The following is a 115343-nucleotide window of genomic DNA, read 5'->3' as shown; positions in this document are numbered from 1 at the left end:
CGTCGGCTTTGCCGGCAAGGCGTGCCGTTTGCTCCCCGCCTTCCAACTCGGCGACACGGGCGCGCAACGTTGCCGCCTCCCGCACGAAGGGCTCGATGCCAGACACCAGACGGGTCAGGCGTCCAATCTCCCGGTCGCGGCCGGCCAGCGCTTCCAGATGGCCGGCATTGGCCTGCTCAAGCCGGCGGGCGAGGGTGGCGCACTGTTGCTCGGCCAGCGAGCGGGCGCGGGCGTCGCCACGGTGCGAGGCGCCGCAGAGGTGCGACATCATGTGCACCTCGCCGAAGACGCGGACTTCCAGCGCTCCGCCGAGATGAACGTGGCTCATCACGGCCCAGAAGGCGCCCGCGATCTGTCCCTCGGCGACTTCGCGATCCCAGAAGGCCGATAGCTCCTCTTCCGAGCGGCAGCGAGACGCCTTGCGCACCGCTCCGGCGTGGTTGGCGTCGAGAAGCTTCTGGACGGCCCCGGAGGCGCGGTTGCGGTTCGACATGGAGTGCACGAAAGCCCCGTGCAACTCGTAGTCCGTCATCAGTTCGACGCCGTGGAAGAGGCCGAGCCGTTTCGCGGTCTTGCGCAACTCCGCCAGGGTCAGGCAGGTGCCGAGCGTCACGCAGTGGCAACTCTTGGGCAGGTCCCAGATCTTCGGCCGTTCGTGACGAACGGGGCGGAGAGAGGGCCTGTCGATCGAGAGGGAGGATAGTGACGTCGCAGCCTCGACAGGCCCCGGAAGCGAGAAGACGGGCTTGCCCAACATGTCAGTTTCCCTTGGGCAACAGGACGCAGAGGGCGCGATCGATCGCATCGGCCGACACCTCCAGCTCGAACGGGCAGCCGCGCCCGGCGCAGAGGTCGGCGTGTGCGCAGCGGAAGATGCCGGCCCGCATCTCCACGAGATCGGCGCACATTCGGGCTTCCACCTCGCTGCGGTCTGGCGGGTCGAGCGCCTCCAGAACGGCGCGGCGCACCGCGACTTCCCGGTCGACGGGCATGTCCGGAGCGATGCCCACCGGCGCATGGACGAAACGATAGAGGCGTGACATGCCGACGAGGCTGGCCGCGTGGCCGCCCGGCGCGTGTGGACGGGGTACGAGAGCGCAGCGTTCGGTCAGCCGGCGGCAGGCCAGGGCGTCGGGCCGATGATCGACGAAGGAGTCACCGGATTTGCGCCGTTTCTCCCCGCCAATGAACCGCACGAGGACGAGGAGGTCCTCGACGTCCTGGGGGTGCCAGCTTTCAGGCGGAAGGTAGGGCGCGTTCATGATCGGCTTCCGACGATAGGATGTGCCGATAGGGAGCATAACTTGAGTTAATTAGTCAAGTATAAGTGAAAGTGACTACGGCGATGCGGATTGCCCTTGCCCTTCAACCTGTGAACCGCCAATCTGCGACGGCCCGCGCGTCCGTCCGGAGTTGCGATTGTCCACATTGTCTCCAGCCGCTTTCGAGGTCCGTCTCCATCATTCCGGAGGCAACGGAGCTCCGCTCTTGCTCGTCCACGGCTTCGGCGCCGATCGTCGCACGTTCACGGCCAACCAGCCGGCGCTGTCGGCGGTCGCCGACGTCTGGTCGCTCGATCTGCCGGGGCACGGGGCATCGCCCTGGACGGAAGGGATGGCGCCGTCGGCCGTCGCTTTCGCCGATGCCATCCGCAGCGCGCTCGATGAGGCCGGCGTCGGTCGCGTCGACATGGTCGGACATTCGCTCGGAGGTGCGGTGTCCGGTGTTTTCGCCGCACGCCATCCCGACCGTGTGAGGTCGCTGACGGCGCTGGCCGCTTCGGGCCTTGGCCGGCCGGTTCCGCGCGTCTTCGTGGAGACCTTGCCGACCCTGACCGACGTCGAAGCCACCGAACATCTGCTTCAGCGCCTGTTCGTCAGGAAGAGCCTCGCCAACCGGCGCCTGGCGCTCTACATGCTCGACGAACTCGAAAAGCCCGGCCGCCGGGCCGCGCTGTCGCGCATTGCCTCGGAAATGACGGCGATCTCCGCCGAGGCGGATGCCGCATTCCACAAGGTGGCCGAGGCCGGCCTGCCGCGTCTGGTCATCTGGGGCGCAGGCGACGCCGTCAACCCGCTTGACGAGGATCGTCTGGTCGCCGTCGGCGGCGAGCGCTTCGTCATTCCGGAAGTCGGTCATTTGCCGCACGTCGAAGCGGCCGTCGCCGTCAACCGCCGGCTCCCCGCTTTTCTGGCCGGGCTCGCCGCCTGACCTTTTCTGGACGCAACAGGGTCTTTCCGATGTCCCGCACCACTCGCGCCACCCAGTTCCTCGACAAGGCGCGCGTCGCCTATGAGACGGTCACCTACGACTATGATCCCGACGCCGACCGCATCGGCATGCAGGCGGCCGAAGCGATCGGCGCCGAGCCGTTCCGTGTGCTCAAGACGCTGATGGCGGAGGTGGACGGCAAGCCGGTCTGCGTCGTCGTGCCGTCCGACCACGAAGTCAGCATGAAAAGGCTCGCAGCCGCCTTCGGCGGCAAGTCGGCCCAGATGATGAAGCCGGCCGAGGCCGAGCGGGTTACCGGCTACCACGTCGGCGGCATCTCGCCCTTCGGCCAGAAGAAACGAGTGCCGACCGCCTTCGAGGAAGCGGCGCTCGCCCACGAAACGGTCTACATGAACGGCGGTCAGCGCGGCCTTCAGGTTCACCTGAAGCCGGCCGACGCGGTGAAGGCGCTGGATGCCAAGGCGGTGCCGCTCGTGGCGGATTGACACTAATCCGGGGACAAAACGTGCACGTTGGCGGATAACCGCTTGCCATTCTGTTGCACTTGGGCGGGGGCGATTCTACCCATCGTGCCATGGGCAAGGAACTGATTCCCTCCGACGGCATCGAGCCGATCAATCTTCGTGAGGCGCTTGAAGAGCGCTATCTCGCTTATGCGTTGTCGACCATCATGCACCGGGCGCTGCCCGATGTGCGCGATGGCCTGAAGCCAGTGCACCGGCGCATCCTCTATGCCATGCGCCTTCTGCGCCTCGACCCCGGCAACGCCTTCAAGAAGTGCGCCCGCGTGGTCGGCGACGTCATCGGCAAGTATCATCCGCATGGCGACGGCGCGGTCTACGAGGCCATGGTGCGCCTCGCCCAGGATTTCTCCCAGCGCTATCCGCTGGTCGACGGCCAGGGCAACTTCGGCAACATCGACGGCGACAGCGCTGCCGCCCAGCGCTACACCGAAGCGCGCATGACCGAGGTCGCCCGCCTGCTGCTGGACGGGCTCGACGAGGACGCGGTCGACTTCCGCGAGACCTATGACCAGGCCGACAAGGAACCGGTGGTCTTGCCCGGCGCCTTCCCGAACCTGCTCGCCAACGGCTCGGCCGGCATCGCGGTCGGCATGGCGACCAACATCCCGACCCACAATGTCGCGGAAATCTGCGACGCCGCCATCAAGCTGATCGACGCGCCCGAGACACCGGTGGAGGGGCTCGTCAACCGCGACCAGGGTCCGATCCGCGGACCGGACTTTCCGACCGGCGGCATCATCGTCGAGAGCCCGGAGGCCATCCTGGAGGCCTACCGCACCGGCCGGGGCGGCTTCCGCGTTCGTGCCCGCTGGCACCGCGAGGATCTAGACCGCGGCATGTGGCAGGTGGTGATCACCGAGATCCCCTACCAGGTGCAGAAGGCCAAGCTGATCGAGAAGATCGCCGAGCTGATCACCGATCGGAAGGTGCCGCTCGTCGAGGATGTCCGCGACGAGTCGACCACCGACGTCCGCGTCGTCATCGTCCCGAAGTCGCGCAATGTCGACGACAAGCTGATGATGGAAGCGCTGTTCCGCATGTCGGAACTGGAAAGCCGCTTCCCGATGAACATGAACGTGCTGTCGCGGGGGCAGGTGCCCAACGTGCTCGGCATTCGGCAGGTGCTCATCGAATGGCTCGCGCATCGCCGCGAGGTGTTGATCCGCCGGTCTCAGCACCGGCTTGACCAGATCAATGCCCGCCTGGAGCTGCTCGAAGGCTTCATCATTGCCTATCTCAACCTCGACGAGGTGATCCGCATCATCCGCGAGGAGGACGAGCCCAAGGCCGAGTTGATCCGCGCGTTCGGTCTCACCGAGACGCAGGCCGATGCCGTGCTCAACATGCGGCTGCGCAACCTGCGCAAGCTCGAGGAAATGGAAATCCGCAAGGAACACGCGGAACTCTCCAAGGAAAAGGCCGAGATCGAGGATCTGCTCGGCTCCGAGAAGAAGCAGTGGAAGACGGTGCGCTGGCAGATCGCCGAGGTGAAGAAGGAATTCGGCGCCGACAGCAAGATCGGCAAGCGCCGCACCAGCTTCGGCGACGGCTCCGCTCACGCCGTCGACGACGTGATGGAAGCGCTGATCGAGCGCGAACCGATCACCGTCGTCGTCTCCGAAAAAGGCTGGATTCGCACGCTGAAGGGACACATTTCCGATGTCTCCGGCCTGCAGTTCAAGGCCGGTGACGGGCTGAAGCTGTTCTTCAAGGCGGAGACCACGGACAAGCTGATCGTCTTTGCCGACAACGGCAAGGTTTTCACCCTCGGGGCCGACAAGCTGCCCGGCGGGCGCTCGTCCGGCGAACCGATTCGGCTGATGGTCGACATGGACGACGGCGCCGATGTCGTCGATGTCTTCGTGCACAAGCAGGACCGCAAGCTTCTCGTGGTGTCGTCGGACGGCTACGGCTTCATTACCGCCGAGGCGGATCTCGTTGCGACGACCCGCAAGGGCAAGCAGGTTCTGAATGTGTCGTCCGGTCAGAAGGCCAAGCTGATGGTTCCGGTCGAAGGCGATCACGTCGCCATCATCGGCGAGAACCGCAAGTTCCTCATCTTCCCCCTGGTCCAGGTGGCGGAAATGGGACGCGGCAAGGGCGTGCGCCTTCAGAAGTACAAGGATGGCGGCGTATCGGACGTGCGGGTCTTTGCGGCCGATGCCGGTCTCATCTGGACCGATGCGTCGGGGCGCGTGTTCCAGAGAACGGTGACCGACCTTGCCGACTGGATCGGCGACCGCGCAACTGCCGGACGGCTGCCGCCTCTGGGATTCCCGAAATCGAACAGCTTCGGCCCGAGGGGACTCTGACGAGTCGTCCCAGGCTATAACGATTAAATACTACATTTGGTGTGTATGAAATCGGTCGCCCACAGCCTTTGCTGCCTTTACGGGCCTGTCGAACGAATGTACAAATTGCACGCTGCCGGTTTCCTTCGCGGGGCCGGGCGCTAGGGATTGACCAGGGGATTTATCATCGAGCCGCCGTCTCATCTTTAACAAGAGGTTAGGGATGGCGTTCTAAAGTGAGTGAACGCACTTTGGTGCGACGCTCCGTCTTGGAAGGCTCCGGAAGGCGACTGCCGGCCGAAGCTGCGATGGTGATGAGTGCTCGAACGGCAAGGCGTACGGAATGACTGCAGGGCGAAACGGCACGCGCTCGACGACGAAAACGCTGTTGACGGTGATGTCCACATCACTTGTTCTGGCGATCGGTGTAGCGGGCTGCGGAACTACCGAACAGGGCCCTCTCAAGTCCGCCAAGGCGAAGGTCGATCCCAAGTACGGCGTCGCGCCCAGCCCGCGCGTGGTTGCCATGGGCGAGGCGGTGCCGAAAGGCGGCGGCCGCTCCATGGTTGGCAAGCCCTACCAGATCGCCGGCAAGACCTATGTTCCAAGGGTCGATCCCGACTACAAGGTGGTCGGTCTCGCCAGCTGGTACGGTACCGATTTCCATGGTCGCCGTACCGCCAATGGCGAAGTGTTCGATAGCTCTTCGATTTCCGCCGCCCATCCGACCATGCCGCTGCCGTCCTATGCGCGGCTGACCAGTCTGGCCACCGGCCGCTCGGTCATTGTCCGCGTCAACGATCGCGGCCCGTTCCATTCCAACCGTGTGCTCGACATGTCGCAGCGCGCCGCCGACATGCTCGGCGTCAAGCGCGCCGGCGTCGCCAAGATTCGCGTCGAGTATGTCGGCCCGGCGTCGACCGAGGGCGACGACAGCGCTTTCTTGCTCGCCTCCTATCGTGGTCCGGCGCTCGGGGAGCCGCAGGCTGACAAGCCGAACGTCATGCTCGCCGCCGTCGAGGCGCTGCCGGGCGTGAAGACCATGATGCATGTCTTCGACAGCTCGGATTCGCCGAAACCCGCGCCGGCTGCCGCTCCTGCCGTCATGGCCGCCGCGGCTCCGGCCGATGTCGCCGGCACCCCTGCGCCGGCCATCGACGTGGTGCCGTTGCCCCGTCCGGTCGAAACCTTTGACTATGTGACCATCGCGTCCGCCGATCCGGCTGATTTTGTCGCTCAATCGCAAGTCGCTGCCCTTGCCCCGGCCACGTTCAATTCGACCGTTCCGCTGCCGCAGCCGCGCTTGAGCTACGCCGATACCAACGCCAACACCTATCAGCCGACCGTCATGTTCGGCGACGTGGCGCTGCCGCCGCTGCCGCCCAATGCGTCGGGCTACGCCGCCGATCGCGTGTCGCAGGCCTATCAGGCCGTCGATGGGTTTGAGGGCGGCACTGGCATGTCCGAGTTGGTCAGCAAGCTTGAAGGAATGGCCGGACCGAAGCCGGCCGTCACTCGCGAACCGTCCGGACCGGTGGTCCAGCTTGGCGTATTCGGCAATCCGGACAATGTCTTGAAGGTGAGCGCTGTGTTGTCCGCTTATGGAACGCCCGTCGTGACCGACATTTCGGTTGGCGGACGCGACATGAAGCTGATGCGCCTTACGGCTCTGACGGTTACGCCGGATCAGGCGATCGCCGCTGCCCAGGCGGCCGGCATCGACGGAGCCCGTCTCCTGCGCTGACCGGCCTGCCGCGCGGCGAGGGGAATGTCCGGCGTCTCGACGCCGGGAGCACGAGGCCCGGTTTCGTCGTCATGCGTGGGTTCGTTCTGCCGTTCCTTCTGGTTGCCGCCCTGGTATCCAGCCCTGTTGTTGCGCTCGAAAGCGTCGCGCCGCGCGTGGCTTTGCATGACGAGACCACCGGTTCGCTGCTGATAGCCAGGGACGAGGACAAGCCTTTCGCGCCGGCCAATTTCGCCAAGCTGGTCACCGCCGCCGTCGTTTTCGAGGCGTTGAAGACCGGCGAAGTGACCGACGCGACGCTATATCCCATCAGCGAACACGCTTGGCGCACCGGTGGCGCACCTGCCCGCGTAACCACCATGTTCGCGGCCGTGAAGTCCTTCGTGCCGGTGAGCGATCTGTTGCGCGGCCTCGTCGTCGACTACGCCAATGACGCTGCCATCGCCCTGGCCGAGGGGCTTTCCGGTTCGGAGGCGGCCTTCACGGCGCGCATGAACGCCTATGTCGCGCGCATCGGCCTCAAGGATAGCCGGTTCGCCAATCCGACCGGCTACCCCGATCCCCAGGCCAAGACCACGCTTTCCGACATGCTGGCGTTGGCCGGCCATATCAGGACGACCTATCCCGACCGCTACGCGCTTTACAGCCAGCCGGAGTTTCTCTGGAACAAGATCAACCAGACCAACAAGACGCGTTTCATCAAGGAGCTCCCGGGTGTCGACGGCATGATGCTGGCTTTCGATGAGGCGGCTGGCTTGGGCGCTCTGCTGACGGCGGGGCGCGGCGATCGCCGTGTCACTCTCGCGGCGAGTGGCTATGCTTCGCTCGCCGATCGCGACAAGGATCTCAAGGCCTTGGTTGAGGGCGCGTTCTCGGAGTACGGACGGTTCGAGATCTACCCGTCCGGGGCCGAGATCGGTCGCGTGAAGGTGTTCGGCGGCAATGCGCCGGACGTGGCGGTTGTCTCCACCGGTGGCGCACCGGTGAATTTGACCCTGCCGACCGGCGATCGCTCGCAGTTTCGCCTTGCCGTGGTCTACGATGGTCCGGTGCCAGCGCCGATCCGGCGCGGTGCGCCGGTCGCCCGCCTCGAAGTCAGGGTCGGCGACCGCCTTTACCAGTCCGTGACGCTCGAAGCCGCCGCAGACGTCGAACGCGGCGAGATCCGCGACCGGGCGCTCGACGGCTTTGCCGAGATGTTCGCCGGCTGGTGGTATAGGACGATCGGGTCTATATCGATCGAGGATATCGTGAATTTGGGAGCATTGCGTGGGCGGCACCAGGGGTAGGTTCATCACCTTCGAGGGCGGTGAGGGCACCGGCAAGTCGACGCAGTCGAAACGCCTGACGGCGGCGCTTGAGGCGCGCGGCCTCGACGTGGTGCTGACGCGCGAGCCCGGTGGCTCGCCCGCGGCCGAGACCATTCGCGGCCTTCTCCTGTCCGGCCGGGCCAAGCCGCTCGGCGTTCTGGGCGAAGCTTATCTTTTTGCGGCCGCCCGTATCGATCACGTCGCCGAACTGATCGAGCCGGCGCTCGGGCGAGGTGCCTTCGTCGTCTGCGATCGCTTTGCCGATTCAAGTCGCGTCTATCAGGGCACGGCCGGCGGGCTGCCCGCCGATGTCGTCGATGGCCTCGTCGACGCGGCCATCGGCTCCACCATTCCCGATCTCACCGTCATCATCGACGTGCCCGTCTCGGTCGGACTCGCCCGCGTCGGCCATCGTTCGGAAGGCGCCGACCGCTTCGAGAGCGACGCCGTCGCCGTCCACGAAGCGCGCCGACGGGGGTTCCTCGCCTTGGCCGATCGGTTTCCCGAGCGCTGCGTCGTCGTCGACGGCAGTCGCGAAAAGGATGTGGTGTCCGCTGAGATCCTTGAGCTGGTGACAAGCCGATTCCGGCTCGACGGGGAGGGCGCCCGTGGCGATTGAGGACGATCGCGCCGCCGAGGCCGATTGGCTGGAAGGGTTTCCGCTGCCGCGCGAACAGACCGAGCTGATCGGCCATTCCGTCGCCGCCGCCGAGTTGCACGACGGTTACGCCGGCGGGCGGCTGCACCACGCCATTCTGCTGACCGGACCCAAGGGCATCGGCAAGGCGACGCTGGCCTTTCGCTTCGCCCGCTTCGTGCTGAGCCACCCAGACCCCACAAAAGCGCCGCCGACGGCTTCCGGCTTGTTGCCGGCCGACGATCGCGTTGCCGCGATGGTATCGACGGGCGCCCATCCCAACCTCCTGCATCTTCGTCGCCCCTGGGACGAGAAGGCGAAGAAGGTCAAGACGCAGCTCACCGTCGACGAGATCCGCAAGACGGTGACGTTCTTCGGCAATGCCGCCGGTGTCGATGGCTATCGTATCGCCATCGTCGATGCCGCCGACGACATGAACGTCTCCGCGGCCAACGCACTGCTCAAGATGCTGGAGGAGCCGCCGAAACGGTCGCTGTTTCTGGTTCTCTCCCACGCGCCAGGTCGGCTCCTGCCGACCATCCGGTCGCGGTGTCGCCGGCTGGCGCTCGATCCGCTTGCCCCGGACGACCTGGATGCGGCGCTGACGTCCCTCGGCCTGACGGTGGCCGAAGGCGACAAGCCGTCGCTCACGGCTCTTGCCGAAGGGTCGGTGCGCCGGGCCATCGAGTGCATCGAAAACAACGGCCTGGAGGTCTTTCGCCAGTTCCGGTCCCTCGCCGACGGCTTCCCGCGTCTCGACCGGCCGCGCCTCTATCGCTTCGCCGATGCCGTGGCCGGGCGCAAGGGCGCCGATAGTTTCGACCTTTGTGCCGATCTCGCCCGTGGCTGGCTGTCCGAACATATGCGCCTGACGCTGAGGAGCGGCGTCGACCGTCTCAACGGCTATGCCGTTGCCTGGGAGACGGTCAATCGCATCGTCGCTGAAACCGATGGGATCAACCTCGATCGGCGGCAGGCGGTGATTTCGATGATGCAAAGCCTTGCGGGATGCGTCGCTAAGTAGCTATTCAAAAGATCGTGCCGCCGGCGTTCCGTTCGGATGCGCCTTTTGACCTTCCGTCCGGCACCATCGAAACCCTGAAGCGAACTCATGAAACCGACGTTCTACATCACGACCGCGATCAGCTACCCCAACGGGGCTCCTCACATCGGCCACGCCTACGAGGCGATGGCGACCGACGTGATGGCGCGGTTCATGCGGCTCGACGGCCATGACGTTCGCTTCCTGACGGGCACCGACGAACACGGCATCAAGATGCTGCAGACGGCGCGCAAGGAGGGCATCACCGCCCGCGAGCTCGCCGATCGCAACTCGGCCCGGTTCCTGGAGATGGCCACGCTCCTGAACCTCTCCAACGACGACTTCATCCGCACCAGCGAGGAGCGTCACCGCGTTGCCTGCCAGGCGATCTGGAAGGCGATGGAAGCCAACGGCGACATCTACCTGAACAAGTATGCCGGCTGGTACTCGGTCCGCGACGAAGCCTATTACGGCGAAGAGGAAACCATCGTCTCCGACGACGGCATCCGCTTCGGTCCGCAGGGAACCCCCGTTGAGTGGGTGGAGGAGGAGAGCTACTTCTTCCGCCTGAGCGCCTATCAGGACAGGCTCCTGAAGCTCTACGAGGAGCAGCCGGACTTCATCGGTCCCGACGAGCGCCGGAACGAGGTGACGAGCTTCGTCAAGGGCGGGCTCAAGGACCTCTCGATCTCGCGTACCACCTTCGACTGGGGCATTCCGGTGCCAGGCAACGACAAGCACGTCATGTACGTGTGGGTCGATGCGCTGACCAACTACATCACGGCGCTCGGCTATCCCGACACCAATAGCGAGATGTTCCGGAAATACTGGCCGGCCCTGCACATCATCGGCAAGGATATCGTCCGCTTCCACACCGTCTATTGGCCGGCTTTCCTGATGAGCGCCGGTGTGCCGCTGCCCAAGCGCGTCTTCGCCCACGGCTTTCTGTTCAACCGCGGCGAGAAGATGTCGAAATCGCTCGGCAACGTCGTCGGGCCGCAGGAGATGGTCGATACCTACGGTCTCGATCCCGTCCGCTACTTCTTCCTGCGCGAGGTCTCCTTCGGCCAGGATGGCAACTACAGCCACGAGGCGATCGTCGGCCGCATGAATGCCGATCTCGCCAACAATCTCGGCAACCTCGCGCAGCGGTCGCTGTCGATGATTGCCAAGAACCTTGGCGGCGTGCTGCCGACGCCCGGACCGCTCACCGACGCCGACCGGACGATCCTCCAGAGCGTCTACGGTCTGCTGCCGGCTTGCCGCGAGGCGATCGAGGGGCAGCAGATCCACCAGATGCTCAATGCCATCTGGGCCGTTCTCGGCGAGGCCAACCGCTACTTCGATGCCGAGGCGCCGTGGACGGTTCGCAAGACCGACGAGGCACGCTTCGCCACCATCATGTGGGTGACGGCGGAACTGCTCAGAAACGTCGCCATCCTGATCCAGCCGGTGATGCCGGCATCGATGGAAAAGCTGCTCGACCTCCTGGCCGTGCCCGCCGATCGTCGGGCCTTCGACAGCCTTGGCGAAGGTGGGGCTCTTGTGGGGGGCGTCACTCTGCCGGCGCCGGTCGGCATCTTCCCGCGCTATGTAGAGAAGGCGGCCGACTGACGGGCGATCCAAGAGAGTTCCCGGGCGCGCTCGTCGCCCGGGAACCCCGCAGGACGAGGCGAAGCCGCCTATGAAGGCATTGGCGCATTGTTTGTGCAGCGCCTGCCGGCGGGTTGGGCGGCCGTCCGCTTGACAGTGCGCTGAGCAGAATCTCTGATGGCCTTACCGGGCGGTTCAGCACCCGAAGGCAATCTCAGGTTCTCAAATGCCTCACTATGATGTCGTGATCGTCGGCGGCGCCGTGACCGGGTCGTCGGCTGCCTATCATATTGCCACCAACCCCGATTTCTCCGGCAAGGTTCTGGTGCTCGAAAAGGACCCGTCCTACCGCAAATGCGCGTCCGCCTTGTCGGCCGCCTCGATCCGTCAGCAGTTTTCGACGGCGGTGAACATCAAGATTTCCCTGTACGGTATTGAATTCATTCGTAATATAGGCGATCTGCTGGAGGTCGATGGCGACAGGCCCGATATCGGCTTTCACGAGGATGGCTATCTTTTTCTCGCCACCGACGCCGGGCGGGACACGCTCGCCGAAAATCACCGGCTGCAAGTCGAGCTCGGTGCCGACATTGCCTTTCTGGAGCCGGACCGTCTGGTCGCCACCTTCCCCTGGCTCAGTATCGACGATCTCTCTGCCGGTTGCTATGGCCGGAGCGGCGAGGGATGGTTCGACGGCTACGGCATGATGCAGGCCTTTCGCCGCAAGGCGCGCTCGCTTGGCGTGGACTACCGTCCGGCACGCGCCACCGCCATCGAGGTCGACAGCGGCAGGGCCACCGGTGTTCGTCTTGAGGACGGCGAGGTGATTTCCGCCGATACGGTGATCAATGCCTCCGGCGCCGACGGTCGCAAGCTCGCGGCCACGGCCGGCATCGACATCCCCATCGAAGTGAAGAAGCGGATGATCTTCACCTTCAAGGCGGAAGACCGGATCGAACGCTGTCCGCTCTTGATCGATCCCAACGGTACCTACGTACGCGGCGACAGCGACGGCTTCATCTGCGGCTGGGCGCCAGCCGGCGAGGACGATCCGGAGGTGGACGAAGACTTCGACGTCGATTGGAACCTGTTCGAGGATCACATCTGGCCGACGATCGCTACGCGGGTTCCCGCCTTCGAGCGCATCAAGCCGGGCGCCGCCTGGGCCGGCTATTACGACATGTGCGCCTACGACGACAACGTGCTGCTCGGCGCCATGCCGGAGGTGCCGAACCTGCTGCTGGCCAACGGCTTTTCCGGCCACGGATTGCAACAGGCACCAGCCGTCGGCCGGGGGCTCAGCGAACTGGTCGTCCACGGCGCCTACCGCAGTCTCGATCTCTCGGAGCTTTCACCGGTTCGCATCCGCGACGGGCGGCAGGTCAGGGAAAAGAACATAGTGTGAGTGAAAAGGCCGGCGGCTTGATCCCGCCGGCCTTCGTTCCGCCCTTCGATCGGTCCAACGGCCGCGCCGGGCGGACTCGATCTCCGATCAACCGTCAACCGCTTCGCGCCGAGGCAGGCAGTGCCTCCAGCGAGCGAGCTGCTGGCGTGCGGCATGTATCTTGGCGGCGAGCGGTGCCGCCGTATCGTAGAACTCCCGGTCGGCTTCTGCGGTGTGCGTCTGCCTGGGCCGGCGGAAACCTTCGCGGGTCATGATGAAGGTCAATATGTCTTGCATGGTCGCCTCCGGTGATTGCCGGAGAAGCATATAGACGCCAGAAAAAACGATTCATATTGCCCGATTTCGTAGACCATCATTCAGAACTGAACGATTGCCAAGGTCGGTCCGCCATCAGGACGACGGACCGTCTCGAGCGGCAGGTATCAGGCGGTCCCGCCATTGACCGCCGGTTTCACCTTGTTGCCGAGCAGCTCGATCGAATGGAGAGCCGCGGCATGCGGCAACTCCTGACCTTGCAGCAGCAGGGTGAGGCGGTCGATGCCGCCGAGCGACTCGTTGACGTGGCGGACCTTGGCGATGATCTCGTCGGGGCCGCCGATCATCAGCGCGCCGGTCGGCCCGCGTAGCGCATCATACTGGGCACGCGTCGTCGGTCCCCAGCCGCGTTCCCGTCCGATCTTCGAGAAGGTTCGCTCATAGCCCGGCCAGTAGATGTCGGCGGCTTCTTCGGTGGTGTCGGCGAGGAAGCCCACCGCATGAACGCCGACACTGAGCTTCTCGGGCGGATGACCGGCTTCGGCGCCCGCTCGGCGATAGAGATCAATCAGCGGCCGGAAGCGGTGAGGTTCGCCGCCGATGATGGCGACGACCAACGGCAGACCAAGGAACCCGGCGCGGGCGAAGGATGCCGGCGTGCCGCCGACGCCGATGCGAATGGGCAACTGCTTCTGTACCGGCCGGGGGTAGACGCCCTGTCCGGTCAGAGCCGCCCGGTGCTTGCCCGACCAGGTCACATTGATGTTGTCGCGGATGGTCAGCAGCAGGTCGAGCTTCTCGGTGAACAGTTCGTCGTAGTTTCTGAGGTCGAAGCCGAACAGCGGATAGGATTCGATGAACGAGCCGCGCCCGACAATGATCTCGGCTCGGCCGTTGGAGATCAGATCCAGCGTGGCAAACTGCTGGAACACGCGCACCGGCTCGTCGGAGCTCAGCACCGTCACGGCGCTGGCCAGCCGGATGTTTTTCGTCCGTGCCGCCGCGGCGGCCAGAATGACGGCGGGAGCTGAGGCGAGATATTCCTCGCGATGATGCTCACCGATGGCGAAAACATCGAGTCCGGCCGCATCGGCCGTCTCGATTTCCTCGAGAAGACGCGCCATGCGCTCGGCGTCGCCGGTTTTGCTGGCCGGAGTCCAGGTGGTCGAAACGAAGCTGTCGATGCCGAATTCCATGGTCGGTTCCCAAGTGAGAGCAGGAAAGGCGCACGCTGCGTAGCCGCAGGCGACGGGTTTCGATCAATGTGGACGCCTAAATGCCCCCCTGAAAGGGGTTGATCGTTCACCCTGGGTGGAAGATGTGTCGCCCATTACGTGGCTTTGCGTAGCCGTTCGAAGGGCTAAGTTCAAGGCACCGCTTTCGCCGGCAGGACCGGCATTCATTGGGGACTTCATAATATGGCCAAGGTGCTTGTGCTCTACTATTCTGCTTACGGACATATCGAGACGATGGCCAACGCCGTCGCCGAAGGTGCTCGTTCGGCCGGCGCGACGGTCGATGTGAAGCGCGTTCCGGAACTGGTCCCCGAGGATGTCGCCAAGGCTTCCTACTACAAGGTCGATCAGGCCGCTCCGATCGCCAAGCCGGATGAGCTGGCCGACTACGACGCCATCATCGTCGGCGCCGGCACGCGCTATGGCACCGTTGCCTCGCAGATGCGCAACTTCCTCGACCAGACCGGCGCTCTCTGGGCCCAGGGCAAGCTCGTTGGCAAGGTCGCGTCGGCCTTCACCTCGTCGGCCACCCAGCACGGCGGCCAGGAATCGACCATCCTTGGCCTGATCCCCACCTTCCTGCATCACGGCATGGCCTACGTCGGTCTGCCCTATGCCTTCCAGGGGCAGATGGGCGTCGAGGCCGTCAAGGGCGGCTCGCCCTACGGCGCCTCCACCATCACCGACGGTGACGGCTCGCGTCAGCCGTCCGAGATCGAACTTGAGGCCGCTCGCTATCAGGGTGCCCACGTCGCCAAGATCGCGACCAAGCTGTTCGGCTGATCGGCCGGATCGCTGACCGATGCGAGCCCCGGAATCTCAGGATTCCGGGGCTTGTCTGTTCTTGGGGCGTACGCGTTCGTAAAGGCCGATCGGAGTGCCTTCCGTTCCGGCGATGACGGCGGCTTGCTTGTAGCCGGCTCGTTCTGCCAGTCGGATCGACGGCGCATTTTGCGGTTCGATGATGCAGGTGGTGAGGGGAAAGCGTGCCGCCTTGTCCGCCCAGGCGAGGCAGGCCGCAAGTGCCTCGCTGGCAAGTCCTTGGCCATGGGCGGACCGCACGAAAGCCCAGCCGGCCTCCGGCAAGCCTCTCACCGGCAGGTCGATGGGACGCTTGAAGTCGGAGAACCCGATCTCGCCGATGAAGGCGCCGGTGTCCTTGCGTGTCGCCGCCCAGAAACCATAGCCCATGACGATCCAGTGGCCGGCATAGCGCAGGTAGCGCATCCAGCTCTCGTGCTCGGTCGCCGGCCGGCCTGAGATGAAGCGCGTCACCTCCGGATCGGCCCACATGGCGGCCAGCGCCGGAAAATCGTCGCGCCTGTGTCCGCGCAGAATCAGCCGGTCCGTCTCAATCTCCGGCGCTCGTGTCCTTCGGCTCTGTGGCATCGCCCACCCCTGATCGATATAGTGCCGCTTTATCAGATTCGACGGAGAGTGAGCCCCATGCGGTGTCCTTATTGCGGCAACGAAGACAGCCAGGTGAAGGACAGCCGCCCCACCGAAGACGGAACCGCAATCCGTCGTCGGCGTGTCTGCATTGCTTGCGGCGGGCGCTTCACCACCTTCGAGCGCGTGCAGCTGCGCGAGCTTACCGTCATCAAACGGTCCGGCCGACGCGTGCCGTTCGATCGGGACAAGCTGATGCGATCGGTGCAGATCGCCCTTCGCAAGCGTCCTGTGGAGAGCGAGCGGGTCGAGCGCATGGTCAATGGCATCGTTCGTCAGCTTGAAAGCATGGGAGAGAGCGAGATCGAGGCCGGCTTGATCGGCCGGCTGGTCATGGAAGGCCTGAAAACGCTCGATGACGTTGCCTATGTGCGCTTTGCATCCGTCTATCGCGACTTCCGCGAGGCCAAGGATTTCGAGAGCGTGCTGGGCGAGCTCAACGCCGACAGCGAGTGAGGGCGGCGATGACGGTGGCCCGAGGGCAACCGACCGAACTTGACCGTCGTTTCATGGCCGCCGCCATCGCCCTTGGCTGGCGGAATGCCGGCGTTGCCCGGCCGCATCCGTCCGTCGGCGCCATTCTCGTGCGGAAGGCGCCCGACGGCTTCGAAGTAATTGCCCGCGCCGTCTCGGCGCCCGGCGGGCGGCCGCATGCCGAGGCGCTGGTGCTGGCGGCGGCCGGTGCTCGGGCGCGTGGCGCCACGCTCTACGTGACGCTGGAGCCCTGTCTCAACGGCGGTCCTGCTCCATCCTGCGTCACCGCGCTGGTCAATGCCGGCGTCGCTCATGTCGTCGTGGGCATCGAGGATCCAGATCCTCGCTATTCCGGCCGCAGTCTGGTCGTTCTCGAGCGCAACGGCATCAGGGTGACGAGCGGCGTCCATGCCAGCGAGGCGGCGCTGCTGCATGCCGGACATATCGCCCGGTCGCGTCTCGACCGTCCGCACGTTCACCTTCGCCTCATGCTCAGCGCCGACGGTTGCATCGAGTGCACGGGCGAGGGCATGCGGCCGATCGCGTCCACCGCCGCGCGCGCCCATGGTTTCGGCCTCCGCCTCCAGCATGACGCCGTCATGGTCGGTAGCGGCACCATCGTTGCCGACGATCCGCGCCTCACGGCCCGCCTGCCGGGCTGCGAAGCCCGTTCCCCGGTCCGCGTGATCGTCGATGCCGAGGCGCGCACGCCGGTAAACTCCAATGTCGTCACGCTGGCCCGGACGTCGCCGACCTGGGTTTTCGTGGCGCCCGACGCGCCCGAGGAGCGGGTGAAGGCCCTGTTCCAGCGCGGCGTGCTGGTGCTTACCGCCGAGCGCGAGGCCTCGGGCCGCCTCGATCTTGCCGACGTATTGTTTCAGATGGGAGGTCTCGGCATAAGCTCGGTGCTGGCCGAGGGCGGGGTCCGGCTGTCGCGGTCTCTGCTCGAAGCCGGCATGGTCGACGAAGCGACGATCATCGTCTCCGAGGATACCGCCGGCGGCGAGGTTCCCGAGCTGCCGTTGACCGAGTTGTCCGACCCAAACGCCTTCCACATCGTCTCCGGCAGGTCGTTCGGAAAGGACCGGTTGCTGCATCTCGCCCGTATCGACGGCCGGACGTCGATCCACGACATTCGGCTACCCGTAAGGCCTATCCGTCGGCCTATTGCGGAACCTCTGTGATTTTGCCAACCTCTTGCGGTTAATGATTTGTAAGCCCGAGCGGGGACCGCGATGACCCTTCCGACAACTGTCCAGGATGTGAACAGCCTGGGTGCCAAGGCCTTCATGGCCACCTTCGGCGATGTTGCCGAACATTCGCCCTGGGTGGCCGAGGCCGCCGAGGAAATGCGCCCCTTCCAGGACCGCGACGCCATCGTCGCCGCCTTCGAGCAGGTGTTGCGTGCCGCAGGCCGCGCCGCCAAGCTCGCGCTCATCCGTGCCCACCCCGATCTCGCCACCAAGGCCAAGTCGATCGCCGACGATTCCCGCCGCGAGCAGGCCGGCGCCGGGCTCGATGCGTTGTCGCCGGAGGAGTTCGGCCGCTTCGAGGCGCTCAACAAAACCTACCGGGAGCGGTTTGGCTTTCCGTTCATCCTCGCCGTGCGCGGAGCAACGAAGGCCGACATTCTTGCGTCCTTCGAGGAGCGGCTCGGCAACAGCCCCGACACGGAGTTCGAGCGGGCGCTCGACGAGATCGCGCGCATCTTCCGTTTCCGGATCGAAGACCGGGTCGCATCGTGAGGACACCGACCGAACTCGGCGCTCGTGCCGAGGCGATGCTCGCCGAACTCGCCGCCTTCACCGACGACGACGCCAACCTGACCCGCCTCTATCTATCGCCCGCCCACCGCGCGGCAGCCGGCCGGGTTGCCGAGTGGATGCATGGCGCCGGCCTCGACGTCGGGTCCGACGCGCTTGGTACGGTACGCGGCCGCCTGAAGCCGACCGCGCCGGGAAGGGCAGGCAACCGGCGCGTTCTGATCGGCTCGCACATCGACACGGTGGTCAACGCCGGTCGGTACGACGGCATGCTGGGCGTCGTCGCCGGGATCCTCGCCGTGGAGGAAATCCGGGCGCGGGGCATCGAACTGCCGTTCGGGGTCGACGTGCTGGCCTTCGGTGACGAGGAGGGCGTCCGGTTCCCGACGACGCTGGTGTCCAGTTCGGCTGTTGCCGGTTGCCTCGTGCCGTCCGATCTCGATGCGCGGGACGCCGATGGCGTGCTCCTGCGCGACGCTCTCCTCGCCTTTGGCGGCGACCCGAACGCGGCGGCCTCTGCCGCCTACGCCCGCGAGGAAGCGCTCGCTTACCTAGAAGTGCACATCGAACAGGGACCGGTGCTGGAGGCCGAAGGCCTGCCGATCGGCATCGTGACCTCCATTGCCGGCCAGTCGCGCTTTTCGGTGACCGTCACCGGCGAGGCCGGCCACGCCGGTACCGTGCCGATGCCCTTGCGCCGCGATGCGCTCGCCGCCAGCGCGGAATTGATGCTGGCCATCGAGGAGGTGGCTCGCGCCGGCCAAGCCCATCAGATGGTCGCAACCGTCGGACGCCTCGTCGCCAAGCCGGGAGCCGTCAACGTCATTCCGGCCGAAGTGGTCTTCACTCTCGACATTCGCGCCGACGCCGATGCGCCGCGTCTGTCCGCCATCGCCGAGTTGGACGCGCGTTTCCAGGCGATCGCCGACCGTCGTGGCGTGTCCGTCGCCATGGATAAGTTCTACGAAAGCCCGACCACGCCGTGCGCTCCGCGCCTCCAGGAGGCTTTTGCCGCCGCCGCCCGCGATCTCGGTCTCCCGCAACGGCAGCTTGCCTCGGGCGCCGGCCATGATGGCCACGCCATGCACCACCTTACCGACGTCGGAATGCTGTTCGTGCGCTGCCGTGGCGGCATCAGCCACAATCCGGCCGAGTTCACCGCCATTGACGACATGGGCCTCGCCGTGGAAGCCTTGATCAAGGCCGTCGAGCGGCTGGCGATAGACGCCGAATCTTCAGGGGACCTGATATGAAAGCCATCATCGAAGCCGCCTTTGCCGCCGAGGTCGACTTCCTGAAAGCGTTGGTCAGGGTACCGAGCGACAATCCGCCCGGCGATTGCGCGCCCATCGCCGAAACGGCTGCCGAGCGCCTCGAAGCCCTTGGCTTCCGTGTCGAGCGTCATCCGGTGCCGGAACCCTTCGTTCGCCAGAATGGCATGCGCTCGGTGACCAATCTGATCGTCCGCCATGTCTTCGGGGAAGGGAAGGGGCCGGTTATCGCCCTCAATGCCCACGGCGACGTGGTGCCGCCCGGCTCGGGCTGGACGATGCAGCCCTATGGGGCGGAAGAGAAAGGTGGCGCGATCTACGGCCGCGGCGCCGCCGTTTCGAAGTCGGATTTCGCAACCTATGCCTTTGCGCTGAAAGCGCTGATCGCCTCCGGGCTGCCCCTCGACGGTACGGTGGAACTGCATCTCACCTTCGATGAGGAGGCCGGTGGCTTCGTCGGCCCGGCGTTCCTGATCGAGCAGGGCCTGTCGAAGCCCGATTACGCCATTTCCGCCGGCTTCTCCTATGCCATCACCACCGCTCACAACGGCGTGCTGCACATGGAGATCATCATCCGTGGCAAGCAGGCCCACGCGGCCATGCCGGAAACCGGCGTCGACGCGTTGGAGCATGCCGTTCCGATCCTGAAGGCGCTCTACGATGAGCGGCACCGCCTCGGCAGCACCGTTTCGGCCCAGAAGGGCATCGGTTCGCCCAAGCTCACCGTCGGACTGATTTCCGGCGGCATCAACACCAACGTCGTGCCCGACCGCGTCGCGCTGCGTCTCGATCGCCGTCTGATCCCCGAAGAGGTCGGCACCGAGGTCGAGAAGAAGCTGGTGGCGCTGATCGAGGCGGCGACGCCCAAGGTCGACGGTCTTGAGGTGGAGTGCCGCCGCATCATGCTGGCCGAGCCCTTGCGCGAACTGCCCGGCGCCGACCGGCTCGTGGCGTCCATCTCGGCACATGCCGAGACGGTGCTCGGCGTTGCCGTCGAGCCGACCGGCGTGCCGCTCTACACCGACGCCCGCCATTACTCGGCGGCCGGCATCCCGACGGTTCTCTACGGCGCCGGTCCGCGTTCCATTTTGGAGGCCAACGCCCACGCGGCCGACGAGCACGTCCAGCTTTCGGATCTGAAGGCGGCCACCGAGGTCATCGCGCTGACGCTGAAAGACCTTCTCACGCCGTGAGGAGGGTGATCAGCCCACCGTGCCCCAGAGATCATAGGCGTCGGCCCGCTCGATCTTGGCCGTGACGATGTCGCCGACGCGCATCGGGCGGCGGCTCGTAAGGTGAACGGAGCCGTCGATTTCCGGCGCGTCCCACTTGGAACGGCCCTTGGCGACCGTGCCGTTTGCCTCATCGATGATGACCGGAATGCGCTTGCCGACGCGGCGCTGCAGGAGCTTGGCCGAAATGCCCTGCTGATGGGCCATGAAGCGATGCCAGCGGCGCTCCTGCTCTTCCGGCGGCACCAGCGGCAGGCCGAGATCGTTGGCTGCGGCGCCCTTGACGGGCTCGTATTTGAAACAGCCGACGCGCTCCAGCTTCACCTCGGAGAGCCAATCGAGCAGCATCTCGAAGTCCTCTTCCGTCTCACCGGGGAAGCCGACGATGAAGGTGGAGCGTATTGCGAGATCGGGACAGATGTCGCGCCATTTGGCGATGCGCTCGGCCGTCTTCTCCTGGTGAGCCGGCCGGCGCATGGCGCGGAGCACGTTGGGGGAGGCGTGCTGGAAGGGGATGTCCAGGTAGGGCAGCACCTTGCCGTCGGCCATCAGCGAGATGACCTCGTCCACGTGCGGGTAGGGGTAGACGTAGTGCAGGCGCACCCAGATGCCGAATTCCGAGAGCGCATCGGCAAGGTCGTAGAAGCGGGCGCGGATCTCCCGATCCTTCCAGATACCGGTCTGGTACATGATGTCGACTCCGTAGGCGGAGGTGTCCTGCGAGATGACCAGCAGCTCCTTGACGCCGGCGTTGGCCAGCTTCTCGGCTTCTTTCAGCACGTCGACCACCGGCCGCGAGACGAGATCGCCGCGTAGCTTCGGAATGATGCAGAAGCTGCAGCGGTTGTGGCAGCCCTCGGAGATCTTGAGATAGGCGTAGTGACGCGGCGTCAGCTTGACGCCCTGCGGCGGTACCAGATCGACATAGGGGTCGTGGGCCGGCGGAATGGCCTCATGAACGGCGCTCATCACGCTTTCGTAGGCCTGTGGGCCGGTGATCGCCAGGACATCGGGGAAGGCGTCGCGGATCTGCTCGGGCTCGGCGCCCATGCAGCCGGTGACGATGACCTTGCCGTTTTCGGCCATCGCCTTGCCGATGGCGTCGAGGCTCTCGGCCTTGGCGCTGTCGAGGAAGCCGCAGGTGTTGACGATGACCACGTCGGCGCCGTCATGTCGTCGGGCGATCTCGTAACCCTCCGACCTCAAATGCGTGACGATCCGCTCGCTGTCGACCAGGGCCTTCGGGCAGCCGAGGCTGACGAAGGAAATCTTCGGAGCGGTTTCGGAGCGGGGATCGGTGGTCATTTGCGGCGAAATCCTGAGCTTTTGAGGCCGAGATGCATGGAGAGCTTTTGCCGTGCCGTCAAGATGGGAGGCGGAGATTTCGGCGGAAACCGGCGGTCCGATTGGTAACGTGGATCTTCACGCGTCGATCACCTTTTGCGGCGCGCTAAAAAGGAAATCGCAAAGACTTTGGCGCTAGTGTATGTTCCGGACAATAACGAGTATCGAGGCTTCATGCGCTTCCCGACGTCCCGTTCTTCATGGCCGCTTGCGGCCGCCACCGCCGTTTTTGCCGTTCTCACCCTTGGGGGATGTGCAAGCGGACCCTCAGATTTTCTCTCGGTGGCTTCCAGCGAGCCCAAGGCAGAGAAGCCTATCGTTCGCGATGCCAACCAGCAGGCGGCGTTGGCTGCGGCGCTGGAAGCCCAGAGCCGGGGTTACCGGATGCCGTCCGACAACACGTCGGCGGTGATGGCCCTTTCGGTTGCCCGTCAGCAGCAGAACGAAGAGGCCCAGGCGCTGATTCAGGAAACCGAGTCCGCCTTCAAGCCCGCCGAGCCGTCGATCTGCGATCCCTATTCGGTCGATCCGGCAACTGCCTGCCCGGTCAAGACTCCCTGACAAACGCAAGGCCGGTGTCCTAACCGGCCTCAATGCATTGACAGCTGTTGTCCCAGATAAAAGGCCGGCAGGCACTTGATGCCTGACGCTTCCGCCTTGCCACACCGCTCCGCGGCTTCTGCAGCGTTGCGGAACGGCCCGGCGATCAGCAGCAGTTCGGTGCGTCCGCCACGGTCGCGGATGGTGGCGAGGCCATCCAGTCCTTCGAACAGCGCCGGATATTGCCTCACGAGGTCCGACCACGCCGTCTTCAGCGAGGTCAGGTCGCCGTAAGTACCCAGCTCCATGCCGAATTGGGTATAGGCCGCCTCGCTTTGCGAGCTGCCGTCCGGCGGCACGAGATCGTCGAAGTTGCGTGTCGACGACGACGGCAGGCCGCTTTTCGTCCCGAGCGCCGGTGCCGTCGGCGCGCCGATGCTGCCGGTCATCTCCGAAAATCGCCCCTCGATCTTGCCGAGCCGTTCCGACAAGGCATCGATCTGACCGCGCAGGAGCTCGGTCGTCTGCCGGAGCGCCGCGTTTTCGATCCGTACTTTGGCAAGTTCCGTGGCGATATCGCCATCACGGGTCGGGGCGCCAACCATGTCGCTGCGCCCACTCGACGGCGTTGCCACCGAACCCGCCTCCGATGCTGCCGTTCCTCGCAGCAGGGTCGCCCCGCCTCCCGACGCAACCGGGCGCGGCGGCTGGGCAGCGGCTTCCCGGGTTGGATTGCCGTAGACGAGAGCGACGACGGCGAACAGCAGTGCCAGGGCCGCGATGGCGAACCACACCGACAACGCAAAGGAGCCGGAACCGGGCAACCCGCTTCCGCCGCCATATCTGTCGTCACGCTCGCCGTTCACGAGAGCACCCCAAACGCCGAAAGGCCGCATTTCGGCCAGTCTCTTTCATAAAGGATGAGGAAGCCGATTCACTCAAGGGCAATGAGTCGCTGCCGGCCCCGGTTGTCGTGCTTACCCACGAGTGTTTCACGATTGCGTCATTCAGGGCCTGGCAAGGCTAGCCCGGCGACAGCGAAAACTTCACTTGTTCCCCATGGATGGGCAATATGGTGTGACAGGACGATGAATCGGAAGGACAGGGGGCGTGACGAAACTTAGGAACTATTTCCTGACCGGATTGCTGGTGGCCGGGCCGGCCGGCATCACCATCTACATCACCTGGTCGATGGTGTCGTGGATCGACAGCTGGGTGAAGCCCTATTTGCCGCTCGCCTACAACCCTGACACCTATCTGCCATTTCGCGTTCCGGGCTATGGCCTGGTGGTCGCCCTCATCGTCATCACGCTCATCGGTTTTCTGACGGCCAATATCGTCGGCGCCTCGATCTTCTCCTATTCGGAGGAGCTCGTGGATCGCATGCCGCTGGTGCGCAACCTCTACAAGGGGTTGAAGCAGATCTTCTCCTCGGTGCTCGCCGACAAGGGTAACGCCTTCAAGCAGGCGGCACTGGTCCGCTTTCCGCATCCCGGTATCTGGACCATAGGCTTCGTGGCCGGCACGACGCGCGGCGAGGTCGCCGACCGGCTGGAGGGCGGCGACGACATGCTTACGGTCTACGTGCCGACGACGCCCAACCCGACCGGCGGATACCTCGTGTTCATCCCGCGCGAGGATGTGGTCATTCTCGACATGACGGTCGAGGATGCCGCCAAGTTCGTCATTTCCTTCGGTCTCGTCACGGCACAGTCGGCCGATGCGGCCGAAAGCCTCATCCACACCCTGTCGAGGGGCGGTCCCCGTCAGTCGGTCACCACCTAGGCATCGGAGCGGCCACCCCACTCGGTCCAGGAGCCATCATAGATTGCGACCTCTCGCGCCCCGAGCACGTCGAGGGCGAGCGCGATGACTGCTGCCGACACGCCCGAGCCGCAGCTGGCGATGACCGGCTTGTTTGGGTCGATGCCGCGCGCCGCGAACAAGGCCCGGAGATCGTTGGCTGACTTCAACCGACCACCTTCGATCGCCTCGCCGAACGGCAGATTGATGGCGCCGGGCATGTGACCGGACCGGAGGCCGGCGCGCGGTTCGGGGTCGCGTCCATGAAAGCGGCCGGCCGAACGGGCGTCGACAATCTGGACGTTGCCGCCGAGCGCGGCCTTCACCTCGTCGAAGCTTCGAACCGCTGCCGGGTCGAAGTGCGGTTTGAAGGTTGCCGGCGCCCTGGGCGTTTCGCCGGCTTCGAGTGGAAGCTCGGCGGCGACCCAGGCGGGGAGGCCGCCATCGAGCAACACGACGTCCCGTGCGCCCATGATCCGGAAGCTCCACCAGACACGCGCCGCCGAGAACAGGCCGACGCTGTCGTAGACGACGATGGTCTGGGTGTCTCCGATACCGAGCGCGCCGACGGCGGCGGCAAAGGCATCGGGCGTCGGCAGCATGTGGGGCAGGGGCGACGTGGTATCGGTTACGGCGTCGAGGTCGAAGAACACCGCTCCCGGAATGTGGCTCGCGAGATACTCGGACCGGCCGCTGCGGCCGGCCGCCGGCATATGCCAGGAGCCGTCGACGACGACCACGTCGGGGTCGTCTATGTGGCGCAGGAGCCAGTCGGGGGTGACGAAATGACGATCGGGATGCACGGGCATCAAGGCCTCCGGAAGTTGGCTTAAGCGGCGTCTGCTGGTGGGCCGAAGTGCAGGCGAACGCGGCGGTTGATGCGGCCCTTGCTCTCGATCTTTGCGATGTGCATCTCGCCGATCTCGCCCGTCGATTTGACGTGCGTTCCCCCGCAAGGCTGCAGGTCGATGTCGGTCCCGATGCGGACGAGACGCACTCGGCCCGCGCCCGTTGGCGGCTTCACCTTCATCGTTTTGACGAGGGCCGGATTGGCCGCCAATTCGTCGTCGGTGATCCATTCGGTGATGACGGCGTGATCGGCCTGGATCAGAGCGTTGAGGGCGTTGGTGGCGGAGACCTTTTCCACCGTCTCGCCTTCCGGAAGATCGAAATCGAGTCGACCTTCCTCGGTGCCGACCTGTCCTCCGGTCACGGGATAGGGCAGCACCACCGAAAGAAGGTGCATCGCCGTATGCATCCGCATCAGGGCGTGGCGGCGTGCCCAATCGACGTGCTGAATGATTGTCTGGCCGAGCTGGGGCAGCTCCTGTCCCTCGTCCGGAATGAGAACAATCGAAGACCTGTCAGGACTATAGACAGCATTCTTGATGCTGGTTCTGAAGCCGGTTCCCCATTCGATCGACCCGCGATCGCCGGGTTGGCCGCCGCCTTGCGGGTAGAATATCGAACGGTCGACGTAGAGACCTCCATCCGTGCCGACGGCGGTCACCGTGGCCTCGGCGAGTTCCAGATAGGGGTTTTCGAGGTACAGGGCCTCGGTCATTGCTTATCCTCCGTCACGCCGCCTCGAACGGCGGCCTGAACTTCCTGGGAGCATCGAGCCACTTGGGTACCGTCAGGTTTTTGCTCCGCAGGAATGCCGGGTTGTAGAGCTTCGACGCGTAACGTGCGCCACCGTCGCAAAGCACGGTGACGATGGTGTGTCCCGGGCCGAGCTCGCGCGCCAGAGCCATGGTGCCGGCAACGTTGATGCCCGAGGAGCCGCCAAGGAAGAGGCCCTCATGCTCCACGAGATCGAACAACACGCCAAGCGCGGTTTCGTCCCCGATGCGGTAGGAGAAATCGACGGGGGCACCCTCGAGGTTGGCGGTGATGCGGCCCTGACCGATGCCTTCCGTGATCGATGATCCCTCGGCTTTCAGCACGCCGGCCGTATACCACGAATGCAGCGCCGCTCCGTGCGGGTCGGCCAGGCCGATCTTCACGCCGGGCCGCAGCTCCTTGAGGCCGATGCCGACCCCCGCCAGGGTGCCGCCCGAGCCGACGGCGCAGATGAATCCGTCGATCTTGCCGTCGGTTTGCTGGAAGATCTCACGCGCCGTGGTTTCGATGTGGGCCTGCCTGTTGGCGACATTGTCGAACTGGTTGGCCCAGATCGCGCCATGCGGCTCGGTCTTCGCAAGCTGGTCGGCGAGGCGGCCGGAAAGCTTCACGTAGTTGTTTGGATTGCGATAGGGAACGGCCGGCACTTCCACCAACTCGGCGCCGACCATGCGAAGGTAATCCTTCTTCTCCTGCGACTGCGTATCCGGAATGACGATCACCGTCTTGAGGCCGAGGGCGCTGCCGACCAAGGCCAGGCCGATGCCGGTGTTGCCGGCGGTTCCCTCGACGACGGTGCCGCCCGGTTGCAGGCGGCCGGTCTTCAGGGCGTCGCGAACGATATAGAGGGCGGCCCGGTCTTTGACCGATTGGCCGGGATTCATGAACTCCGCCTTGCCGAGAATCTCGCAGCCCGTCATCTCGGAAGCACGGCGAAGACGGATCAGCGGCGTGTTGCCGATGGTGTCGAGAATGCTGCCGGTCACTGGGGCGTCTCCATGGGGACTGTCGGTCGAACACCGGCCGAAGAATTGCGCGCACTCACCCGAAACGCACGCTCTCCGGCGAACGTAGGAGGCGAAAACACATGCCGGGCGAGCGCCGCCCCAAACCGGCGGTCTTCGCTTCGGGCAACGGGTGGAACCCTTTACGCGAACTCCGCCTCCACCGGCTCGTCGGGCAGAATCGCCCAACCGCTGGAGGTCAGATACTCAAGAGGTTTGTAGCGACGCTTATAGTCCATCTTGCGCGAGCCTTGCACCCAGTAACCCAGGTAGAGATAGGGCAGGCCCCGCCGCCGCGCTCGTTCAATGTGATCGAGAATCATGAATGTGCCGAGCCCATCGCTTTGCATGTCCGGCTCGTAGAATGAATAGACCATGGACAGGCCGTCGATCAGGACGTCGGTCAGCGCGGCGCCGATCAGCGGCCCGTCGCCCATGCCGCTCAGGAAGGTGTTGATGCCGCGCCGACGGTACTCGATCATCATGGTCGATACGTGCGTCTCTTCCACCATGGCGGCATAGTCGCCCACCGTCATGTCCACCATGCCGCCGTCGGCATGGCGCTCATCGAGATAGGAACGGAAAAGCGAGTATTGCTCGCCGGTCGCCGCCGGCGGCAGTTCGGCGCCGACCAGGCGGCTGTTGCGCGTGTAGTTGCGCCGCTGGCTCTTGTCGGGGCGAAAGTCGTCGACGCGCACGCGCACCGACACGCAGGAGCGGCACTCCTCGCAGGCCGGCCGATAGGCGATATTCTGGCTGCGGCGGAACCCGCCATGGCTCAGGATGGAGTTCATCGCCGCCGCACGCTCGCCCACCATATGGGTAAACACCTTCCGTTCCGTCTTGCCCGGCAGATAGGGACAGGCGGACGGCGCAGTCAGAAAGAATTGAGGCGCGTCGGTCGGGTGTTGCGTCATCGGTTCTTGCGTCGGTCTGCTTCGGCGATCTTGGCATCTTTCGCCGGCTGTGGCGAGATACCAAGATCAACGGAAGTGGTTGCCCTGGCATGCTCGCCGCCGCAAAGCGGCTACCGGCGCCAAGCGCCGCCGCGCGCAACCAGTCTTTCGGGACGACACCTCGAAAGACGGGAAGCGGAGCGGAAGCCTAGGGGCCGGAGGCCCGCCGGCGCTTGAGACCGATCATCAATAGCGATTGACGAAGACGACGCCGAGCACGATGTCGTGCAGCAGGCGCTTGCTTTCGGTGAACAGCGACACCAGCAGCACGAGCGGGGTCAGGACCGATACCGAGAAGTAGAACAGCACGGCGTGGATGGCGGCAATGCCGGGATTGAGACGGCTGCCGTCCATGAAGCGGGCTTCGATGCCCTGGGTCCGCATGCCTACCGTCGCGGAGTTGGGTCCGCCGAGCGAGAAGGCGCAGTAGACCAGCGCCACCGCCGGCCAGAGGATCGGGTAGAGCAGCCAGCCGAGGCCGAGTGTCACGATGCCGAGGAAGAACACCACCACGCCGACCGCGAACGTAAGCACGGCGATGATGACCGCATCGATCAGGAAGGCGATGACACGGCGCGTGCGGATACCGCTGACGGCGCCGGGGCCGGGCCGGCCTTCGTCGATGATGTAGTCGGCGGCGTCATAGGTCCGGTTGGACATGGAAGTCTCCTGGGCAACAATGAGCCGCATATGGGAATGCGGCCCGCGACTTCAATCCGCCGCCAACGCGAATGGCCGTCTATTCCGCCGATTTTCGTTCCACGCCATAGCCCTTGGCCCTGAGGGCGGCGATGATCTCCTCGGCATGATGGCCGTCGCGCGCTTCGAGCGTGATGTCGAGCGACGCGCCCTTGGCGGGGATCTCAAGCACCGTCCGGCGGTGCGATACCTCCAGGATGTTGCCGCCGGCATCGCCGATCAAGGTGGTGATGGCGCCAAGCGTGCCGGGGCGGTCCGGTATGGCGAGGCGGATGGCGACGATCTTCTCCTCGCGAGCCAGCTCCCGCATCATGATCGAGGCGAGAATGCGCGGATCGATGTTGCCGCCCGACAGCACCAACCCGACCTTCCTGCCGCGAAATAGGTCCGGCTCGGCGAACATTGCCGCGAGGCCCGCTGCGCCGGCACCCTCGGCCATGGTCTTTTGCAGCGTGAGATAGGCGTTGACCGCCCGTTCGAGATGGCTCTCGTCGACGAGCACGATGGTATCGACGAGGTCGCGCACGATCGGCAGCGTCTTGCTCCCGGCCACCTTGACGGCGATGCCCTCGGCCAGCGTCGCCCCGCCGGCCATGGCGTCGATACCCTTCAGCGCCGCCCACATGGACGGATACATGCGCGTTTCGACGCCAATCATGCGAATATCGGGTTTGAACGCTTTGGCCGCGGTTGCCATGCCGGCGATGAGGCCGCCGCCCCCGACCGGGACGGCAATCACATCGAGGTCCGGCCTCTCCTCAAGCATTTCGAGCGCCAGCGTGCCCTGGCCGGCGATCACGTGAGCGTCGTCGTAGGGGTGGATGAAGACGAGATTCTCGTTCGCGCCAACGCGTTCGGCGGCCACCGCGGCCTCGGCGACAGTCTCGCCTTCGAGCAAGACGCGGGCGCCATAGCCCGCCGTCGCCGACACCTTCACGTGCGGCGTGGTCACCGGCATGACGATGGTCGCCTCGATGCCGAGCCGAACCGCATGATAGGCGACCGCCTGGGCGTGGTTGCCGGCCGACATGGCAATCACCCCGCGCCGCCGCTCGTCGGTCGAGAGTGCCAGGAGCCGGTTCAGCGCTCCCCTTTCCTTGAATGCCGAGGTCACCTGAAGGTTCTCGTACTTGACGAACACCTCCGCTCCGGTCAGCCGACCGAGGCGAGGCGCCGGCAGGAAAGGGGTATGCATCACCTGACCTGAAATGGCATCCCGGGCGGCGCGGATGCCGTCGATCGTGATCGGCTTATCGATGTCGACCATTTGTTTTCAAACGCTTTTTCCCCTCGATGCGCGTGGCGATGAGGAGTGGTGGAATGTCGGGATAAAAACAAGCGTCTTTTAGTCAAGTTTCACGGATTGTCTCCGGGGTACCCCTGAGCGTAATAAACCTTAGAAACGGACCTTCGACGCCCTTGCGAAGTGAAGGTCTATCCGCTAACCGTGCGACAAGCAATTCGGCGACCCCACGCGACTCCTCACCAAATTGTTGCGATGCGCAAATGGGTTGCGTCCGAACCAATGAGGTCACAATGGACGAACTCCTTCGGGACTACCTGCCGGTGATCATTTTTCTCGGTGTGGCGTTGGCCATCGGTCTGGCGCTTCTGGTCTCGCCATTCCTGCTGGCTTTCAAGAATCCCGATCCGGAAAAGCTGTCGGCCTACGAGTGCGGCTTCAACGCCTTCGATGACGCCCGCATGAAGTTCGACGTTCGTTTCTACCTGGTGTCGATCCTCTTCGTCATTTTCGATCTGGAAGTTGCCTTCCTGTTCCCCTGGGCTGTTGCCTTCAAGGACGTCGGGCTGTTCGGCTTCTGGTCGATGATGGCCTTCCTCGGGGTGCTGACCATCGGCTTTGCCTATGAGTGGAAGAAGGGGGCGCTGGAATGGGACTGAGCCCGAGAGAAACGCTGGTGTCGCCCGCCCCCAAGGGCATCATCGATCCCCGTACCGGCAAGCCGATCGGCGCCGATGACGGTTTCTTCACTGGCATCAACGACGAACTGGCCGACAAGGGCTGGCTCGTCACCTCCACCGAAGAGCTGATCCACTGGGCGCGCACCGGCTCGCTGATGTGGATGACCTTCGGTCTTGCCTGTTGCGCCGTCGAGATGATGCAGGTGTCGATGCCGCGCTACGACGTCGAGCGCTTCGGCTTCGCGCCGCGCGGTTCGCCGCGCCAGTCGGACGTGATGATCGTTGCCGGGACGCTGACCAACAAGATGGCTCCGGCGCTCCGCAAGGTCTACGATCAGATGCCGGAGCCGCGCTACGTCATTTCCATGGGCTCCTGCGCCAATGGCGGCGGCTATTACCACTATTCCTATTCGGTAGTGCGCGGCTGCGACCGCGTCGTGCCGGTCGACATCTACGTGCCTGGCTGTCCGCCGACCGCCGAGGCTCTGCTCTACGGTGTGCTGCTGCTTCAGAAGAAGATCCGGCGCACCGGAACCATCGAGCGCTGAGCGACAACGAGGCTGGGTGAAACATGAGCGAAGCCCCGAACGATCTGATCGGCGAACTGGCGCTGGCCGTTGGCAACGCCCTTGGGACCGATGCGCTGTCGGTCAACGTCGCCTATGGCGAGGTAACGGCCGTTGTGCAGCGCGAGCGCATTGTCGAGGTCGTGACACGGCTGCGTGACGCGCCGGATCTCGGCTTCGTCAATATCGTCGACATCTGCGGCGTCGATTATCCGGAGCGTACCGATCGCTTCGACGTGGTCTACCACCTGCTGTCGCCGACCCGGAACGCTCGCCTTCGACTGAAGGTGACCACCGACGAAGTGACGCCGGTGCCCTCGATCACGTCGGTGTTTCCGGGCGCCCTGTGGTTCGAGCGCGAGGCATACGACCTCCTCGGCATCTTGTTTTCCGATCATCCGGAATTGCGGCGCCTTCTGACCGACTACGGTTTCGACGGGCATCCGCTCCGCAAGGACTTCCCGATGACCGGCTATGTCGAGGTCCGCTACGACGATGCCCAGAAGCGCGTCGTCTACGAGCCGGTCCGGCTCAACCAGGAATTCCGCAATTTCGACTTCCTGTCACCCTGGGAAGGCACGACCTACGTGCTGCCGGGCGACGAGAAGGTCAGGACGAACTGAGGCGCGCGATCGATGGCTGAAGCCCAGGTCAGAAATTTCAATATCAACTTCGGCCCGCAGCATCCGGCGGCCCACGGCGTGTTGCGTCTGGTGCTGGAGCTGGACGGCGAGGTGGTCGAGCGCGTCGACCCGCATATCGGTCTCCTTCATCGCGGTACCGAGAAGCTGATCGAGGCTCGCACCTACTTGCAGGGCCTGCCGTACTTCGATCGGCTCGACTACGTCGCCCCGATGAATCAGGAGCACGCCTATTGTCTGGCAGTGGAGCGGCTCGCCGGCATTCTCGTGCCGCGCCGGGCCCAGATCATTCGCGTTCTCTACTGCGAAATCGGCCGCATCCTGTCGCACCTTCTCAACGTCACGACCCAGGCGATGGACGTCGGCGCCCTGACGCCGCCGCTCTGGGGCTTCGAGGAACGCGAGAAGCTGATGATCTTCTACGAGCGTGCATCAGGTTCGCGCATGCACGCCGCCTATTTCCGTCCGGGTGGCGTCCATCAGGACCTGCCGGAAGAGCTCGTGTCCGATATCGAAGCGTGGTGTGATCCCTTCCTGGGGACGGTCGACGATCTCGACGCGCTCCTGTCGGAGAACCGCATCTTCAAGCAGCGCAACGTCGACATTGGCGTCGTCAGCCTTGAGGATGCCTGGAAGTGGGGCTTCTCGGGCGTGATGGTGCGCGGCTCGGGCGCCGCCTGGGATCTCCGCAAGTCGCAGCCCTACGAGATTTACGGCGAGCTCGACTTCGATATCCCCATCGGCAAGAACGGCGACTGCTACGACCGCTACCACATCCGCATGGAAGAGATGCGGCAGTCGGTGCGCATCATGAAGCAGTGCATCGCCCTCCTGAAGGTGGAGAAGGGCCCTGTCCTGACCCCTCAGGGCAAGTTCGCGCCGCCGCGCCGGGGCGAAATGAAGCGTTCGATGGAAGCGCTGATCCACCACTTCAAGCTCTACACCGAGGGCTTCCGGGTGCCGGAGGGCGAGGTTTACACCGCCGTCGAGGCGCCGAAGGGCGAGTTCGGCGTCTATCTGGTGTCGGACGGCACCAACAAGCCCTATCGCGTCAAGATCCGCGCCCCCGGGTTTGCCCATCTTCAGGCCATGGATTTTCTCTGTCGCGGCCATCTCCTGGCCGACGTGTCGGCCGTGCTCGGCTCGATCGACATCGTGTTTGGTGAGGTGGATCGCTGATGTCCGTCCGTCGTCTTCATCCCGAACAGCCTGAGAGCTTCGCCTTCACCGACGAGAATGCCGCCTATCTCCAGAAGGTGATTGCCCGCTATCCCGAGGGGCGTCAGGCTTCGGCGGTGATCCCGGCGCTGATGGTCGCGCAGAGCCAGGAGGGCTGGATCAGCCGACCCGCCATCGAGACGGTCGCCAAGCTGCTCGACATGCCGGACATCCGCGTTCTGGAGGTCGCCACCTTCTACACGCAGTTCCAGCTGTCGCCGGTCGGCCGCAAGGCCCATGTCCAGGTCTGCGGCACCACGCCGTGCCGCCTTCGCGGCGCGGACGATATCATTGCGATCTGCAAGAACCGGCTTGCCGCCCATCCGTTCGAGCTTTCGGCCGACGGCGATTTTTCCTGGGAAGAGGTCGAGTGCGCGGGTGCCTGCGTCAATGCGCCGATGGTCACCGTCGGACAGGACACCTACGAGGACCTGACCCCCGAGACGTTCAACGCCTTGATCGACGGCCTTGCAACCGGCAATCCGCCGGCGCCCGGGCCGCAGAACGGCCGCTTCTATTCCGCGCCCGAGGGTGGGGACACGGCGCTGACGGACCCGGCGCTCTACGACGGCTCGGTCATCGGCAAGTACCGCGCCTTCGATCGCGAGGAACTGGCGCCGCCTCCGGCCGCTCCGGCGCCTTCGGTTCCGGCTCCGGCCGTCACTGCCAAGCCGGCAGCCGAGAAGCCCATCCCCAAGGTGGTTGAGGCGCAGGGGCAGGCCGACGGCGAGAAGGTGCCGGACCAGCACAAGCCGGAACTGTTCGAGGTGGCGCGCGAGGGCAAGGCCGACGATCTCAAGTTGATCTACGGCGTCGGGCCCAAGCTCGAGGAGATGCTGCATAAACTCGGCGTCTATCATTACGACCAGATCGCCGGCTGGAATGAAATGAACCTCAGATGGATCGACCAGCACCTCGGTAGCTTCCGCGGCCGGGCTTTCCGCGACAAGTGGATCGAGCAATCGTCAAAGCTGGCAGGTGGCTGGCGTCCGTCCAACAAGGACGGCGACAAGCCCGTCTGAGATCGAACCGAAGACCCTGGGAACCTCAGTCATGCTGCAGGACAAGGACCGCATCTTCACCAATATCTACGGGCGCCACGATTGGGGCCTGCAGGGCGCGTTGAAGCGCGGCCAGTGGGATGGCACCAAGGATATCCTGGCCAAGGGGCGGGATTTCATCATCAAGGAGATCCAGGCGTCCGGCCTGCGCGGGCGCGGCGGCGCCGGTTTTCCGACCGGCCTCAAGTGGTCGTTCATGCCCAAGCAGTCGGACGGCCGACCGCATTATCTAGTGGTCAACGCCGACGAGTCCGAACCCGGCACCTGCAAGGACCGGGAGATCCTGCGGCATGATCCGCACACCCTCGTCGAGGGATGCCTTCTCGCCGGCTTCGCCATGGGTGCGCATGCCGCCTACATCTATGTGCGCGGCGAGTTCATTCGCGAACGCGAGCGGCTGCAGGCCGCCGTCGATCAGGCCTATGATGCTGGACTGCTCGGCAAGAACGCCTGCGGTTCGGGCTGGGACATGGACGTCTTCGTCCACCACGGCGCTGGCGCCTACATCTGCGGCGAAGAGACCGCGCTGCTCGAAAGCCTCGAAGGCAAGAAGGGCCAGCCGCGCATGAAGCCGCCGTTCCCGGCCAACGTCGGCCTCTACGGTTGCCCGACGACGGTGAACAACGTCGAGTCCATCGCGGTGACGCCGACCATCATGCGGCGTGGCGCCGCCTGGTTCTCGAGCTTCGGTCGCGACAACAACAAGGGCACCAAGCTGTTCATGATCTCCGGCCACGTCAACACGCCGTGCGTGGTGGAGGAGGAACTTGGCATTCCCTTCAAGGATCTTATCGAGAAGCATGCCGGTGGCGTGCGCGGCGGCTGGGACAATCTCCTTGCGGTGATCCCCGGCGGTGCATCGTGCCCGGTGGTTCGCGCCGACCAGATCATGGACGCGCAAATGGACTTCGACGGCATGCGCGCCATCGGATCCAGCTTCGGTACCGGCGGCCTGATCGTCATGGACAAGTCCACCGACGTGATCGCGGCGATCTCGCGTATCTCCTACTTCTTCCGCCACGAGAGCTGCGGCCAGTGCACGCCCTGCCGCGAGGGCACGGGCTGGATGTGGCGCGTGATGGAGCGCATGCGTCAGGGCAACGCGGCGCGTGAAGAAATCGACATGCTGTTCCAGGTCAGCAAGCAGATCGAAGGGCATACCATCTGCGCCCTCGGCGATGCCGCCGCCTGGCCGGTGCAGGCGCTGATCCGGAACTTCCGGCCGGTGATCGAGGCGCGGATCGACGACTACGTGTCCCAGCACGGCATGGCAGCCGAGTGAGCGGACGGGTTTGATCGAGTTTGAAGGGCGGCCGCCGGCTATGGGCGGCGCGGCTCCAGCGAGGGTTGGGTCGACATGGCAAAACTGATCGTCGACGGGATCGAGATCGATGTGGCTCCGGAGCTGACGCTGCTGCAGGCATGCGAGGCGGCGGGCGCCGAGATCCCGCGCTTCTGTTACCACGAGCGCCTGTCGGTCGCCGGAAACTGCCGCATGTGCCTCGTCGAGGTGAAGGGCGGCCCGCCGAAGCCGACCGCCTCCTGCGGCATGAACGTTCGCGACCTCCGGCCCGGCCCCAATGGCGAGCCGCCGGTGGTGCTGACCAACTCGCCCATGGTCAAGAAGGCCCGCGAGGGCGTGATGGAGTTCCTGCTGATCAACCATCCGCTCGATTGCCCGATCTGCGATCAGGGCGGCGAGTGCGATCTGCAGGATCAGGCGATGGCCTATGGCGTCTCCGGTTCCCGTTTTATCGAGAACAAGCGCGCTGTCGAGGACAAGTACCTCGGGCCGCTCATCAAGACGTCGATGAACCGCTGCATCCATTGCACACGCTGCGTGCGTTTCACCACGGAAGTGGCCGGCATCGCCGAGATGGGCCTCATTTCCCGCGGTGAGGATGCCGAGATCACCAGTTATCTCGAGAAGGCGCTGTCGTCGGAGCTGCAAGGCAACGTCATCGATCTCTGCCCGGTCGGAGCTCTCACCTCCAAGCCCTACGCCTTCCATGCCCGTCCCTGGGAGTTGTCCAAGACGGAGTCCGTCGATGTGATGGACGCCGTCGGTTCGGCCATCCGCGTAGATGTGCGCGGCCGCGAGGTGATGCGCGTGCTGCCCCGCCTCAACGAGGCGGTGAACGAGGAATGGATTTCCGACAAGACGCGCTTCATCTGGGACGGTCTCAGGACCCAGCGGCTCGATCGGCCTTACGTGAAGGCGGATGGCCGGTTCCGGGCGACCTCGTGGGGCGATGCCTTCGCGACGATCGCCACCCGCGTTACCTCGACGGCGCCCGAGCGCATAGGCGCGATCGTCGGCGATCTGGCGTCCGTCGAAGAAATGTTCGCGCTGCGTGAGCTGATGGCCGCGCTCGGCGTCGTGTCGGTCGATGGCCGCCAGGATGGCACGGCCCTGCATCCGAAGTTCGGCCGGGCCAGCTATGTATTCAACGCCACCATCGCCGGCATTGAGGAAGCTGACGCCATCCTGATGATCGGCGCCGATCCGCGGCACGAGGCGTCGGTGCTGAATGCCCGCATCCGCAAGCGTTGGCGGGCGAGTGGCGGCAAGCTGCCGGTCTATACCATCGGCGCGCCCGTCGATCTCACCTATCCGCATGTCCACCTGGGCGACGACCCGGCCGCGCTGCAGCATCTCGAAACTGGTGCGTTCGACGTGCTGAAGGCGGCGGCGAAGCCTCTCGTCATCGTCGGGCAGGGCGCGCTGGTCCGCCACGACGGTCTGGCGCTGCTGTCGCTCGCCGCCAAGCTGGCGACCGACGTTGGCGCCATTGCCGAGGGCTGGAACGGCTTCTCGGTGCTGCATACCGCCGCCTCGCGCGTCGGCGCGCTCGATCTTGGCCTTGTGCCGGGCGAGGGCGGTCGCGACGTTGCCGGCATGATCGGTGCGTCCGCCAAGGGCGAACTCGACGTGCTGTTCCTGCTCGGCGCCGACGAGTTCGGTGCGCAGCATCTCGGTCCGAATACCTTCGTCGTCTACATCGGCAGCCATGGCGATACCGGTGCCCATCGCGCCGACGTCATTCTGCCCGGCGCCACCTATGCCGAGAAGTCGGGCACCTACGTCAATACCGAGGGGCGCATCCAGGTCGGCAATCGCGCCGCCTTCCCGCCGGGCGAGGCCCGCGAGGATTGGGCGGTGCTGAGAGCCCTGTCCGAGGCCCTTGGTCGCCGACTGCCGTTCGACAGTCTGGCGCAGCTCCGGGCAAAGCTTTATGCCGCTCATCCGGAGTTCGCCGCGATCGATACCATCCCGGCGGCCGATCCTGAGGCCATCGCCTCGCTCGCCTCGCTTGGCGGCATCGTTCGGCCGGAGCCCTTCGTTCCGGTGATTGCCGACTTCTACCTCACCAACCCGATCGCTCGCGCCTCCAAGGTGATGGCCGAGTGTTCGGCGCTCGCCCGCTCCGGGCAGTCCATCGCAGCGGAATGAGAGACGCCCCATGAGCTTCTGGTCCGATATCGTCTGGCCCGTCGTGGTGATCGCCGCTCAGAGCGTGCTGCTTCTGGTGCTGTTGCTCGTCATCGTCGCCTTCATCCTGTTGGCCGATCGCAAGATCTGGGCGGCGGTGCAGATCCGTCGCGGCCCCAACGTGGTCGGACCGTTCGGCCTGTTCCAGTCGTTCGCCGATCTTCTGAAGTTCGTCCTGAAGGAGCCGGTCATCCCCTCGGGCTCGGCCAAGGGGCTGTTCCTGCTGGCGCCGCTGGTAACCACGACGCTGGCGCTGCTGGCCTGGGTGGTGGTGCCGGTTGCCGACGGCTGGGTGATTGCCGACATCAACGTCGGCATCCTGTTCATCCTCGCCATCTCCTCGCTCAGCGTCTATGGCGCCATCATGGGCGGCTGGGCGTCGAACTCGAAGTATCCCTTCCTGTCGGCGTTGCGCTGCGCCGCTCAGATGGTGTCCTACGAGGTGTCGATCGGCCTCGTCATCATCACGGTGCTGCTCTGCGCCGGCTCGCTCAACATCTCGGCCATCGTCCGATCGCAGGAAACCGGCCTTGCCGACATGATCGGTCTGCCCTGGCTCTCCTTCCTGAACTGGTACTGGCTGCCGCTGCTGCCGATGTTCGTGGTCTTCTTCGTGTCGGCCTTGGCGGAAACCAACCGTCCGCCTTTCGACCTCGCCGAAGCCGAGTCCGAACTGGTGGCGGGCTACATGGTCGAATACGGCTCGACGCCGTACATGATGTTCATGCTCGGCGAGTACGTCGCCATCTGCACCATGTGTGCCATGATGGCGCTGCTGTTCATGGGCGGATGGATGCCGCCGATCGATGTCGCGCCGTTCACCTGGGTGCCGGGCATCGTCTGGTTCCTGGGCAAGTCGGTCCTGATGTTCTTCTTCATCGCCATGGCCAAGGCGATGGTTCCCCGCTACCGCTACGACCAGCTGATGCGCCTTGGTTGGAAGGTGTTCCTGCCGTTGTCGCTCGTCTACGTCGTGCTGGTGGCCGGCGTGCTGCAGCTGACCGGCTGGGCGGCGTGACGGGGAGGGTATGATGGACCTGTCGCTCGCGGGCGTGGTGGGAGCGGCGGTTGGGATCGGTGTCGGTCTCGTCGACTACGGCTTGATCGCATCGGTCGTGAGGCGGGCGCTGGAGCGCCGGCCGGGATTGATCGAACCGCGACGGGCGGACCTTCTGATGAAGGTTCTGTTCGTCGTCAACGCCATCGTCTTTGCCGCCCTCGGCTGGTGGCTGGGCGTGTCGGTGGCGGGAACGGGTCTTCCGGCGCCGGGTTGATGGCGACGGAACGTGGTTTCGGCCGGCATTGTCTTGCGGCGATGTCGGGCCGGGAATGAGGGAAGCGGGTACGATGAAACTCAGCCAGGTGGCAAAGTCCTTCCTCCTCAAGGAGTTCGTGTCGGGGTTCTTCCTCGCCATGCGTTACTTCTTCAAGGCGAAGCCGACCATCAACTACCCCTTCGAGAAAGGGGCCGTGAGCCCGCGCTTCCGCGGCGAGCACGCGTTGCGCCGGTATCCTTCCGGCGAGGAGCGCTGCATCGCCTGCAAGCTGTGCGAGGCGATCTGCCCGGCTCAGGCCATCACCATCGAGGCCGGCCCGCGCGGCAACGACGGCACCCGTCGCACCACGCGCTACGACATCGACATGGTGAAGTGCATCTACTGCGGCTTCTGCCAGGAAGCCTGTCCGGTGGATGCCATCGTGGAAGGGCCGAACTTCGAGTTCGCCACCGAGACGCGCGAGGAGCTCTATTTCTCCAAGGAGAGGCTGCTCGCGAACGGCGATCGCTGGGAGCGCGAGATCGCCCGCAACATCGCGGCCGACGCTCCTTATCGGTGATCGGGGCCGGGCGTATCGCGCCAAACGTGTGCAGCGCTTGTCGAAGAAAGCGCTGTCGAACGGGAAGACTGACGGGATTGGACGCGCCGACGGGCGCATCGGGGACGAAGCGAGATGATACAGGCCTTGTTCTTCTATCTGTTTGCGGCGGTCACCATCGCTTCGGCGGTCATGGTGATTTCTTCCCGCAATCCCGTGCATTCGGTGCTGTTCCTGATCCTTGCCTTCGTCAATGCGGCCGGCCTGTTCATGCTGGCCGGCGCCGAGTTCCTCGCCCTGCTGCTGATCGTCGTCTATGTCGGCGCCGTGGCGGTGCTGTTCCTGTTCGTGGTGATGATGCTGGACGTCGACTTCGTCGAGCTTCGACAGGGCTTCATGCAGTACCTGCCGATCGGCATTCTGGTCGGCCTGATCTTCCTGGCAGAACTTCTGATGGTGGCGGGCGCCTGGGTGTTCGCTCCGGAAGCCACAGCCACGGCTACGGCACCGATCCCCGACCCGGCGCAGGTTTCCAACACGCTGGCGCTCGGGCAACTGCTCTACACCCGTTATGTCTACTTCTTCCAGGTCGCCGGTTTCGTGCTGCTCGTTGCCATGATCGGCGCCATCACGCTGACGCTGCGCCACCGCGCTTCCGTCCGGCGCCAGAACATCTCCGTCCAGGTGGCGCGTACCCGTGCGACGGCCATCGAAGTCAAGCATGTCGAGCCGGGGAGGGGACTGTGACCTATCAACTGCATCGCCCCACGCCGGATAAGGAAGGTTGACCCCATGACGCTCGGTCTTGCGCACTATCTGTCGGTCGCGGCGATCCTGTTCACGCTCGGGGTGCTCGGCATCTTCCTCAACCGGAAGAACGTCATCGTCATTCTGATGAGCGTCGAATTGATCCTACTCGCGGTCAACCTCAACCTCGTCGCCTTCTCGCACTTCCTCGGCGATCTCGTCGGACAGGTCTTTGCCCTGTTCGTGCTGACGGTCGCCGCCGCCGAGGCCGCCATCGGCCTTGCCATCCTGGTCGCATTCTTCCGCAACCGCGGCTCCATCGCGGTCGAAGACATCAACGTGATGAAGGGCTGACGCAAGAGATGTATTCCCTCATCGTCTTCCTTCCGCTCATCGGCTTCCTGATTGCCGGCGCCATCGCGCTCTGGGGTGCGGCGGCTACCGTGCCGGCGCCCGAGGGCGGCCACGATGCCCATGGCCACGGCGATCATCATGCGGCTCACGCCGAGCATGACGACCACGCCCACGGCGGTCATGACGACCATCATCACGCGGTCGAGCCCGCTGCGCCCGGCTCGCGCGTTGCCGAACTTGTGACCACCGGCCTGCTGTTCGTATCGGCGATCCTATCCTGGGTGGCCTTCATCTCGGTCGGCTTCGGCGAGCATGAGACGCAGTCGATCAAGGTGCTGACCTGGATTACCTCCGGCGCCATGCAGATCGACTGGGCGTTCCGCATCGACACGCTGACCGTCGTCATGCTGGTGGTGGTCAACACCGTCTCGTCGCTGGTTCACCTCTACTCGATCGGCTACATGGCCGAGGATCCGGACCGGCCGCGCTTCTTCGCTTACCTCAGCCTGTTCACCTTCGCCATGCTGATGCTGGTGACCGCCGACAACCTCGTCCAGATGTTCTTCGGCTGGGAGGGCGTCGGTCTCGCCTCCTACCTTCTGATCGGTTTCTGGTACAAGAAGCCGTCGGCATCGGCGGCGGCCATCAAGGCCTTCGTCGTCAACCGCGTCGGCGACTTCGGCTTCATGCTGGGCATCTTCGGCATCTTCATGATGTTCGGCACCATCAGCCTGACCGACATCTTCTCCAATGTCGCCACCGTCGAAGGCAAGACGCTCCACTTCCTCTGGGGTGAGTGGGACGCCATCACTGTGATCTGCCTCTTGCTGTTCATGGGTGCCATGGGCAAGAGCGCGCAGTTCCTGCTGCACACCTGGCTTCCGGACGCCATGGAGGGTCCGACGCCGGTGTCCGCGCTGATCCATGCGGCCACAATGGTGACCGCCGGCGTGTTCATGGTGGCGCGGCTGTCGCCGCTGTTCGATCTCAGCCCGACGGCGCTGACCGTCGTCACGCTGGTCGGCGCCGTTACCGCCTTCTTTGCGGCGACCGTCGGCCTCGTTCAGAACGACATCAAGCGCGTCATCGCCTATTCGACCTGTTCGCAGCTCGGCTACATGTTCGTGGCGCTCGGTGTCGGCGCTTACGGCGCCGGCGTGTTCCACCTGTTCACGCATGCCTTTTTCAAGGCGCTGCTGTTCCTTGGCGCCGGTTCGGTGATCATGGCCAGCCACCACGAGCAGGACATGCGCTCCATGGGCGGCCTCAGGAACAAGATCCCGCTCACCTTCTGGGCGATGACGCTCGGCACGCTCGCCATCACCGGTGTCGGCATCCCCGGCACGGAGATCGGCTTTGCCGGCTTCCTGTCCAAGGACGCCATCATCGAGAGCGCCTTCGCCGGCCATAACCCGGTGTCGGGTTTCGCCGCGGTGCTCCTGGTGATCGCCGCCGGCTTCACCAGCTTCTACTCCTGGCGTCTGGTGTTCCTGACCTTCTTCGGCGCCAGCCGCGCGCCCAAGGACGTTTACGACCACGCCCATGAAAGCCCGCTGGTGGTGCTGATCCCGCTCGGCGTGCTGTCGCTTGGCGCGGTGCTCGCCGGCATGGTCTTCTACGGCCATTACGTTGGCGAGGAGCAGGCCGAGTTCTGGAAGGGCGCGCTCTTCTACGGCCCTGAGAACCACATCCTGCATGCCATGCACGAGGTTTCCTTCCTGGTGAAGGTCTCGCCCTTCCTGGCCATGTTGGTCGGTCTTGCCGTCGCCTACTGGTTCTACATTCTGAACCCGGCGCTGCCCAAGAAGCTCGCCGCCGCGCTGCCGGGGCTCTACAAGTTCCTTCTCAACAAGTGGTACTTCGACGAGCTCTACGACTTCATCTTCGTGCGGCCGGCGTTTGCCATCGGCCGCCTGTTCTGGAAGACGGGTGACGGCGCCATCATCGATGGCCTCGGACCCAACGGAGTTGCCGCTCGCGTGCAGGACGTCACCGCCCGCGTCGTGCGCCTGCAGACCGGTTATGTCTACCATTATGCCTTTGCCATGGTGATCGGCGTTGCCGCCCTGATCACCTGGGCCATGTTCGCCGGGGGACAATGAGTATGAGCGGAATGCCGCTTCTGACGCTGACCACGTTCCTGCCATTGGCGGGCGCCCTGTTCATCCTCATGATCCGGGCGCAGGACGAGGCTGCGATCCTCAACATCCGGCGCGTGGCGCTGATCACCACGGTCGCGACCTTCCTGGTGTCGATCGGCATCTGGACCGGCTTCGATCCGAAGAACCCGGGCTTCCAGCTCACCGAGACGGCCGGCTGGTCCGGCGGCTTCTTCGCCTATCGCATGGGCATCGACGGCATCTCGATCTTGTTCGTGCTGCTCACCACCTTCCTGATGCCCTTCTGCATCCTGGCGAGCTGGGAGTCGGTGCAGGTTCGCGTCAAGGAATACATGATCGCCTTCCTGGTGCTCGAGACGCTGATGGTCGGCGTGTTCTGCGCCACCGATCTCGTGCTGTTCTACGTGTTCTTCGAAGGCGGCCTGATCCCGATGTTCCTGATCATCGGCATCTGGGGCGGCCAGCGCCGCGTCTACGCTTCCTACAAGTTCTTCCTCTACACGCTGGCCGGCTCCGTGCTGATGATGCTGGCGATCATGGCGATGTACTGGCAGAGCGGTACCACCGACATCACCGAACTGGTCAACCATCCGTTCCCGGCAACCATGCAGTGGTGGCTGTGGTTCGCCTTCTTCGCGTCCTTCGCGGTGAAAATGCCGATGTGGCCGGTCCACACCTGGCTGCCGGACGCTCACGTCGAAGCGCCGACGGCCGGTTCGGTTCTGCTCGCCGCCATTCTCCTGAAGATGGGCGGCTACGGCTTCCTGCGCTTCTCGCTGCCGATGTTCCCGCTGGCCTCGGCCGATCTCGCGCCCTTCATCTTCACGCTCTCCGTCGTTGCCATCGTCTACACCTCGCTGGTGGCGCTGGTGCAGGAGGACATGAAGAAGCTGATCGCCTATTCGTCGGTCGCCCACATGGGCTACGTGACCATGGGTATCTTCACGCTGAACACGCAAGGGCTGCAGGGCGCCGTGTTCCAGATGTTCAGCCACGGCCTCGTGTCCGGTGCGCTGTTTCTCTGCGTCGGCATCGTCTACGATCGCCTTCATACCCGCGAGATTTCCGCCTATGGCGGCCTCGTCAACCGCATGCCGGTCTATGCGACGGTGTTCATGGTCATGACCATGGCCAACGTCGGTCTGCCCGGCACGTCGGGGTTCATCGGCGAGTTCCTGACGCTGTCGGCCGCGTTCCAGGTCAACACCTGGGTGGCTGCCTTCGCGGCGCTCGGTGTCATCCTGTCGGCTGCCTACGCTTTGTGGCTGTTCCGCCGGGTTGTCTGGGGCTCGCTCACCAAGGCGAACCTCAAGGCGATGATGGACCTCAGTCCACGCGAGGTCGCCATTCTGGCGCCGCTCGTCGTGCTGGTGATCTTGTTCGGCGTCTATCCGTTGCCGGTGCTCGACGCCACGGCCGCTTCCCTGGAAGCGCTTCTCCGCTCCGTCCACGCGGCGATCGATGCCGCCGGCCAGACCGCATCGGCCGGGCCGCTGCCGCTGATCCGCTGAGGGCATAGATGATGAACGCACTTCCCGATTTTGCCCTCGCCGGACCGGAGCTTCTCCTGGCCGTCGGTGCTCTTCTCCTGCTCCTGCTCGGCGCTTATGGCGGTGAGAAGCGAGCGAGCCTCGTTTCCGGCCTGTCGGCCTTGCTGCTGATCGTTGCCGCGGTGGCGGTGATCGTCGGCCGCGATGGATCCACCTTCGGTGGCGCCTTCGTGGTGGACGGTTTCGGCCGGTTCCTCAAGGTTCTGGTGCTGATCGGATCGGCGCTGGCTGTGGTCATGACGCAGCGTTTCGCCGTTGCCGAGAAGTTCTTCCATTTCGAGCTGCCGGTGCTGATCGTGCTCGCCACCGTCGGCATGCTGCTGATGATCTCGGCGGGCGATCTCATCGCCGTCTATCTCGGCCTGGAGCTTCAGTCGCTGGCGCTCTATGTCGTTGCCGCCTTCCATCGAGATGATAGCCGCTCGACCGAGGCCGGCCTCAAGTATTTCGTTCTCGGCGCGCTCTCCTCGGGCATGCTGCTCTACGGCGCCTCGCTGATCTACGGTTTCACCGGTCACGTCGATTTCGCCGGTATCGCTACCGCGGCAGCCAGCGGCCAGTCCTCGCTCGGGCTCACCTTCGGCATCGTCTTCGTCGCAACCGGCATCGCCTTCAAGGTATCGGCCGTGCCGTTTCATATGTGGACGCCGGACGTCTATGAAGGCGCGCCGACGCCGGTCACCGCCTTCTTTGCCGCTGCTCCGAAGATCGCCGCCATGGCGCTGTTCGTCCGGGTCGTGATGGAAGCGCTGGGGCCGGTCAAGGCCGAATGGCAGCAGATCGTTGCCTTCATGTCTCTGGCCTCGATGATCCTCGGCGCCTTCGCCGCCATCGGTCAGCGCAACATCAAGCGGCTGATGGCCTATTCTTCCATCGGTCACATGGGTTATGCGCTGGTCGGCCTCGCGGCCGGATCGGAAGCCGGCGTCTACGGCATCCTGATCTATCTCGCCACCTATCTCGCCATGACGGCCGGCGCCTTTGCCGTGATCCTGTCCATGCGGCGGGATGGCGTGATGACCGAGGACATTGACAGCCTCGCCGGTCTGTCGCGCACCAACCCGGTGGTGGCCTACCTCTTGGGCATCATCATGTTCTCGCTGGCCGGCATCCCGCCCTTCGCCGGCTTCTTCGGCAAGTACTTCGTCTTTGCGGCTGCCATCAACTCCGGCCTCTACTGGCTGGCGGTGATCGGCATCCTCTCCTCGGTCGTCGGTGCCTACTACTATCTCCGCATCGTCAAGATCATGTTCCTCGACGAGCCGAAGGGCGCCTTCGAGCCGATGGGGGGCGAGATGAAAGCGGTGCTCGGCGTCTCGGGTCTGTTCGTCGGGGCCTTCGCGCTCGTGCTCGGACCGCTCGGCGATCTGGCTCTCGCGGCCGCCCGCACGTTGTTCTGAGGCGACCGGCACGATGACCGAGGGTTCGGGACTTGTCTGCCCCGCAGGCTATGCGGCGGTCTACCTCGACGCAGTCGGTTCCACCAATGCCGAGGCCTTCGAGCGGGGGCGGCAGGGGGCGGCGTCGGGTCTCTGGGTCGTCGCCCGTCGCCAGACGGAAGGACGTGGTCGGCGTGGGCGTGTCTGGACCTCCGAGCCGGGCAATCTTTACGCGTCGCTGATGCTGCGCGATCCCATGGTAGAGGCGCGGCTCGGCGAGTTGCCGCTCGTCGTGGCCCTGGCCGTCCATGACGCCGTCGCGGCGGCGCTTCCGCCCTTCGCTCGGGCCGATCTTGCCATCAAGTGGCCGAACGACGTTCTCTACGCCGGCGCCAAACTCTGCGGCATCCTGATCGAGGCGGCAGTTGCGCCAGAGGGCAGGGTGGTGGTGATCGGGATTGGCGTGAACTGCACCCACCATCCTGACGTCACGCTCTACAACGCCACGGATCTGGCCGCTGCCGGCTATCCCACCGAGCCCGAGGCGCTTTTCGCGCTCCTCTCTGCGGCCATGGCCCGCCGACTGGCCGAGTGGCAGGCTGGCGACTTCGCGTCCATCCGAGAAGCCTGGCTTGGCCGCGCCCGGGGAGTTGGCGAGGCGATTACGGTCCGGCTGCCCACACGCGAGATCGCCGGTATCTTCTCCGGTCTCGACAGGGACGGGCGACTGCTTCTTCGCCACGACGGCGGCCTGGAGGCGATTTCAGCCGGCGACGTGTTCTTCGGCCGTTCCTGACGTCTTTTGTCCATCCGTCATGCCAGTTCGTATGGGCGCGGCCTTTCGAGAGTTTTCTTGACGCGGCCGCCTTTCGCGTCCACGTAGAACCGACAAGCGAAAGAACTGACGCGCGCCGGCAAGGGGCCGGCGAACTGGAGATACTCTGTGACGAAAAAGAAGAGCGGGGCCGACGAGCTCATTTTCCTGCCGCTGGGCGGCGTTGGCGAAATCGGCATGAACCTCGCGCTCTATGGCCTCGGACCGGAAGCCGACCGCAAGTGGCTGATGGTGGATTGCGGAATATCCTTCGCCGGCCCGGATTTGCCCGGCGTCGATCTGCTGCTGCCCGACATTTCCTTCATCGAAGCCTACAAGGACGATCTGGTCGGCATTCTGATCACCCATGCCCACGAAGATCATTATGGCGCCATATACGACCTCTGGCCGCGCCTTGGCGCGCCGGTCTACATGACGCCTTTCGCCGCAGCCCTGCACGCCGCCAAGCGCGAGATGGAGCCCAACGCGCCGCGCGTGCCGACCAGCGTCGTCGAACAGGGTCAGCGCTTTTCCATCGGTCCCTTCGACCTCGAATTGATCGCCATGTCGCACTCGCTGCCCGAACCGACGGCAGTGCTGATCCGCACCGCCATGGGCAATGTGCTGCACACCGGCGACTGGAAGATCGACCATGATCCGCGCGTCGGTCGGCCGATCGACATGAAGCGCCTTGCCGAGATCAGCGCCGAAGGCGTCGACGCCATGATCTGCGATTCCACCAATGCCGTCCGGCCCGGGCGTAGCCCGTCGGAGGGAGAGGTCGCCCATGGGCTGGCCGAGGTGGTTGCCAGGGCGAAGAAGCGCGTCGCCGTCACCATTTTCGCCTCGAACCTCGGCCGTATCCGCTCCATCGCCGAGGCCGCCGCCAAGAACGACCGGGAGATCGTGGTGGTGGGCCGGGCCATCAAGCGCGTTCTCGACGTTGCGGGCGAACTCGGCATGCTCGAGGGGCTACCGTCGTTCCGCGACGAGGACGCTTATGGCTATCTGCCGCCCGACAAGGTGATGGCCATCGTGACCGGCAGCCAGGGCGAGGCGCGCGCCGCCCTTGCCAAGATCGCGGCCGGCGACCATCGCAACATCACGCTTGACCGCGGCGACTTGGTGATCTTCTCCTCGCGCACCATCCCGGGCAACGAGAAGGCCGTCGGCGCCATCAAGAACAAGCTGGTCGAGCAAGGCGTCGAAATCGTCTCCGACGGCGATGCGCTGGTCCACACGTCAGGCCATCCTCGCCGTGACGAGATGATGGAGCTCTACCGCCTCGTCAAGCCGAAGGTGGCCGTGCCTGTGCATGGCGAGGCCGTCCATCTCGCCGCCCACGAAAGGCTGGCCCGCGAAGCCGGCGTACCGAGCGTGGCGCGCACCAGAAATGGCGAGATGCTGCGCCTTCTGCCCGGCGATCAGCCGAAGGCGATCGGCCACGTTCCCTTCGGCATTCTGGTCAAGGACGGCAGTCTGGTTCGCGATCCCGAGGGTTCGGGTGTCGTCGAGCGGCGCAAGATGAGCTTCGCCGGTGTCGTCGTCTGCACGCTGCTGATGAATGGACGCGGCGACATCCTCGGCGAGTATGGCCTCAACTGTTTCGGCCTGCCGGAGACCGACAACAAGGGCGAGGACTTCGAGGATGTGCTGGCTGCGGCCGTCGATGGCTGTCTCGTCTCCATTCCCAAGGCCCGCCGCAAGGACGAAGATCTCGTCGCTGAAGCGGTGCGCCGGTCGATCCGCGCCGCCGCCAACGAGCGCTGGGGCAAGAAGCCGATCACCGAGGTGACGGTGTTGAGAGTGGATTGATGCGAAGGGACGGGCGCACTGCGCCTGTCCTCTTGAGCAAGAAAAGCTGGTGTTGGGCGGGAAAAATCGCCACATCGTCTTAAATTGACGGTATTCGCGCAATGTGTCGTTAGGCCAACCGGCGTTAACCTGCGGTCCTGGAGGACCTATGGGTATTCGTCGGTTTTTGGTCTGTCGGGACGGCAATGTGGCGATCATCTTCGCCGTTTGTCTGGTGCCTTTGCTGGTCGGCATCGGGGCGGCCGTCGACTATGCGCGGCTGGCCGATGCGCGCGAGGTGATGCAGCACTCCCTCGATGCCACGGTTCTCGCCTTGTCGTCCGAGGCACCCAAGCTGACCCAGACCGAGCTCGACAAGCGGGCCGAGCAGATCTTCAACGTCAACTTCCCGTCAGGCAAGGCTGAAGGTATCACCGTTTCGGCCACCTTCACCAAGGCCAATGGCGCCGTGATCTCAGCGTCGGCGAGTGGCACTGTCCCGATGACCTTCCTCAATCTCGCGGGCATCACCTCCGAAACGCTGGCTGTCCAATCCAAGTCCGCATGGTCGTCGAAGCGCCTGCGCGTCGCTCTTGCCCTCGATAATACCGGTTCGATGGAAAAGCTCGGCAAGATGGATGCGCTCAAGACGGCGACCCAAAACCTGCTGGACAAGCTGAAAGGTGAGTCGACCACATCGGGCGACGTCTATGTATCAATCATTCCCTTCAACAAGGACGTGAACATCGGCACCGGTCTGTCTTCCTACGTGGCTTGGAAAGAGACGGGGCGACTATGTACCTGGAACACCTGGAAAAGGGCTTACGACTGTTCGAACGGATATTTGTGGACGCAAACCAAGAACAAGTCGGAATGGCAGGGGTGCGTATCCGACAGGCGGAAGAATGACGATATCTCGGTGTCCGTGCCGATCAGCGAGGCAACGCGCTATGCTGCAGAGGATTACGCCTCTTGTGGCCGGCCGCTCACTCCAATGACCAATAACTGGGACACACTGACCGCTGCCGTGAAAGCGATGACGCCCGTCGGCGCAACCAACCAGACGATCGGTCTCGTCTGGGCTTGGCAGTCGCTCAAGTCGACCGCCCCGCTGAACGCTCCGAACAAGGAAGCGAACTTCGACTATCAGGATGTGATCATCCTCTTGTCGGACGGCGAGAATACCATGAACCGCTTTAACGGGGATGGAACTAGCCATTCGATCGATGTCGATGATCGCATGTCGAGGGTTTGCGCGGCCGCCAAGGCAGACAATATCATCATCTACACGGTTCTCGTGATCGAGGGGACCGAGTCTGTGCTCAAGAATTGCGCCAGCTCCGCCGACAATTACTTCAACGCGTCGTCGGCGAACGAGATCATCACGAGTTTTGGCGCCATCGGTGACAAGTTGTCGGCGCTTCGCATCGCCGAGTGACTTGGCTTACGGGGCAAAGACCGGCACCAGATCGTGGGTCACCAGATAGAGCGTTGCCGTAACGGTCACCACCGAGACGGCGGTGCCGAGCAGGATGCCGCTGGCTGACTGCTCGACATAGAGCCGGTACTGCTGCGCGGCGGCGTAGCAGGTCGCTGCCGGCGGCAAACAGGCCATCAGCACGGCCGCATAAACCCAGACTGGCGGAAAACCGCCAACGAGCGTCACCATGGTCCAGGCCATCAACGGATGGACCAGAAGCTTGATGGCGACCAGGGCCGGCAATTCGCGATGCGGCTGGCTGGCCGGTTGCAGGGCGACGGTCACTCCGATCGAGAACAGCGCTGCCGGCGCAGCGGAAGCGCGCAACATCGAAACGGTCGTGCCGACTGCATCCGGAATATCGACTCCGGAAGCGGAGCCCAACACGCCGGCTATGCTGCCGAGAATGAAGGGATGCGTGAGAATCCTGCGCAGGATGAGCATCGCGGTGGCCCCCATCGGCCGCTCCTCTTCGCCGAAGACCGCCATCATCGTCGGCAGCAGGGAGAAGATGAGAACCACATCGAAGCAGAAGATCAGCGCCGTCGGCGCGGCGGCGGCGCTGCCGAGCGCCGATAGCGTCAGTGCCGGGCCCATGTAGCCGACGTTGGCGTAGGAGCCGACAAGACCCTGCAGCGCGGCAACGCGCATGCCGGCTCCGGTCAGCATTCGACCGACAAGAAGGGCGATCAGGAAGGTGAGGAATGTGGAGGTCGTTGTGGCAAGCGCGAAGGAGCCGCGGGCCAATTCCTCAAGGGGCGTCCGCGACAGGATGTCGAAGAACAGCGCCGGTAGAGCGACATAAATCAGATAGAAGTCCAGCCACGCCAGGCCTGCGCGGGGCAGACGAGCGAGTTTCCCTGCCAGAAAGCCGATGAGAATGATGCCGAAAAACGGCATGGCCAATGCCAGAACCTTGGTCATGAACGATCGATCGCCGGGACATCCGCCGTGGGGCGGCTACGGGGTGGAGGGAGCGCGCGAAATGGAGTAACAGCTCATCGCACGATTCAGGCAGCGGACGTAGATGCGCCGCCGATTTCTTGATGTGGTCCGTAGAGAGGCTTAGGCGCGTTGGATTTTCGACAGACCAGAACGCAAGCCGGATTTTGGCTCGAGTATGCCGGGCTGCGCGCCGTCGTGGGCCTGCTTGGCTTGCTCGGGGTCGATCGCGCCTCGTCTTTCATGGGGTTTCTTTGGCGGCGGTTTGCCCGTTTCAATCCACGTCATGCGCGGGCGGACCAGCATCTTGCCCTTGCCATGCCCGAGCTGACGCCGGACGAGCGGACGGCCATCCTGCTGGACATGTGGGAAAATCTCGGCCGGACCTTCGCCGAGGGGCTTCTCCTGCCCGAGATCGTCGATAGCCCCGGCCGGATTGTCATGGGCGAATCCCTAGCTGAGGAAATCCGGACCATCGGGGCAGGGGGCGCGGTACTTTGCTCACTTCACCAGGGTAACTGGGAACTCCTTGCCGTTGGCAGCATCGGCCTGGGAAAGCCCGTTGCCGGCGTCTATCGCCCGCTTAAGAATCCCCTCTCCGAGGCTTATTTTCGCTCCCGGCGGGAAAAGGCCTATCCCGGCGGGTTGGTTGCTGCCGGAACCTCCTCCGTCCTTCACTTGCGCTCGCTTGCCCGTGGCGGCGTGGCAATTGCCATGATGGCCGACTTGCCGGATGGCACCGGCATCGTCGCTCCCTTCTTCGGCCACTCCGCGTTGCTGTCTAAGTTGCCCGTTACCCTCGCCAGACGCCTGGGGCTGCCGCTCGTGGTGGCGCATTGCCAACGTACCGACGGTGCGCATTTTCGAATCGACGGTGAGCGGATTGAACTTCCGCATACCGAGGATGCGGATGCAGATGTCGAACAGGCCACGCTTGCCCTGCACGCCGTGTTCGAGACCTGGATCCGGAATGCGCCGGGGCAATGGATGTGGGCAACCCGCAAATGGCCAAAGCTGGAGTTCCGCACCCCTTCGGCGGAGTGACGCCGTTCATCCAGCGTTCATGTCAAATCTTTGAATTGACACGCTTTCGCCTCCATCCTTCCGATTGACGCCTCATTGGCGAGGCAAGCTTCGGAACCGAAGGCTGCCCCACCGGTTTCTACGGCGGATGTTGTCCGAAGCGCTGCCTTGGGGTCGCACCTCGGATCAGACTGCCCTTTTTGGACGGCATAAGGAAGGCTGGAGGACTACATGAACCAACTGAAAAAGCTGTTGCTGGCCTGTGCGATCGTGCCGTTGTCCCAGATCGCGGTGCAGTCAGCCGCTCGTGCCGAAGAGGGGAAGCTCTTCTTGGCGCAGGCCGAACAACCGGCGTGCCAGCCGGGTGATCCCAACTGCGTGCCGCCCGAGCAAGTTGCCCCCAAGCAGCCCGAGGCTCAGCCCCAGCCGGAGGCTCAACCTCAGCCCCAGGCCGAGCCCGAACGTCCCCAGCCGGAAGCAACTCCTCCCCCCGCTCCACAGCTGGAGCCTGAGGCTCGTCCCGAGGCGCCCGCTCCGGAAGCTCAGCCTGAACAGCCCAAGCCGCAGGCAGAGCCACCGGCTCCTCAGCCCGAGCCCGAGGCCCAGCCCCAGGAGCCTGCTCCCAAGCCTGAGGTCCAGCCCGAGGCCCCCGCGCCGCGACCGGAAGCGGAGCCCGCCAAGCCTGCGCCGGAAGCCGCGCCCGAGGCGGCTCCAAGTCAGAAGGCTCGGCCTGATCGCCGTAAGCCGGATGCCGAGCGTCCGGCTGCCGGGCCCGATTCCGGCCCCGCTGCGCCCGCGCGCAAGCCTGAGGTCCGGCCCGAGCCTGCGCCGGAAGCGCAGCCCGAGTCACCCCCGCCTCAACCCGAACCGGCCGTTCCGCAGCCGAAGGCTGCCCCCACGCCCGAGCCTGGAGCGCAGCCTACGCCGCCAACTCCGCCGCAGCCCGAAGCAACTCCCGAGCCCCCGAAGCCACCGGTGCCGGATGCCGGCGCTGCTGGAACACCGCCGCCGCCTGCCGCTCCCGGCGATCAGCCGCCGGCACCTCCCGAGAGCGCTGAAAAACAGGCTCCCCCTCCGGCTCTTATCGAGAAGCTTGGCAATCCTGGTGCCGCCGCCACCGAGGCCATCGACCAGAGTGTCGGTCAGAAGGCCGGCAATATTCGCGACATCCAGCGCGAACGCCGGGTGATCAGCAACGAAGACGGCGTCCGCGTGACTGTGGAGCCGGGTGGTCGCGTCATCGTACAGAGTGGCGAGCAGGCGGTGATCCGCCATGACGACCGGGGCCGTTTCGACCGAGACGACCGCGATTATCGCGAGCGGCGGACCCGCGACGGCGGCCGGGAGGTCATCGTGACCACGCGGCGCGGCGGTGAAGTCCGGACCATCTACGATGCCAACGGCATGATGATCCAGCGCGAACGCCTGGACAGCGATGGCCGCGCCTACGTTCTGTTCGACAATCGAGGATTCGGCCCCGGGCCCGTCGATGAGCCCGACTGGCAGCCGGTGGTTCGTCTGCCGCCGCCGCCCATGTACGATCTGCCGCGCGAACGCTACCGCGTGGAGATGCGTTCGGCGCCGCCGCGCTATGTGGAAGAGGCCTTGACCGCCCCGCCACTTGTCGAAGTGCAGCCGCGGTATACGCTTGACCAGGTGATCTACAGCCCCGACCTGCGAGACAGGGTCAGGTCGGTCGATCTCGACTCCATCACCTTCTCCAGCGGCGCCTGGGCGGTCGAGGGCAATCAGGTCCCGAGCATCGAAGCGGTTGCCCGCGGTATCGATGCGGCGCTGCGCCGCAACCCCAACGAGGTGTTCCTCGTCGAGGGCTATACCGACGCGGTCGGCTCGGTGGTCGACAATCTGTCGCTGTCCGATCGGCGTGCCGAGGCCGTGGCCAACGTGCTGACCGACCACTACGGCATCCCGCCGGAGAACCTCGTCACGCAAGGCTACGGCGAAAGCTATCTGAAGGTGCAGACAGAGGCTGCGGAGCGCGCCAACCGTCGCGTTACCGTACGGCGTATCACGCCGCTGCTCGCGACGACGAGCGGTCAGCGGTAAGGCGGTTGCTCCCAAGCATCCTTGTCCGCTAAAAGAAAGCCCCGTCCAACGCGGACGGGGCTTTTGCTTTGAGCCGCATGGCTCCTCTCCGGTGCCGCAACCTGATGAACCGCTTCGCCGCTGCGCTCGGCAATCATCCACGCCGCCTCACGGCCGTGGTCGTTGTTCTCATGGCCGCCGCCGGCTGGCTGTGGCTGATTGCCTCCGTCGTGAGTGTTGGCTTGGCCGAGGCTCTGATGCCGGCAATGGAGGACTACCTCAGCGCCCGCGGCATCGCGTTGGGGCTCGCCATGTGGGTGGCCATGATCTTTGCCATGATGCTGCCGACGGCCGCGCCGACCTTCAAGGCCTATGCCGACACGGTCGGCGGGGGCGCTCTGGCTCTGATTGCCGGCTATACCACCGTGTGGCTGGCAGCCTCTCTGGTGGCAGTGGCCGTTCAGACCTGGCTCGTCCACCTAGGCGCCCTCGCGCCTCACATGGCGCCGGCTGGTGTCGCGCTCTCGGCGTCCATTCTGATTGCCGCAGGCATCTATCAGTTCACGCCTTTGAAGTGGGCCTGCCTTTATCGTTGCCGCAACCCACGCGTTGCCGATGTGGAGGCAGGGGCGTGCGCCGCTTACCGGATCGGGGTCGAGGAAGGGCTGGCCTGTCTCGGCTGTTGCTGGGCCATGATGGCGGTCATGTTCGCCACAGGACTCATGAACTTGGCCGCCATGGCTCTGCTGGGTGCCCTGATGGGGCTGGAAAAGTTGGTCAACGGTGTCGGACTGACGTATTTCCTCGGGGTTTTGTTCATTCTTGCCGGTGTCATCTTGGCGAGCGGCCTCGTCATCGGGTAGATTGCCGTGAGATGTAACCATCCGCTAGGGATCGGTAAGGTTTTGGGCGATGATCTTTTGGGCTCCGTCGGACGACGCGCATCGTCCGTTCATGATGGCTCGCAGCCCGGCCATCGGTTCGGACGAGAGGAGCAGCGCGCGATGACGGAACTGACGCTTGTGGGCAGACATCAGAATGCGTTGATAGCCCTTGCCGTTCATGCCTTTACGGCGAGCGGCATCGTTCTGGCCATGCTGGCGGCCTTCGCCGCCTACAATCTCGATTGGCCGACCTTCTTCATGTGGCTGGGACTGGCGCTGGTTGTCGATGGCATCGACGGCCCGATCGCCCGCAAGGTATCGGTGGAAAGTCGTCTGCCGACCTTCTCTGGCGCCGCCTTGGATTTCGTGGTCGACTATGTGACTTACGCATTTCTGCCGGCACTTGCCGTTGCAACGGCCGGCTTCACCTCGATTCCCATCGCCCTGGCGCTGGCCGGCATCATCGTCTTCACTTCGGCGATGTATTACGGCGATACGCGCATGAAGATGAAAAACAATGCCTTCCGGGGGTTCCCCGTTGTCTGGAACGGCGTCGTATTTCTCTATTTCGTCTTTGACCTCAATCAGTACGCCGTCATCGGCATTACCCTTGCCCTGTCGATCCTGACCTTTGCCCCGATTGCCTTCGTGCATCCCGTACGTGTCGAGAAGTGGCGGCCTCTGACGCTGGCTATGACGGTCGTCTGGTTCCTGTTTGCGGCGGCAGCGCTCGCTTGGGAACTAAATCCGCCTCTCGGCGTTGAGATCGGCCTGGCACTTTCCTCGGCGTATCTGACGTTCGTCGCGGCCGTGCAGCAAGTTATTGAAAAGTTCTTTGGTGCCGGAAAAGCCTGACGTCTTGGAAGGCGCATAGCGCCTTTCGCATACTCAGTGAAGCCGACGGCCATGTCTGGGAATGACCGCCTCTATGATGCTTGATCTCGTTTTCAATGCCAGCGCCTGGGCCAGCCTCCTGACTCTCACGGTCATGGAGATCGTCCTCGGGATCGACAACCTCGTCTTCATTTCCGTATTGACCAGTCGGCTTCCGACCGAGGCGGCGCGAAAGGCGAGGGCGCTCGGCCTGTCGATGGCGTTGGTCTTCCGCATCCTTCTCCTCATCACGCTGTCCTGGCTGATCGGTCTGACGGCGCCGGTGTTCACCCTGTTCGATCATGGCTTCTCCTGGCGAGATCTGATCTTGCTCGCCGGCGGCCTGTTCCTTCTCTACAAGGCGACGCACGAGATCCACGCCGGCATCGAGGGCGAGGAGGACGAAAGCGGCAACGTCGTGCATGCGGCCTTCGGCGCCACCGTGGCCCAGATCATCGCCATCGATATCGTCTTCTCGATCGACAGCATCATCACGGCGATCGGCATGGCCGAGCATGTGCCGGTGATGATTCTCGCCGTCGTCATCGCGATGATCATCATGTTCTTGGCGTCCGAGCCGATCTCGAACTTCATTCACAGGCATCCCACCACCAAGATGCTGGCGCTGTCCTTCCTTCTTTTGATCGGCGTATCGCTGATTGCTGACGGCGTCGGCTTCCATGTGCCGCGAGCCTACATCTACTTCGCGATGGCCTTCTCGGCCGGCGTCGAGGCGATCAACATTCTGGCCGGTCGCAAGCGCCGCGGGGCAAAGGCCCGAGCCTGACGAATCCGTTGAAGGCCGGGGGGGCGGCAGGAGCAATCCGCCGCTCTTTGGTCTCAGGAGAGCGTAACCGACGTCTCCAAATCGTGACGGGCGCACTCGGCGTTTATACGGATTTCGCTTGGGTTCTAGATCGTTTCAGGCTACCCCTCTGTCAGGTGGCGCCTCGTCGGCGTTTTTCGACGTTCATGGGTCGCCTCGCTTCATCACGGGTATTGACCGATGAGCACCACCGATATTGCCAAGCGGGTTCACGACCACAACTGGAGGCTCGACCCGATCATTCGAAGCCTGCTCGACACGGACATATACAAGTTCCTGATGCAGCAGCTGATCTGGAAGCGCTACCGTGACGTCGATGTCACCTTCTCTCTGATCAATCGCGCCAGCAGCATCCGCCTCGCCGACGATATCGACGAGGGCGAACTCAGGGCTCAGCTCGACTATGCCCGCTCGCTGCGCCTTGGCAAGAAGGAATGGATCTGGCTGGCGGGTAACACCTTCTATGGCAAGCGCCAGATCTTCGCGCCCGAGTATCTCGAGTTCCTGCGCGATTTTCAGCTTCCGCCCTACAAGCTCAGCAAGGGCGACGGCCAGTATCATCTGGAGTTTCACGGGCCCTGGACCCACACCACCATGTGGGAGATTCCCGCGTTGGCCATCATCAACGAGCTGCGGTCGCGCTCGGTGATGAAGACCATGCGCCGTTTCGAACTCGACGTTCTCTATGCGCGGGCCAAGGCCAAGCTGTGGAGCAAGGTGGAGCGTCTGCGCACCTTTCCCGATATCAAGATCGCCGACTTCGGCAGCCGTCGCCGCCATTCGCATCTCTGGCAGGACTGGTGCGTCAACGCGTTGAAGGAAGGCCTCGGACCGGCCTTCATCGGCACGTCGAACGTGCTGCTGGCGATGAAGAGCGACCTTGAGGCCATCGGCACGAACGCCCATGAGCTGCCGATGGCCATGGCCGCGCTCGCCAATACCGAAGACGAGATGCGTCAGGCGCCCTATCGGGTGCTGCGCGACTGGCAGGAGCTCTACGACGGCAACCTTCTGGTCGTCTTGCCGGACGCCTTCGGCACCTCCTCCTTCCTGCGCGACGCGCCAGATTGGGTGGCCGACTGGAAGGGCTTCCGACCCGACAGTGCCGATCCAGTCGAGGGCGGCGAAGAGATCATCGCTTGGTGGAAGGCAAAAGGGCAGGACCCCCGCGACAAGCTGATCGTCTTCTCAGACGGCCTTGACGTCGAGGAGATAGAGCGCGTCTACACGCATTTCCGCGGTCGCGTTCACATGAGTTTCGGCTGGGGCACCAACCTCACCAACGACTTTCAGGATTGCGCGCCGCAACCCACCGACGACTTCGACGCGATCTCGCTCGTCTGCAAGGTGACGCAGGTCAATGGCCGGCCGGCGGTGAAGCTCTCCGACAATCCGGAAAAGGCGACCGGTGACCCGGCCGAGATCGCCCGCTATTTGCGCGTCTTCGGCGAGGCGGGGCGCATCAAGCGGCCGGTACTGGTGTAGTCGAAGGCGCGATCTGACCGAAAACGGCAGCGCCGCCCGAAGGGGCGGCGCATCGAATAAGCAAGTGCTTACTTATCTTTCTGATCAAGCCTCGAACGGCTTGGTGGCGAGCCACTTCTCCAGCCAGTGGATGTCATAGGCGCCGTCGATGATGTCGGCGTTCTTCAGCATGTTGTTGAAGAGCGGGATCGTCGAGTCGATGCCGTCGACCACGAACTCGTCGAGGCAGCGGCGCAGGCGCATCAGGCACTCGACGCGGTTGCGACCATGAACGATCAGCTTGCCGATCATGCTGTCGTAGTAGGGCGGGATCGTGTAGCCCTGATAGACGCCGCTGTCGACACGGACCCCCAATCCGCCCGGCGGATGCCAATAAGTGATCTTGCCGGGCGACGGCGCGAAGGTTGCGGCGTTCTCGGCATTGATGCGGCATTCGATGGCATGGCCGTTGAAGTGGACGTCCGACTGGCGGAAGCTCAATGCCTGACCCGAGGCCACCTTGATCTGCTCGTTGACAAGATCGATGCCAGTGATCATCTCCGTCACCGGGTGTTCCACCTGCAGGCGGGTGTTCATCTCGATGAAGTAGAACTCGCCGTTCTCGTAAAGGAACTCGATAGTGCCGGCGCCGGAATAGTTGAGCTCGGACATCGCGTTGGCGACGATGTTGCCGATCCTGGCCCGCTCGTCGTCGTTGAGGGCCGGCGAGCGGGCCTCTTCCATGACCTTCTGGTGGCGGCGCTGCAGCGAACAGTCGCGTTCGCCGAGATGCACGGCATTGCCCTGGCCGTCGCCCAGCACCTGCAACTCGATGTGGCGCGGTTTCAGGAGATACTTCTCGATGTAGACCGCGTCGTCGCCGAAGGCATTTTTGGCTTCGGTCTTGGCGGCCGACATGGCCGAGGGCAGTTCCGCTTCGGTCATGGCGACGCGCATGCCGCGGCCACCGCCACCGGCCGACGCCTTCACCAAAACCGGATAGCCGATCTCGGCGGCAACCCGCAGGGCGTCTTCCTCGGATTCGACGGCGCCATCCGAACCCGGCACCACGGGGATACCGAGGCGCTTGGCGGTTGCCTTGGCCTCGATCTTGTCGCCCATGATGCGGATATGGTCGGCCGACGGCCCGATGAAGGCAATGTTGTGGGCTGCCAGGATATCGGCAAAGCGAGCGTTTTCGCTGAGGAAGCCGTAACCGGGATGAACCGCCTCGGCACCGGTGATCTCGCAGGCGGCGACGATATTGGGAATGTTGAGGTAGCTGTCGCGCACCGGCGCCGGGCCGATGCACACGCTCTCGTCCGCGAGACGGACGTGCATGGCGTTGGCGTCGGCCGTCGAATGGACGGCGACGGTACCGATGCCAAGCTCCTTGCAGGCGCGCAGCACCCGAAGGGCGATTTCGCCGCGATTGGCGATGAGGATCTTTTCGAACATGGGGCCGGTCACTCGATGATCAGCAGCGGTTCGCCGAACTCGACCGGCTGGCCGTTCTCGACGAAAACGGCGGTGACGCGGCCGGCGCGCGGTGCCGGAATGTGGTTGAGGTGCTTCATGGCCTCGATGATCATCACCGTCTGGCCTTCCTTCACCACGTCGCCGACTTCGACGAACGAGCGGGCGCCCGGTTCGGGCGCCACGTAGGCGGTCCCAACCATCGGGGAGGGCACTGCGCCGGGGTTGGCAGCGGGGTCGGCCGCCTTCGCAACGTCGACGGCCGCGACGGCGGCAACCGGTGCCGCCATTGCCGGCATCGGACCCGGCGCGGCCCAGCCGCCCTGGGTGATGGTGACCGGCGCCGCCGTTCGAGCCACGCGGATCTTCAGCTTCTCCTGCTCCACCTCGATCTCGGTGAGGTTGGTCTCGTCGAGGATGTTGGCAAGCTGGCGGATCAGTTCGTAGTCAAAGGTCTGGGGCATCGGTTCTCACCGGATTGGGACGGCGGTCACCCTTTCAGGAGACCGGCGAGGGCTTCGAGCGCGAGTGTGTAGCCGAGGGGGCCGAGGCCTACGATCACTCCGGCCGCCACGGGCGACACGAAGGACCGATGCCGAAAACTCTCGCGGGCATGGACGTTGGAAATGTGAACCTCGATCAGGGGAACGCTAGCTCCCTTGATCGCGTCGTGGAGGGCGATCGACGTGTGGGTGTAGGCGCCGGGGTTCATCACCACGCCGGCACCACGCCGTCCAGCCTCCTGGATCCAGTCGACGAGTACGCCCTCATGGTTGGACTGACGAAACTCGACGGCCGAAAACCCCAGCGCGGCAGCCTTCTCGCGGCAGTTCGCCTCGATGTCGGCAAGGGTCAGCGATCCGTAGATGCCCGGTTCCCGAGTTCCGAGAAGATTGAGGTTCGGTCCGTTGAGGATGAACGCTTCAATGGGCAATCGGTCGGTTCCCTTTCAGGCCGGAGCGGGGATGGTCGCAACCCGAAGGCTGCGGCCGGCTTCCTTATAGGCATATGCCGCGCCGAAAAAAAGAGGCCGCGCCGATTCATCCCCGTCTGCCGGGTGCCTCCGCTCCCGGCGCCGATCAAAGATCAACAGGCAGTCTTGCCGCAGGCGCGCATTGCCTCGATCCTGCGGTTCAAATCGGCGAAGCCAACGGCGCCATAGACCATCTCGTCACCGATGATGTAGGCGGGGGTTCCGTTGATGCCGAGCTTGCGGGCGAGATCGTAGGAGTGATTGATCGCTTCGGCCACCGCCTGGGTACCGGCCGTCTCCTTCACCTTCGCCTCGTCGAGGCCCGCCTTGACCGCCGCTGCCAGCGCACGATCGCCGTCGGCCTGTCCCCGGATGCCCATCAGCTCGAAATGGAAGGCCTCGTAGGCCTTGGGATCGAGGATGTTGACGGCCGCCGCAACCTTGGCCGCCTCGACCGACCCCTCGCTCAGGATGGGAAACTCCTTGAGGATGATCTTGACGTCCTTCTCCTTGTCGAGAACGGCACGGGTATCGGCGAGGGCTTTCTTGCAGTAGCCGCAGTTGTAGTCGAAGAACTCGACGAGGGCGATCTTGGCATTGGGGTCGCCGAGGATCGACTGGTAAGGCGAAGAGAAGATAGCCTCCTTGTTCGCCTGGATGGCGTCCATCCGTCCCTGCTCCTCCGCCACCTTGTTGCGCGCGTCGAGCGCCTGCAATGCCTCGGTGATCACTTCGGGGTGTTCGAGAAGATACGACTTCACCACGTCGCCGATCGCTGCCTTCTGGCCGTCGGTGAACTCTTCCGCGTAGGCGGCGCAGGGGAGGAGAGTCGCGGCGACCAGCGTGACCGACAGTACTTTCCGGAAATGGGCAAACATGCGACTGCTCCTCGTTCCAGGCGGAAAAACGCCCGGTTATCTAGGTATCTTGTAGGTGACGATGTCGTCGGCGCGCAGCCAGGCCGGCGAGCCGGTCTTCAGCTTCTCCTGGGCGCGGATGGCATATTTCTTGGCCGTCTCGATGTCGCCCACGGCAAAACTTCCCTGCGCCGAGGCGAGATCGGCCATGGCGATGTTGTCTTTGCGCGCATAGGCGATTGCAAGTTGCCGATAGCCGACCGGCTGGTCTGGATCGTCGCCGATGCCCTTGTTGAGAGCTGCGATCGCCTCGTCGGTCAGCTTGCCGTCGCCGGTACCCACCAGGGCCTGCCCCAGAAGGACTCGGATCTGGCCGGCGTTCGGCGCCAGCGATACGGCCTTTCGCAAGGGCGCCACGGCGTCCCTCGGCTTGCCGGTTTCCAGCAGAATCTGGCCCTTCAGCTCCCAGAAATAGGGATTGTTGGGCGACCGTTTGATCAGGTCATCCATGCGGGCGACGGCCGACTTGGGGTCGGCGAAGCGGTAGGCGACGATGGCCCGGGCATAGTCGGCGGCGAGGCTGGTGTCCGATGGCGGATAAAGCCGCATCACGCTTTGGGCGTTGCGGGTGAAGGCGGCGAACTTGGCCCGGACGAGGTCATGCCGCGCCTGTAGGGCCGGATTGTCGGGCTTGTCGAAAAACTTCGACTTGTGGGCCAACTCGTCGATCATGGCGATGCGGTCAGCCGCCATCGGATGGCTCTGGATATAGGGGTCGATGTGCGCCGACATGAACATCTGCTGGTCGGCGAAGCGCTGGAAGGTCTCCAGCATGCCTTTTGCCGATTGTCCCGTCTGGGCAAGATACTTCAGCGCCAGTTGGTCGGCCGCGGTCTCGTTCTCGCGAGCGTACATCAGCAGGCCGCGCTGGCCGAACTGCATTCCACCGGTCGCGAGGGCGCTTGCCGCCGCTCCGCCGCCGCCCGCAGCACCTGCCGCGACGCCGCCGATGACGGCGAGCGCCGACAGAATCTGCATCCGGCGGATTTCTGACCTCAGTTGGGACAGGTGATTGGCGGCAAGGTGGCCAATCTCGTGAGCCAGCACACCGATCAGCTGATTGGGTGTCGTGGAGTCTATGATCGCACCGGCATTGACGAAAATATGCCGACTATCCGCTACGAAAGCGTTGAAGGTATCATCGTTGACCAGCTTGACCTGAACGTCCGCCGCACCGAGCCCGGCAGCCTTCAATATGGGGCGCGTGTAGTCGGTGATCAGGGCTTCCGCTTCGGCGTCGCGCAGCAGGGATATGCTGCGGCCCCGCTCGGCTGAGAGCGCCGGCAGGGTGGACGAGACGGCAACCGCCGCCGCCGTGAGGAGGGCGACGGAGGTTCGACGGAAGCTGATCATCATCGCGCGATTCATTGTCGGAAGTCTCGTCAGGGTGTCCGTAGCCTGATAAAGGGCAGAACGCATGCCGGGCGCAATGGAAAAATCAGAAGCGTCCGGTTGAGTGGCACAGTGCGGTCCATCTCTGGCAAAATCTTGGAGGCGAGGGAAGAATGCGGGTTTCGCAACGGAGTGATGTGGCTCCATTCCTCGCCATGGACGTGCTGTCCGATGCCAATCGGCTTGCCCGCGAGGGGCGGAGCATCGTCCATATGGAACTCGGCGAGCCCGGCGCGCCGGTGCCCGCCGCCGTCCGTGCCGCCGCCGAGGCGGCCCTGGTACGCGGCCGCGTCGGCTACACAGAGGCGCTCGGCATTCCCGAACTGCGCGCCCGCATCGCCCGCCTTTATGCCGACCGTTATCGCGTGGACATTCCCGCCGGACGTGTTGCCGTCACGGGAGGCTCGTCGGGCGCCTTCAATCTCGCCTTCCTCGCCATGTTCGATGTTGGCGACCGCGTGGGCCTGCCGACGCCGGGCTATCCGGCCTATCGCAACATCCTGACGGCTCTCGGTCTCGAAGTGGTCGAAATCCCGACGACCGCCGAGGCGCGCTGGCAGGCGAGCGCCGCCGCCATAGAGAAGGCGCATGCCGAGCGTCCGCTGGCCGGTATCGTGGTGGCAAGCCCCAACAATCCCTCCGGAACCATGATGACGCGCGACGGTCTCAAGTCGCTGGTCGCTGCTTGCCGCGACATGAACATCGCCCTCGTCATGGACGAGATCTATCACGGCCTCGTCTATGCCGGCGACGAGGTCACGGCCCTGGAATTCTCCGACGACGTCGTGGTCGTCAACTCCTTCTCCAAGTACTTCTGCATGACCGGTTGGCGCATTGGCTGGATGGTGCTGCCGGAACGACTGGTGCGGCCTGTCGAGCGCATCGCCCAGAACCTCTTCATCTCGCCATCGGAACTTTCGCAACGCGCCGCCCTCGGCGCCTTCGAGGCGACGGAGGAACTGGAAGCGGTCAAGGCCGGTTATGAAGCGAGTCGCCGGCTGCTTCTGGGGCGAATGCCGGAGATCGGTCTCGACCGATTCCTGCCTGTCGACGGCGCCTTCTATTTCTATGCCGACGTCAGCCGCTATACCAACGACAGTCTCGATTTCTGTCGCCGCATGCTGAACGAGGCGGGCGTAGCGGCAACGCCGGGGCTCGATTTCGACACGGGGCGCGGCTCGTCCTACGTGCGTTTTTCCTTCGCGGGGCGGACCGATGATATCGCGGACGCCTGCGAACGGCTCGGTACCTGGCTGAAGTAGCCGTCTGCCCCAAGGATCCCTGGGCTCGAAGCCAATTTTCCGCGCCGACTGGGGTCGGGACTCGTTCGCCTCATGGCGGTCGTCGGCGTGAGACACTTCCGGCAATTCCGAATGACATCGGATGCTTGTTGAAGCTCCCTTGAGGTGGCTGGTCCCCGAACGACAAGGCCGCCCCAGGGGACTGGGGCGGCCTCGATCGAACTTTGCTTGGGCTCGTTCCTCAGAAGAAGGAGCGGCGCTGCCACCAGCCAGTCTTCTTCGGCTGATTGGGGTCGGGTTCCGGTTCCGGCTCGGCTTCCGGTTCGGGTTGCCGCACCGGCTCGTTGGCCTCGACCGACTTCTCGACCAGTTCCGCGACGCTCTCAATCGGCGCATGGATGGGCGCGGCGATCTCAGCCGTTTCTTCCGGAGCCTCTTCGGTCTCGCTTGCCAGCGTCTCGACGGGTTCGTCGTTCAGCACGCTCGGGGCGGCGACCACTTCCACTTCCACATCGCTGGCGTCGACAACGGGCTCGGCTTCGATGTCGTTGATCGCCACCTCAGCGGGAGCCGACTCGCCGTCCTGGGTGGCAGCGGTTGCCTCTGCTCCAACGTCTTCCTCGAGCTGATGCCGGCGGCGACCGCCGCGACGGCCGCGACGACGCGATCTGCGGCGCTGCTCGCCCTCACTCTCGCCCTCGGCGCGTACTTCGCCCTCGTCTTCCTCGGAGGTGTCGTCGTCACCTTCGGTCGACGGCTGCTCGGCGCTCTCGCCGGTCGCGTCCTGGCCCTCGCCGTTGACGGCATCACTGCCGTCGGTCCGCCGACGCCGACGCCGACGCCGCTTGCGGCGGGCATCTCCGTCGCCACGCTCTTCGCGCGACGACTGAGCCTTCTCAGTCTCCGCTTCCTCGTCGTCCTCTTCCTCGATCTCCTCGTCGATCTCCTCGTCGTAGGGCTGGACGCTTTCCGGCGTCAGCGTCGGCGCGGGCGGCGGCGGGGCCGGGTTGAGGATGATCTCGCCACGCTCGACGGCGAAGTGCTGCGATCCGAGGTGTTCGTCGGCAGCGATGATGATCGTGAGGCCGAAGCGAGCCTCGAGATCGGACAGATGCTTGCGCTTCTGGTTGAGGATGTAGAGCGCTACCGCCGACCGGGTACGAACGGTCAGGTGATGCGTCACCCCCTTGATCAGCAGGTCTTCCAGCGAACGCAGAACGTGTAGCGCCACACTTTCGGTGGAGCGGACGATGCCGGCGCCGAGGCAGTGCGGGCAGAGCTCGGTGGAGCCTTCCAGAACGCCGGTGCGGATGCGCTGGCGGCTCATTTCCATGAGGCCGAAGTGCGAGATGCGGCCCACCTGGATGCGGGCGCGATCGTTCTTCAGGCAGTCCTTGAGCTTGCGCTCCACCGCCTTGTTGTTCTTGGCCTCTTCCATGTCGATGAAGTCGATCACGATGAGGCCGGCAAGGTCACGCAGACGGAGCTGGCGGGCCACCTCCTCGGCGGCTTCGAGGTTGGTGGCGAGCGCCGTATCCTCGATGTTGTGCTCGCGCGTCGATCGGCCGGAGTTGACGTCGATGGCGACGAGCGCTTCCGTCTGGTTGATGACGAGATAGCCGCCCGACTTCAGCGTCACCTGCGGCGAGAACATCGCATCGAGCTGCGGTTCTACGCCGAAGCGGCCGAACACCGGGATCGGGTCGCGGTAGGGCTGGACGTTCTTGGCATGGCTCGGCATGAGCATGCGCATGAAGTCCTTGGCCTCGCGATAGGAGTCTTCGCCGGCAACCAGGACTTCGTCTATGTCCTTGTTGTAGAGGTCGCGGATCGAGCGCTTGACCAGCGAGCCTTCCTCGTAGACGAGGCTCGGCGCCGACGAGCGAAGCGTCAGCTCTCGAACGTTCTCCCACAGACGCAGGAGATACTCGAAGTCGCGCTTGATCTCGGTCTTGGTACGGGCGGCGCCGGCCGTGCGCAGAATGACGCCCATGCCTTCCGGCACGTCCAGCTCGTGGGCGATTTCCTTGAGGCGCTTGCGATCCTGCACGTTGGTGATCTTGCGCGAGATGCCGCCGCCACGTCCCGAATTGGGCATCAGCACCGAATAACGGCCGGCCAGCGAAAGATAGGTGGTCAGCGCGGCGCCCTTGGTGCCACGCTCTTCCTTGACGACCTGAACCAGCAGCACCTGCCGCCGCTTGATCACTTCCTGGATGCGGTACTGGCGCGCCCGGCGAACGCGGCGCTCCGGCACCTCTTCCAGCGCGTCTTCGGCGCCGACGCTCTCGACGTGCTCTTCCTCGTCGTCGCTGCCACCATGGTCTTCGCCATCGTCATTGATGGTCTCGACCGACTGGTCGTCGTGAATGTCGATGATGCCGCCGGTATCGGGCACCGGCACTTCGTCGTCGATCACTTCGATGACGGGCGTCGCCTCGTGGGCGCTCATTTCACCGGCCGGCTGCGGCTCGCCGTCCTCGGCGAACGCTTCGCTCACCGTCTCGGCGGGGCGCGAAGCCGCTTTCGCGGCCTGTGCGCGGGCCTGCCGGTCGCGGTGCATCCGGGCGCGCCGCTCGGCCTCCTCGCGCTCTTCGGCCTCTTCGGCTTCGATCAGCGCCTGACGGTCGGCCTGCGGGATCTGGTAGTAGTCGGGGTGGATTTCGGAGAAGGCCAGAAAGCCGTGGCGATTGCCGCCGTACTCGACGAAGGCCGCCTGCAAGGACGGTTCGACGCGCGTCACCTTGGCAAGATAGATATTGCCTCTGAGCTGCTTTCTAGTCGCCGACTCGAAATCGAATTCCTCAACGCGGTGTCCACGCACCACAACCACCCGGGTCTCCTCCGGGTGGGTGGCATCGATCAGCATCTTGTTGGCCATAAAGACTGACTCCCGGCCGTGTGCGCCCTCTGCACCGCCGCGACACCGCTGGGAGACTCCGAAGAGCCCTCCCTGGAATCGTCGCGCGCTGGAAGGGGCCGCACCGGCCGTCGATAAGGGGGATGGGAATGGGGAAGGGTGCCGGACCGACCGAAACCGCAAATCGAGAAGAGGCCGATGCTTTGCGCCATCCTGCCTCTTCGACGATCTGCTTTGGCCTCACGACTTTCACGTCCGGCACGTTCTTTCTTTTCAACACCGTCGTTCCTGAAAAGCCCGCTCGGCGAAAGCCAATACGGGGGAACGGCGACGAATGCCTTGTTGGGCGGCCTCAATGGCCGCGCACCGAAGCGCCGATCTTTTCGGTGGATCTACGGGCGTCCTCATATGCTTCCCGCTGCACGGCACGTGGCCGGGCGAAAAACAACAAGCGAAGGTCCGGGTTCCACGCATCGGCCGGAAAACCACACCGGCGGCTGCACAGACCTCTCGGCCCTCCGACTGCCGGTCATGATCCTCCCGCTTTTCAAGCAGGAGGCGAACCGGCTGGACGCTCTCAAGTACCGAGAGCAAGGATTCGGGCTCCGATCTCTTATTACTTGCGTGAAGTCCCATATGCAAGGCGATCAAATAGGCCGCCAATCAATTCCTCGCAATGTGAAGTGTTTGCCGATCCGAGCGCCCGGACTTACAAAATGGTTAACCAAATTGGTCTAGGTACTGGAGGATCACTGCCTCCGATCCACGGAAGAAGCGTCCGTGCGGAGAGGGGAGTTGCCATCTCGTCCGTCTGTGGCAGTTTGGGCCGCCCATGGGATCGTGGGAGCGATCATTTGACGACCGTTGCAAACCGCTTCGCAGTCTTTCTCCGCACCGTCATGCTGGCGGCAATGGCGCTTGCCTGCCTGACGGCGGGTGCGTTTGCCAGCGATCCGCCGGTGGCGACGGACGGCCGCGTCGTCGGCGACGAGAGCCGCACCCGTTTCGTGCTCGATCTTTCGGGGGAAGTCGATCTCAGCGCCTTCACCCTGGACGAGCCCTATCGTGTCGTCATCGACCTGCCCGAGATCGACTTCCGTCTGCCGTCCGGCACCGGCAGCACGGGGCGAGGTCTCGTAAGCGACTGGCGCTACGGACAGTTCGCGGCCGGTCGGTCGCGCATCGTGCTGGATGTCACCGGTCCGGTGAAGATCGACAAGGCCTTCGTGCTGCCGGCCGTGGAAAATCAGCCGGCCCGCATGGTTCTCGACCTGCTCAAGACGACCTCCGCCGCCTTCGAGGAGGAGCAGAGGAAGAGCCAGCTTGCTCGCGACGAGGCCAACCAGCCGGTCCAGAAGGCCGATCAGTTGCCGCCTCCCGATCGCAGCAAGCGTGAGAAGCCGCTGATCGTCATCGATGCGGGCCACGGCGGCGTCGATGCCGGCACCGTTTCCGCCTCGGGCGTGCTTGAGAAGGATATCGTCCTGGCCTTTGCCAAGAAGCTGCAGGAGCGCCTCGAGCAGACCGGCAAGGTCGCGGTTCTTTTGAGCCGTACCGACGATACGTTTCTGCCGCTCGGCTCCCGCGTCCAGTTCGCGCGCGATCATGCCGCCGATCTCTTCCTTTCCATCCACGCCGACTCCGAGCACGAGGGCTCGGTGCGCGGCGCCACCGTCTATACGCTGTCCGACAAGGCCTCGGACCGCGAGGCCGCTGCGCTCGCGGCCAAGGAAAACGCGTCCGACCTGATCGCCGGCCTCGACCTTCAGCAGGAGGCCGACGACGTGACCGATATTCTGGTCGACCTTACCCGGCGGGAAACGAGAAATTTCTCGGCCGCCTTCGCCAACGGACTCATCGGCGATCTCGCCTCCGCGACCCGGATGATCAAGAATCCGCGCCGCTCCGCCGGATTCCAGGTGCTGAAGGCCCATGACGTGCCCTCGGTCCTGGTGGAAATCGGCTATCTCTCCAACGATCAGGATGAGAAGTTGCTCACGTCTGACGAGTGGCGGTCTCGGGTCGCCGACGCCGTCACGCAGGCCGTACTGCGTTTCTTCGGCCAGAAATATGCCTACCTCGGCAAATAGCCGAAGCCGACCGACTGTTGCCTGCGGGCAACGCCACGGCCCCGCCTTCGCCACAAAGAGCGGCGAACGTCCGCGCTCACGGAAACATTCGCAATTTGCGGCGTTTTGAGGTATCGGCTGGCCCAAAAGCCGACGCATGAGCATCCGGCGAGCCGGACTTTGCCACGCCGCCGCGACGGACACATACGCTGGCGCGGCCGGTGTCGACGGGATTGATGGACGGAATATGGTCTTCGTAAGATTCTTCGGCTGGGTCTTCTCGATCGCGGCGTTGCTGTTCCTGGTGGCGGCCGGCGGTGTCGCCGTCTATATCCATTCCCTCAGCTCCGATCTGCCCGACACCAACCAGTTGCGCAATTACCAGCCGCCTGTGGTGACGCGCGTTCACGCTGCCGACGGCGAGCTTGCGTCCGAATACGCCCATGAACGTCGTTTGTTCATGCCGATCCAGATGATTCCCGACCGGGTCAAGCAGGCCTTCATCTCGGCCGAGGACAAGGGCTTCTACACCCATCCGGGCATCGATCTCATCAGCCTCGCCGGCGCGGCGGTCAAGAACCTCGACACCCTTGTGTCAGGCTCCAACAAGCGCATGGTCGGCGCCTCGACGATCACGCAGCAGGTCGCCAAGGTTTTCCTGCTGACCAACGAGCGCACCATCGATCGCAAGATCCGCGAAGCGATGCTGACCTTGAAGATCGAGCAGACCTACACCAAGGATCAGATCCTCGAGCTCTATCTCAACGAGATCTATCTCGGCTTCCGTTCCTACGGCGTTGCCGCCGCCTCGCTGGCCTATTTCGACAAGCCCCTCGCCGATCTGAAACTCGAAGAGGTCGCCTTCCTGGCCGCGCTGCCCAAGGCGCCGGAAAACTACAATCCCTATCGCAATCGTCAGGCTGCCGTCGAACGCCGTAACTACGTCATCCAGCAGATGATGGAAAACGGCTATGCGACGCGCGAGGAGGGGGAGGCTGCGCTCAAGGCGCCGCTGGTCATCGCCGAGCGCAACCAGTCGGCCAAGGTCTTCGCCTCAGACTACTTCATCGAGGAGGTGCGCCGCTCTTTGCTCGCCATGTATGGCGAGAAGGGGCTTTACGAAGGCGGCCTCTCCGTCCGCACGACGCTCGACCCGAATATGCAGGTGATCGCTCGTGGCGTGCTTCAGCGGGCGCTGTTGCGCTATGACGAAGCGCACGGTTGGCGCGGCGCCAAGAAGCAGATCGACATCTCCGGCGACTGGGGCATTCCACTGGCCGCCGAGGCGGCACTCTCCGACGTGCCCGAATGGAACCTCGCCGTCGTGCTCGGCTTCGACGGCGACGCCGCCCGAATCGGCCTGCAGCCTTCCAAGGGACCGACTGGAAAGGTGAATGACGAGCGCGTCGAGGGCGTCATCCCGCTCGATCAGTTGAAATGGGCGAAATGGGAGAGCGGCCCCAAGCGCGGCGCGGCGATCAAGGCCGCATCGGATGTGCTGTCGGTTGGCGACGTCATCTACGTCGAGAAGACCGGCAATGCCATCGGCACGCTGGAAGCCTATCGCCTCCGTCAGTTCCCGGGCATTTCCGGCGCCCTGGTGGCCATGGACTCGACCACCGGTCGCGTCCGCGCCCTGGTCGGTGGCTTCTCCTTCGCCGAAAGCGAGTTCAATCGGGCGACGCAGGCCATGCGCCAGCCCGGCTCGTCCTTCAAGCCTTTCGTCTATTCGGCCGCTCTCGACAATGGCTACACGCCGGCGTCGGTCATCATGGACGGGCCGATCGAGATCGATCAGGGGCCGGGCCTCGGCATGTGGCGGCCGCAGAACTATGGCGGCGGCTACGCCGGTCCTTCGACGCTCAGGACCGGCATCGAGAAGTCGCGCAACCTGATGACCGTCCGCCTCGCCCAGGACATGGGCATGCCGCTCGTCGCCGAATATGCCAAGCGTTTCGGCATCTACGACAACATGCAACCGGTCCTCGCCATGTCGCTTGGCGCCGGCGAGACGACGGTGATGCGGCTCGTCAATGCCTACGCCATCATCGCCAACGGCGGGCGCCGCGTGCAGCCGACCCTGATCGACCGCGTTCAGGACCGTTTCGGCCGGACCATCTATCGGCACGACCAGCGCGTCTGCGAGGGATGCAATGCCGGGGACTGGAAGGGGCAGGACGAGCCGCAGCTGGTCGACGAGCGCGAACAGGTGCTCGACCCGATGACGGCCTACCAGATCACGTCCATGATGGAAGGCGTCGTCCAGCGCGGCACTGCCACCGTGGTCAAGAGCCTCAATCGTCCGATCGCCGGCAAGACTGGTACCACCAACGATGAGAAGGACGCCTGGTTCGTGGGCTTCACCCCCGAGCTGACCGTCGGCATCTTCCTCGGCTTCGACACACCGAAGCCGATGGGCCACGGCGCGACCGGCGGCACCATGGCCGCACCCGTCTTCCGCGACTTCATGGCCCAGGCTCTGGCCGGTCAGCCGCCGCAGGAGTTCAAGGTGCCCGAGGGCATGGTGCTGATCCCGATCGATCGCAAGACAGGCATGCGCGCCTACGAGGGCGAGAGCGCGATCATCGAAGCCTTCAAGCCCGGCACCGGCCCGTCCGACGTCTACTCGGTCATCGGTGGCGACGGCATGGCCTGGGGCGTGCCGACCGAGGTCAACCCCGAAGCCGACAAGGCGGCGGTGACCGGTACCGGCGGTCTCTATTGACCACCGCATCTCGGCGCCTCATCTGTGGGTGTGATCGCTCGAAGTCGCCTCCCACGGCTTCCGGCGCCAAGCGGTGTTGGCTCGGAACGCGGAAGCCAAGGCCGGAGGCCGCTGGCGCCTGAGGCGGAAAAGGCAGTTTACATCGGCGGTATCCATTCCTATGGTCCGCCGCGCCCGTGCTCGACGACGGGCGCCACCGATGCCTTTCGCTTCGGTGCCCACTCAACCTCCTGACCGGAGCTCACACATGCGAGCCGAAATCGAGGCCATCGTCGACGAGATCAAGCAGGGTATGGCCCTGCTGAGGAGGCATCTTTGACTGGGATGCCTCCCAGCAGCGCATGGCCGAACTGAACGGTTTCGTCGAAGATCCAACCCTCTGGAACGATCCCGAACGCGCGCAGAAGATCATGCGCGAGCGAACCGATCTTGAGAGTCGAATCAACGGCTATCTCAAGCTGGACCGCGATCTCAAGGACAGCATCGAGCTGATCGAGCTCGGCGAGATGGAGGATGACGCCACCGTCGTCGCCGATGCCGAGAACACGCTGCGCGGTCTCAAGGACGAGATCGCCCGCCAGCAGGTGGAGTCCATGCTGTCCGGCGAGGCCGACGCCAACGACACCTACATCGAGGTGAACTCGGGCGCCGGTGGTACGGAGAGCCAGGACTGGACCAACATGCTCCTGCGCATGTACACGCGCTGGGCGGAAAAGCGCGGTTACAAGGTCGAGATTCTGGAAGTCCACGACGGCGAAGAGGCTGGCATCAAGAGCGCCACGGTGCTCGTGAAGGGCCACAACGCCTATGGCTGGATGAAGACCGAGTCGGGCGTGCATCGCCTCGTCCGCATCTCGCCGTTCGACAGCCAGGCGCGCCGGCACACGTCGTTCTCCTCGGTCTGGGTCTATCCCGTGATCGACGACAAGATCGAGATCGAGATCAACGAAAGCGACTGTCGCATCGATACCTACCGCGCACAGGGCGCTGGTGGCCAGCACATCAACACTACCGACTCGGCGGTGCGCATCACCCACTATCCCTCGGGCATCGTGGTGTCCTGCCAGGCCGAGCGTTCGCAGCACAAGAATCGTGCGACCGCCTGGAACATGCTGCGCGCGCGCCTCTACGAAGCGGAGCTGAAGAAGCGCGAGGAAAAGGCCAACGCCGAGAACGCCGGCAAGACCGACATCGGCTGGGGGCATCAGATTCGCTCGTATGTCTTGCAGCCCTACCAGTTGGTCAAGGATCTCCGGACCGGTGTCGAGAGCACCTCGCCGTCCGACGTGCTCAACGGCGATCTCGACGGCTTCATGGAAGCCGCTCTGGCCCAGCGCGCCTTCGGCAAGCAGCCGGCCGAGATTTCGGACATCGACTGATAGTGACGCATCGAAAATAGAAAAGGCGGGGTGCCGAGAAGCGCCCCGCCTTTTTCATGTCCGGGTGACTTTCAATGCCGTCAGGGCAGAAGGCTGGCCAGCTTGTTGCCGGCATTGATGTAGTTGACGGGATTGAGCGGTGAGCCGTTGGTGCGCGTTTCGTAATGGAGATGCGGCCCGGTGGAGCGTCCGGTGGAGCCGACTTCTCCGATGACGGTATCCCGCGTCACGCGGTCGCCCACACGGGCAACGATGCGCGACATGTGCCCGTAGCGCGTGGTGACGCCGTTGCCGTGATCGACCTCGACGAGGTTGCCATAGCCGCCGGACCAGCCGGCCACCGTGACGACGCCCGGCGCCGTCGGCTTGATGTCGGTGCCGGTGGGCGACCGGAAGTCGATGCCGGCATGGAACGCCAGCGAACCGAGGAACGGGTCGCGGCGCGATCCGAAGTTCGAGGTCATGTCACCGCCGGGCAGGGGGCGGATGAGTGGCAGACGGGCCGCGGCGGCCTTCACGAGCGCGATGCGGCCGAAGGCCTGATCGGCCTCCTGCATCGCCGCCGTGAGCGCCTGGGCGCCGACGATGGGGATATAGGGGCCACCAACCGCATCCTCGGAGTCTGCCGGCGCTTCCGGCACGTTCACGCGCAGTCCGGCATCGGCAATGATCTCGACCGCCGCGTCGACGCGGGAGTTGGCAGCCTCGGCAATCGCCTCCACGGCTTTCGCCTGGTCGGCATCGACAGCGGCGAGGTGCTTGGAAATCGCCTTGAAGTCGGGCTTGCCATCGGCCGTGCGCAGGTCGGCCTTGGGCGCGGCAGGGGCCCCGCCGGCCGCCGTCAACGCGTCGAACTGACGGTCGATCAGGCTTGCCCGACCGGAGTCGGCGTAGGCGTTTACGGATCCCGTCACGTCGGCCGGATCGAGCGCCGCCCGCCTGTCGGCGGGTACCGCTGCGTTGCTGTTGTCTATGAGGCCGATGCTTCGCGCCTTGTCGATCAGCTCGCCGACTGCCCGCTGACGGTCGGCGATTCCCTGCTGGGCCGACATGATCTTCTCGACCTTCTCGTCCATCGCCACACTGTCGAGAATCTGCCGGCTGGAAATCCGGTCGATCTCGGAGCGCAGGCGGGCGATGCGGTCCTCATAGGCCTGCTGCATGTCGGCGTTGCGCTCGCGCACGAGATCGAACAGGTCGTCGCGAAACACCAGATAGGTGGTCGCAGCCAGGAACCCGAGCGATACCGCCAGGAACAGGGTAAGGCCGCCGAACAGGGCCAGTGGGCTGAAGGTATAGGTGCGTGTGTTGTCCCGGCTGATGATGACGATGCGTCTCGCCGAGGTCTGGCTACGGTATCGATCTGCGGCTTGTGGTCTCATCAACGCAACGCTCCAGGCAGGTCCCGACCGCACCGCCGCGTGCGGCGGGCGGAACCCCGTTGGAGCGATTAGAAACCGTTAGGGTTAATGAAGGCTTGAAGCGCGATGCGCCGCTGGTGGCAGTTGGGGCAGGCTACAGTGCCATGACCGCCGCCAGGACCTCTTCGGCGTGACCTTCGACCTTCACCTTGGGCCAGACTTTCGCCACGGTCCCATTGGCATCGACCAGGAAGGTCGAGCGGATGATTCCAAAATACTTCTTGCCGTAGAGCGACTTTTCGCCCCAAGCCCCATAAAGCTCGGCAACCTGGTGCTCGGGGTCCGAACCGAGCGCCACCGATAGCTTGTGCTTGGCGCGGAACTTGCCATGCTTTTCCACCGTGTCCGGCGAGATTCCAATCACCGTCGCGCCGGCTTTGGCGAACTCATCGGCGAGGCAGGAGAAGCCGATCGCCTCGCGCGTACAGCCCGACGTGTCGTCTTTGGGATAGAAATAGACGACTGCCGGGCGTCCCTTGAGCGCGGCAAGAGAAATCTCGCCCTGGTCGGTCGCCAGGGTGAATTCTGGAGCAGGGGATCCCACGGCAACGGTCATCATCGGCCTCCCAGTATGGAACGGCCCATTTATCTCCCGCCGAAGGCGCCGACGCAAGCGCCGCTCCCGAACCGCGACGCGACATTCGCCTTTAGCGGCAGTCTGCTTTCAAGGTCTTGGGACGGAGCATGAATCCGCCAAATGACCGCAAGCCTCTCACTGCATGGGTACAATCGTGGGCAGGTTATTCCCATCAAAAATTGTACTTTTCAAATGATGGGATATAAGCAAATATACCGGTGTTTCCATAATAAGTCTCAATTTTGAGCCATTTTTGCACGAGCGTTACGCCTCGTGCCCTCCATTCTCACGAGGGAGGAACGAGTTGTGGTTGTATCGTCGAATCAAGGGTTTACCACCCTTCTAGAATTTGAGGGCAGGCCGCCCATTCCAGTCGTCTGTCGCGTCAAGGCGGGTTTTCGGAGCGACGGAAGCCTGTCCGTGGAAGGCGAGGCTGACGTCGAGGAAGACTTCACCTGTCTGATCGGCGTCTGTGGGCGCATCAGCGTTGGCACGGGGCACCGCAAGGTCGGTGTGCGGATCGCGGCAGCCGATACCGAACACGGCATCGTTCGTTTCCTGATCCGTGACCCGGCACTCGATCCGGTGGCATAAGGCAGCAGCGGATCCTGTAATGCAAACGGGGCGCCGAAGCGCCCCGTTCCTCAATCTCGAATGTTGTCCGCTCAGGCGATCTTGGGATCCAGTTCGCCCGAGGCATAGCGCTTGGCCATGTCGGCGAGCGGGATCGCCTTGATCTTCGAACCGTGACCGGCGGCGCCGAATTCCTCGTAACGCTGCTTGCAGACCTTCTGCATGGCGGCCATGGCCGGCTTCATGAAGGAGCGCGGATCGAATTCGGCGGGCTTCTCCGCGAAGAACTTGCGGATGGCGCCGGTGATGGCCATGCGGCAGTCGGTGTCGATGTTCACCTTGCGCACGCCGTGCTTGATGCCGTTGACGATTTCCTCGACCGGAACGCCGAAGGTCTGGGGCATCTGGCCACCATAGGCGTTGATGATGTCGAGAAGGTCCTGCGGAACCGACGACGAGCCGTGCATGACAAGGTGCACGTTCGGCATGCGCTCGTGGATTTCCTTGATGCGGTAGATGGCAAGCACGTCGCCCGTCGGCTTGCGGGAGAACTTGTAGGCGCCGTGGCTGGTACCCATGGCGATGGCCAGGGCGTCGACCTTGGTGCGCTTGACGAACTTCACGGCTTCGTCGGGATCGGTCAGGAGCTGATCCTTGCTGAGCACGCCTTCGGCACCGTGGCCGTCTTCCTTGTCGCCCATGCCGGTCTCGAGCGAGCCGAGAACGCCCAGCTCACCTTCCGTCGAGGCGCCAACCATGTGGCTGAGCTCGGCGACGCGGCCGGTGACATTGGCGTTGTAGTCGAAGTCGGCGGGGGTCTTGCCGTCGGCCTTGAGCGAGCCGTCCATCATGACCGACGAGAAGCCGTTGGTGATGGCCGAAAGGCAGGTGGCTTCCGAGTTGCCGTGGTCCTGATGCATGCACACCGGCACATCGGGATAGAGCTCGATGGCAGCCTTGATCAGGTGGCTGAGAACGATGTCGTTGGCGAACGCGCGGGCGCCGCGGCTGGCCTGCATGATCACCGGACTGTCAGTCTCCTTGGCCGCAGCCATGACGGACAGCATCTGCTCCATGTTGTTGATGTTGAAGGCCGGCATGCCATAGCCATGTTCGGCGGCATGATCGAGCAACTGCCGCAGTGAAACCAGCGCCATAAGGGAACTCCTTCGCGAATTCTGTGGTCCCGAGCCCTTTCCGCCTATCGCGTGCGACTGGCGAAACAGACTGGCTCATATCTACGACTTTAGCACAATTTACCAGAGGCGAGTTCGGTCAAGGCCGCCGGTTGCGCCAAAAAATCGTGAACGCAATTGATAGTTCAGCTGAATATTCGTGCTTTCCTCCATGGGCAAAATACTGCCCCGGAGATCAGCTGGCAAGCACGGCCACGTCGACCCGGCGAGCCAACTGACGGACGTCATCCGGCGAGGGGAGATGTGGGCCGATTCGTCCGAGTTTGGCGGTGGCGAAGGCTACGGCGCGGCGGGCCAGCGCCTCGAGGCCAAGGTTGTCGGCAAGCGAGGATGCGATGCCTGCCACCATGGCGTCGCCGGCACCTACCGTCGACAGCGCGTTGACCACTGGCAAGCGGGCCGACAACGCCGTGTTTCCCCGCAAGAAGATGGCGCCCTGTTCACCGCGCGAGACGACCACGAGTTCGATGCCGAGGGCCTGGACGTCACGGGCGGCGGCAACAATATCGGCCACTTCCACGAGCGGCCGTCCGGCCCAGGATTCCAGTTCCACCCGGTTGGGCTTGACGGCAAACGGCAGGTTTTCGCGCGGCGCCGCGAGGGACGCGGCAAGCGACGCGCCGGAGGTATCGAGCATGACGCGGCAACGGAGAAGGCAGAGATCGGCAGTAAGTCTCGCCCAAACACTGGCCGGCTGGCCGAGCGGCAGCGAACCGGCGAGTACCACCAAGGCGCTTTCGACCACCTCGCGTCGCAGCACGTCGAGCACCATGTCGTAGGTCTCGTCGTCGAAGGTAAGGCCGGGAAGGTTGATGTCCGTCGTGGTTCCGGTCACGACGTCGGCGATCTTGATGTTGGTGCGGGTGTCTCCGGCCGTACGAACGAAGCGGTCCTGAATGCCCTTGTCCTTGAAGAAGTCCGTGAACGTGGCGTCGTTGCCGCGACCGAGCACACCGGTTGCCACGACGGGAATCCCCCAGTCGGCAATGCAGCCGGCGACGTTGATGCCCTTGCCGCCGACATTGGACTGCGCCGCGCGGGCGCGGTGAACCTTGCCGGGCGTCAGATCATCGAGCGTGACCGTGAGGTCGATCGCCGGATTGAGCGTAACGGTGATGATGGGCGAGGTCATTGTCTGCTCCCAGCGGAAACGTCTCTAGTGCTTATTATATAGCGGTTTCGCAGGATGGTGATGTTTCGGCAAGCCCTTCCGCCAGGAAATGGCCCGCGATGCGCTCAGTGCTCGGCGTGCAGGCAGTTGTCGTGATTGGCCAACACTTCGATCACTCGGCATTCGCCGACGCAGCGATGCCCACAACCGCCAACCATCGCTTCCAGTTCTTCCTTCAGAGCCATCAGGCTCTCTATGCGGGCATTGACCTCGGCGAGCTTCTGACGGGCAATGCCGTCGGCTTCCGCGCAAGGTTGGGTTGGGTTGTCCTGCAAGGTCAGCAGGGTCCTGATGGCGTCTATCTCGAAGCCGAGGTCGCGGGCATGGCGGATGAAGGAAAGGCGCCTCAGGTCGCGCGCACCGTATAGGCGGCGGTTTCCCTCACTGCGCGGCGGTGTCGGTAGCAGGCCGATCTGTTCGTAATAGCGAATGGTGGGCACCTTCACCTGGCTGCGCCGGGAGATTTCACCGATCGGCATATCCGTCATTTTGCGCCTGCTCCTATAGTGACTAGAGGATGGGGGCTTGGGACGTCAAAAGCAAGAAGGCCGGAAATCAAGGATTCGCGATGACCGGCACGGCCTTGTGTCCTGTAGGCCATCACCAGTGATCCGTCCCGAACGCGGTCCCGCTGGTGACGGCGGCGCTCGACTTGACGAGGCTTGGCGGTCCATTCATCACCGATACCAGCACCACGGTGCGGATCTCCGCCAACGTCTTGCGTCTCCTCGGCGCCGGACGGCCGCGGGCGTGTCGAGGCGACTTGGAACGGAGCTTGCTCGGCGGATGGCATGTTTGTCCGCCGGAGGCCCTCATGAACCGCCGCGCGTTCCTGTTCGGGACGATCACGAGCCTTGCCCTGCCGGCGGTGGCCCGTTCCGGCACGCTCGGCATCGATCTGCCGGAGCTACGCGGCAGCCTTGCCGTACCCGAAACGCGTCCGGTCACCCGGCGGACGGGGGACCGCAGCATTGAGCTGCAGGCTGCCATCAATCGCGCCGCCTCTGCCGGCCGCCCGCTCCGCATTCCTGCCGGTCGATACGAAGTCTCAAACATTCGCCTGCCGGACCGCGCCCGCCTCGTCGGCGTGCCCGGAGAAACGCGTCTCGTCTACTCGGGCGGAGGCCGATTCCTCTACTCGGAACAGGCGCGAACGCTCTCGCTCGAAGGGCTGGTCCTCGACGGGGCCAATCGCATGTTGTCCGATGAGGACGACGGCCTCCTGTCGCTGGCTTTCGTCGAGGATGCCGACCTTGCCCGCCTTGTCGTCCAGGGCAGCGTCGGGCATGGCGTATCGATGACGCGTACGGGCGGCAGCCTTCGAGATTGTCGCGTTTCCGGTTCTGCCGGAGTCGGCATCATGTCGACGGAAGGCAACGCCATGACGATCGCCGGCAACACGGTGAGCGACTGCGTTGGCGGCGGCATCCATCTGCGTCGGTGGATGGTTGGAGACGATGGCTCGGCGGTGCGAGACAATCATATCCAGGACGTTGGCCAAGCCGGTATCCGCCTGTCCTCGGCCGGCGCCGTTCGGATCTCCGGCAACGATCTCCACGCCATCGAGGGAGCGGCTATCGTGGCCGATGCCGCTTCGGCCGGGGCGTCCGTAAGCAACAACGCGATCGACGGCGCGGCGCTCGGCATCGCGCTGCTCGCCGGCGGCGACGACCGTCTGTCGCTTGTCGAGGGAAACGTCGTTCGCAACGTCGTCGAGGCGTCCGTTGTCGCGGCGGCCGGCAGGCGGGCGGGAGGCGTCGGAATCCATGTCGAGACGCACGGCTCGGTGACGGGCAACGTCGTCGAGGCCGCGCCGCATCTCGGCCTTTCGCTCGGCTGGGGGGCGATGCTCGGCAATGTCGTCGCCTCGGGCAATGTCATTCGGCGGGCCGGAACGGGTATCGGCGTATCGGTGCTGGCGTCCGAGCAGGCTACGATCGTTACCGGCAACCTCTTGGTCGACGTTCCCGGTGGCGCGATCCGCGGCATGCGCTTCGCCGCGTTCGCCACCGACGATCTGACACGAGTCGGAGCCGCCGCCTGGCCCGGCCTCACGGTTGGGGAAAACCGTGTCGCCTGATTGTGGATGGGCTGTGGGAAGGTTGGGCAGAATCTGTGGGTTCAGCCGCCGGAAAGCTGTGCGATCTCTCCTTTGAAACCTGTGTGCCCTTTGTCCACTTCCTGTGGGCAATCTGTGGAAAAGTCGTGTCCCTCGCTTTGAAACGACGGCCCGTGGCGGCGCCTGGACGCGCGGCCGACGGCCGAACGACCTTGGACATCGGGCGGAAGCCGCCGATATCCGCGACTTTCCGCTTGCCCGGCGAGCGGATTCGGCTTAGCGGAACCGCTTGATCCTTCTGGCCCCTTACCGGAAAGAGTTCCTCCATGGACAAGCCCGCCCACGAAAGCCTGCTGATCATCGATTTCGGCAGTCAGGTGACGCAGCTCATCGCCCGCCGGGTGCGAGAAGCCGGCGTTTACTGCGAAATCCATCCCTATCAGTCGGCAGCGGCGGCCTTCGAGAAGCTGCGGCCCAAGGGCGTGATCTTCTCCGGTGGCCCTGACTCGGTGACCCGCGAGGGCAGCCCGCGCGCGCCGCAGGCGGTCTTCGACAGCGGCGTCCCCATTCTTGCCATCTGCTACGGTCAGCAGACCATGGCTGTCCAGCTTGGCGGCAGCGTCGAGGGCGGACATGCTGCCGAATTCGGCCGCGCCGACGTGGAAATCCTCAAGTCGTCGCCGCTGTTCGAGGGGTTGTGGGAGGTTGGCAAGCGCTATCCGGTGTGGATGAGCCATGGCGACCGGGTGACGCAGGCGCCGGAAGGCTTCGAGGTGATCGGCATCTCGGAGAATGCGCCTTTTGCCATCGCCGTTGACGAGCGGCGGCATTACTACACCACCATGTTCCATCCCGAGGTGGTTCACACGCCCGATGGTGCCAAGCTCCTCGCCAACTTCGTCCATCGCATCGTCGGCCTCAAATCCGACTGGAGCATGTCGGCCTATCGCGCCGAGATGATCGCCAAGATCCGCGCGCAGGTCGGCAAGGGGCGTGTGCTGTGCGCTCTGTCCGGTGGCGTCGACAGCTCGGTGGCGGCCGTGCTGATCCATGAGGCGATCGGCGACCAGCTCACCTGTGTCTACGTCGATCATGGCCTGATGCGCCAGGGCGAGAGCGAGCAGGTGGTCGGTATGTTCAGGGATCACTACAACATCCCGCTCGTTCATGTTGATGCGTCGGACCTTTTCATCGGCCAGCTCGAAGGCGAGACCGATCCGGAGAAGAAGCGCAAGACCATCGGCCGCCTGTTCATCGAGGTGTTCGAGGCCGAAGCGAAGAAGATCGCCGCCGACGGTCGCGGCGCGCCGACCTTCCTGGCCCAGGGCACGCTGTATCCCGACGTGATCGAGAGCGTCAGCTTCTCCGGCGGCCCTTCCGTCACCATCAAGAGCCACCACAACGTCGGTGGTTTGCCGGCGCGCATGAACATGAAGCTGGTGGAGCCGCTGCGCGAACTGTTCAAGGACGAGGTACGTGCGCTCGGCCGCGAGCTCGGCCTGCCAGAGAGCTTCATCGGTCGTCATCCCTTCCCCGGTCCCGGCCTTGCCATCCGCCTGCCGAACGGCGTGACGCGTGAAAAGCTGGACATCCTCAGGAAAGCCGACGCCATCTATCTGGAGGAGATCCGCAAGGCCGGCCTCTACGACAAGATCTGGCAGGCCTTCTCGGTGCTGTTGCCGGTGCAGACCGTGGGCGTGATGGGCGACGGCCGCACCTATGACCGCGTGCTGGCGCTGCGCGCCGTCACATCGGTCGACGGCATGACCGCCGACTTCTTCCCTTTCGACATGGGCTTTCTCGGTCGCACGGCCACCCGCATCATCAACGAGGTGAAGGGCGTCAATCGCGTCGTCTACGACGTGACCAGCAAGCCGCCGGGAACCATCGAGTGGGAATGAAATGATGTGGTTCGCGGCGTTTCGCGAACTATCGCAACATCATCATAACTAACTGAAATCAAACAAAAAGTCAAGTGTCCACTATCGGGGCCTATCGCCTTGAAGCGATGGGCTCTGACGGTGTGCGCGACGGTATGCTTTTTTCGCCGTCAGCCGGATTTTTGCCCTACCGTCAGGCCGAAAACTGAAGCAGTTCACGGAAAACCGAGTTAGTACGCTGTTTTATAACGATTATTCTCGTCAATTGACGGTATCGGATTTGACGGTAAAATTGGGGCTCGAAAGGCACTTTGGATCGTCAACGAGGCCGTCCCCATGCTCACCGACATGGCCATCAAGAGGCTGAAACCAAAAGATAAATTATACAAGGTGGCCGACCGTGACGGTATGTACGTTTCCGTCGCCACGACAGGCCAAATCACCTTCCGGTACGACTACCGTTTGAACGGTCGCCGGGAGACGCTGACGATCGGTCGCTATGGCCCCGATGGCCTCACGCTCGCCGAAGCCCGCGAGCGCTGCATCGCGGCCCGCAAGCACGTGGCGGAGGGGCTTTCTCCCGCGCACGAGAAACAGCGCGACAAACGGCGCAAGGCCATGGAGCGCAGCTTCGGCGCGGTAAGCGCCTTATGGATCAAGGAAGCGCGCATGGCGGAAAGCACCCGCTCGATGCGCAAGGCGATCCTCGATCGCGACATTCTCCCCGCCTGGAAGAACCGCCTTCTGACCGAGGTGACGCCGGACGATCTGCGCCAGCTCTGCGCCAAGGTGAAAGAGCGCGGCGCCCCCGCGACCGCCATCCACGCCCGCGACATCGTCAAACAGATCTTCGCCTTCGCCATCCTGCATGGCGAGAAGGTGCCGAACCCGGCCGACGAGGTCGGGCCGGCCTCGATCGCGACTTTCCAGCCGAAGGACCGGGCGCTGTCGCCGGCCGAGATCAAGATCATGCTGCAGCAGATCGAACACGTGCCGACCCTGCCGACGATCCGTCTTGGCTTGCGTCTGATCCTGCTCACCATGGTGCGCAAGAGCGAGCTGCAGGACGCGGTCTGGGACGAGGTCGATTTCGAGAACGCCGTCTGGACCATTCCGAAGGAGCGCATGAAGCGGTCGAAGGCCCACAACGTCTACCTCTCGCAACAGTCGCTCGATATCCTCATCGCCCTGAAGACCTGCGCCGGCAATTCGCGCTTCCTGCTGCCGTCCCGCTATGACGCCGACGCTCCTATGTCGCGCGCGACCTTCAATCGCGTGACAACGGCCGTCGTGGCGCGGGCGAAGAAGGAGGGGCTGCCGCTGGAGCCGTTCACGGTTCATGACCTGCGTCGGACCGGCTCGACGCTGCTGAACGAGATGGGCTTCAACAGCGACTGGATCGAGAAATGCCTCGCCCACGAGGACGGGCGCTCGTCACGTGGCGTCTACAACAAGGCGGAATACGAACCGCAGCGCCGACACATGCTGCAGCAATGGGCCGACATGATCGATGCCTGGGTGAACGGCCAGAAGCGGGTGCCGACACTATTGCCACCGTTGGTGGTGTTTGTGGGCGGTCGAGAGGAAGGCTGACGAGGCGCGGACAGGCCCATCTGAGAACTGTCAAAGGGGTGAAGCTAAGCGGGATAAGCTGCCGGTAATTCCTCTTTGCAGTTGCTTTGTTGGTGATTCCGGATCGCCAACTAAGAGTGATAGCCGAATCGCCTTAGGTGTTCGTCACAATCTTTCACGCGCGCAGCGCTTAGTGGAGAAAACATGCTCCGCGCCTGTAACGTGAGTTCTATCGCGCGAGCGGCATTCGTTGGGAATGTATCGTGGGCTTCACCAACCAGCCAAATTGCTTCATGGTAGACGTCGCCGAGTTCTTTTGCGACGTCGCCCGCCAGTCTGAATTGGGAGATAGCTTGGTCGGGGTTGCCTAGAATTGAATATGCGATGCCGATATTTCCAAGTGTTCGGCCTTCGCTTCGCTTGTCACCAAGATCGCGCGCAATATCCAATGCGACAGCATAGTCACGTAGTGCGCGACGCAGGCGTCGGGTTCCGCCGATATTTTTTCGAACGATGGCGGCATTACCGAGGGCAATTCCTCTCTTTTCGGCCTCATGGTACTTCTTGGCCAATTTTTCAGCACGGAGATAGTACCTGAGTGCACTTACAAATTTCCGCTCATCGGCTGATATGACGCCTAGTTCTATTAATGAAGAAATTGTGCCTCGTATGTTTTTTGTGGTGTTGGACAGCCTAAGGGCGTTGGACGCGGCGCCACGGGCGGCATTCAAATCCTTGCCAATATCGCGAACGCACCGCGCCAAAGATAGTAGAATGTCAATTTTGAGCTGTTGGCCTGCTGGTAATTTCGTAGCTTTCCTGAACCAATATCTGGCATCATGAGGTCTTGCGGCTGCACGCAAGAGTGCCCCAATCATATATGCTCGAAAAGAAGCACCGTGCGTTTCAGTGCTCTCCCGAAACCATTCTATGACGTGCTCGCACCAGTTGCTGGTGTGCGGAGGCAATGGCAGTGACCTATATGGGGCTGCAATCTGCGCTACAAGAACACTCGTGTCGCATGTGATTCGGATACCGTCGAATAAGCTAAACGGTCCAGCAGAAGTGTTTCCAAGAAGTGTCTCAATAGTTGCGCTGCTACCGGCACCACTTTGATGTGCAACAAGAACTATTGGCGGTGCTGATGAAGCAATCCTAGACAGGATGGGGTTTATGTCAAAGCGGTCTGAGCCACTATAGCCAACAACCAAGATAACATCGGCACTCGTGAACATGAAGGCTTGCTGGAGTGCAGATTCGCGAGCCGCCACGCCGCGCTGACTCGCTACCCGGCGAATCGTGATGCCGAGGCTTGTTTCGTCGTGCGCACTTCCGTGAATCTTAAGCAGAGGTAAGGGGTGCGCCCTGGCTTTCCAAGACGAGAATTTATCTTCCTGCCAAATTCGTTCAAAGGGCACTGAGGCGGAAAGAAGCGCTTCTTCAAATAGACTATCGAAGTTCGTCGTAACGATACCCACCAGATCTCCAGACCGTGCCAACTGTGCGGTTAGGTTGTGAAATAGGCAGGGAAGGCCAGCTTGAAATATCTGGTAAAGCGGAACGGGGTTAGAGCACTGAGCTATTGTCTCGATAATTAACTCAAATGGCAAAGGGGTACTGACTAATAATTTCCTTGTTCCTGCTGGTATTTTAAGTGCTTCGAAGATTTTATCTCGAAGATCGTTTGCTATAGGAAGGCCTGAATTTCGTGAAATGCCCGCGCCTGCAAACACCAAGATACGTTTGCTTGTTACGTATCTGGCAACGGCACTAATATCAGTCGCTCCGCATGTGGGAGACACCGGAAATGAAACCATAGCGTGCTTCATCCATTTAGTGGCGAATATATATTACCGGACAAATAAAAGTTGAGTAAGCAGGGAAACCGCCTATTTCCGTTGTATCGACGTCTTGACCGGCCTCGTCCGCCGCTGACGAACGTCCGGCGCTGGTGCTCTACGCAAAGAGTCTGCTTCCGATGCACGGCGTCGTTCGTCGAGCCAGATCTCAACCTCGGATAGATCCCACACCACGCAACGCGGCGTCAGAAAGAAGCGCTTCGGGAACTCGCCGCGCTGTTCCATCTCGTAGATCGTCGTGTCGGCGAGTGGCACGATCCTGCGAAGCTCTGGACGACGGATCACGCGCTTGAACAATTCGGCGGATGGTTGAAACCGCTTGAGGGTACTCTCCGCTGGTCCATCAGTGGAGTGCCGCCTGGTCTCGACTTCCTGCTCCTGATCTTCGTGGGCAGTGGATTGTTTGCGTTGCATGTCGATCGCCTTCGATCGCTGTGGAATGACTGCGACCAAGGTGATGCATGTTGCTCGTGCGTTGAAGGCATCAGGCGTCGGCGTGCGGGAAACGGCGGCCATCGCGCGAGAATCGGAAGGTAATCGCGGGCGATGTTACGCCCCTTGCTCCCCAATGCCCGTTGCGTCCTTTCCTGAGTGCACTGTGCCTGTGGCCTTCGATATTTCCCTCTCGACGAGTTCCGGTAACGCTGGCCGCCGCCGCGGCGCGGTCAAGCCCGGCCCGCACCAGACCGAGTAGGGCCTGACCGCGCCGCTCAATTGCGCCGGCCGAACGCCTCCTCGCCCTCGATCGGAGGGTGACTTCGAATGGAGGCCGACATGGCCGCAGCGCTCATCACCGACGAACTCTATGCCCGGCTTCTCGCCAATGGCGCTCGCAGCGCCGCCGGCGAGGACATCGATCCGCGCCCCGTCGTCAAGCTCTTCACACCGGACGCCGGCGCCACCTGGCTTCTCACCGAAGCCGATCCCGAAGACCCCGATCGTCTGTTCGGCCTCTGCGATCTCGGACTTGGCGAACCCGAACTCGGCTATGTCAGCCTTGCCGAAATCCGCACGGTGCGCGGACGGCTCAGGCTTCCGGTCGAGCGTGACCTCCACTTCAGGGCCGAGCATCCCTTGAGCTGGTACACTCAGCACGCTCGCCAATCCGGCAGGATCGTCACCGACTGACGATCGCATCGGCGCCCCGCCTTCGGGCGGGGCGCTTCGTCGTGCTCATGAGGAAAGACAGCGATCAGTATGCTCGGCTTTCAGGTTATACGGCTTTGTACATCCTGATCCGGTCATTCTTCCCGGCGCTCGCTTTCGCTCGTGCCGGTCGGGTTGCTTGGGGGCGCTGCCCCCTGGCGCGGTGCAAGGGATCGCTGACGCTCGGCCGGGACGGTTTCCCCGGCCTTCCGCGCGGATGCCTGTTTCAGACTCGCCCATAGGTTCGATCCGCTTGTGCAGGCCGGGTGATCCCCCCCCGTCCCGACCGCCCTTGCACCTTGCACCCCCCGGTCTCGGCGACGGCCAGGGTTGCAGCGCAGCGCTGCGCTCCAACCCAAGCCAAAGGATCAAGACCATGACCAACACAGTCGAAACCATCGCCACGGTTCTCGAAACTTCCGCCACCGAGAATGGCGCGGTGCTGTTCGTGCCATTGAACAAGCTGAAGAAATCGCCCCGCAACGCCCGCAAGACCCCGCACAGCGAGGCCCATGTCGAGGCGCTGGCGGCCAGCATCGCCGCCAAGGGGATGCTGCAAAATCTGGTGGTGGAGCCGGAAACGAACACGGACGGCGAACTGACTGGCTTCTATTTCGTCACCATCGGCGAAGGCCGCAGGCTAGCGCAGATGCTGCGCGTGAAGCGCAAGCAAATTAAGAAGTCCGAACCGATCCGCTGCGTTCTGGATACCGAGAACGATGCGACAGAGATCAGCCTCGATGAGAACGTCACCCGCGAGGCGATGCACCCCGCCGACCAGTTCGAGCGCTTCCGCGAGTTGGCAGAAAATCGCGGATGGGGCGCGGAGGAAATCGCCGCCCGGTTCGGCGTGACCGCTCATGTCGTCAGACAGCGGCTTCGCCTCGGTGCGGTCAGCCCCAAGCTGATGCAGGTCTATCGGGAGGGCGGCTTGTCGCTGGACCAGTTGATGGCCTTCGCCATCACCGAGGATCATGACCGGCAGGAGCGGGTCTACGAGAACCTGTCGTGGAACCGCGACCCTTCGGCCATCCGGCGGGACCTGACCAGAATGAATGTCGCGGCGACCGACCGGCGGGCAATCTTCGTCGGGGCGGACGCTTATGCGGAGGCGGGTGGCACCATCATCCGCGACCTCTTCACCGAGGACCGGGGCGGCTATTTCGAAGACGCCACGCTGCTGGACAGGCTGGTCATCGACAAGCTGGAAGGCATCGCGGCGCGAGTACAGGCAGCCGAAGGATGGAAGTGGGCTTCCGTTCATATCGACTTCCCCCACGCGCACGGGATGCGACGGTCCTATCCGCATCCGGTCGACCTGTCGGAGGAAGACGTTGCGGCCCATGGCGCGGCGCAGCAGGAGTACGACCGCCTGTCGTCGGAGTACGAAGGTTACGAGGAACTGCCGGATGAGGTGGATCGGCGGTTCGGTGAGCTTGAAGCGGAGATCGAACGGATCGACGCCAAGCGCCACGCCTATGACACCGATGAGATCGCGCGCGGTGGCGTGTTCGTCATTCTGAACCACGACGGCACGGCCCGTATCGAACGCGGCTTCATCCGCGCCGAAGACGAGGCCCCGAGACCGGAGGAGGTGGAGGGGGCCACCATCACGGGGGATAGCGAAATCGTCGGGGACGAGGGAAGCGGCGAGGATGCTGAACCACAGCCGGACGACGAGGAGGCCGAGGATGCGGGGAAGCCGATATCGGACCTTCTCATCCGCGACCTGACCGCCCATCGTACCCTGGGTCTGCGTCTCGCCCTCGGCGAGCAGCCGGACATGGCGCTTGTCGCCGTGGTTCATGCACTGGCGGCGCAGACCTTCTATCACGGCGGGGAAGCGTCGTGCCTCGAAATCCGGTTGACCAGCGCCATGCTCGCCTCTCACGCGGACGGGATCGAAGACACGCCTGCTGCGAAGGCACTGGCGGATCGTCATGCCGGATGGGCATTGGACATGCCGCGCGATGTGGCGGATCTGTGGGATTTCGTCGGCGGTCTGGACCATGCGAGCGTGTTGGCCTTGCTTGCCCATTGCGCCGCCCAGACCGTCAATGCGGTGAGGATACCGTGGGAGCAGAAGCCCAATGCCCGTGCGACGGCGGAAAAACTGGCGAGTGCGGTGACGCTGGACATGGTGGTACACTGGACCCCGACCGTTCAGACCTATCTCGGTCGCGTCACCAAGGCATACATTCTCGCAGCCGTGCGGGAAGGTGTCGGTGATGGAGCCGCCGAGCGGATCGTGGGTTTGAAGAAGCCGGAGATGGCGCAGGCTGCCGAACAACTTCTCGCAGGGACCGGCTGGCTGCCGTCCGTGTTGCGCGCCGCACGGCCCGCATCGCGCGATGCGGTGTCGGAAGCGGAACCCTTCGCGCAAGCTGCCGAATGAGGACGAGCCGGGATCGCGCGAGCGGTCCCGGCCTTCCTGTTACATCAAGGGTGCTCGTAGCAACCTTTGGTATTAGCGATGCAAACAGCATTTCTTGTACTTCAGTCCGCTGCCGCAAGGGCAGGGTTCGTTTCGTCCGACCTTTTTAGCCGTCCGTCCCATGATCTCAAGCGGAACAGGCGCACGTCGCGGCAGTGTCGCAAGAACTCTGTCCATGGCGTGATCTTGCTTCCAGGGGGCAACCAAGCCAATCGCATGCCTAATTTGGAGGTCGTCAGGGCGAAGGACGAGACCGTACCAACGATCAGCTTTGAGGTCGTACTTTTTTAATTGGCAGTGCTGGAGAATTTTTCCCCGCGCAATTTCATCCGGCAGTGCACTGAGATGAATTTTCAATCCGGCAGACTGCCCCTCAAAGGGGAATGTGAGATCTTTGGTTGTGTGGTCCTTCACCGCTGCTCGAATTTGGCTTTCGAGTGCCCGCGACAGCCCATCTGCTGTTGCGCTCGAAAGCTGCAGTATCCAAAGACCCAGCTCAGTTAGTTCTGGGATCGTTGCTTGTTGAATTTGGTCAAGAATCGCACCAGTACGCGTTCCGCGATACCGTGTCAGCACCCCTTCACTTCAGGGTTTCCGGATACGCCTTGTCGCCTCACTGCCATTGCAACATCGACATGTGCCGTGAAATCCTCTCCAAGGTTGACCATGTCGTACTTGGGGTCGAGCCAGAGATTGTTTCGAAGATGATATGAAAAAGGGATCAGCTCATTGGTGATGAGAAGTTTGTCGTACGCCTGAGCTCGCAAATCGAGGTAGTTCAAGAATTGTAGTGGAGAATTGAGAAATTCCGCGATGACGTCCAGAGTGAAAACGTCCGTCACTAACGGCGGCCTCACGGAAGCTGTGGCACGAACCTTTAGGAATTGGCGGCATTGAAAGCTCAAGGCGGGGTAGTGGTCGGCCAAAACACACACTGGAAAAATAACAGAAATGGAATTCTTGATTTTTACTTCTGCTTTGGTCGGGTCTCGAAATGTGAATGCACTTGGATTTTGCAGTGCTTCTGCACAAAGTAACGCCTGATCGTATGCGTTCTCGACAGCCTTCTTGAAGTCATCCCGCAGTGCGCGGTCATTGCCTTTACGCGCTTCAAGCGTCAAGCGCTTAGACTTAGCTTGCACGACGATTGCGTGATTGCCGAACAGGACTAATGCGTCGGCTTCAGCATATCGATTCTTGCCACGATAGATGTCGATGTTTCGCAGAACGCGAGCTTCGCCGAAAGCCGATCGGAGCCGATCGCTCGTATACGCCTCTGTGAAGTCCCCCCGATGTGCAGTAGCAGTAGAACGATAGTTATCGTCCGCCATCATCCAAAAAAATGGTGACTCGTACAGAGATTCTTGAAGCTGGTAGTGCTGAAGTAAGACATAAGAGCCATCGGCAAGGCGCAGGATTGGCCGCGCATTCGTTTCGTTGAATTCGCTAATGCCAGTAAAAGAGGAGTTTCGCTCGTGATCTTCAAACTGAAAGGCACGGAGGACCGTGTCGATAGTTGTCGCCTCCAGACCCGATCTGTCAGCAACCTCCTTCGCAGTGAACATGAAAGCAGGCAGAAAGGTCCACTCATCTGGACTTTTTGCGCGCATCTCTTCGCGAATTGAAACAAGCTTGGAAATGTGCCCTTCGCCGATCGCCTTTGTAACAGCTAGAGCATCGGCAATACTGAAGCCACGCGCGTCCGCAAGCCAATGATCATCAGAACGGTATTTCAGAGCTGTTATGGCTTCGTATTGGAAGTTGTATGCAGCCTCGCCTCCATAAAAGATGGGTTCGCGCATCGCAGCCCCGTCATCGAATGGATCTCTCCCCTCCGTGAGAAGTGCAGCCCAATCCTTTCCTCCCAAAAAGGCATTCGTTGCCATCGCGTGATGAAGTTCGCTCATCAATGAATCTGTGCGATCAACGTAGGTCTGCATGATTTGTGGATCTGGTAACTTTAGACCTATCGGTGCGCGAGCCATCAAGCCAATTAATGTCGATATTTCGCTTCGGATAAGGCTGGATCCCTCATAGTGATGGTCCATGTCTTTCGTGGTTAGATTTTCGCCGAACCTAATTATGTTATCCCGAAAACAAAAATATGCTATCGCATGAATGTACCCGTCTGACGCGCATAGAGCGGCGATCTCTTCAAATACCTCTTCTTCATTGCGAGATGCGGACTTTGTATCGTTTCGACCCGTTTGCAATTGTTCTCTCCTCAAATGAGTCGCATTTCGCATCTTCTTCTTTGAAGAGGTTCGCATCGTTTGGTGGCCAGTCGCAACACGGATGTTGTTCCGGGAGAACTCCACGGTCACTGCCTTTCAGGCCGAGTGAGTACTCGGCTACGCCGGAACCAGTCCGCGAGCCGTGGCCGCAACTTTCACCATCTCGGTCGGGACAGCCAGCCGTCTCGGGAAAGGGCCAGCCATGACAGCGATCCGGCTGGCCGGTCTCATCCAGTGATAGGCAACTGCTCGCATCATCATATCTCTATCGTTCTGCCGAGCCGCGCCCACGGCGTCCTCGAATGGATTGGGTCTGACCGAAGACCGGCTACGCCTCGATCGTCTTCCCGCAACGTCCGTCGCCAGCTTTTTTCCGCCGCCTTCGGCTTTGCATCGCGAGGCAAAAAAGCCGTCGCCGGCCGCCTTCCACTGCGTTTCAGCCCTCCGGGTGCGGGGCCGATCGTCCCCGGTCGCACGACCACCATCGAGGTCGCGATAGGCGCGGCCCGAAGAACGGAGACACGACAATGGCGACCATTGGCACCTTCACCAAGAACGACAACGGCGCGGGCTTCACCGGCGCGGTCAAGACCCTGACCCTCAACGTCAAGGCCAAGTTCGTCCCCACCGATGGCGAAAGCGAGCGCGGCCCCGACTTCCGCATCATCGCCGGCCCCTCGGTCGAGTTCGGCGCGGCCTGGAAAAAGACTGCCCGCGAGACCGGCCGCGACTATCTCTCGGTCAAACTGGACGATCCGAGCTTCCCGGCCCCAATCTACGCCAGCCTGGTCGAGGACGAGGGCGGCGAAGCTCACAACCTCATCTGGTCCCGCCGCAACGGCGACTGAGGCCGAGCACCTCCGAAGCCCCGCTCTCAGGCGGGGCTTCGGTCTGCTTCTAGTTCTGGCACCCGCCGTCTTCATGATAAATAGGGCGAGAAACAACAGATGATACAGTCTTCTTCCTGAAGATGTATTGAACAGACGAAGGACCGAGCAATGGACGCCGCCGAAACCATCTCGTTTGAAATTCTGGAAGACGGCGGCGTCTTCCATCATGGCGACCGATACGATGAGATCGTCGATGAGTTCGACGCGGCAATGGATGCACGCAATAGTGGACGCCTGAGTGAAACAAAATACGTTTCGAGCTTGAAATCTCTAGTCGAACGCCGACCGGAATTCATCGACGGTCACGCACATCTAGGATTTGCGCTGATGGACCAGGGAAAGCCGAAGCTAGCGTTGCAGGCCTGCCGACGCGGCTACGAGGTCGGTGAGCGTGCCATCCCGGCCGGATTCTCAGGCGTCATCGAATGGGGCTTTCTTGAAAACCGGCCGTTCCTGCGGGCCGCGCAGGGCGCGCTTCTCTGCCACCTACGACTCGGCCAGCACCGGGAAGCCTTGGCGATGATGGAGAAGGTCCTGCGCTGGAACCCGAACGACAATCAGGGCCTGCGCTTCATCATCGGATCGGAGTATCTGCGAACTGGCGATTACGCCAAGGCCGCTTCAATTTTCCGCGACGAAGCCGGAAGCTATCCTCCCTATCACTATGAGGCGGGGCTGCTTCACCTGTTGAAGGGAGACCGGATTGCTGCCGCGACCAGCCTGCGCCGAGGCTTCGCTGCGAATGTCTATGTCGCGGAGATGCTATGCGGCAATCCCGATCCGATGGCGCTCGCCATCTGGCACGGCTCAAACCTCGCCGAGGCCGAGACGGCGCACGAGTACCTTGATCACTTCGCCGATCTCTGGCGCAAGGCGCCGGATGCCATCTCGTTTCTGCACTGGCTTTTCAACCATCCGAAGGTCTTGGTCGAGCGCGCCAGCGTGATGGCATGCAAGGAGGCCCCGCGCTGGGAACACGATCCGATTCAGCGTCGAAAGCTGATTGACGCCGAGGAGGTCGCTCTCGCTGCTATCGATGATCGTCTCTCCAAGGAGATCGTCGTCGAACGTGCGGATCGCGACGGGCGGATGGTCGCTCCGTGGCTTCATGCACAATCGCGGCGGCGCCCCCGGTCCTAGCGGGATCAGGATTTACTGCTTTCCGGCATTGCGACATTGCGCATTTTGATCTGGTCTGGCGATCGGCATCCGCCTGCACTCTTGCCGGGCGGGTTTGGCTAAGGGCTCCGCCCCCGCGCGATGCAAGGGATCGCTGGTGCTCGTCCGGGCCGGTGTCCCCGGCCTTCCTTCACTTCGTTCCGTGCAGGCCGGGTGATCCCCCTCCGGCCCGGCAGCCCTTGCACCTTGCTACCCCGGTCTCGGCGACGGCCAGGGTTGCAGCGCAGCGCTGCGCTCCAACCCAGCCCCACGGAGACAGACCATGTATCATCATCTCGCCACCCGGTTCGGCCGCAACTCTCACCAGATCAGCGGGCGCGAGGCCCTCGACAACGAGGCCCTTCACCGTCATGTCCCTTCAGTGTTCGCGCGTGAGGCGCACGACAGTCGGTCGGAACGTTACGTCTACGTCCCCACCATCGAGATCGTGGAGGGGCTGCGCCGGGAAGGGTGGTTTCCGTTTTTCGCGGTGCAATCGGTTCCCCGTGACGGTGCTCGTCATGGGCACGCCAAGCACATGCTGCGCCTGCGCCGGGATGACAGGATCGGCAAGCCGGAAGCGGCGGAAGTCATCATCGTCAACAGCCATGACGGGACCAGCGCCTATCAGATGTTCGCGGGGATGCTCCGTTTCGTCTGCACCAACAGCATGATTGCGGGAGAGCGGTTCGAGGAAGTCCGCGTTCCTCATAAGGGTGGTATTCAGGACCAGATCATCGAAGGCGTCTACACCGTCGCGCAGGACTTCCCGCGCCTTATCGGTGCGACCGAGACGATGAAGGACACCCGGCTCTCGCGGGACGAGCAGCAGGTGTTGGCCGAGGCGAGCCTCGTCGCGCGCTATGGCGAGGAGGAAAGCCCGGTTCGCCCGGATCAGATTATCGCCCCGCGCCGCCGCGAGGATGCCGGGCAAAGGCTGTGGCAGACGTTCAACGTCATTCAGGAAAACCTCATCCGGGGCGGGCTGGATGGACGGAGGCGGACTTCGGATGGCCACATCCGCCGCAGCACCACGCGGCCCATCAACGGCATCGACCAGAATGTCGGGCTGAATCGTGCCCTGTGGACGCTGGCCGAAGGAATGCAGCGGCTGAAGAGCGCTTGACACCCGCAAAGCCGTGGAGCCGTGAATCCGGCTTCACGGCTTCCCGCAGAAGCGTGGATCAGATTTCACGGCGATCCGCCTTTACGGATCGGCGGGTTACCGCCGAGCAAGAAATACGCGGCTCGCCGGGCATGGCCCGGCTCGCGAAGGAGCCTCAAAATTGATCCGAATTATCTTCAAATAGTGATCGGCCAACGCGATCAACATATCGGAGAATAATGGCTTCAACCTGAAGCGGTACATCGCGAACATTTCCTCTTTCCAGCAACGTGTAAATGCTGGACGAGAGGTGACGCCATGCCGAGTACAGATTGGCGCTCGCCGGCCGCTTATGCACATGCCAAGAGCATTTCTGCCGCCGGCTTTGCCTGGGAGTACCTTCGTCGCGATGAAGATTATCGCCGCGACTTCCATCGCGTGAGGCGGTTGTCACGCCTCGACAGCGATGCGCAGACGGCGTTCTCGGAACGCTGGGGGTTGCGATTTCCCGACGGACCCGACTCTTTCCGCCGACCGGGCCGCGCTGTTCTGGATGCCGTCTCTGCTGCCTGACGCCTTCGAGCTTCATCCCCGTTCACGGAGCGTGGACGATCCCGCCATGACGATCGGCCTGCCGGCGTTGTCGGGTCTCGATGCTCGCGTGGCGGAGGATGGGACGTGGCACGGTCTCTGGCGGTCGGCGGAGGTGGACCATCAGTTCTGGCTCTCAGATCCACCGCCCGGCACCAAGAAGGCCTATGTCGTCATCTTGCCGGTCGACGCCTTGCTGGAGCATCGCGCCGAAGCGGTGTTGCGATTCTGGCGCACGTTGATGGGGCGGCCAAACGGCGAGCGCCATCACGCGTTGCCCGCGCAGACCCGAGACCGGCATATTCTGATCCTGCGCACCCTCGACGGTCGCACCGATGGTGCCAGCTATCGCAAGCTCGCGGAAACCCTGCTGGGCTTTCACGGCAACAAGACCGCTTGGGAGAGCGATCCCCGCAAGAACCAAGCGCGTCGTCTCGTGGCCGATGGCACTCACTACATGCGCGGCGGCTATCGCGAACTTCTCCATTATCCCGTCCGCCTGCCGCGCCGCTGAACGCGGGCGCGCGATCTCCTAAAACTCACATCGCCAGGGGTGCCGAAATCGCACTCCCCCGATTCCGGCACGCTGCAAGCCGCCGTTCCTCCGCCACGGTTCGCCATGACCCGCTGCCACCGCCGGCAGCCATCCGAACCGACCCGGAGGCACGATCATGCTCGACCCGAAGACGGGGTTGCCGCCGCGTTTCCTGCGCACGCCCGACGCGGCGCGTTTCCTTGGCATTTCGCTCAGGACGCTGGAGAAGCACCGCACCTACGGCACCGGCCCGACCTATCGCAAGATCGGCGGCCGCGTCATCTACGCGCTCGAAGACCTGCAGGCCTGGACGGCCATCGGCGCGCGTAAATCCACCACGGATCAGACTGCCGGCCGGGTCTTTCCGGCGCGGCCTCTGACGCCCGCCGAGCGGGGAGCACGCTGAATGAGCGGCTCCTCTCGACCAGACGGCAAGCACCGGAGCGAACGCCAGCGGCTCGATCCCTTCGTGGTCGCCACCGGCGACGCCAGCCCACGTGATCAGCGCGATCTCATGGAACGGCCGTTCTTCTCGCTGTCGAAGACGCCGCGGATCAAGCCGATCCTCTACAAGACCGCCGATGTCGAGGTGCAGGTGCTGGGGATGCCCGAGCACGGCATGGCGACGATCTGGGATGCCGATGTGCTGATCTGGGCCGCCTCACAGATCGTCGCGGCCGAGAACCACGGCCTGCGCACGTCGCGCTTCTTTCGCTTCACACCCTACCAGCTCCTGCGCGGTGTCGGCCGCCCAACCGGAAACCAGCAGTATCTTCTGCTGAAGGCCTCGCTCGCACGGCTGCAATCGACCGTCATCGCCACGACGATCCGCAACGGCGTGCAATGGCGCCGTCGCCAGTTCTCCTGGATTAACGAGTGGGAGGAGATGACGACGCGAGAGGGCCGTGTCGAGGGCATGGAGTTCGTCCTGCCCGAGTGGTTCTACAACGGCGTCGTCGACCGCTCGCTGGTGCTGACCATCGACCCGGACTATTTCCGGCTGACCGGCGGCATCGAGCGCTGGCTCTATCGCGTCGCGCGCAAACACGCTGGCCATCAGCGACACGGCTGGCTGTTCGAGATCGGCCATCTCCACGCCAAATCCGGCAGCCTCGCGCGTATCTCCGATTTCGCGCTCGATCTGCGCCGGATCGTCCTCCGTCAGCCCTTGCCCGGATATCGCCTGTCGATCGAACGCGAGGGGCGGCGTGAACTGCTTCGCATACGGCCCGTCCAACAATTCACAGTGCCTGTGGATGAGCCTGTGAATCGCATCGGCAGATCAGGCGCAACCGGTATCGGCACATCAGGCGCAGGTCTGTCGGCAGATCGGGCGCATGGATCGCAGTTATCGCTCTGGTCCGAAACACGAAATTCGACCGCTAACCTAGAGTCTAACAGAGAATCTAACTCTTCCTTGTTGGCGCGCGCGAAACGCGGCCCTGGTGCCGGTGCCGCCGGAAGGCGGACGCCATGATCATCGCACTCCTCAATCAGAAGGGTGGCGTCGGCAAGACGACGCTGGCGCTGCATCTCGCCGGCGAATGGGCCGGGAGAGGCAAGCGCGTGACCCTCATCGACGCCGATCCGCAGGGTTCGGCGCTGGATTGGTCGCAGCAACGGGCGCGTGAGAACGGTGTCCGGCTGTTCGGCGTCGTCGGTCTGGCGCGCGACACCTTGCACCGGGAAGCGCCGGAACTGGCACGAGATGCCGATCACATCGTCATCGATGGACCGCCGCGCATCGCCGGACTGATGCGGTCCGCATTGCTGGCCGCCGACCTGGTGCTGATCCCCGCCCAGCCATCGCCGTTCGACGGCTGGGCCTCAGCCGAGATGCTGGCGCTCGTCGCCGAAGCGCGCATCTACCGGCCAGCCTTGGCGGCGCGCTTCGTGCTCAACCGCTGCGGCGCACGTACCGTCATCGCCCGCGAGACCGCCGAGACGCTCGCCGATCATGACCCGCCGGTGCTGTCGACCACCATCGGCCAGCGCGTCGTCTTCGCCGATGCCGCGCAGTCCGGCCGGCTCGCTTCTGAAATCGATCCCGACAGTCAGGCCGCGCGCGAGATCGCGGCGCTTGCTGCGGAGATCGGACGGCTCAGTATCGACAGGGCGAAGTCATGAGCGCTCACCCGATCCGTCGCCGCTTTGCGGCCCGGCCCGCCGATCCGGAAAACTGGATCAAGGCAGCCGATGCACCGCGCACCGACGAGGTTGCACGCTTCACCGCACGGCTGACCATCGACATCACGCCGGCCTTGCGCGGTCGCATCAAGATCGTCGCCTTTCAGCGCGGCATCACCGTCGCCGACATGCTGCGCGACTTGCTCGCGCGTGAATTCCCGCCGACCACCGATGGAGATCGCCCATGACCGGTGCCACCGCTTCCCGTTCACATGTCGGTATCGCACCGCATACCCAGTCCGCCGACGCTTTCACGCAAGTCGAACTGACGCACATCGAGAAGCGGCTCGAGAACTGGATCAGGTTCGGCCACAAGGTGCGCGAACAGGTACTCGACCGCCGTCGGCGTGTTTTCTTCTTCCGGCCCTGTAGTCTCTTCGCCTTTGTGCGGTGGGCGTCGAACGACTTCGGCACGATCACGTCACGCATCGACATCGTGCGCGCGGTGGCGCCGGGCGAACCCTACCAGACGCTGCCTTTCGTGCGTCCCGGCGGCGAGATCCTGCTCAGAATCGAGGGATGGCCCAAGGTCGAGCGCGTGCTTCAGCACATCGATGCCATCGATGCGATCGGCATCGACGCGACCGAGGTGTCGCCCAATCACTGGCGGCACGTTCACAACCGATTGACCGTTGGCCATGAGCCGCGTGCCTACACCGTCGACCAGCACCAGGCGTTTCTGTTGCGCCGGAGGGCGGAACCATGACCCGGTTCGGTTACGTCATGGTGACGTACTTCTCCGTGATGGGCGTCGCCGTCGCATCGTTCATTCCCACGCCGCTGCGCCTCGTCTGGAACGCATCCGCGAGTGTTCCGATCGGCCTCTACGATCTCGCCCCGACGCTGGTCCTGGAGGTCGGCGATCTCGTTGCAGTCCTTCCGGACAAACCGCTCGCCGACTTCATGGTGGAGCGCGGCTATATCGGCCGCGGCGTGCCGCTCCTGAAGCGCGTCATGGCCCTGCCGGGACATGAAGTCTGTCGTACCGGGCGCACCATCACGGTCGATCATGTGCCGCTCGGCGACGCGCTCGACCGTGACCGCATGGGGCGCGATCTGCCAGTCTGGCAGGGCTGTCGGACGGTAGCACTGGACGAGTTCTTCCTAATGAACCCGGACGTTCCCGACAGTCTGGACGGCCGCTACTTCGGTCCGATCCCGGCACGCACCGTCATCGGCAAGGCGACGCCGATCTACACCGACGAGGAGGGTGACGGCCATTTCGTCTGGCGTGCCCCGACGCGGTGACTGCCGCACCGCCGTTCATCCCACTACCAGCTCATGGAGTTTGCCCAATGCCGCAGATTGACGAGTTCACCCGCGAAACCACCGGCTTCGTCGGGCGCGTCCATACCTTCACGCTCTTCCGCGAAATCACCATCGTTCCGGCGGAAACGTCCGATGCCGACAACGCGCCGGACTACCGCGTCCACAACGGCAACGAGGAAGGGCCGGAGATCGGTGCGGGCTGGAAGCGCACCGGCGAACGAGCCGGGGACTACATCGCGCTCGTCATCGACGATCCCGGCTTGCCGCAACCGATCCGCGCCAATCTGTTTCGGAACGACGACGGTGGCGCGTCCTGGTCGCTGCACTGGACCCGTGCTCCGAAGCGCGGCGAGCGGGAGTGACATCATGCGGTCCGTCAGCCTGCGCGCGAGCGCAATCTCCTTACGATCGGTCATCCCTTTGTTCGCGGGAAAGCCGTCTCATCCCTTCGCCCCGCTCGACGACCGGTCGGCCGGCGCGCGCAGCGGAGGTCAAGGGCGATCGAAGATCGGCGCGTTGCGCGTACCCTTGACGGCAGCGAGCACGCTGGCAGGCTGGTGTCGCAGTGGAGAAGGCGCGCCTGTTCGAATGGCGGTCATTCTTCTCTCGGGCATGCTTTACGACGTTGCGATCCCGGCGATGGCGCTTGCGCAGCCTCTGCCTGTCGTCCAACCGTCATCGCGCGATCCCTATGGCGATCACATCGCCGAGGCGGCACAGCGCTTCGAGCTTCCCTCCGCCTGGATTCGCGCGGTGATGCACGTCGAGAGCGACGGTGATCCGCGCGCTCTCTCGCCCAAAGGGGCGATCGGGCTGATGCAGATCATGCCGGAGACCTGGGCCGCGCTGCGCGTGCGTTACCGGCTGAGTGACGATCCGTACGACCCGCACGACAACATCGTGGCGGGCGCGGCCTACATCCGAGAACTGTTCGACCGCTACGGTTCGCCGGAGTGGATCGCGGCTTACAACGCCGGACCCGGGCGCTACGAGGAGGCGCTGAAGGGCCGGCCACTTCCGCCAGAGACCCGCGCGTATGTCGCCGCCCTCGCGCCGATCATCAGCAACGGCGAGACCACCGGAGCGGTCATGATCGCGTCCGCCGATCCGCTCTCCTGGACCCGTGCTCCGCTTTTCATCGGGCAGCCTTTGAGCAAGGCGACGGTCCCTCCCGTGCAGTCCGACAAGCACAAGGCCGACGCTCCGCAGGCGGTCACCGTGCGCGACCTGTCCGCCATCGTGCCCCAGTCGGGCGGTCTGTTCGTCGCGCGGGCGGATGCGGGACGACAGCCATGAGGCTCGTGATCGCGTCCGCCCGGCGAGAGACTTTAGTGGACAGCGGATGGGGCTGGCAACGATCTCATCCATCAGCAGGAGGGGCACGAAGGAGGCAAAGGGCGGACGGCAAGATTAAAGCGGACGGCACCCCATGGATCCGATCCGCAGGGCAAGCCCTTGTCTGCACAATGTTTGGGGCGGCACCGTCTTCGGACCTACATGGTGCTGCAAGGTGTGCAAAAGCCAGAATATACGGCGGTTCTCGCGGCACTCTTGGCCGAAGCCCGCGGTTGCGGGCGGATCAACCATGAGCGGCGATGACGAAAATCGTTTCCGGCCAAGACCCGGCCGCGTCCGATCTGACAGCGGGAAAGCCGGACAAGCCAAGAGCTTCCTCAGCAAGGTGCGAAAGGTCGCGCACCAGCAGCAGGCAGCGTCTGGCCGAAGCCGATCGGCGAAGAGCGGTGGTTCCGGTCGCGCCACCAAGGGAAAGAGCATCGTCGCCTCCGGCCGGGGCGTGCAGCGCGGTCGCGGCGCGCCCTTCGTGCGCGCCCGCAATCTGTCGAACGGCTGGAGCCACCGCCAACCCGGCAGCCGCCGTGTCATCGTCAAATCCCGTTCCCTCCGGGGTGCGGGCAAGAGCGGAAAGGCCGCCGCGCACCTGCGCTATATCCAGCGCGACGGCACATCTCGTGACGGTGAGCGCGGGCAACTCTATTCCACGACGGACGATCGTGCCGATGGCGATGCCTTTCTCGATCGCGGCAAAGACGATCGCCACCAGTTCCGCTTCATTGTCTCGCCGGAAGAGGCGACCGATCTTGCCGACCTCACCGGCTACACCCGCGAGCTGATGACCCAGGTCGAAACCGATCTCGGCACGAAGCTCGATTGGGTCGCGGTCAATCACCACAACACCGGCCATCCCCATGTCCATATCATCGTCAACGGCCGCGATGTCCTCGGCGAAGATCTCGTCATCAATGGCGACTATCTCGCCAATGGGATTCGGGAGCGGGCGAGCGAACTGGCGACGCTGGAACTCGGCCCCGTCATGGAGATCGAGCAGCGTCGCAAGCTCATGGCGGAGATCGACCAGGACCGGCTCACCCACATTGACCGGGCGATGATCGCCGAGGCCAAAGACCGTTTGCTTGACCTCCGATATGAACCGGGAGACCTGCACGGCCAGTCCGACCGGACCATGCGGCTACGCCGTCTCGGCAAACTGGGCGACATGGGCCTTGCCACCGAGCACGCACCGGGTGTCTGGGAATTGAGTGAGCGGCTGGAGCCGACGCTCCGCGAGATGGGCGAGCGCGGCGACATCATCCGCACCATGCAGACGGCGCTCCGGGCCGACGGCGCCGAGCGCGACCCGATGAGTTTTGAGATTCACGACGGCGCCCCCACGACGCCGATCGTCGGCCGCGTCATCGACAAGCATCTCAGCGACGAGTTGGGCGAGAACCTGACACTGCTGGTCGATGGCATCGACGGACGCACGCATCATGTCTCCGGCATCGACCCGGCGCGGGTCGAGGACGCCCGCATCGGCAGCGTCATCGAGATCGGGCCGCCAGACATCGTTGGCCGCCCATCTGACCGCGCCATCGCCGGCATGGTCGAAGACGGCCTCTATCGGCCAAGCCGCCACCTGGAGAAGGCCCGGTTCGATGGGCGCGTGCCGAACGGTGACTATGAGGGGTTCGTGGACGCCCATGTCCGTCGGCTGGAGGCGTTGCGCCGCGCGGGGATCGCCGAGCGGATCGACGCCGATCATTGGCGCATACCGGCAGACTTCGAGGCGCGCGCGGCTGCGTATGATGCTGGTCGGAATGCTCGTGCCAATATCCGCGTCCTTTCGACCTTCGACCTTGAACGCCAGATCGGATCGGACGGCGCGACTTGGCTCGACCGGCGGCTTGTCACTACGGGCGGATCCGACCTATCGGCGTCGGGGTTCGGCGAACAGGTGCGCGAGGCGATGGATCGCCGCCGTGAACATCATATCGAGCATGGCGATGCCGCTCGTCAGCCGGACGGTAGGATCGCCTATCGGCGCAACCTGATCACCACGCTTCAGGAGCGCGAAGTCGCCCGCGCGGGCGAGGAGCTGGCGGCCAAGAAGACACTGCCATTCCGAGCCGCTGCCGATGGTGAGACCATTTCCGGTACCTTCGCTGGGACCGTGCAGCTATCCAGCGGCAAGTTCGCCATCGTCGAGAAGTCGCGCGAGTTCACACTCGTCCCGTGGCGGCCAGTCATCAACCGTCAGCTTGGTCGCGAGGTATCGGGCATCGTGCAGGGTGGATCGGTGTCGTGGCAATTGGGGCGGCAGAAGGGATTGGAGATCTGATCTTAACACCGAGAAAGCTGGAGCGAAGGCTCATCTGTCGCGGTCCCACGGCGGTTCGGGCAGGAAGCGGTTCACCAGTTCGTCGACCACAACGCGCACCTTCGGGCTCATCTGCCGAGTTTGCGGCCAGAGAGCGTGGATCGGAAAGCCTCGCGTCGGCACCGCTGGCAGCACCTGCGCAAGACGCCCGTCGCGCAAGTGGTCGGCAATCAGCCAGGTCGAGAGAAGCGCGATGCCTTGGCCGGCGAGGGCCGCATCGCAGATGGCGTCGCTGTGGTTGAACGAGAGCCGTCCGGAGACGGGCTTCGCCACGGGCGCGCCCTTTCCATCCAGGAACCACCACGGCAGGGACTGACCGCCCCGGCCGAAGACGATGCAGGCATGGGCGCTGAAATCATCGAGTGAGGTGGGGCTCCCGTGCCTGTCGAGATAATCGGGGCTGGCGCAGAGCACCGATTGCTGCACGCCCAGCCTTCTGGCGACGAGTGTGGAACTGTCATCGAGATCGCCGATGCGGATCACCAGGTCGATGCCTTCGTCGATCGGATCAATGCGTCGATCGGTCAGCGAAACTTCCAGCGATAGCTCCGGATAGTGCACGCCAATATCGAGGAGCACGGGTAGAACCCAGCGTCGGCCGAATACCACGGGCAGATCGACCCGTAGTCGCCCGCGCGGCCGCAGGCGATGGGCGTTGAGTGCCGCCTCGGCGTTTTCCAGATCGGCCAGGACGCGCACGCAGGTTTCGTAGAAAGACTGGCCTTCGGTCGTCAGCGCGAAGCGACGCGTCGTTCGGTTGAACAATCGAACCCCGAGCCGATCCTCGAGCCGCGCCACGCTCTTGGCGATACCGGATTTCGAGAGGCCGAGCCTCTCCGCCGCCAGCGTGAATCCGCCCGCGTCGGCGGCCTGGACGAAGGCTGTGATGCCACTGAGGTGTTCGGCGGAAATCATCGCGACCTATTGACGACTATCAGTCAACTCATATTGCCATATGAGGCGATTTATCGCCACTGCAGTCGCCAATAAAGTGTTCCGGGTAGGGTCGTCCGGCCCGCATCCCACGGAGCGGCGCCATGCCAGGACCATCACAATCCACCCATAAAGACGAAGGAAGGCAGTCGATCCCGCCGGCCCTGATCTGGCTTCTGGCGATCGGAGCCGGCGTCGGCGTCGCCAATGTCTATTACATCCAACCGGTGGTCCCGCTGGTACGCGAGACATTCGGCATCGGATCGGAATCGGCGAGCCTCGTCCCGGCGGTGAGCCAAGCCGGCTATGCGCTCGGAATGCTGCTGCTGGCCCCGCTCGGCGATCTCATCGACCGCAAGCGGCTCGTCCTCATCAAGTCGATCCTGCTCGTGCTTGCCCTGCTGGCGACGGCTCTCGCACCGGATTTTTCCGTGCTTCTCGCCGTCAGCCTCGGCGTCGGACTGCTCGGCAGCCTGGGCCAGGACTTCGTGCCCATGGCGGTGCAACTCGCGACGGCCGAAGAGCGTGGGCGCACCATCGGGCTCGTGACCACGGGCCTGCTCTGCGGCATCCTGTTGTCTCGCACGCTGGGCGGGGTCGTCGGCGATCTCCTCGGCTGGCGAGCGATCTACGCGCTGGCCGCCGCCATGGTGACGCTGGTCGGCCTCGCGGTCTGGCGCTGGTTGCCGCTCCAGCCGGCGACCGCCAGCGGTTCCTATGGCGCTCTTCTCCTGAGTCTCGCCACCTTGGTCGAGCGACATGCCGTGTTGCGCAAGGCTCTGGCGACGCAAGGCCTGCTGGCGGCAACCCTTGGCGCCTTCTGGTCGACCCTGGCGCTGATGCTGGCGGAGCCGCCGCTCCATCTCGGTGCGGGTGTGGCCGGCGCCTTCGGATTGGCCGGTGCGGCCGGGGCCTTCGGCGCCCCTCTGTTCGGACGGCTCGCCGACGCTCGGGGACCTGCCATCGCCATCCGGCTCGGCTGTCTGCTGGTCGCTCTTGCCTTCACCCTGATGCAGGTATTGCCGCACTCGATCGCCGCTCTGGTCGCGGGAGCGGTGCTGTTCGATCTCGGCGTCATGGCCGCGCTGGTTTCGCACCAGACCATCGTCACGACGATCGACCCTGCGGCGCGCAGCCGGCTGAACGGCTTGCTGATGACCGCAGCCATGATCGGCATGGCGATCGGTGCGCTCGCCGGCGGCTGGGCCTGGAGCCGCTACGGCTGGACCGGTGTGTGCCTCACAGGCGCCGCCTGCGGTCTCGCCGCGCTGCTGCGCTCTCTGCTTCCGCCATCCATCCCCTTCGCTGCAAAGGAGTTCGCCCGATGACCACCTCTATCGCACCGTCCACATCAACCGAGGCCGACGCTCGAACCGCTCCGCTGACGGTGCTGTTCTCGTTCTTGTTGCGCGCCGATCCGGCCGCCAACGCGTCCGAAACCGACCCCAATCTCAGCTTCGAAACATGGGGTGACTACTGGCGCAAGGTGCATGGCCAGCGCTTCCTCCATCCCGACGAGGCGGACGATCGCACGACGATCAGTCGCCTGCTGCGTTACGATCAGATTCACCGCGTGGCGTCGGGACCGACGAGCTTGAACCCACCGCCGTACCGGCCGCCGCTCGATGCGGATGGCCGCCTGTTCGAGACCATCGTCGGTCACGTCGAGCCCTACCGACGCCCGCAATGGGACGGGGTCGCGTATCTCAACTTCGCTGACATCGACGATCTCGGCGCGGTTCTGGGTGCCGAGCGTGTTCGTCGCAAGATCCTTCCCGAGGATCAGGCCATCTTCCGGGATCTCGGGCCGGTACTCGCGCGCCAGTTCATCATCGTGCCGAACACGGCTGGTGACGACGCGATCGTCCTGATCAAGACGCACATCCGGCGCGACGACCTCGACCGCGAGACCTTCCAGCGCCGCTGGCTGCACGACCATGCCGAGCTGGTGGTCGGCCAGGCCGACACGCAGCGTCTCGTGAAGCGCTACGTCCAACTGCACAACATCGGTCCCGTCACAGAGGGTGTGCCGTTCTACCATCCCTTAACCAGCCGGATCGATGGTGTGACGTTGCTGGCCTTCGCTTCGATGAAGGATGCCGAAAGCTTCGTGTTGTCAGACGGCTATGTCGCGATCGAAGAGGCAGAACGAGCAATCGCGGTCGTTGAGGCAGGCGAATATTGGACGGGCCTGACTTTCACCGTTGTCGATCAGCTCGCGCCGGAACGGGCATCGAGAACGTCATGAGGAAGCCGGCGACACCGCCCGATAAACGTAGCCGGCTGCGGGCGTTTGTCCCGCGCCCGCTATCCGGCCATCGCGCGGTGCTCCCGAAAGGCCGCAGCCAATGTGCGCAATGCGGCACGCGACTTGGGATCGGTGAGCGTCGAGTGCAGCACGATCTCGGACGAAGGCAGGCGCGGCAGCCTGAAGCGCTCGCCGACTTCGACTGTGCCGGGCGGCGCAAGGCGACAGGAAAAGACGGCCATAGCGAGTCCGGCGGAGACGGCTGCCGTCACGGCCGACGAGCCGCCACCGAGGAACACTTCCGTCCAGGCGATGCCGGCCTCGTCGAGGGAGCGGGTCGCGATATCGCGCACGCCGCACGACGGCGACAGAGCCGCCAACCGCAGAGGTTCGCCTTGCCGATGCTCGAAATTCGGCGCGGCGAACCAGCCGAAATGTTCGGGGCCGAGGACCTCGCCGTCGCGCCGGTCGTCTTCGCGACGAATGATACAGGCGTCCAGCTCTCCACGATCGAAAGCGTCGAGCAGCGTGCGCGAGTTTTCGAGGCGCACCTCGATGCGCAGGCCCGGATCATACGCGTTGAGTTGTGCCAGAAGGGTCGGAAGCTCTGGCCCGGCCACATGCGCGGCGATGCCGAGCCCGAAGCGGCGCGGGGTCGTGGAGGCGAGCGCCGACAGCGCGGCCTCGTGTGCGGCAAGGAAGTCACGAGCCCGGTCGAGAAAGATTGCGCCGTGTGCGGAGAGGCGGACGTGGCGCGGCGTGCGTTCGATCAGCCGCTGGCCGATCCGCTCTTCCAGGCGCCGCAGCTTGACGCTGATCGCCCCTTGCGTGGTGCCAAGGGCCTCCGCCGCGCGCGTGAAACTCTGAAGGTCGGCGATGGCCACGAACGCCTGCACCGACTCGACATCGAGGGATGCCATTTCGATCATCCGAATTTGTTGTCTCTGAAATACTCAGCCATACCATTCTTATATCGTCAAGTTTCGCCTACGATCAGGTCCATCAACAACAGTCGCTCGCAAGACTGCCGTGTCCCACCGGCCTTAGCCGTTGTGGGTGAACGACCGCGCGCGAGACGCCGAGTGATCTCGGCGGTGAAAGGCCTGATCATGTCCTTTGCTTCCTCGCGGCAAGGCAACCTTGCCTTGGCCGCCATCTGCTTGTCGGCTTCGATGTTCGGCTTCGAAATATCCAGCGTTCCGGCGATCCTGCCGACGCTGGAGAAAGTGCTCCACGCCGATTTTCAAGAGCTCCAGTGGACGATGAACGCCTATACCATCGCCGTGGCGACCGTCCTGATGGCGGCCGGCACGCTGGCCGATCGCTTCGGACGCAAGCGTCTTCTCGTCGTTGCCATCGTTGCGTTCGGCGCCACGTCCGTCCTGTGCGGCCTGGCCCCCAACATGATGGTCCTCATCGTCGGGCGCGCGCTCCAAGGCGCGAGCGGCGGCGCCATGTTGATTTGTGGGATCGCCGTGCTCTCGCATCAGTTCAGCACGGCGGCCGATCGAGCCCGAGCTTTCGGCTGGTGGGGCATCGTTACCGGGTTCGGTCTCGGCTTCGGTCCGGTGATCGGCAGCGGGATCGCCGCTCTGATGGGCTGGGCCTGGGTGTTTTTGATCCACGGTTTCATCGCCGTGCTGACCGTCGCCCTGGCTTGGAGCGCTATCCGGGAATCGAAAGACCCCGAGGCCCGGCGCCTGGATCTCGTCGGCATCGTGACCCTGTCACTGGCCGTCTTTTGCGTCGCCTACGTCATTACTCAGGGCGGCGACCTCGGTTTCACCAGCCCAATCGCGCTGGCGATCATCGCCACGGCCGCCCTTAGCCTCTTCGCCTTCATCATCGTCGAGCAGGTCGTGCCGCATCCGATGTTCGATTTTTCGGTGTTCCGGATCAGGCCGTTTTCCGGGGCGCTATTCGGCTCGATGGGCATGAACTTCAGCTTCTGGCCGTTCATGATTTATCTGCCGATCTGGTTCCAGACAGGGCTCGGGCTCGATGGGCTGACCGCAGGCCTCGCACTGCTCGCCTACACCCTGCCGACGCTGGTCGTCCCGCCCTTCGCCGAACGCCTTTCGCTGCGTCTTGGCGCGGGCACCGTCATCCCGGCGGGACTGTTCGTGATCGGTCTCGGCTTCTTCATCATGAAGATCGGAACAAGCGGCGGCTCGCTGGCCTTGGCGACGACGTTGATCGGCGCGTTGTTGGCCGGGATTGGCCTCGGGGCGACGAACACGCCGGTCACCAACACCACGACCGGATCGGTATCGAGCGACAGGGCCGGCATGGCGTCCGGCATCGACATGAGCGCCCGGATGATCTCGCTCGCCGTCAACATCGCGCTCATGGGCTTCGTCTTGCTTGAGGGCGTTCAGAAGCGACTCGGCGCAGCATCTGGAGCATTCGAGCTGGCACAGCTTCGGCACGTCGCCGAACAGATCGCCGCCGGAAATCTCTCCGCACTCGATCAGTCCTCTCTGGGAGCGTCGAAGGTGATTGCTCCTGCCGCACTGGCAGGCGGCTTTGGAGACGTAATGCTCTACGGCGCCATTGGTGTCTGGGTGCTGGCCGCACTCAGCTTCTTCACCTTCGAGAGGAGGAAAGATGTCGATGGCGCGTCATGAGGTTGGAGCCAGGCGGTCGGCCCGTCCGAGTGTCTTGTGCTATACCGAGGTCGGCGCGGTCGAGCGACGTGCCACCTCGACGAACAGGTTTCCGGCCCGGGAGAGCGGTCGCACTGGCGAAGCGACGAGTCCGAACTCGCGATGCAACGGCGAAGCGAGCTTCGAAACCCGGAAGCCGCGGTGCTGTTCCGGCAACGTGGATTCCGGCACGAGGCTGACACCCGCGCCCTCCCGCACCAGGGCAATCGCGCTCGACCAATCGCGCACCTCGATCTCAACGTTCTGGAGCGTCAATCCTTCCGCTTCGGCAAGCGAGCGGGCGTTCGTATGGCACCCGCCGGTCGCGAGAACGAAGGGCGCGGCTGCCAGTTCGGCCAACGAGACCGAAGGTCGTCGTGACAGGGGATGCGCCGCCGGTAGGATCGGAACCCAGGCATCCCGTCCGAGCGGAACGGCATTTCTGGCAGGAGACGGGTTGAGAACGACGCCGAGGTCGATCGATCCCGCCGCGAGCCATGCCTCCACTTCCAGGTCGTCGGTTTCGAGCGGCACGAGATCGATGCCCGGATGGAGCGTGCGAAAACGCCGAAGCAAAGGCGGAAGGACCGTGGCGAAGACGCTCGGGAAGCCCGCCAGTCGGATGGCGCCGGTCTCCTCGCCGATCAATGCCATCGCCTCCCTTTCGATCGTCTCCAGATGTGAAAGCGCCTTACGCGCATGGTCGAGCGCGCGCTCTCCGAACGCGGTCAACTCGACACCCCGCGGTTGCCGGACGAGCAGTTTCACTCCTAGGCTCTCTTCGAGCGCCGCCAGGGCTTGGCTCATCCCCGATTGGGTGACGCCGAGCTTGTCTGCGGCTGCGGTGAAGCTGCCGGCATCGGCGACGGCGATCAGGCTCTGGAGTTGGGTCAGGTTCATAGTAGGCAAGCTTATATACCCCGACTCCGTAGAATCCCGGCAAATAGCTGGGAAGGCTTGCGGAATAGGTTCTGATGGATTCTGATTGCGGGATGATCAGAGGCCAATTCCTGACCGCTTCAGAACGCCAGCATTTGCTATCGCTGGTTCGTCGTCCCTCTGGCCAGCATGGTCCAGCGCGGCGGGCGCATGCGATCCTGCTTTTGGATGACGGGCTCGCCGTGCCGGAGGTGGCGCGGGTGCTTTATGTTGACGACGACACGGTTTACCAGTGGCATCAACGCTGGACTTCGGGCGGTGTTGGGCGTCTGACGGATTTCGGCTGGAAAGGCAGCCTGCCGCGTCTTTCGGCGCCGCAGGAAATAGACTTGGTGAAAGCGCTGATGGCGCGCGTGTTCATCAGCACGTCCGAGATCATTGCCCTTGTCGAGAAGCGGTTTTCCATCGCCTACAGCCGGTCCGGGATGATCAAGCTGCTCGCTCGTCTCGGGTTCGAATACAAGAAGCCGAAGGCGCTGCCACGCTTGCCGACAGTGCAAGCGCAACAGGCGTTCGTGGCCGAGTATTCCCGCCTCCTCAGCCGATTGGGGGCCAATGACCAGGTGGTCTTCCTTGATGCGGTTCATCCAGAATACCAGAGTCGTCCGGCTCATGGCTGGATCAAGAAAGGCGATCCGGTTGCCATCTTGCGGACGGCCGGTCGCCAGCGACTGAACCTGCATGGCGCCATCAATCTGGAAAGCGGCCTCTGCCAGATTGTCGAAGGAGAAACCGTCAACGCAGAGACGACCATTCGCCTGTTTTCGCGCCTGCTCTCCGCCTATCCGGGGGCGGGGAAAATCCATGTGTTCCTCGACAATGCCAAATACCACCACGCCAAGGAGGTGGAGGCATGGATGGTCGAGCACGGACAAAGGCTTGATCTCAGATTCCTGCCACCCTACGCGCCCAATCTCAACGCGATCGAGCGATTATGGCGCGTCATGCACACATCGGTCACCCACAACAAGTACTACGAAAGATTCGCCGATTTCGTAGATGCGGTGAACGTGTTCTTCCGGAAAACTTTACCAAGCCAATGGCTCAAGTTGAGAGACTTTATATCCGATGACTTCCATATCATCGATCCGAGAAATTTCCGGGTTTTGATGTAGGCCGGGTATATATCAATTAACTGTCATCCCCGCGAAGGCCGCTTGCATTCGCGGGCGAATGCAAGGTGGACCTCAGGACGAGATGGCGAGGGGCCGATATCGGGCTCCATGAAACAGGGATGCCCTATAGAACCACCACCTCGCTCTTTTCTGCCTGAGATCCTCTGCTTCCGCAGAGGATGACGGCTTGATGTTGAGGGGCGCCCTATAGGTCTCCCTGGCCCTTTTCTGCCCGAGGTCCACCTTGAATTCGCGTGCGAATTCAAGTGGCCTTCGCCAGGATGACGGCTTGATGTTGAGGGGGCACTTCTGCACGCTGGCATCCGGGAGGTTGTGCTGGAGCTACACATAGCGGTTGTGACGCATTGTGGGCGACCTCAAATATGGCTAGCTTCCGGCCCTTGAATAACTGGGAGGCGAGAGGGCATTGCGGTACGGTATTGGTTGCTTGGTCATAGCGGTTGCGCTTGCTGGCTGCGTGGCATCTCGAGAGAAGCTTTCCACGTTGGAACCGGGTATGAGCAAGGAGCAAGTTGTAAAGGTCCTTGGTCAGCCGGACAGTTCCCGCTTGAGGAATGGCGAAAGCTGCCTGATGTACTCGATGTGGAGAGATTTCTGGAATCGTCGGCCCGGTGATTATTCGGACAGGTATTTTGCCTGCTTCTCCAACAACAAGCTGACGAGCTACGGTAGAGTCGGGGACGATTTCTAACGCCGATCTCGAAGGGTAGGTCGGTGACTTGCTCGAACGGCAGATTTGCGCCAGCGCTTGCCCTCCGGCCCTTCACCCCGCCGCGACGTGCCGCTCTGCGGCGCGGGCGAGGGCTTTGGCTTGGTCGGGGAGGAGGGGGCGGCCGAGGAGGTAGCCTTGGAGGTGGCTGCAGCCGCCGGTGCCGAGGATTTCGGCCTGTTCCTCGGTTTCGATGCCTTCGGCGGTGCACTGGAGGCCGAGGGTGGAGGCGAGCGCCAGGATGGCCTGGATGATGGCCTGGCTGGACGACTTGTCGGTCAGTCCCTCGACGAAATAGCGGTCGACCTTGATGCGGTCGATCTGGAAGTCGATCAGGTAGCGCAGCGACGAGTAGCCGGTGCCGAAGTCGTCGAGCGCGATGTTGATGCGGGCGCCGCGCAGGTTGGCGAGGATCGACTGGACCCCGCCTTCCTTCTGCAGCAGCGTCGACTCGGTGATCTCCAGCTCCAGCCGCTCGTTGGGCAGGCCGGAGAGCCGCAGCGCCCGGTGGACCTGCGCCTCGATGGCGCCCTCGCGGAACTGCACCGGCGACAGGTTGACCGAGACGAACAGCGGCGCGGGCCAGGCCATGGCGTCGGCGCAGGCCTTTTCCAGCACCCAGGCGCCGAGGCGGTTGATGAGGCCGGTCTCCTCGGCGATGGGAATGAACGCGTCCGGCCGCACCTCGCCCCGGATGGGGTGCTTCCAGCGCAACAGCGCCTCGAAGCCGGACAGGCGGCGGCCGGTCGCCTCGTAGATCGGTTGGTAGACGAGATAGAACTGCCCGAGCGTCCAGGCCTCTTCGAGGTCGGCCTGCAACTCGCGGCGCGTCGCCATGATGCTCGCCAGATCCTCGGAGAAGACGCGGGTGAGGCCGCGGCCATCCGCCTTGGCCTTGAACAGGGCGAGGTCGGCGTTCTTCAGCAGCGATACGAGGTCGCGCCCGTCGCGCGGGCAGAGCGAGATGCCGATGGAACTGGTGATGTTGAGGTGATGGCCCTCGATCAGGAAGGGCTGCCGGATGGCGGAGACGACGATGTCGGCGATCCTCAGCGCATTGCCCTCGTCGGTGACGTCCATGCAGATGAAGGCGAATTCGTCACCGCCGAGGCGGGCGACGCGATCGTCGGAGCCGAGGTTGTCGACCAGCCGCTCGGCGACGGCGGCGAGCAGCTTGTCGCCGATGTCGTGGCCCAGCGTGTCGTTGATGGTCTTGAAGTTGTCGAGGTCGGCGAAATAGAGCGCGTAGGGCGCGGTGCCGCCGCCCTTGTCCAGCGCCTCCAGCCACTCGACGAAGCACAGCCGGTTGGACAGGCCGGTCACGACGTCGGTGCGCGCCTGCACGTACTGGCGGGCGGACTGGCGCCGGTCGCGCCGAAGCTGGCGGCTCCACAGGCCGGTGACCAGCACGATGACGGCGCAGACCACGAAGGAGGCGATGGCCAGCGGAATGACCGCCCGCCGCACCTCGTCGTTGACGGTGCCGGCGGCGACGCCGACCACGATGGCGGCCGGGAAGTTGCCCAGCCGGCGAACGGCGACGTAGCGCTCGCGGTCGCCCAGCACGCCGGCCGGCGCCAGCCCGCCGGTGGACGGCAGGGCGAACAGCGCCTCGGCGTCGTGCTTGGGCGGGTTGGCCTCGGACGCCTTGTCGAGCACGAGCGCCGGCGACTGGGCCATGACGGTGCCGTCGTTCAGCACGAAGGCGATGACGCTGTCGGCGCCGACGTCGACGCGGGCCAGGCGGTTGGCGAAATAGTCCTGGTCGGACGCCGCGTTGACGACGCCGAGGAAGGAGCCGGCCGACGAGGTCATGCGGTGCGACAGCACCAGGTTGGGCCGGCCGGCGATGCGGCCGATGATCGGCCGGCTGAGGTAGGTCGGCGGGCCGACCATGCTCTGCATCGCCTTGAAATAGGGGCGGTCGCCGAAATAGGCCTCGGGCGCCGGCCAGGTGCGCGTCGACGCCAGCACGCGCCCCGTTTCGTCGGTGATGGTGAGCGCGTCGAGGAAGGCGAGGCCGGACATGCGGGCGCGCAGCATCTCGAAGGCCGGCTGGCTGGTGGTCTCGGAGACGAGGGCGACCTGATCGTTGACGCCCTTGGACTTCAGGTAGTCGGACACGCCGATCAGCACCAGCTCCATGGCCTGGAACGAGTGGTTGATCTCGTCGGACATCACGTCGGCGATGTTGGACTGGATCCTGAGCTGCTTGTCGACCGCGTCGGCGCTCAGCTGGGCGGCGGCCGACAGCGTGGCGACGGCGATGAACAGGATCAGCAGCGCATCGATGACCAAAATGACGACTTCGACCGGCGAAATCCCCGAATGAGCGCCCAGTCTGGTCTTGATGAGTTCGCGCAACAATTGCGGCCCGCCCATTTCATATTCGATTTGATGTATATCCGCCCCGATACATGCCGGCGGCAGCGCTCTTGCGGAAAAACCAGACGGCTCTTCCAGGCCAAGACCAGTCGCCGGCCGCCTATATTTACGCGACAGTACTTAAATTTTCATCAAACCGCCCGATTCTCCCGTCGTGCAAAGGCTTATTGCCTGCTTGTGGGGCGTCAATAGTACGATTTGCCATGCCCGTTGAACGATGACACCGGCAAAGCACCACACCCCGGTGCGTTTCACCAGGGTTGGCATGGGTAATTATTACGGGGGTGGGTGGATTCTCTTGGCGCGTGGGGCGTCCGGCAGGAGAATCAGGCCGATGTCGCTGGCAGCGTCGGGCGGCGTCGGGCGGAACGGCGAGGGAGGCGAGGAGGCGGGGCCGGCGCTCCGCCTCGCTGACGGGCGTCGGCGGTCCGCTACTGGACGACGTTGCCGGCGCGGGTGCTCTGGTCGCTGGCGATGGGGAGGCCGGCCTTCTTCAGTTCGGCGTGCGCCTCCTGGCTTGCCATGGACAGGAGGTAGGCGATGAAGGGCAGGTCCGAGCGCTGGGCCTGCTGCGACATCTGCTCGGACAAGGTGGCGATGTGGTGGAGCGCTTCCACCGGCGTTCTCGGAAGATTTGACATGGCCGATCTCCTCTCAGCCGGACGCGGGCGACGCGCCGGCTTTCAACCTCCAACCAACCGCCGGTAGAAGGAGATGGTTCCCCCAGGGCAAGCAAACGTGATCAGCCGGGCGGCGCGAAACGGGCCGTGGCGGCGGCGTTGACGGCCGGCTGGCGATCTGTAGAGTTCAACCGACGCGCGACCGGAGGCCCCATGGACGCCACGCCGCTCTACCTGATGACCTCGCTGGCCCTGGTGGGCAGCCCCGGCCCCAACACCATGAGCCTCACCGCCATCGGCGGCGCCTTCGGCACGCGCCGGGGCGTGCCCTACATGATCGGGCTCGACCTCGGCATGGTGGCGGTGGTGGCGCTGGTGGGCTCGGGCCTGTGGGCGGCCATCCTGTCGTTCCCCGGCATCGCGCCGGTGGTGACGGTGGTGGCCAGCGCCTATCTCATCTACCTCGCCTACCGGATCGCCACGGCGCCGCCGATCTCCCGCATGGAAGCGCCGGGGCGGGCGCCCGGCGTGCTGCCGGGGGTGCTGCTGTCGCTGACCAACCCCAAGGCCTACGTGTCGGTGGCGGCGGTGGTGTCGCGCTTCACGCTGCTGCCGGGGCGGCCGGTGGCCGACGAACTCCTGAAGGGCGGCCTGTTCCTGGCGCTGGTGGTGATCGTCAACGTGCTGTGGCTGGCGGCGGGGTCGCTGCTCGCCCGCGCGGTGACCAACCCCAGGGTCGGCCGCTGGGTGAACGTGACGTTCGCGGCGGTGCTGGTGCTGTCGGTGGCGGCGGCGTTTGTGTGAGGGGAGGGGAGGGAGCGGAGGGGAGCGCTATATGGGCGCTGCGCCCCGTTCTGCCTGAGGTCCTCGCTTTCGCGAGGATGACAGTTCATTGATATAAAGCAGATAGATAGAGCGTTGAGTGTGGGTCTGAGCGGGGTTGCCCTCTGTTTGGGTACGCAATGCGCCAAGCGGGTTGGTGCGCGGCCTATCCCACTGTTCCCTCTATATAAATTGTCATCCTTGCGAAAGCGAGGACCTCAGGCCGAAAGAGGCGATCGGCCCATATAGCGCACCCTTGTTTCTGGGAGCTTGATAGGGCCGCTGCGTCATTCCGTCCTGAGGTCCAAGGGTGAGCCGGGATCGGGAGCGTGAATGGGGAGCGCTATATGGGCGTGGCGCCCGTTCTGCCTGAGGTCCTCGCCTTCGCGAGGATGACAGGTAATTGATATAAAGCAGATAGATAGAGCGTTGAGTGTGGGTCTGAGCGGGTTTGCCCTGTTGGGGTACGCAGTGCGCCAAGCGGGTTGGTGCGCGGCCTATCCCACTGTTCCCCCTATATAAATTGTCATCCTTGCGAAAGCGAGGACCTCACGCCGTAAGGGGCGCGAGGTTGATATCGGGCTCCCCTGTTACCGGGAGCTTGATAGGGCCGCTGCGCCACCTCGTCCCGAGGTCCAAGGGGATCTCGGGAGGAGGGGGATCGGGGGGAGCGTGAAGGGGAGCGCTATATGGGCGTGGCACCCCGTTCTGCCTGAGGTCCTCGCTTTCGCGAGGATGACAGTTAATTGATATACCCCGACTCCGTAGAATCCCGGCAAATAGCTGGGAAGGCTTGCGGAATAGGTTCCGATGGATTCTGATTGCGGGATGATCAGAGGCCAATTCCTGACCGCTTCAGAACGCCAGCATTTGCTATCGCTGGTTCGTCGTCCCTCTGGCCA

At 63.8% G+C, this 115343-nt stretch carries 105 protein-coding genes and 1 pseudogene (1 of these 106 running past the window's edge); 72 read left to right on the top strand and 34 right to left on the bottom strand.

Going from position 1 to position 115343, the window contains the following annotated elements:
- Positions 1-757, bottom strand: the 5' portion of a protein-coding gene (locus tag QQZ18_RS07535) for a DUF2325 domain-containing protein (RefSeq protein ID WP_284539669.1). It extends 473 nt beyond the left edge of the window; the window shows 757 of its 1230 coding nt (coding positions 1-757); the start codon lies at positions 755-757; its stop codon lies off the left edge, out of view.
- A gap of 1 nt (position 758) precedes the next feature.
- On the bottom strand, positions 759-1262 hold the full coding sequence (locus QQZ18_RS07530; RefSeq protein ID WP_284539667.1) for a hypothetical protein: 504 nt from the start codon (positions 1260-1262) through the stop codon (positions 759-761).
- A 226-nt stretch (positions 1263-1488) separates the two neighbouring features.
- Here QQZ18_RS07530 and QQZ18_RS07525 point away from each other — a divergent pair, with 226 nt between their 5' ends.
- From QQZ18_RS07525 to QQZ18_RS07485, 9 genes are all read left to right on the top strand, one after another.
- Positions 1489-2211, top strand: a complete 723-nt coding sequence (locus tag QQZ18_RS07525) for an alpha/beta fold hydrolase (RefSeq protein ID WP_284539665.1) — start codon at positions 1489-1491, stop codon at positions 2209-2211.
- A 29-nt stretch (positions 2212-2240) separates the two neighbouring features.
- Positions 2241-2717 carry a Cys-tRNA(Pro) deacylase gene (gene ybaK / locus QQZ18_RS07520; protein ID WP_284539663.1) on the top strand — a complete coding sequence of 159 codons (477 nt, stop codon included), beginning with the start codon at positions 2241-2243 and terminating at the stop codon, positions 2715-2717.
- An 89-nt stretch (positions 2718-2806) separates the two neighbouring features.
- On the top strand, positions 2807-5068 hold the full coding sequence (gene parC / locus QQZ18_RS07515; RefSeq protein WP_284539660.1) for a DNA topoisomerase IV subunit A: 2262 nt from the start codon (positions 2807-2809) through the stop codon (positions 5066-5068).
- Positions 5069-5390: 322 nt separating this feature from the next.
- A complete protein-coding gene (locus QQZ18_RS07510) occupies positions 5391-6791 on the top strand; it encodes a septal ring lytic transglycosylase RlpA family protein (RefSeq protein ID WP_284539659.1) in 1401 nt (466 codons plus the stop codon).
- Positions 6792-6862: 71 nt separating this feature from the next.
- A complete protein-coding gene (locus tag QQZ18_RS07505) occupies positions 6863-8080 on the top strand; it encodes a D-alanyl-D-alanine carboxypeptidase family protein (protein WP_284539657.1) in 1218 nt (405 codons plus the stop codon).
- The gene (gene tmk / locus QQZ18_RS07500) at positions 8061-8720 is read left to right on the top strand and encodes a dTMP kinase (RefSeq protein WP_284539655.1); all 660 of its coding nucleotides are present in this window, start codon (positions 8061-8063) and stop codon (positions 8718-8720) included. The genes QQZ18_RS07505 and tmk overlap by 20 nt, the downstream gene beginning before the upstream one ends.
- Positions 8710-9762 (top strand): DNA polymerase III subunit delta', encoded by a 1053-nt coding sequence (locus QQZ18_RS07495; RefSeq protein ID WP_284539653.1) that lies wholly within the window; start codon positions 8710-8712, stop codon positions 9760-9762. Before tmk ends, QQZ18_RS07495 begins: the two co-directional genes overlap by 11 nt.
- An 87-nt stretch (positions 9763-9849) precedes the next feature.
- The gene (metG, locus tag QQZ18_RS07490; RefSeq protein WP_284539651.1) at positions 9850-11394 is read left to right on the top strand and encodes a methionine--tRNA ligase; all 1545 of its coding nucleotides are present in this window, start codon (positions 9850-9852) and stop codon (positions 11392-11394) included.
- A gap of 205 nt (positions 11395-11599) precedes the next feature.
- A complete protein-coding gene (locus tag QQZ18_RS07485) occupies positions 11600-12778 on the top strand; it encodes an NAD(P)/FAD-dependent oxidoreductase (RefSeq protein ID WP_284539649.1) in 1179 nt (392 codons plus the stop codon).
- A gap of 87 nt (positions 12779-12865) precedes the next feature.
- On the opposite strand, the gene QQZ18_RS07480 is transcribed toward QQZ18_RS07485, so the two are convergent.
- Both QQZ18_RS07480 and QQZ18_RS07475 read right to left on the bottom strand, forming a co-directional pair.
- Complete coding sequence (locus QQZ18_RS07480; protein WP_284539647.1) at positions 12866-13054, bottom strand: hypothetical protein; 189 nt, start codon at positions 13052-13054, stop codon at positions 12866-12868.
- 146 nt (positions 13055-13200) lie between these two features.
- Complete coding sequence (locus tag QQZ18_RS07475; RefSeq protein ID WP_284539645.1) at positions 13201-14229, bottom strand: Atu2307/SP_0267 family LLM class monooxygenase; 1029 nt, start codon at positions 14227-14229, stop codon at positions 13201-13203.
- 222 nt (positions 14230-14451) lie between these two features.
- Between QQZ18_RS07475 and wrbA the strand changes: the two genes are divergently transcribed.
- The gene (gene wrbA / locus QQZ18_RS07470; RefSeq protein ID WP_284539643.1) at positions 14452-15051 is read left to right on the top strand and encodes an NAD(P)H:quinone oxidoreductase type IV; all 600 of its coding nucleotides are present in this window, start codon (positions 14452-14454) and stop codon (positions 15049-15051) included.
- Positions 15052-15087: 36 nt separating this feature from the next.
- Here wrbA and QQZ18_RS07465 read toward each other — a convergent pair whose 3' ends face one another.
- Complete coding sequence (locus QQZ18_RS07465) at positions 15088-15657, bottom strand: GNAT family N-acetyltransferase (RefSeq protein WP_284539642.1); 570 nt, start codon at positions 15655-15657, stop codon at positions 15088-15090.
- A gap of 57 nt (positions 15658-15714) precedes the next feature.
- Between QQZ18_RS07465 and nrdR the strand changes: the two genes are divergently transcribed.
- The 5 genes from nrdR to QQZ18_RS07440 are packed head-to-tail and all read left to right on the top strand — an operon-like array spanning position 15715 to position 20418.
- Entirely contained in the window at positions 15715-16173 is a 459-nt protein-coding gene (gene nrdR, locus QQZ18_RS07460; protein WP_101288275.1) for a transcriptional regulator NrdR, read from the top strand.
- Positions 16174-16181: 8 nt separating this feature from the next.
- Positions 16182-17375 carry a bifunctional diaminohydroxyphosphoribosylaminopyrimidine deaminase/5-amino-6-(5-phosphoribosylamino)uracil reductase RibD gene (gene ribD, locus QQZ18_RS07455; RefSeq protein ID WP_284539638.1) on the top strand — a complete coding sequence of 398 codons (1194 nt, stop codon included), beginning with the start codon at positions 16182-16184 and terminating at the stop codon, positions 17373-17375.
- Between the two features lie 51 nt (positions 17376-17426).
- Entirely contained in the window at positions 17427-17936 is a 510-nt protein-coding gene (gene uraD, locus QQZ18_RS07450; RefSeq protein ID WP_284539636.1) for a 2-oxo-4-hydroxy-4-carboxy-5-ureidoimidazoline decarboxylase, read from the top strand.
- On the top strand, positions 17933-19207 hold the full coding sequence (locus QQZ18_RS07445; protein ID WP_284539634.1) for an allantoate amidohydrolase: 1275 nt from the start codon (positions 17933-17935) through the stop codon (positions 19205-19207). Before uraD ends, QQZ18_RS07445 begins: the two co-directional genes overlap by 4 nt.
- Positions 19204-20418, top strand: a complete 1215-nt coding sequence (locus QQZ18_RS07440; RefSeq protein ID WP_284539632.1) for an ArgE/DapE family deacylase — start codon at positions 19204-19206, stop codon at positions 20416-20418. The genes QQZ18_RS07445 and QQZ18_RS07440 overlap by 4 nt, the downstream gene beginning before the upstream one ends.
- Before the next feature lie 9 nt (positions 20419-20427).
- Here QQZ18_RS07440 and rimO read toward each other — a convergent pair whose 3' ends face one another.
- On the bottom strand, positions 20428-21762 hold the full coding sequence (gene rimO, locus QQZ18_RS07435; protein ID WP_284539630.1) for a 30S ribosomal protein S12 methylthiotransferase RimO: 1335 nt from the start codon (positions 21760-21762) through the stop codon (positions 20428-20430).
- A gap of 321 nt (positions 21763-22083) precedes the next feature.
- Between rimO and QQZ18_RS07430 the strand changes: the two genes are divergently transcribed.
- The gene (locus tag QQZ18_RS07430; RefSeq protein WP_284539628.1) at positions 22084-22362 is read left to right on the top strand and encodes a hypothetical protein; all 279 of its coding nucleotides are present in this window, start codon (positions 22084-22086) and stop codon (positions 22360-22362) included.
- Positions 22363-22391: 29 nt separating this feature from the next.
- Here the strand turns inward: QQZ18_RS07430 and QQZ18_RS07425 are convergent, their stop codons facing one another.
- Positions 22392-23237 carry a hypothetical protein gene (locus tag QQZ18_RS07425; RefSeq protein ID WP_284539626.1) on the bottom strand — a complete coding sequence of 282 codons (846 nt, stop codon included), beginning with the start codon at positions 23235-23237 and terminating at the stop codon, positions 22392-22394.
- A gap of 214 nt (positions 23238-23451) precedes the next feature.
- On the opposite strand from QQZ18_RS07425, the gene QQZ18_RS07420 reads away from it, so the two are divergent.
- Entirely contained in the window at positions 23452-24126 is a 675-nt protein-coding gene (locus QQZ18_RS07420; protein WP_284539625.1) for a DUF502 domain-containing protein, read from the top strand.
- On the opposite strand, the gene sseA is transcribed toward QQZ18_RS07420, so the two are convergent.
- From sseA to QQZ18_RS07390, 6 genes are all read right to left on the bottom strand, one after another.
- Positions 24123-24953 carry a 3-mercaptopyruvate sulfurtransferase gene (gene sseA, locus QQZ18_RS07415; protein ID WP_284539623.1) on the bottom strand — a complete coding sequence of 277 codons (831 nt, stop codon included), beginning with the start codon at positions 24951-24953 and terminating at the stop codon, positions 24123-24125. The genes QQZ18_RS07420 and sseA overlap by 4 nt on opposite strands.
- A gap of 20 nt (positions 24954-24973) precedes the next feature.
- On the bottom strand, positions 24974-25708 hold the full coding sequence (locus QQZ18_RS07410; RefSeq protein WP_284539621.1) for an alanyl-tRNA editing protein: 735 nt from the start codon (positions 25706-25708) through the stop codon (positions 24974-24976).
- Positions 25709-25721: 13 nt separating this feature from the next.
- Positions 25722-26753, bottom strand: coding sequence for a cysteine synthase A (locus QQZ18_RS07405; RefSeq protein ID WP_284539619.1), 1032 nt, complete (start codon positions 26751-26753; stop codon positions 25722-25724).
- A 161-nt stretch (positions 26754-26914) separates the two neighbouring features.
- Positions 26915-27688, bottom strand: a complete 774-nt coding sequence (locus tag QQZ18_RS07400; RefSeq protein ID WP_284539617.1) for an arginyltransferase — start codon at positions 27686-27688, stop codon at positions 26915-26917.
- 225 nt (positions 27689-27913) lie between these two features.
- Positions 27914-28387, bottom strand: coding sequence for an RDD family protein (locus tag QQZ18_RS07395; RefSeq protein WP_284539615.1), 474 nt, complete (start codon positions 28385-28387; stop codon positions 27914-27916).
- A 79-nt stretch (positions 28388-28466) separates the two neighbouring features.
- Positions 28467-29693: a threonine ammonia-lyase gene (locus tag QQZ18_RS07390; RefSeq protein ID WP_284539613.1), complete on the bottom strand. Its 1227-nt coding sequence runs from the start codon at positions 29691-29693 to the stop codon at positions 28467-28469.
- 269 nt (positions 29694-29962) lie between these two features.
- On the opposite strand from QQZ18_RS07390, the gene QQZ18_RS07385 reads away from it, so the two are divergent.
- From QQZ18_RS07385 to QQZ18_RS07300, 18 genes are all read left to right on the top strand, one after another.
- The gene (locus QQZ18_RS07385; RefSeq protein ID WP_284539611.1) at positions 29963-30328 is read left to right on the top strand and encodes an NADH-quinone oxidoreductase subunit A; all 366 of its coding nucleotides are present in this window, start codon (positions 29963-29965) and stop codon (positions 30326-30328) included.
- A complete protein-coding gene (locus QQZ18_RS07380) occupies positions 30319-30897 on the top strand; it encodes a NuoB/complex I 20 kDa subunit family protein (protein WP_134180411.1) in 579 nt (192 codons plus the stop codon). The genes QQZ18_RS07385 and QQZ18_RS07380 overlap by 10 nt, the downstream gene beginning before the upstream one ends.
- 23 nt (positions 30898-30920) lie before the next feature.
- Positions 30921-31538 (top strand): NADH-quinone oxidoreductase subunit C, encoded by a 618-nt coding sequence (locus tag QQZ18_RS07375; RefSeq protein WP_284539608.1) that lies wholly within the window; start codon positions 30921-30923, stop codon positions 31536-31538.
- 12 nt (positions 31539-31550) lie between these two features.
- On the top strand, positions 31551-32735 hold the full coding sequence (locus tag QQZ18_RS07370; protein ID WP_284539606.1) for an NADH-quinone oxidoreductase subunit D: 1185 nt from the start codon (positions 31551-31553) through the stop codon (positions 32733-32735).
- Positions 32735-33796, top strand: coding sequence for an NADH-quinone oxidoreductase subunit NuoE (gene nuoE, locus QQZ18_RS07365; protein WP_284539604.1), 1062 nt, complete (start codon positions 32735-32737; stop codon positions 33794-33796). The genes QQZ18_RS07370 and nuoE overlap by 1 nt, the downstream gene beginning before the upstream one ends.
- A 31-nt stretch (positions 33797-33827) precedes the next feature.
- Positions 33828-35117, top strand: a complete 1290-nt coding sequence (nuoF, locus tag QQZ18_RS07360; protein ID WP_284539602.1) for an NADH-quinone oxidoreductase subunit NuoF — start codon at positions 33828-33830, stop codon at positions 35115-35117.
- Between the two features lie 75 nt (positions 35118-35192).
- Complete coding sequence (nuoG, locus tag QQZ18_RS07355; RefSeq protein ID WP_284539600.1) at positions 35193-37289, top strand: NADH-quinone oxidoreductase subunit NuoG; 2097 nt, start codon at positions 35193-35195, stop codon at positions 37287-37289.
- Positions 37290-37299: 10 nt separating this feature from the next.
- On the top strand, positions 37300-38346 hold the full coding sequence (nuoH, locus tag QQZ18_RS07350) for an NADH-quinone oxidoreductase subunit NuoH (RefSeq protein WP_284539598.1): 1047 nt from the start codon (positions 37300-37302) through the stop codon (positions 38344-38346).
- A 13-nt stretch (positions 38347-38359) separates the two neighbouring features.
- On the top strand, positions 38360-38602 hold the full coding sequence (locus QQZ18_RS07345) for a hypothetical protein (protein WP_284539597.1): 243 nt from the start codon (positions 38360-38362) through the stop codon (positions 38600-38602).
- Between the two features lie 73 nt (positions 38603-38675).
- Positions 38676-39164, top strand: coding sequence for an NADH-quinone oxidoreductase subunit NuoI (nuoI, locus tag QQZ18_RS07340; protein ID WP_134180428.1), 489 nt, complete (start codon positions 38676-38678; stop codon positions 39162-39164).
- A 114-nt stretch (positions 39165-39278) separates the two neighbouring features.
- Positions 39279-39890: an NADH-quinone oxidoreductase subunit J gene (locus QQZ18_RS07335; RefSeq protein WP_284539593.1), complete on the top strand. Its 612-nt coding sequence runs from the start codon at positions 39279-39281 to the stop codon at positions 39888-39890.
- 45 nt (positions 39891-39935) lie between these two features.
- Positions 39936-40244, top strand: coding sequence for an NADH-quinone oxidoreductase subunit NuoK (nuoK, locus tag QQZ18_RS07330; RefSeq protein WP_026783452.1), 309 nt, complete (start codon positions 39936-39938; stop codon positions 40242-40244).
- Positions 40245-40252: 8 nt separating this feature from the next.
- On the top strand, positions 40253-42346 hold the full coding sequence (gene nuoL / locus QQZ18_RS07325; protein ID WP_284539589.1) for an NADH-quinone oxidoreductase subunit L: 2094 nt from the start codon (positions 40253-40255) through the stop codon (positions 42344-42346).
- Between the two features lie 2 nt (positions 42347-42348).
- Entirely contained in the window at positions 42349-43875 is a 1527-nt protein-coding gene (locus tag QQZ18_RS07320) for an NADH-quinone oxidoreductase subunit M (protein WP_284539587.1), read from the top strand.
- Positions 43876-43886: 11 nt separating this feature from the next.
- Positions 43887-45314 carry an NADH-quinone oxidoreductase subunit NuoN gene (nuoN, locus tag QQZ18_RS07315; RefSeq protein WP_284541005.1) on the top strand — a complete coding sequence of 476 codons (1428 nt, stop codon included), beginning with the start codon at positions 43887-43889 and terminating at the stop codon, positions 45312-45314.
- Positions 45315-45327: 13 nt separating this feature from the next.
- Complete coding sequence (locus tag QQZ18_RS07310; protein WP_284539586.1) at positions 45328-46089, top strand: biotin--[acetyl-CoA-carboxylase] ligase; 762 nt, start codon at positions 45328-45330, stop codon at positions 46087-46089.
- A gap of 216 nt (positions 46090-46305) precedes the next feature.
- Positions 46306-47922 carry a ribonuclease J gene (locus tag QQZ18_RS07305; RefSeq protein WP_284541004.1) on the top strand — a complete coding sequence of 539 codons (1617 nt, stop codon included), beginning with the start codon at positions 46306-46308 and terminating at the stop codon, positions 47920-47922.
- 187 nt (positions 47923-48109) lie between these two features.
- A complete protein-coding gene (locus tag QQZ18_RS07300) occupies positions 48110-49339 on the top strand; it encodes a pilus assembly protein TadG-related protein (protein WP_284539583.1) in 1230 nt (409 codons plus the stop codon).
- Positions 49340-49345: 6 nt separating this feature from the next.
- On the opposite strand, the gene QQZ18_RS07295 is transcribed toward QQZ18_RS07300, so the two are convergent.
- Positions 49346-50305 (bottom strand): AEC family transporter, encoded by a 960-nt coding sequence (locus tag QQZ18_RS07295; RefSeq protein ID WP_284539581.1) that lies wholly within the window; start codon positions 50303-50305, stop codon positions 49346-49348.
- Positions 50306-50455: 150 nt separating this feature from the next.
- Here QQZ18_RS07295 and QQZ18_RS07290 point away from each other — a divergent pair, with 150 nt between their 5' ends.
- The 6 genes from QQZ18_RS07290 (at position 50456) to pncB (ending at position 57460) form a co-directional block, all read left to right on the top strand.
- Positions 50456-51367 carry a lysophospholipid acyltransferase family protein gene (locus QQZ18_RS07290; RefSeq protein ID WP_284539579.1) on the top strand — a complete coding sequence of 304 codons (912 nt, stop codon included), beginning with the start codon at positions 50456-50458 and terminating at the stop codon, positions 51365-51367.
- A 954-nt stretch (positions 51368-52321) separates the two neighbouring features.
- Positions 52322-53413, top strand: coding sequence for an OmpA family protein (locus tag QQZ18_RS07285; protein WP_284539577.1), 1092 nt, complete (start codon positions 52322-52324; stop codon positions 53411-53413).
- Positions 53414-53517: 104 nt separating this feature from the next.
- On the top strand, positions 53518-54255 hold the full coding sequence (locus QQZ18_RS07280; protein ID WP_284539575.1) for a DUF2182 domain-containing protein: 738 nt from the start codon (positions 53518-53520) through the stop codon (positions 54253-54255).
- Positions 54256-54396: 141 nt separating this feature from the next.
- Positions 54397-55131, top strand: a complete 735-nt coding sequence (locus tag QQZ18_RS07275; protein WP_284539573.1) for a CDP-alcohol phosphatidyltransferase family protein — start codon at positions 54397-54399, stop codon at positions 55129-55131.
- A 76-nt stretch (positions 55132-55207) separates the two neighbouring features.
- Complete coding sequence (locus QQZ18_RS07270; protein ID WP_284541003.1) at positions 55208-55936, top strand: TerC family protein; 729 nt, start codon at positions 55208-55210, stop codon at positions 55934-55936.
- A 219-nt stretch (positions 55937-56155) separates the two neighbouring features.
- Complete coding sequence (pncB, locus tag QQZ18_RS07265; RefSeq protein ID WP_284539571.1) at positions 56156-57460, top strand: nicotinate phosphoribosyltransferase; 1305 nt, start codon at positions 56156-56158, stop codon at positions 57458-57460.
- An 84-nt stretch (positions 57461-57544) separates the two neighbouring features.
- Here pncB and accC read toward each other — a convergent pair whose 3' ends face one another.
- The 5 genes from accC to QQZ18_RS07240 all read right to left on the bottom strand — a co-directional run bounded on the left by accC (position 57545) and on the right by QQZ18_RS07240 (position 62173).
- Positions 57545-58897, bottom strand: a complete 1353-nt coding sequence (gene accC, locus QQZ18_RS07260) for an acetyl-CoA carboxylase biotin carboxylase subunit (RefSeq protein WP_284539570.1) — start codon at positions 58895-58897, stop codon at positions 57545-57547.
- Positions 58898-58905: 8 nt separating this feature from the next.
- On the bottom strand, positions 58906-59379 hold the full coding sequence (gene accB, locus QQZ18_RS07255) for an acetyl-CoA carboxylase biotin carboxyl carrier protein (RefSeq protein ID WP_284539567.1): 474 nt from the start codon (positions 59377-59379) through the stop codon (positions 58906-58908).
- Between the two features lie 26 nt (positions 59380-59405).
- Positions 59406-59849, bottom strand: a complete 444-nt coding sequence (gene aroQ, locus QQZ18_RS07250; protein WP_284539565.1) for a type II 3-dehydroquinate dehydratase — start codon at positions 59847-59849, stop codon at positions 59406-59408.
- 152 nt (positions 59850-60001) lie between these two features.
- Positions 60002-60766, bottom strand: a complete 765-nt coding sequence (locus QQZ18_RS07245; protein WP_284539563.1) for a DsbA family protein — start codon at positions 60764-60766, stop codon at positions 60002-60004.
- 36 nt (positions 60767-60802) lie between these two features.
- Positions 60803-62173: a M48 family metalloprotease gene (locus tag QQZ18_RS07240; RefSeq protein ID WP_284539561.1), complete on the bottom strand. Its 1371-nt coding sequence runs from the start codon at positions 62171-62173 to the stop codon at positions 60803-60805.
- 137 nt (positions 62174-62310) lie between these two features.
- Between QQZ18_RS07240 and QQZ18_RS07235 the strand changes: the two genes are divergently transcribed.
- Positions 62311-63459, top strand: a complete 1149-nt coding sequence (locus QQZ18_RS07235; protein WP_284539559.1) for a pyridoxal phosphate-dependent aminotransferase — start codon at positions 62311-62313, stop codon at positions 63457-63459.
- A 220-nt stretch (positions 63460-63679) separates the two neighbouring features.
- Here QQZ18_RS07235 and QQZ18_RS07230 read toward each other — a convergent pair whose 3' ends face one another.
- A complete protein-coding gene (locus QQZ18_RS07230; protein WP_284539556.1) occupies positions 63680-66319 on the bottom strand; it encodes an Rne/Rng family ribonuclease in 2640 nt (879 codons plus the stop codon).
- Positions 66320-67152: 833 nt separating this feature from the next.
- Here QQZ18_RS07230 and QQZ18_RS07225 point away from each other — a divergent pair.
- The 3 genes from QQZ18_RS07225 (at position 67153) to prfB (ending at position 72471) form a co-directional block, all read left to right on the top strand.
- Complete coding sequence (locus tag QQZ18_RS07225) at positions 67153-68388, top strand: N-acetylmuramoyl-L-alanine amidase (protein ID WP_284539555.1); 1236 nt, start codon at positions 67153-67155, stop codon at positions 68386-68388.
- Between the two features lie 226 nt (positions 68389-68614).
- Complete coding sequence (locus tag QQZ18_RS07220) at positions 68615-71092, top strand: penicillin-binding protein 1A (protein WP_284539553.1); 2478 nt, start codon at positions 68615-68617, stop codon at positions 71090-71092.
- A gap of 247 nt (positions 71093-71339) precedes the next feature.
- A protein-coding gene (prfB, locus tag QQZ18_RS07215) for a peptide chain release factor 2 (protein ID WP_284539551.1) occupies positions 71340-72471 on the top strand; the annotation gives its coding sequence in 2 pieces (ribosomal slippage) (positions 71340-71408 and positions 71410-72471; 1131 coding nt in all).
- A gap of 80 nt (positions 72472-72551) precedes the next feature.
- On the opposite strand, the gene QQZ18_RS07210 is transcribed toward prfB, so the two are convergent.
- Positions 72552-73853, bottom strand: a complete 1302-nt coding sequence (locus QQZ18_RS07210; RefSeq protein ID WP_284539549.1) for a peptidoglycan DD-metalloendopeptidase family protein — start codon at positions 73851-73853, stop codon at positions 72552-72554.
- A gap of 133 nt (positions 73854-73986) precedes the next feature.
- Positions 73987-74451 (bottom strand): thioredoxin-dependent thiol peroxidase, encoded by a 465-nt coding sequence (bcp, locus tag QQZ18_RS07205; RefSeq protein WP_284539531.1) that lies wholly within the window; start codon positions 74449-74451, stop codon positions 73987-73989.
- A gap of 438 nt (positions 74452-74889) precedes the next feature.
- On the opposite strand from bcp, the gene QQZ18_RS07200 reads away from it, so the two are divergent.
- The gene (locus QQZ18_RS07200) at positions 74890-75063 is read left to right on the top strand and encodes a hypothetical protein (protein WP_284539528.1); all 174 of its coding nucleotides are present in this window, start codon (positions 74890-74892) and stop codon (positions 75061-75063) included.
- Between the two features lie 71 nt (positions 75064-75134).
- On the opposite strand, the gene fba is transcribed toward QQZ18_RS07200, so the two are convergent.
- The 3 genes from fba to QQZ18_RS07185 all read right to left on the bottom strand — a co-directional run bounded on the left by fba (position 75135) and on the right by QQZ18_RS07185 (position 77897).
- Positions 75135-76199 carry a class II fructose-bisphosphate aldolase gene (fba, locus tag QQZ18_RS07195; RefSeq protein WP_284539526.1) on the bottom strand — a complete coding sequence of 355 codons (1065 nt, stop codon included), beginning with the start codon at positions 76197-76199 and terminating at the stop codon, positions 75135-75137.
- 214 nt (positions 76200-76413) lie between these two features.
- Positions 76414-77370 carry a 1-phosphofructokinase gene (gene pfkB / locus QQZ18_RS07190; RefSeq protein WP_284539524.1) on the bottom strand — a complete coding sequence of 319 codons (957 nt, stop codon included), beginning with the start codon at positions 77368-77370 and terminating at the stop codon, positions 76414-76416.
- Positions 77371-77474: 104 nt separating this feature from the next.
- Positions 77475-77897: a MerR family transcriptional regulator gene (locus QQZ18_RS07185; protein ID WP_284539522.1), complete on the bottom strand. Its 423-nt coding sequence runs from the start codon at positions 77895-77897 to the stop codon at positions 77475-77477.
- 326 nt (positions 77898-78223) lie between these two features.
- Here QQZ18_RS07185 and QQZ18_RS07180 point away from each other — a divergent pair, with 326 nt between their 5' ends.
- From QQZ18_RS07180 to QQZ18_RS07170, 3 genes are all read left to right on the top strand, one after another.
- Positions 78224-79489, top strand: coding sequence for a TIGR03808 family TAT-translocated repetitive protein (locus QQZ18_RS07180; RefSeq protein ID WP_284539521.1), 1266 nt, complete (start codon positions 78224-78226; stop codon positions 79487-79489).
- Positions 79490-79794: 305 nt separating this feature from the next.
- Positions 79795-81369 carry a glutamine-hydrolyzing GMP synthase gene (gene guaA, locus QQZ18_RS07175; protein ID WP_284539519.1) on the top strand — a complete coding sequence of 525 codons (1575 nt, stop codon included), beginning with the start codon at positions 79795-79797 and terminating at the stop codon, positions 81367-81369.
- Between the two features lie 315 nt (positions 81370-81684).
- Positions 81685-82941 (top strand): tyrosine-type recombinase/integrase, encoded by a 1257-nt coding sequence (locus QQZ18_RS07170; protein ID WP_284539517.1) that lies wholly within the window; start codon positions 81685-81687, stop codon positions 82939-82941.
- A gap of 110 nt (positions 82942-83051) precedes the next feature.
- On the opposite strand, the gene QQZ18_RS07165 is transcribed toward QQZ18_RS07170, so the two are convergent.
- Together QQZ18_RS07165 and QQZ18_RS23780 are read right to left on the bottom strand one after the other, a co-directional pair.
- Positions 83052-84653 (bottom strand): SIR2 family protein, encoded by a 1602-nt coding sequence (locus tag QQZ18_RS07165; protein WP_284541002.1) that lies wholly within the window; start codon positions 84651-84653, stop codon positions 83052-83054.
- Between the two features lie 156 nt (positions 84654-84809).
- Positions 84810-85295, bottom strand: a complete 486-nt coding sequence (locus QQZ18_RS23780) for a helix-turn-helix transcriptional regulator (protein ID WP_446728618.1) — start codon at positions 85293-85295, stop codon at positions 84810-84812.
- Between the two features lie 258 nt (positions 85296-85553).
- Between QQZ18_RS23780 and QQZ18_RS07155 the strand changes: the two genes are divergently transcribed.
- Positions 85554-85907, top strand: a complete 354-nt coding sequence (locus QQZ18_RS07155; protein WP_284539515.1) for a DUF2958 domain-containing protein — start codon at positions 85554-85556, stop codon at positions 85905-85907.
- Positions 85908-86301: 394 nt separating this feature from the next.
- Positions 86302-88320, top strand: coding sequence for a ParB/RepB/Spo0J family partition protein (locus tag QQZ18_RS07150; protein ID WP_284539513.1), 2019 nt, complete (start codon positions 86302-86304; stop codon positions 88318-88320).
- Between the two features lie 72 nt (positions 88321-88392).
- Here the strand turns inward: QQZ18_RS07150 and QQZ18_RS07145 are convergent, their stop codons facing one another.
- A complete protein-coding gene (locus QQZ18_RS07145; protein WP_284539511.1) occupies positions 88393-88935 on the bottom strand; it encodes a YecA family protein in 543 nt (180 codons plus the stop codon).
- A complete protein-coding gene (locus QQZ18_RS07140; RefSeq protein WP_284539509.1) occupies positions 88929-90299 on the bottom strand; it encodes a nuclease-related domain-containing protein in 1371 nt (456 codons plus the stop codon). The genes QQZ18_RS07145 and QQZ18_RS07140 overlap by 7 nt, the downstream gene beginning before the upstream one ends.
- Positions 90300-91120: 821 nt before the next feature.
- Between QQZ18_RS07140 and QQZ18_RS07135 the strand changes: the two genes are divergently transcribed.
- The 15 genes and pseudogenes from QQZ18_RS07135 (at position 91121) to QQZ18_RS23770 (ending at position 101965) form a co-directional block, all read left to right on the top strand.
- Entirely contained in the window at positions 91121-91441 is a 321-nt protein-coding gene (locus QQZ18_RS07135; RefSeq protein ID WP_284539507.1) for a DUF736 domain-containing protein, read from the top strand.
- Positions 91442-91591: 150 nt separating this feature from the next.
- Positions 91592-92623, top strand: coding sequence for a tetratricopeptide repeat protein (locus QQZ18_RS07130; RefSeq protein ID WP_284539505.1), 1032 nt, complete (start codon positions 91592-91594; stop codon positions 92621-92623).
- Between the two features lie 301 nt (positions 92624-92924).
- On the top strand, positions 92925-93767 hold the full coding sequence (locus tag QQZ18_RS07125) for a DUF932 domain-containing protein (protein ID WP_284539503.1): 843 nt from the start codon (positions 92925-92927) through the stop codon (positions 93765-93767).
- Positions 93768-94064: 297 nt separating this feature from the next.
- A complete protein-coding gene (locus tag QQZ18_RS07120; RefSeq protein WP_284539501.1) occupies positions 94065-94319 on the top strand; it encodes a transcriptional regulator domain-containing protein in 255 nt (84 codons plus the stop codon).
- Positions 94320-94365: 46 nt separating this feature from the next.
- A complete protein-coding gene (locus tag QQZ18_RS07115; protein ID WP_284539499.1) occupies positions 94366-94851 on the top strand; it encodes a DUF2285 domain-containing protein in 486 nt (161 codons plus the stop codon).
- 157 nt (positions 94852-95008) lie between these two features.
- Complete coding sequence (locus tag QQZ18_RS07110) at positions 95009-95278, top strand: helix-turn-helix transcriptional regulator (RefSeq protein WP_234050601.1); 270 nt, start codon at positions 95009-95011, stop codon at positions 95276-95278.
- Complete coding sequence (locus QQZ18_RS07105) at positions 95279-96349, top strand: replication initiator protein A (RefSeq protein ID WP_284539495.1); 1071 nt, start codon at positions 95279-95281, stop codon at positions 96347-96349.
- Positions 96346-96999: a ParA family partition ATPase gene (gene parA / locus QQZ18_RS07100; protein ID WP_284539493.1), complete on the top strand. Its 654-nt coding sequence runs from the start codon at positions 96346-96348 to the stop codon at positions 96997-96999. Before QQZ18_RS07105 ends, parA begins: the two co-directional genes overlap by 4 nt.
- Complete coding sequence (locus QQZ18_RS07095) at positions 96996-97247, top strand: hypothetical protein (protein WP_284539492.1); 252 nt, start codon at positions 96996-96998, stop codon at positions 97245-97247. Before parA ends, QQZ18_RS07095 begins: the two co-directional genes overlap by 4 nt.
- A complete protein-coding gene (locus tag QQZ18_RS07090) occupies positions 97244-97765 on the top strand; it encodes a DUF2840 domain-containing protein (RefSeq protein ID WP_284539490.1) in 522 nt (173 codons plus the stop codon). Before QQZ18_RS07095 ends, QQZ18_RS07090 begins: the two co-directional genes overlap by 4 nt.
- A complete protein-coding gene (locus QQZ18_RS07085; RefSeq protein ID WP_284539488.1) occupies positions 97762-98307 on the top strand; it encodes a S26 family signal peptidase in 546 nt (181 codons plus the stop codon). Before QQZ18_RS07090 ends, QQZ18_RS07085 begins: the two co-directional genes overlap by 4 nt.
- 47 nt (positions 98308-98354) lie before the next feature.
- Positions 98355-98690 (top strand): DUF736 domain-containing protein, encoded by a 336-nt coding sequence (locus tag QQZ18_RS07080; RefSeq protein ID WP_284539486.1) that lies wholly within the window; start codon positions 98355-98357, stop codon positions 98688-98690.
- A 4-nt stretch (positions 98691-98694) separates the two neighbouring features.
- A complete protein-coding gene (locus tag QQZ18_RS07075) occupies positions 98695-99624 on the top strand; it encodes a lytic transglycosylase domain-containing protein (RefSeq protein ID WP_284539484.1) in 930 nt (309 codons plus the stop codon).
- Between the two features lie 133 nt (positions 99625-99757).
- Positions 99758-100504, top strand: a pseudogene (locus tag QQZ18_RS23775) (hypothetical protein); the annotation flags it as partial.
- Between the two features lie 156 nt (positions 100505-100660).
- On the top strand, positions 100661-101965 hold the full coding sequence (locus tag QQZ18_RS23770) for a DUF3363 domain-containing protein (protein ID WP_446728630.1): 1305 nt from the start codon (positions 100661-100663) through the stop codon (positions 101963-101965).
- A 30-nt stretch (positions 101966-101995) separates the two neighbouring features.
- Here QQZ18_RS23770 and QQZ18_RS07065 read toward each other — a convergent pair whose 3' ends face one another.
- Positions 101996-102919: a LysR family transcriptional regulator gene (locus QQZ18_RS07065; RefSeq protein WP_284539480.1), complete on the bottom strand. Its 924-nt coding sequence runs from the start codon at positions 102917-102919 to the stop codon at positions 101996-101998.
- 122 nt (positions 102920-103041) lie between these two features.
- On the opposite strand from QQZ18_RS07065, the gene QQZ18_RS07060 reads away from it, so the two are divergent.
- On the top strand, positions 103042-104265 hold the full coding sequence (locus QQZ18_RS07060) for an MFS transporter (RefSeq protein ID WP_284539478.1): 1224 nt from the start codon (positions 103042-103044) through the stop codon (positions 104263-104265).
- On the top strand, positions 104262-105185 hold the full coding sequence (locus QQZ18_RS07055) for an EthD domain-containing protein (RefSeq protein WP_284539476.1): 924 nt from the start codon (positions 104262-104264) through the stop codon (positions 105183-105185). The genes QQZ18_RS07060 and QQZ18_RS07055 overlap by 4 nt, the downstream gene beginning before the upstream one ends.
- A gap of 59 nt (positions 105186-105244) precedes the next feature.
- On the opposite strand, the gene QQZ18_RS07050 is transcribed toward QQZ18_RS07055, so the two are convergent.
- On the bottom strand, positions 105245-106105 hold the full coding sequence (locus QQZ18_RS07050; protein WP_284539474.1) for a LysR family transcriptional regulator: 861 nt from the start codon (positions 106103-106105) through the stop codon (positions 105245-105247).
- Positions 106106-106294: 189 nt separating this feature from the next.
- Here QQZ18_RS07050 and QQZ18_RS07045 point away from each other — a divergent pair, with 189 nt between their 5' ends.
- A complete protein-coding gene (locus QQZ18_RS07045; protein WP_284541000.1) occupies positions 106295-107812 on the top strand; it encodes an MFS transporter in 1518 nt (505 codons plus the stop codon).
- A gap of 39 nt (positions 107813-107851) precedes the next feature.
- On the opposite strand, the gene QQZ18_RS07040 is transcribed toward QQZ18_RS07045, so the two are convergent.
- Positions 107852-108730 (bottom strand): LysR family transcriptional regulator, encoded by an 879-nt coding sequence (locus tag QQZ18_RS07040; protein ID WP_284539470.1) that lies wholly within the window; start codon positions 108728-108730, stop codon positions 107852-107854.
- Positions 108731-108804: 74 nt separating this feature from the next.
- On the opposite strand from QQZ18_RS07040, the gene QQZ18_RS07035 reads away from it, so the two are divergent.
- Together QQZ18_RS07035 and bamE are read left to right on the top strand one after the other, a co-directional pair.
- Positions 108805-109884, top strand: coding sequence for an IS630 family transposase (locus QQZ18_RS07035; RefSeq protein WP_284539464.1), 1080 nt, complete (start codon positions 108805-108807; stop codon positions 109882-109884).
- Between the two features lie 478 nt (positions 109885-110362).
- On the top strand, positions 110363-110596 hold the full coding sequence (gene bamE / locus QQZ18_RS23765) for an outer membrane protein assembly factor BamE domain-containing protein (RefSeq protein WP_446728629.1): 234 nt from the start codon (positions 110363-110365) through the stop codon (positions 110594-110596).
- A 72-nt stretch (positions 110597-110668) separates the two neighbouring features.
- On the opposite strand, the gene QQZ18_RS07030 is transcribed toward bamE, so the two are convergent.
- Positions 110669-112978 (bottom strand): putative bifunctional diguanylate cyclase/phosphodiesterase, encoded by a 2310-nt coding sequence (locus QQZ18_RS07030; RefSeq protein ID WP_284539462.1) that lies wholly within the window; start codon positions 112976-112978, stop codon positions 110669-110671.
- A 452-nt stretch (positions 112979-113430) separates the two neighbouring features.
- Complete coding sequence (locus QQZ18_RS07025; RefSeq protein WP_284539460.1) at positions 113431-113640, bottom strand: hypothetical protein; 210 nt, start codon at positions 113638-113640, stop codon at positions 113431-113433.
- Between the two features lie 192 nt (positions 113641-113832).
- Here QQZ18_RS07025 and QQZ18_RS07020 point away from each other — a divergent pair, with 192 nt between their 5' ends.
- Positions 113833-114423 (top strand): LysE family translocator, encoded by a 591-nt coding sequence (locus QQZ18_RS07020; protein WP_284539457.1) that lies wholly within the window; start codon positions 113833-113835, stop codon positions 114421-114423.
- Positions 114424-115343 lie beyond the last annotated feature (920 nt).

Source organism: Pleomorphomonas sp. T1.2MG-36 (assembly GCF_950100655.1).
In the GTDB taxonomy this organism is placed as follows: domain Bacteria; phylum Pseudomonadota; class Alphaproteobacteria; order Rhizobiales; family Pleomorphomonadaceae; genus Pleomorphomonas.
This window is presented reverse-complemented; position numbering and strand designations above follow the sequence as displayed.

Coding starts and splice junctions, on each gene's coding strand:
- QQZ18_RS07530 (WP_284539667.1), bottom strand. CDS start 1,262: ATGAACGCGCCCTACCTTCCGCCTGAAAGCTGGCACCCCCAGGACGTC.
- ybaK (WP_284539663.1), top strand. CDS start 2,241: ATGTCCCGCACCACTCGCGCCACCCAGTTCCTCGACAAGGCGCGCGTC.
- parC (WP_284539660.1), top strand. CDS start 2,807: ATGGGCAAGGAACTGATTCCCTCCGACGGCATCGAGCCGATCAATCTT.
- QQZ18_RS07510 (WP_284539659.1), top strand. CDS start 5,391: ATGACTGCAGGGCGAAACGGCACGCGCTCGACGACGAAAACGCTGTTG.
- QQZ18_RS07505 (WP_284539657.1), top strand. CDS start 6,863: ATGCGTGGGTTCGTTCTGCCGTTCCTTCTGGTTGCCGCCCTGGTATCC.
- metG (WP_284539651.1), top strand. CDS start 9,850: ATGAAACCGACGTTCTACATCACGACCGCGATCAGCTACCCCAACGGG.
- QQZ18_RS07485 (WP_284539649.1), top strand. CDS start 11,600: ATGCCTCACTATGATGTCGTGATCGTCGGCGGCGCCGTGACCGGGTCG.
- QQZ18_RS07480 (WP_284539647.1), bottom strand. CDS start 13,054: ATGCAAGACATATTGACCTTCATCATGACCCGCGAAGGTTTCCGCCGG.
- QQZ18_RS07475 (WP_284539645.1), bottom strand. CDS start 14,229: ATGGAATTCGGCATCGACAGCTTCGTTTCGACCACCTGGACTCCGGCC.
- wrbA (WP_284539643.1), top strand. CDS start 14,452: ATGGCCAAGGTGCTTGTGCTCTACTATTCTGCTTACGGACATATCGAG.
- QQZ18_RS07465 (WP_284539642.1), bottom strand. CDS start 15,657: ATGCCACAGAGCCGAAGGACACGAGCGCCGGAGATTGAGACGGACCGG.
- nrdR (WP_101288275.1), top strand. CDS start 15,715: ATGCGGTGTCCTTATTGCGGCAACGAAGACAGCCAGGTGAAGGACAGC.
- ribD (WP_284539638.1), top strand. CDS start 16,182: ATGACGGTGGCCCGAGGGCAACCGACCGAACTTGACCGTCGTTTCATG.
- uraD (WP_284539636.1), top strand. CDS start 17,427: ATGACCCTTCCGACAACTGTCCAGGATGTGAACAGCCTGGGTGCCAAG.
- QQZ18_RS07440 (WP_284539632.1), top strand. CDS start 19,204: ATGAAAGCCATCATCGAAGCCGCCTTTGCCGCCGAGGTCGACTTCCTG.
- rimO (WP_284539630.1), bottom strand. CDS start 21,762: ATGACCACCGATCCCCGCTCCGAAACCGCTCCGAAGATTTCCTTCGTC.
- QQZ18_RS07425 (WP_284539626.1), bottom strand. CDS start 23,237: ATGCGGCCTTTCGGCGTTTGGGGTGCTCTCGTGAACGGCGAGCGTGAC.
- sseA (WP_284539623.1), bottom strand. CDS start 24,953: ATGCCCGTGCATCCCGATCGTCATTTCGTCACCCCCGACTGGCTCCTG.
- QQZ18_RS07410 (WP_284539621.1), bottom strand. CDS start 25,708: ATGACCGAGGCCCTGTACCTCGAAAACCCCTATCTGGAACTCGCCGAG.
- QQZ18_RS07400 (WP_284539617.1), bottom strand. CDS start 27,688: ATGACGCAACACCCGACCGACGCGCCTCAATTCTTTCTGACTGCGCCG.
- QQZ18_RS07395 (WP_284539615.1), bottom strand. CDS start 28,387: ATGTCCAACCGGACCTATGACGCCGCCGACTACATCATCGACGAAGGC.
- QQZ18_RS07390 (WP_284539613.1), bottom strand. CDS start 29,693: ATGGTCGACATCGATAAGCCGATCACGATCGACGGCATCCGCGCCGCC.
- QQZ18_RS07385 (WP_284539611.1), top strand. CDS start 29,963: ATGGACGAACTCCTTCGGGACTACCTGCCGGTGATCATTTTTCTCGGT.
- QQZ18_RS07380 (WP_134180411.1), top strand. CDS start 30,319: ATGGGACTGAGCCCGAGAGAAACGCTGGTGTCGCCCGCCCCCAAGGGC.
- QQZ18_RS07375 (WP_284539608.1), top strand. CDS start 30,921: ATGAGCGAAGCCCCGAACGATCTGATCGGCGAACTGGCGCTGGCCGTT.
- QQZ18_RS07370 (WP_284539606.1), top strand. CDS start 31,551: ATGGCTGAAGCCCAGGTCAGAAATTTCAATATCAACTTCGGCCCGCAG.
- nuoE (WP_284539604.1), top strand. CDS start 32,735: ATGTCCGTCCGTCGTCTTCATCCCGAACAGCCTGAGAGCTTCGCCTTC.
- nuoF (WP_284539602.1), top strand. CDS start 33,828: ATGCTGCAGGACAAGGACCGCATCTTCACCAATATCTACGGGCGCCAC.
- nuoG (WP_284539600.1), top strand. CDS start 35,193: ATGGCAAAACTGATCGTCGACGGGATCGAGATCGATGTGGCTCCGGAG.
- nuoH (WP_284539598.1), top strand. CDS start 37,300: ATGAGCTTCTGGTCCGATATCGTCTGGCCCGTCGTGGTGATCGCCGCT.
- QQZ18_RS07345 (WP_284539597.1), top strand. CDS start 38,360: ATGGACCTGTCGCTCGCGGGCGTGGTGGGAGCGGCGGTTGGGATCGGT.
- nuoI (WP_134180428.1), top strand. CDS start 38,676: ATGAAACTCAGCCAGGTGGCAAAGTCCTTCCTCCTCAAGGAGTTCGTG.
- QQZ18_RS07335 (WP_284539593.1), top strand. CDS start 39,279: ATGATACAGGCCTTGTTCTTCTATCTGTTTGCGGCGGTCACCATCGCT.
- nuoK (WP_026783452.1), top strand. CDS start 39,936: ATGACGCTCGGTCTTGCGCACTATCTGTCGGTCGCGGCGATCCTGTTC.
- nuoL (WP_284539589.1), top strand. CDS start 40,253: ATGTATTCCCTCATCGTCTTCCTTCCGCTCATCGGCTTCCTGATTGCC.
- QQZ18_RS07320 (WP_284539587.1), top strand. CDS start 42,349: ATGAGCGGAATGCCGCTTCTGACGCTGACCACGTTCCTGCCATTGGCG.
- nuoN (WP_284541005.1), top strand. CDS start 43,887: ATGAACGCACTTCCCGATTTTGCCCTCGCCGGACCGGAGCTTCTCCTG.
- QQZ18_RS07310 (WP_284539586.1), top strand. CDS start 45,328: ATGACCGAGGGTTCGGGACTTGTCTGCCCCGCAGGCTATGCGGCGGTC.
- QQZ18_RS07305 (WP_284541004.1), top strand. CDS start 46,306: ATGAACCTCGCGCTCTATGGCCTCGGACCGGAAGCCGACCGCAAGTGG.
- QQZ18_RS07295 (WP_284539581.1), bottom strand. CDS start 50,305: ATGACCAAGGTTCTGGCATTGGCCATGCCGTTTTTCGGCATCATTCTC.
- QQZ18_RS07280 (WP_284539575.1), top strand. CDS start 53,518: ATGAACCGCTTCGCCGCTGCGCTCGGCAATCATCCACGCCGCCTCACG.
- QQZ18_RS07275 (WP_284539573.1), top strand. CDS start 54,397: ATGACGGAACTGACGCTTGTGGGCAGACATCAGAATGCGTTGATAGCC.
- QQZ18_RS07270 (WP_284541003.1), top strand. CDS start 55,208: ATGCTTGATCTCGTTTTCAATGCCAGCGCCTGGGCCAGCCTCCTGACT.
- pncB (WP_284539571.1), top strand. CDS start 56,156: ATGAGCACCACCGATATTGCCAAGCGGGTTCACGACCACAACTGGAGG.
- accC (WP_284539570.1), bottom strand. CDS start 58,897: ATGTTCGAAAAGATCCTCATCGCCAATCGCGGCGAAATCGCCCTTCGG.
- accB (WP_284539567.1), bottom strand. CDS start 59,379: ATGCCCCAGACCTTTGACTACGAACTGATCCGCCAGCTTGCCAACATC.
- QQZ18_RS07245 (WP_284539563.1), bottom strand. CDS start 60,766: ATGTTTGCCCATTTCCGGAAAGTACTGTCGGTCACGCTGGTCGCCGCG.
- QQZ18_RS07240 (WP_284539561.1), bottom strand. CDS start 62,173: ATGAATCGCGCGATGATGATCAGCTTCCGTCGAACCTCCGTCGCCCTC.
- QQZ18_RS07235 (WP_284539559.1), top strand. CDS start 62,311: ATGCGGGTTTCGCAACGGAGTGATGTGGCTCCATTCCTCGCCATGGAC.
- QQZ18_RS07230 (WP_284539556.1), bottom strand. CDS start 66,319: ATGGCCAACAAGATGCTGATCGATGCCACCCACCCGGAGGAGACCCGG.
- QQZ18_RS07220 (WP_284539553.1), top strand. CDS start 68,615: ATGGTCTTCGTAAGATTCTTCGGCTGGGTCTTCTCGATCGCGGCGTTG.
- QQZ18_RS07210 (WP_284539549.1), bottom strand. CDS start 73,853: ATGAGACCACAAGCCGCAGATCGATACCGTAGCCAGACCTCGGCGAGA.
- bcp (WP_284539531.1), bottom strand. CDS start 74,451: ATGATGACCGTTGCCGTGGGATCCCCTGCTCCAGAATTCACCCTGGCG.
- fba (WP_284539526.1), bottom strand. CDS start 76,199: ATGGCGCTGGTTTCACTGCGGCAGTTGCTCGATCATGCCGCCGAACAT.
- pfkB (WP_284539524.1), bottom strand. CDS start 77,370: ATGACCTCGCCCATCATCACCGTTACGCTCAATCCGGCGATCGACCTC.
- QQZ18_RS07185 (WP_284539522.1), bottom strand. CDS start 77,897: ATGACGGATATGCCGATCGGTGAAATCTCCCGGCGCAGCCAGGTGAAG.
- QQZ18_RS07180 (WP_284539521.1), top strand. CDS start 78,224: ATGAACCGCCGCGCGTTCCTGTTCGGGACGATCACGAGCCTTGCCCTG.
- guaA (WP_284539519.1), top strand. CDS start 79,795: ATGGACAAGCCCGCCCACGAAAGCCTGCTGATCATCGATTTCGGCAGT.
- QQZ18_RS07170 (WP_284539517.1), top strand. CDS start 81,685: ATGCTCACCGACATGGCCATCAAGAGGCTGAAACCAAAAGATAAATTA.
- QQZ18_RS23780 (WP_446728618.1), bottom strand. CDS start 85,295: ATGGCCGCCGTTTCCCGCACGCCGACGCCTGATGCCTTCAACGCACGA.
- QQZ18_RS07155 (WP_284539515.1), top strand. CDS start 85,554: ATGGCCGCAGCGCTCATCACCGACGAACTCTATGCCCGGCTTCTCGCC.
- QQZ18_RS07150 (WP_284539513.1), top strand. CDS start 86,302: ATGACCAACACAGTCGAAACCATCGCCACGGTTCTCGAAACTTCCGCC.
- QQZ18_RS07140 (WP_284539509.1), bottom strand. CDS start 90,299: ATGCAGACCTACGTTGATCGCACAGATTCATTGATGAGCGAACTTCAT.
- QQZ18_RS07135 (WP_284539507.1), top strand. CDS start 91,121: ATGGCGACCATTGGCACCTTCACCAAGAACGACAACGGCGCGGGCTTC.
- QQZ18_RS07130 (WP_284539505.1), top strand. CDS start 91,592: ATGGACGCCGCCGAAACCATCTCGTTTGAAATTCTGGAAGACGGCGGC.
- QQZ18_RS07125 (WP_284539503.1), top strand. CDS start 92,925: ATGTATCATCATCTCGCCACCCGGTTCGGCCGCAACTCTCACCAGATC.
- QQZ18_RS07120 (WP_284539501.1), top strand. CDS start 94,065: ATGCCGAGTACAGATTGGCGCTCGCCGGCCGCTTATGCACATGCCAAG.
- QQZ18_RS07115 (WP_284539499.1), top strand. CDS start 94,366: ATGACGATCGGCCTGCCGGCGTTGTCGGGTCTCGATGCTCGCGTGGCG.
- QQZ18_RS07110 (WP_234050601.1), top strand. CDS start 95,009: ATGCTCGACCCGAAGACGGGGTTGCCGCCGCGTTTCCTGCGCACGCCC.
- QQZ18_RS07105 (WP_284539495.1), top strand. CDS start 95,279: ATGAGCGGCTCCTCTCGACCAGACGGCAAGCACCGGAGCGAACGCCAG.
- parA (WP_284539493.1), top strand. CDS start 96,346: ATGATCATCGCACTCCTCAATCAGAAGGGTGGCGTCGGCAAGACGACG.
- QQZ18_RS07095 (WP_284539492.1), top strand. CDS start 96,996: ATGAGCGCTCACCCGATCCGTCGCCGCTTTGCGGCCCGGCCCGCCGAT.
- QQZ18_RS07090 (WP_284539490.1), top strand. CDS start 97,244: ATGACCGGTGCCACCGCTTCCCGTTCACATGTCGGTATCGCACCGCAT.
- QQZ18_RS07085 (WP_284539488.1), top strand. CDS start 97,762: ATGACCCGGTTCGGTTACGTCATGGTGACGTACTTCTCCGTGATGGGC.
- QQZ18_RS07080 (WP_284539486.1), top strand. CDS start 98,355: ATGCCGCAGATTGACGAGTTCACCCGCGAAACCACCGGCTTCGTCGGG.
- QQZ18_RS07075 (WP_284539484.1), top strand. CDS start 98,695: ATGCGGTCCGTCAGCCTGCGCGCGAGCGCAATCTCCTTACGATCGGTC.
- QQZ18_RS23770 (WP_446728630.1), top strand. CDS start 100,661: ATGGAGATCGAGCAGCGTCGCAAGCTCATGGCGGAGATCGACCAGGAC.
- QQZ18_RS07065 (WP_284539480.1), bottom strand. CDS start 102,919: ATGATTTCCGCCGAACACCTCAGTGGCATCACAGCCTTCGTCCAGGCC.
- QQZ18_RS07060 (WP_284539478.1), top strand. CDS start 103,042: ATGCCAGGACCATCACAATCCACCCATAAAGACGAAGGAAGGCAGTCG.
- QQZ18_RS07055 (WP_284539476.1), top strand. CDS start 104,262: ATGACCACCTCTATCGCACCGTCCACATCAACCGAGGCCGACGCTCGA.
- QQZ18_RS07050 (WP_284539474.1), bottom strand. CDS start 106,105: ATGGCATCCCTCGATGTCGAGTCGGTGCAGGCGTTCGTGGCCATCGCC.
- QQZ18_RS07045 (WP_284541000.1), top strand. CDS start 106,295: ATGTCCTTTGCTTCCTCGCGGCAAGGCAACCTTGCCTTGGCCGCCATC.
- QQZ18_RS07040 (WP_284539470.1), bottom strand. CDS start 108,730: ATGAACCTGACCCAACTCCAGAGCCTGATCGCCGTCGCCGATGCCGGC.
- QQZ18_RS07035 (WP_284539464.1), top strand. CDS start 108,805: ATGGATTCTGATTGCGGGATGATCAGAGGCCAATTCCTGACCGCTTCA.
- QQZ18_RS07025 (WP_284539460.1), bottom strand. CDS start 113,640: ATGTCAAATCTTCCGAGAACGCCGGTGGAAGCGCTCCACCACATCGCC.
- QQZ18_RS07020 (WP_284539457.1), top strand. CDS start 113,833: ATGGACGCCACGCCGCTCTACCTGATGACCTCGCTGGCCCTGGTGGGC.